At 63.5% G+C, this 112,501-nt stretch carries 108 protein-coding genes and 5 pseudogenes (1 of these 113 running past the window's edge); 51 read left to right on the top strand and 62 right to left on the bottom strand.

Translation table 11 applies throughout. The features are described 5' to 3' along the window. The first annotated feature begins 68 nt into the window (after positions 1-68). Positions 69-530, top strand: a complete 462-nt coding sequence (locus QTI33_RS10155) for a hemerythrin domain-containing protein (protein WP_286505694.1) — start codon at positions 69-71, stop codon at positions 528-530. A gap of 183 nt (positions 531-713) precedes the next feature. Continuing rightward, a pseudogene (locus QTI33_RS35275) lies at positions 714-1,001 on the top strand (IS66 family transposase); the annotation flags it as partial. Between the two features lie 10 nt (positions 1,002-1,011). Here the strand turns inward: QTI33_RS35275 and QTI33_RS35270 are convergent. Further along, positions 1,012-1,127, bottom strand: a pseudogene (locus tag QTI33_RS35270) (IS110 family RNA-guided transposase); the annotation flags it as partial. Between the two features lie 159 nt (positions 1,128-1,286). Here QTI33_RS35270 and QTI33_RS10145 point away from each other — a divergent pair. The 6 genes and pseudogenes from QTI33_RS10145 to QTI33_RS10120 all read left to right on the top strand — a co-directional run. Further along, positions 1,287-1,559, top strand: coding sequence for a hypothetical protein (locus tag QTI33_RS10145; protein ID WP_286505692.1), 273 nt, complete (start codon positions 1,287-1,289; stop codon positions 1,557-1,559). A 32-nt stretch (positions 1,560-1,591) separates the two neighbouring features. Continuing rightward, positions 1,592-1,924 (top strand): site-specific integrase, encoded by a 333-nt coding sequence (locus QTI33_RS10140; RefSeq protein ID WP_286505690.1) that lies wholly within the window; start codon positions 1,592-1,594, stop codon positions 1,922-1,924. A 733-nt stretch (positions 1,925-2,657) separates the two neighbouring features. Beyond that, positions 2,658-2,978 carry a FlxA-like family protein gene (locus QTI33_RS10135; protein WP_286505688.1) on the top strand — a complete coding sequence of 107 codons (321 nt, stop codon included), beginning with the start codon at positions 2,658-2,660 and terminating at the stop codon, positions 2,976-2,978. 377 nt (positions 2,979-3,355) lie between these two features. Further along, positions 3,356-3,454: pseudogene (locus QTI33_RS10130) on the top strand (hypothetical protein); the annotation flags it as partial. Between the two features lie 19 nt (positions 3,455-3,473). Next, entirely contained in the window at positions 3,474-3,860 is a 387-nt protein-coding gene (locus QTI33_RS10125; protein WP_286505686.1) for an AMP-binding protein, read from the top strand. Between the two features lie 249 nt (positions 3,861-4,109). After that, a pseudogene (locus tag QTI33_RS10120) lies at positions 4,110-4,342 on the top strand (efflux transporter periplasmic adaptor subunit); the annotation flags it as partial. A gap of 178 nt (positions 4,343-4,520) precedes the next feature. Here QTI33_RS10120 and QTI33_RS10115 read toward each other — a convergent pair. Then, positions 4,521-5,081, bottom strand: coding sequence for an efflux RND transporter periplasmic adaptor subunit (locus QTI33_RS10115; protein ID WP_286505685.1), 561 nt, complete (start codon positions 5,079-5,081; stop codon positions 4,521-4,523). On the opposite strand from QTI33_RS10115, the gene QTI33_RS10110 reads away from it, so the two are divergent. Further along, entirely contained in the window at positions 5,066-5,614 is a 549-nt protein-coding gene (locus QTI33_RS10110; protein ID WP_286505684.1) for a glycosyl hydrolase, read from the top strand. The two genes, QTI33_RS10115 and QTI33_RS10110, sit on opposite strands and share 16 nt — an antisense overlap. A gap of 362 nt (positions 5,615-5,976) precedes the next feature. Here the strand turns inward: QTI33_RS10110 and QTI33_RS10105 are convergent, their stop codons facing one another. Then, positions 5,977-6,915 carry a LysR family transcriptional regulator gene (locus tag QTI33_RS10105; protein ID WP_286505683.1) on the bottom strand — a complete coding sequence of 313 codons (939 nt, stop codon included), beginning with the start codon at positions 6,913-6,915 and terminating at the stop codon, positions 5,977-5,979. A 182-nt stretch (positions 6,916-7,097) separates the two neighbouring features. On the opposite strand from QTI33_RS10105, the gene QTI33_RS10100 reads away from it, so the two are divergent. Both QTI33_RS10100 and QTI33_RS10095 read left to right on the top strand, forming a co-directional pair. After that, positions 7,098-7,706 (top strand): FMN-dependent NADH-azoreductase, encoded by a 609-nt coding sequence (locus QTI33_RS10100; RefSeq protein ID WP_286505682.1) that lies wholly within the window; start codon positions 7,098-7,100, stop codon positions 7,704-7,706. 47 nt (positions 7,707-7,753) lie between these two features. Next, positions 7,754-8,341 (top strand): NADPH-dependent F420 reductase, encoded by a 588-nt coding sequence (locus QTI33_RS10095; RefSeq protein WP_286505681.1) that lies wholly within the window; start codon positions 7,754-7,756, stop codon positions 8,339-8,341. Between the two features lie 179 nt (positions 8,342-8,520). Here QTI33_RS10095 and QTI33_RS10090 read toward each other — a convergent pair whose 3' ends face one another. After that, the gene (locus QTI33_RS10090) at positions 8,521-9,441 is read right to left on the bottom strand and encodes a LysR family transcriptional regulator (protein ID WP_286505680.1); all 921 of its coding nucleotides are present in this window, start codon (positions 9,439-9,441) and stop codon (positions 8,521-8,523) included. 201 nt (positions 9,442-9,642) lie between these two features. Between QTI33_RS10090 and QTI33_RS10085 the strand changes: the two genes are divergently transcribed. The 4 genes from QTI33_RS10085 to QTI33_RS10070 all read left to right on the top strand — a co-directional run bounded on the left by QTI33_RS10085 (position 9,643) and on the right by QTI33_RS10070 (position 14,301). Further along, entirely contained in the window at positions 9,643-10,530 is an 888-nt protein-coding gene (locus tag QTI33_RS10085; RefSeq protein WP_444814830.1) for a Bug family tripartite tricarboxylate transporter substrate binding protein, read from the top strand. Between the two features lie 132 nt (positions 10,531-10,662). Next, positions 10,663-11,850: a M20 aminoacylase family protein gene (locus QTI33_RS10080; RefSeq protein ID WP_286505768.1), complete on the top strand. Its 1,188-nt coding sequence runs from the start codon at positions 10,663-10,665 to the stop codon at positions 11,848-11,850. Positions 11,851-11,964: 114 nt separating this feature from the next. Beyond that, complete coding sequence (locus tag QTI33_RS10075; protein WP_286505678.1) at positions 11,965-13,056, top strand: alanine racemase; 1,092 nt, start codon at positions 11,965-11,967, stop codon at positions 13,054-13,056. Positions 13,057-13,329: 273 nt separating this feature from the next. Beyond that, complete coding sequence (locus tag QTI33_RS10070; protein ID WP_286505677.1) at positions 13,330-14,301, top strand: ornithine cyclodeaminase family protein; 972 nt, start codon at positions 13,330-13,332, stop codon at positions 14,299-14,301. 500 nt (positions 14,302-14,801) lie between these two features. Here the strand turns inward: QTI33_RS10070 and QTI33_RS10065 are convergent, their stop codons facing one another. Beyond that, positions 14,802-15,719, bottom strand: coding sequence for a LysR substrate-binding domain-containing protein (locus QTI33_RS10065; protein ID WP_286505676.1), 918 nt, complete (start codon positions 15,717-15,719; stop codon positions 14,802-14,804). Between the two features lie 131 nt (positions 15,720-15,850). Between QTI33_RS10065 and QTI33_RS10060 the strand changes: the two genes are divergently transcribed. After that, the gene (locus tag QTI33_RS10060) at positions 15,851-16,741 is read left to right on the top strand and encodes a fumarylacetoacetate hydrolase family protein (RefSeq protein ID WP_286505675.1); all 891 of its coding nucleotides are present in this window, start codon (positions 15,851-15,853) and stop codon (positions 16,739-16,741) included. After that, complete coding sequence (locus QTI33_RS10055; RefSeq protein ID WP_286505673.1) at positions 16,738-17,334, top strand: VOC family protein; 597 nt, start codon at positions 16,738-16,740, stop codon at positions 17,332-17,334. Before QTI33_RS10060 ends, QTI33_RS10055 begins: the two co-directional genes overlap by 4 nt. Positions 17,335-17,514: 180 nt before the next feature. Here the strand turns inward: QTI33_RS10055 and QTI33_RS10050 are convergent, their stop codons facing one another. Then, complete coding sequence (locus QTI33_RS10050) at positions 17,515-18,288, bottom strand: IclR family transcriptional regulator (protein ID WP_286505671.1); 774 nt, start codon at positions 18,286-18,288, stop codon at positions 17,515-17,517. Positions 18,289-18,420: 132 nt separating this feature from the next. On the opposite strand from QTI33_RS10050, the gene QTI33_RS10045 reads away from it, so the two are divergent. From QTI33_RS10045 to QTI33_RS10000, 10 genes are read left to right on the top strand one after another with little or no spacing between them, the layout of a single operon-like run. Next, positions 18,421-19,563 (top strand): acyl-CoA dehydrogenase family protein, encoded by a 1,143-nt coding sequence (locus QTI33_RS10045; protein WP_286505668.1) that lies wholly within the window; start codon positions 18,421-18,423, stop codon positions 19,561-19,563. A 47-nt stretch (positions 19,564-19,610) separates the two neighbouring features. Beyond that, positions 19,611-20,594, top strand: a complete 984-nt coding sequence (locus QTI33_RS10040) for a Bug family tripartite tricarboxylate transporter substrate binding protein (RefSeq protein WP_286505666.1) — start codon at positions 19,611-19,613, stop codon at positions 20,592-20,594. After that, positions 20,591-21,538 (top strand): alpha/beta fold hydrolase, encoded by a 948-nt coding sequence (locus QTI33_RS10035; RefSeq protein WP_353506322.1) that lies wholly within the window; start codon positions 20,591-20,593, stop codon positions 21,536-21,538. Before QTI33_RS10040 ends, QTI33_RS10035 begins: the two co-directional genes overlap by 4 nt. Further along, a complete protein-coding gene (locus QTI33_RS10030) occupies positions 21,535-22,431 on the top strand; it encodes an amidohydrolase family protein (RefSeq protein ID WP_286505664.1) in 897 nt (298 codons plus the stop codon). Before QTI33_RS10035 ends, QTI33_RS10030 begins: the two co-directional genes overlap by 4 nt. Next, the gene (locus tag QTI33_RS10025) at positions 22,428-23,909 is read left to right on the top strand and encodes a class I adenylate-forming enzyme family protein (RefSeq protein ID WP_286505663.1); all 1,482 of its coding nucleotides are present in this window, start codon (positions 22,428-22,430) and stop codon (positions 23,907-23,909) included. The genes QTI33_RS10030 and QTI33_RS10025 overlap by 4 nt, the downstream gene beginning before the upstream one ends. Before the next feature lie 57 nt (positions 23,910-23,966). Further along, on the top strand, positions 23,967-24,992 hold the full coding sequence (locus QTI33_RS10020; RefSeq protein WP_286505661.1) for a CobW family GTP-binding protein: 1,026 nt from the start codon (positions 23,967-23,969) through the stop codon (positions 24,990-24,992). Beyond that, the gene (locus QTI33_RS10015) at positions 24,989-26,377 is read left to right on the top strand and encodes a dihydroorotase (RefSeq protein ID WP_286505660.1); all 1,389 of its coding nucleotides are present in this window, start codon (positions 24,989-24,991) and stop codon (positions 26,375-26,377) included. Before QTI33_RS10020 ends, QTI33_RS10015 begins: the two co-directional genes overlap by 4 nt. Before the next feature lie 40 nt (positions 26,378-26,417). Further along, positions 26,418-27,095, top strand: coding sequence for an isochorismatase family protein (locus QTI33_RS10010; RefSeq protein WP_286505659.1), 678 nt, complete (start codon positions 26,418-26,420; stop codon positions 27,093-27,095). 24 nt (positions 27,096-27,119) lie between these two features. Then, positions 27,120-28,010, top strand: a complete 891-nt coding sequence (gene prpB / locus QTI33_RS10005) for a methylisocitrate lyase (RefSeq protein ID WP_286505657.1) — start codon at positions 27,120-27,122, stop codon at positions 28,008-28,010. Next, positions 28,007-28,264: a hypothetical protein gene (locus QTI33_RS10000; protein ID WP_286505655.1), complete on the top strand. Its 258-nt coding sequence runs from the start codon at positions 28,007-28,009 to the stop codon at positions 28,262-28,264. Before prpB ends, QTI33_RS10000 begins: the two co-directional genes overlap by 4 nt. Positions 28,265-28,330: 66 nt before the next feature. Here the strand turns inward: QTI33_RS10000 and QTI33_RS09995 are convergent, their stop codons facing one another. After that, entirely contained in the window at positions 28,331-29,260 is a 930-nt protein-coding gene (locus QTI33_RS09995) for a LysR substrate-binding domain-containing protein (protein ID WP_286505653.1), read from the bottom strand. 223 nt (positions 29,261-29,483) lie between these two features. Here QTI33_RS09995 and QTI33_RS09990 point away from each other — a divergent pair, with 223 nt between their 5' ends. From QTI33_RS09990 to QTI33_RS09965, 6 genes are all read left to right on the top strand, one after another. After that, positions 29,484-30,467, top strand: coding sequence for a Bug family tripartite tricarboxylate transporter substrate binding protein (locus QTI33_RS09990; RefSeq protein WP_286505652.1), 984 nt, complete (start codon positions 29,484-29,486; stop codon positions 30,465-30,467). Next, positions 30,467-31,591, top strand: a complete 1,125-nt coding sequence (locus tag QTI33_RS09985; RefSeq protein ID WP_444814825.1) for an NAD(P)/FAD-dependent oxidoreductase — start codon at positions 30,467-30,469, stop codon at positions 31,589-31,591. The genes QTI33_RS09990 and QTI33_RS09985 overlap by 1 nt, the downstream gene beginning before the upstream one ends. Continuing rightward, positions 31,572-31,868 (top strand): (2Fe-2S)-binding protein, encoded by a 297-nt coding sequence (locus QTI33_RS09980; RefSeq protein WP_286505651.1) that lies wholly within the window; start codon positions 31,572-31,574, stop codon positions 31,866-31,868. Before QTI33_RS09985 ends, QTI33_RS09980 begins: the two co-directional genes overlap by 20 nt. After that, positions 31,865-33,265, top strand: coding sequence for an FAD/NAD(P)-dependent oxidoreductase (locus QTI33_RS09975; RefSeq protein ID WP_286505649.1), 1,401 nt, complete (start codon positions 31,865-31,867; stop codon positions 33,263-33,265). Before QTI33_RS09980 ends, QTI33_RS09975 begins: the two co-directional genes overlap by 4 nt. 234 nt (positions 33,266-33,499) lie before the next feature. Beyond that, on the top strand, positions 33,500-33,871 hold the full coding sequence (locus QTI33_RS09970) for a RidA family protein (RefSeq protein WP_286505648.1): 372 nt from the start codon (positions 33,500-33,502) through the stop codon (positions 33,869-33,871). Continuing rightward, positions 33,871-34,956 (top strand): porin, encoded by a 1,086-nt coding sequence (locus QTI33_RS09965; RefSeq protein ID WP_286505647.1) that lies wholly within the window; start codon positions 33,871-33,873, stop codon positions 34,954-34,956. Before QTI33_RS09970 ends, QTI33_RS09965 begins: the two co-directional genes overlap by 1 nt. Positions 34,957-35,125: 169 nt before the next feature. Here QTI33_RS09965 and QTI33_RS09960 read toward each other — a convergent pair whose 3' ends face one another. Next, positions 35,126-36,085 (bottom strand): tripartite tricarboxylate transporter substrate binding protein, encoded by a 960-nt coding sequence (locus tag QTI33_RS09960; protein ID WP_286505765.1) that lies wholly within the window; start codon positions 36,083-36,085, stop codon positions 35,126-35,128. 84 nt (positions 36,086-36,169) lie between these two features. Beyond that, a complete protein-coding gene (locus QTI33_RS09955; protein ID WP_286505646.1) occupies positions 36,170-37,705 on the bottom strand; it encodes a class I adenylate-forming enzyme family protein in 1,536 nt (511 codons plus the stop codon). A gap of 335 nt (positions 37,706-38,040) precedes the next feature. Here QTI33_RS09955 and QTI33_RS09950 point away from each other — a divergent pair, with 335 nt between their 5' ends. From QTI33_RS09950 to QTI33_RS09920, 7 genes are all read left to right on the top strand, one after another. Next, on the top strand, positions 38,041-38,769 hold the full coding sequence (locus tag QTI33_RS09950; protein ID WP_286505645.1) for an SDR family oxidoreductase: 729 nt from the start codon (positions 38,041-38,043) through the stop codon (positions 38,767-38,769). Beyond that, on the top strand, positions 38,769-39,557 hold the full coding sequence (locus QTI33_RS09945) for an enoyl-CoA hydratase (RefSeq protein WP_286505643.1): 789 nt from the start codon (positions 38,769-38,771) through the stop codon (positions 39,555-39,557). Before QTI33_RS09950 ends, QTI33_RS09945 begins: the two co-directional genes overlap by 1 nt. After that, complete coding sequence (locus QTI33_RS09940) at positions 39,538-40,155, top strand: 2-hydroxychromene-2-carboxylate isomerase (RefSeq protein ID WP_286505642.1); 618 nt, start codon at positions 39,538-39,540, stop codon at positions 40,153-40,155. Before QTI33_RS09945 ends, QTI33_RS09940 begins: the two co-directional genes overlap by 20 nt. Before the next feature lie 44 nt (positions 40,156-40,199). Beyond that, the gene (locus QTI33_RS09935; RefSeq protein WP_286505641.1) at positions 40,200-41,201 is read left to right on the top strand and encodes an NAD(P)H-dependent flavin oxidoreductase; all 1,002 of its coding nucleotides are present in this window, start codon (positions 40,200-40,202) and stop codon (positions 41,199-41,201) included. Positions 41,202-41,310: 109 nt separating this feature from the next. Continuing rightward, complete coding sequence (locus QTI33_RS09930; RefSeq protein WP_286505640.1) at positions 41,311-41,748, top strand: IclR family transcriptional regulator; 438 nt, start codon at positions 41,311-41,313, stop codon at positions 41,746-41,748. Then, positions 41,661-42,119, top strand: a complete 459-nt coding sequence (locus QTI33_RS09925; protein WP_444814824.1) for an IclR family transcriptional regulator domain-containing protein — start codon at positions 41,661-41,663, stop codon at positions 42,117-42,119. Before QTI33_RS09930 ends, QTI33_RS09925 begins: the two co-directional genes overlap by 88 nt. 201 nt (positions 42,120-42,320) lie before the next feature. Further along, positions 42,321-42,449, top strand: coding sequence for a hypothetical protein (locus QTI33_RS09920; protein ID WP_286505637.1), 129 nt, complete (start codon positions 42,321-42,323; stop codon positions 42,447-42,449). 75 nt (positions 42,450-42,524) lie between these two features. Here the strand turns inward: QTI33_RS09920 and QTI33_RS09915 are convergent, their stop codons facing one another. From QTI33_RS09915 to QTI33_RS09865, 11 genes are all read right to left on the bottom strand, one after another. Next, complete coding sequence (locus tag QTI33_RS09915; RefSeq protein WP_286505636.1) at positions 42,525-42,818, bottom strand: hypothetical protein; 294 nt, start codon at positions 42,816-42,818, stop codon at positions 42,525-42,527. A gap of 1,045 nt (positions 42,819-43,863) precedes the next feature. Beyond that, a complete protein-coding gene (locus tag QTI33_RS09910) occupies positions 43,864-44,283 on the bottom strand; it encodes an RraA family protein (protein WP_286505635.1) in 420 nt (139 codons plus the stop codon). A 10-nt stretch (positions 44,284-44,293) separates the two neighbouring features. Continuing rightward, positions 44,294-44,965 carry a DUF6537 domain-containing protein gene (locus tag QTI33_RS09905; protein ID WP_286505634.1) on the bottom strand — a complete coding sequence of 224 codons (672 nt, stop codon included), beginning with the start codon at positions 44,963-44,965 and terminating at the stop codon, positions 44,294-44,296. A 559-nt stretch (positions 44,966-45,524) separates the two neighbouring features. Continuing rightward, the gene (locus QTI33_RS09900; protein WP_286505633.1) at positions 45,525-46,487 is read right to left on the bottom strand and encodes a Bug family tripartite tricarboxylate transporter substrate binding protein; all 963 of its coding nucleotides are present in this window, start codon (positions 46,485-46,487) and stop codon (positions 45,525-45,527) included. A gap of 3 nt (positions 46,488-46,490) precedes the next feature. After that, the gene (locus QTI33_RS09895; protein ID WP_286505632.1) at positions 46,491-47,003 is read right to left on the bottom strand and encodes a collagen-like triple helix repeat-containing protein; all 513 of its coding nucleotides are present in this window, start codon (positions 47,001-47,003) and stop codon (positions 46,491-46,493) included. Further along, complete coding sequence (locus tag QTI33_RS09890; RefSeq protein WP_286505630.1) at positions 47,003-48,214, bottom strand: phosphotransferase family protein; 1,212 nt, start codon at positions 48,212-48,214, stop codon at positions 47,003-47,005. Before QTI33_RS09890 ends, QTI33_RS09895 begins: the two co-directional genes overlap by 1 nt. Further along, positions 48,211-49,194 carry a DUF7064 domain-containing protein gene (locus tag QTI33_RS09885; RefSeq protein ID WP_286505628.1) on the bottom strand — a complete coding sequence of 328 codons (984 nt, stop codon included), beginning with the start codon at positions 49,192-49,194 and terminating at the stop codon, positions 48,211-48,213. The genes QTI33_RS09890 and QTI33_RS09885 overlap by 4 nt, the downstream gene beginning before the upstream one ends. A gap of 58 nt (positions 49,195-49,252) precedes the next feature. Beyond that, on the bottom strand, positions 49,253-50,242 hold the full coding sequence (locus QTI33_RS09880; protein ID WP_286505627.1) for a Bug family tripartite tricarboxylate transporter substrate binding protein: 990 nt from the start codon (positions 50,240-50,242) through the stop codon (positions 49,253-49,255). Positions 50,243-50,282: 40 nt separating this feature from the next. Beyond that, positions 50,283-51,656 carry a class I adenylate-forming enzyme family protein gene (locus QTI33_RS09875; RefSeq protein WP_286505764.1) on the bottom strand — a complete coding sequence of 458 codons (1,374 nt, stop codon included), beginning with the start codon at positions 51,654-51,656 and terminating at the stop codon, positions 50,283-50,285. Between the two features lie 32 nt (positions 51,657-51,688). Next, positions 51,689-51,937 (bottom strand): hypothetical protein, encoded by a 249-nt coding sequence (locus QTI33_RS09870; RefSeq protein WP_286505626.1) that lies wholly within the window; start codon positions 51,935-51,937, stop codon positions 51,689-51,691. A 70-nt stretch (positions 51,938-52,007) separates the two neighbouring features. Continuing rightward, positions 52,008-52,832, bottom strand: a complete 825-nt coding sequence (locus tag QTI33_RS09865; protein ID WP_286505625.1) for a FadR/GntR family transcriptional regulator — start codon at positions 52,830-52,832, stop codon at positions 52,008-52,010. Between the two features lie 109 nt (positions 52,833-52,941). On the opposite strand from QTI33_RS09865, the gene QTI33_RS09860 reads away from it, so the two are divergent. Next, entirely contained in the window at positions 52,942-53,331 is a 390-nt protein-coding gene (locus QTI33_RS09860; RefSeq protein WP_286505623.1) for a PaaI family thioesterase, read from the top strand. Next, a complete protein-coding gene (locus QTI33_RS09855) occupies positions 53,331-54,161 on the top strand; it encodes a PaaX family transcriptional regulator (RefSeq protein ID WP_286505621.1) in 831 nt (276 codons plus the stop codon). The genes QTI33_RS09860 and QTI33_RS09855 overlap by 1 nt, the downstream gene beginning before the upstream one ends. Position 54,162: 1 nt before the next feature. Here the strand turns inward: QTI33_RS09855 and QTI33_RS09850 are convergent, their stop codons facing one another. After that, positions 54,163-55,758 carry a class I adenylate-forming enzyme family protein gene (locus QTI33_RS09850; RefSeq protein ID WP_286505620.1) on the bottom strand — a complete coding sequence of 532 codons (1,596 nt, stop codon included), beginning with the start codon at positions 55,756-55,758 and terminating at the stop codon, positions 54,163-54,165. Between the two features lie 5 nt (positions 55,759-55,763). Then, positions 55,764-56,993: a CaiB/BaiF CoA transferase family protein gene (locus QTI33_RS09845; RefSeq protein WP_286505617.1), complete on the bottom strand. Its 1,230-nt coding sequence runs from the start codon at positions 56,991-56,993 to the stop codon at positions 55,764-55,766. Positions 56,994-57,081: 88 nt separating this feature from the next. On the opposite strand from QTI33_RS09845, the gene QTI33_RS09840 reads away from it, so the two are divergent. From QTI33_RS09840 to QTI33_RS09830, 3 genes and pseudogenes are all read left to right on the top strand, one after another. Beyond that, positions 57,082-57,924 carry an enoyl-CoA hydratase/isomerase family protein gene (locus QTI33_RS09840; protein ID WP_286505616.1) on the top strand — a complete coding sequence of 281 codons (843 nt, stop codon included), beginning with the start codon at positions 57,082-57,084 and terminating at the stop codon, positions 57,922-57,924. A gap of 19 nt (positions 57,925-57,943) precedes the next feature. Further along, positions 57,944-58,774 (top strand): enoyl-CoA hydratase-related protein, encoded by an 831-nt coding sequence (locus QTI33_RS09835; protein ID WP_286505614.1) that lies wholly within the window; start codon positions 57,944-57,946, stop codon positions 58,772-58,774. 312 nt (positions 58,775-59,086) lie between these two features. After that, a pseudogene (locus QTI33_RS09830) lies at positions 59,087-59,302 on the top strand (IS30 family transposase); the annotation flags it as partial. A gap of 209 nt (positions 59,303-59,511) precedes the next feature. Here the strand turns inward: QTI33_RS09830 and QTI33_RS35340 are convergent. From QTI33_RS35340 to QTI33_RS09740, 19 genes are all read right to left on the bottom strand, one after another. After that, entirely contained in the window at positions 59,512-59,757 is a 246-nt protein-coding gene (locus QTI33_RS35340; protein ID WP_506555363.1) for a hypothetical protein, read from the bottom strand. A 264-nt stretch (positions 59,758-60,021) separates the two neighbouring features. Continuing rightward, positions 60,022-61,227 (bottom strand): formaldehyde dehydrogenase, glutathione-independent, encoded by a 1,206-nt coding sequence (fdhA, locus tag QTI33_RS09825; RefSeq protein ID WP_286505763.1) that lies wholly within the window; start codon positions 61,225-61,227, stop codon positions 60,022-60,024. Positions 61,228-61,471: 244 nt separating this feature from the next. After that, complete coding sequence (locus tag QTI33_RS09820) at positions 61,472-62,524, bottom strand: aromatic ring-hydroxylating dioxygenase subunit alpha (RefSeq protein ID WP_286505613.1); 1,053 nt, start codon at positions 62,522-62,524, stop codon at positions 61,472-61,474. 56 nt (positions 62,525-62,580) lie between these two features. Next, a complete protein-coding gene (locus tag QTI33_RS09815; protein WP_286505611.1) occupies positions 62,581-63,753 on the bottom strand; it encodes an MFS transporter in 1,173 nt (390 codons plus the stop codon). Next, a complete protein-coding gene (locus QTI33_RS09810) occupies positions 63,750-64,196 on the bottom strand; it encodes a nuclear transport factor 2 family protein (protein ID WP_286505610.1) in 447 nt (148 codons plus the stop codon). Before QTI33_RS09810 ends, QTI33_RS09815 begins: the two co-directional genes overlap by 4 nt. Then, on the bottom strand, positions 64,193-64,600 hold the full coding sequence (locus QTI33_RS09805; protein WP_286505609.1) for a cupin domain-containing protein: 408 nt from the start codon (positions 64,598-64,600) through the stop codon (positions 64,193-64,195). Before QTI33_RS09805 ends, QTI33_RS09810 begins: the two co-directional genes overlap by 4 nt. A gap of 20 nt (positions 64,601-64,620) precedes the next feature. Further along, complete coding sequence (locus tag QTI33_RS09800; protein ID WP_286505608.1) at positions 64,621-65,586, bottom strand: PDR/VanB family oxidoreductase; 966 nt, start codon at positions 65,584-65,586, stop codon at positions 64,621-64,623. Then, on the bottom strand, positions 65,583-67,991 hold the full coding sequence (locus QTI33_RS09795) for an efflux RND transporter permease subunit (RefSeq protein ID WP_286505607.1): 2,409 nt from the start codon (positions 67,989-67,991) through the stop codon (positions 65,583-65,585). The genes QTI33_RS09800 and QTI33_RS09795 overlap by 4 nt, the downstream gene beginning before the upstream one ends. Next, on the bottom strand, positions 67,988-69,031 hold the full coding sequence (locus QTI33_RS09790) for a WD40/YVTN/BNR-like repeat-containing protein (RefSeq protein WP_286505604.1): 1,044 nt from the start codon (positions 69,029-69,031) through the stop codon (positions 67,988-67,990). Before QTI33_RS09790 ends, QTI33_RS09795 begins: the two co-directional genes overlap by 4 nt. Continuing rightward, positions 69,031-70,386 carry a DUF1329 domain-containing protein gene (locus QTI33_RS09785; protein WP_286505603.1) on the bottom strand — a complete coding sequence of 452 codons (1,356 nt, stop codon included), beginning with the start codon at positions 70,384-70,386 and terminating at the stop codon, positions 69,031-69,033. The genes QTI33_RS09790 and QTI33_RS09785 overlap by 1 nt, the downstream gene beginning before the upstream one ends. Positions 70,387-70,397: 11 nt before the next feature. Beyond that, entirely contained in the window at positions 70,398-72,047 is a 1,650-nt protein-coding gene (locus tag QTI33_RS09780; protein WP_286505601.1) for a DUF1302 domain-containing protein, read from the bottom strand. Positions 72,048-72,129: 82 nt separating this feature from the next. After that, entirely contained in the window at positions 72,130-73,260 is a 1,131-nt protein-coding gene (gene hppD, locus QTI33_RS09775; RefSeq protein ID WP_444814823.1) for a 4-hydroxyphenylpyruvate dioxygenase, read from the bottom strand. Further along, positions 73,214-74,620 carry an FAD-binding oxidoreductase gene (locus QTI33_RS09770; protein ID WP_286505599.1) on the bottom strand — a complete coding sequence of 469 codons (1,407 nt, stop codon included), beginning with the start codon at positions 74,618-74,620 and terminating at the stop codon, positions 73,214-73,216. Before QTI33_RS09770 ends, hppD begins: the two co-directional genes overlap by 47 nt. Positions 74,621-74,650: 30 nt before the next feature. Then, the gene (locus QTI33_RS09765) at positions 74,651-75,742 is read right to left on the bottom strand and encodes a Rieske 2Fe-2S domain-containing protein (protein ID WP_286505598.1); all 1,092 of its coding nucleotides are present in this window, start codon (positions 75,740-75,742) and stop codon (positions 74,651-74,653) included. Positions 75,743-75,771: 29 nt separating this feature from the next. Continuing rightward, positions 75,772-76,653, bottom strand: coding sequence for a VOC family protein (locus QTI33_RS09760; RefSeq protein WP_286505597.1), 882 nt, complete (start codon positions 76,651-76,653; stop codon positions 75,772-75,774). Between the two features lie 23 nt (positions 76,654-76,676). Continuing rightward, positions 76,677-77,516, bottom strand: a complete 840-nt coding sequence (locus tag QTI33_RS09755) for an SMP-30/gluconolactonase/LRE family protein (protein ID WP_286505596.1) — start codon at positions 77,514-77,516, stop codon at positions 76,677-76,679. Positions 77,517-77,520: 4 nt separating this feature from the next. Then, on the bottom strand, positions 77,521-79,119 hold the full coding sequence (mhpA, locus tag QTI33_RS09750; RefSeq protein WP_286505595.1) for a bifunctional 3-(3-hydroxy-phenyl)propionate/3-hydroxycinnamic acid hydroxylase MhpA: 1,599 nt from the start codon (positions 79,117-79,119) through the stop codon (positions 77,521-77,523). Positions 79,120-79,145: 26 nt separating this feature from the next. Next, the gene (kce, locus tag QTI33_RS09745) at positions 79,146-80,075 is read right to left on the bottom strand and encodes a 3,5-dioxohexanoate:acetyl-CoA acetone transferase (protein WP_286505594.1); all 930 of its coding nucleotides are present in this window, start codon (positions 80,073-80,075) and stop codon (positions 79,146-79,148) included. A gap of 23 nt (positions 80,076-80,098) precedes the next feature. After that, entirely contained in the window at positions 80,099-80,968 is an 870-nt protein-coding gene (locus tag QTI33_RS09740; RefSeq protein ID WP_286505592.1) for a fumarylacetoacetate hydrolase family protein, read from the bottom strand. A 288-nt stretch (positions 80,969-81,256) separates the two neighbouring features. On the opposite strand from QTI33_RS09740, the gene QTI33_RS09735 reads away from it, so the two are divergent. Further along, the gene (locus tag QTI33_RS09735; RefSeq protein ID WP_286505591.1) at positions 81,257-81,916 is read left to right on the top strand and encodes a TetR/AcrR family transcriptional regulator; all 660 of its coding nucleotides are present in this window, start codon (positions 81,257-81,259) and stop codon (positions 81,914-81,916) included. A 582-nt stretch (positions 81,917-82,498) separates the two neighbouring features. Here the strand turns inward: QTI33_RS09735 and QTI33_RS09730 are convergent. The 15 genes from QTI33_RS09730 to QTI33_RS09660 all read right to left on the bottom strand — a co-directional run bounded on the left by QTI33_RS09730 (position 82,499) and on the right by QTI33_RS09660 (position 100,759). Continuing rightward, on the bottom strand, positions 82,499-83,446 hold the full coding sequence (locus QTI33_RS09730) for a LysR family transcriptional regulator (RefSeq protein WP_286505589.1): 948 nt from the start codon (positions 83,444-83,446) through the stop codon (positions 82,499-82,501). Positions 83,447-83,475: 29 nt separating this feature from the next. Next, on the bottom strand, positions 83,476-85,053 hold the full coding sequence (locus tag QTI33_RS09725) for a GMC oxidoreductase (RefSeq protein ID WP_286505588.1): 1,578 nt from the start codon (positions 85,051-85,053) through the stop codon (positions 83,476-83,478). Further along, complete coding sequence (locus tag QTI33_RS09720; RefSeq protein ID WP_286505587.1) at positions 85,047-85,637, bottom strand: gluconate 2-dehydrogenase subunit 3 family protein; 591 nt, start codon at positions 85,635-85,637, stop codon at positions 85,047-85,049. Before QTI33_RS09720 ends, QTI33_RS09725 begins: the two co-directional genes overlap by 7 nt. Before the next feature lie 3 nt (positions 85,638-85,640). Next, positions 85,641-86,591: an NADP-dependent oxidoreductase gene (locus tag QTI33_RS09715; protein WP_286505586.1), complete on the bottom strand. Its 951-nt coding sequence runs from the start codon at positions 86,589-86,591 to the stop codon at positions 85,641-85,643. 32 nt (positions 86,592-86,623) lie between these two features. Continuing rightward, positions 86,624-87,655: an NADP-dependent oxidoreductase gene (locus QTI33_RS09710; RefSeq protein WP_286505585.1), complete on the bottom strand. Its 1,032-nt coding sequence runs from the start codon at positions 87,653-87,655 to the stop codon at positions 86,624-86,626. Continuing rightward, positions 87,652-88,548, bottom strand: coding sequence for an alpha/beta fold hydrolase (locus QTI33_RS09705; protein ID WP_286505584.1), 897 nt, complete (start codon positions 88,546-88,548; stop codon positions 87,652-87,654). The genes QTI33_RS09710 and QTI33_RS09705 overlap by 4 nt, the downstream gene beginning before the upstream one ends. After that, positions 88,493-89,539, bottom strand: coding sequence for a 2,5-dihydroxypyridine 5,6-dioxygenase NicX family protein (locus QTI33_RS09700; RefSeq protein ID WP_286505583.1), 1,047 nt, complete (start codon positions 89,537-89,539; stop codon positions 88,493-88,495). Before QTI33_RS09700 ends, QTI33_RS09705 begins: the two co-directional genes overlap by 56 nt. Before the next feature lie 24 nt (positions 89,540-89,563). Continuing rightward, positions 89,564-90,355: a 2-keto-4-pentenoate hydratase gene (locus tag QTI33_RS09695; protein ID WP_286505582.1), complete on the bottom strand. Its 792-nt coding sequence runs from the start codon at positions 90,353-90,355 to the stop codon at positions 89,564-89,566. Next, on the bottom strand, positions 90,348-92,681 hold the full coding sequence (locus QTI33_RS09690; protein WP_286505762.1) for an efflux RND transporter permease subunit: 2,334 nt from the start codon (positions 92,679-92,681) through the stop codon (positions 90,348-90,350). The genes QTI33_RS09695 and QTI33_RS09690 overlap by 8 nt, the downstream gene beginning before the upstream one ends. A gap of 71 nt (positions 92,682-92,752) precedes the next feature. Next, a complete protein-coding gene (locus QTI33_RS09685) occupies positions 92,753-93,679 on the bottom strand; it encodes a WD40/YVTN/BNR-like repeat-containing protein (RefSeq protein ID WP_286505581.1) in 927 nt (308 codons plus the stop codon). 52 nt (positions 93,680-93,731) lie between these two features. Beyond that, positions 93,732-95,126, bottom strand: coding sequence for a DUF1329 domain-containing protein (locus QTI33_RS09680; protein ID WP_286505579.1), 1,395 nt, complete (start codon positions 95,124-95,126; stop codon positions 93,732-93,734). A gap of 26 nt (positions 95,127-95,152) precedes the next feature. Continuing rightward, complete coding sequence (locus tag QTI33_RS09675) at positions 95,153-96,883, bottom strand: DUF1302 domain-containing protein (RefSeq protein WP_286505578.1); 1,731 nt, start codon at positions 96,881-96,883, stop codon at positions 95,153-95,155. A gap of 101 nt (positions 96,884-96,984) precedes the next feature. After that, a complete protein-coding gene (locus tag QTI33_RS09670) occupies positions 96,985-98,025 on the bottom strand; it encodes a dihydrodipicolinate synthase family protein (RefSeq protein ID WP_286505577.1) in 1,041 nt (346 codons plus the stop codon). A gap of 122 nt (positions 98,026-98,147) precedes the next feature. Continuing rightward, a complete protein-coding gene (locus QTI33_RS09665; protein WP_286505576.1) occupies positions 98,148-99,734 on the bottom strand; it encodes an FAD-dependent oxidoreductase in 1,587 nt (528 codons plus the stop codon). Further along, positions 99,731-100,759: an aminotransferase class I/II-fold pyridoxal phosphate-dependent enzyme gene (locus tag QTI33_RS09660; RefSeq protein WP_286505575.1), complete on the bottom strand. Its 1,029-nt coding sequence runs from the start codon at positions 100,757-100,759 to the stop codon at positions 99,731-99,733. Before QTI33_RS09660 ends, QTI33_RS09665 begins: the two co-directional genes overlap by 4 nt. 231 nt (positions 100,760-100,990) lie before the next feature. Between QTI33_RS09660 and QTI33_RS09655 the strand changes: the two genes are divergently transcribed. The 5 genes from QTI33_RS09655 (at position 100,991) to QTI33_RS09635 (ending at position 107,727) form a co-directional block, all read left to right on the top strand. Next, entirely contained in the window at positions 100,991-101,524 is a 534-nt protein-coding gene (locus QTI33_RS09655) for a hypothetical protein (protein ID WP_286505574.1), read from the top strand. 19 nt (positions 101,525-101,543) lie between these two features. After that, a complete protein-coding gene (locus QTI33_RS09650) occupies positions 101,544-103,550 on the top strand; it encodes an aconitase family protein (protein ID WP_286505573.1) in 2,007 nt (668 codons plus the stop codon). A 5-nt stretch (positions 103,551-103,555) separates the two neighbouring features. Further along, positions 103,556-104,530, top strand: a complete 975-nt coding sequence (locus QTI33_RS09645; RefSeq protein WP_286505761.1) for a 2-hydroxyacid dehydrogenase — start codon at positions 103,556-103,558, stop codon at positions 104,528-104,530. Between the two features lie 11 nt (positions 104,531-104,541). Further along, positions 104,542-105,450 (top strand): LysR family transcriptional regulator, encoded by a 909-nt coding sequence (locus tag QTI33_RS09640; protein ID WP_286505572.1) that lies wholly within the window; start codon positions 104,542-104,544, stop codon positions 105,448-105,450. A 1,542-nt stretch (positions 105,451-106,992) separates the two neighbouring features. Continuing rightward, positions 106,993-107,727 carry an H-NS histone family protein gene (locus tag QTI33_RS09635; RefSeq protein ID WP_286505571.1) on the top strand — a complete coding sequence of 245 codons (735 nt, stop codon included), beginning with the start codon at positions 106,993-106,995 and terminating at the stop codon, positions 107,725-107,727. A 395-nt stretch (positions 107,728-108,122) separates the two neighbouring features. Here QTI33_RS09635 and QTI33_RS09630 read toward each other — a convergent pair whose 3' ends face one another. The 6 genes from QTI33_RS09630 to QTI33_RS09605 all read right to left on the bottom strand — a co-directional run. Then, complete coding sequence (locus QTI33_RS09630) at positions 108,123-108,656, bottom strand: H-NS family nucleoid-associated regulatory protein (RefSeq protein WP_286505570.1); 534 nt, start codon at positions 108,654-108,656, stop codon at positions 108,123-108,125. Positions 108,657-108,851: 195 nt separating this feature from the next. Next, positions 108,852-109,298: a hypothetical protein gene (locus QTI33_RS09625; RefSeq protein ID WP_286505569.1), complete on the bottom strand. Its 447-nt coding sequence runs from the start codon at positions 109,296-109,298 to the stop codon at positions 108,852-108,854. Positions 109,299-109,716: 418 nt separating this feature from the next. Next, positions 109,717-110,022 carry a hypothetical protein gene (locus QTI33_RS09620; protein ID WP_286505568.1) on the bottom strand — a complete coding sequence of 102 codons (306 nt, stop codon included), beginning with the start codon at positions 110,020-110,022 and terminating at the stop codon, positions 109,717-109,719. A gap of 310 nt (positions 110,023-110,332) precedes the next feature. After that, positions 110,333-111,571, bottom strand: a complete 1,239-nt coding sequence (locus QTI33_RS09615; protein ID WP_286505567.1) for a DUF6161 domain-containing protein — start codon at positions 111,569-111,571, stop codon at positions 110,333-110,335. A gap of 224 nt (positions 111,572-111,795) precedes the next feature. Then, positions 111,796-112,200 carry a hypothetical protein gene (locus QTI33_RS09610; protein ID WP_286505566.1) on the bottom strand — a complete coding sequence of 135 codons (405 nt, stop codon included), beginning with the start codon at positions 112,198-112,200 and terminating at the stop codon, positions 111,796-111,798. Then, positions 112,197-112,501: the 3' portion of a Fic family protein gene (locus QTI33_RS09605; protein WP_286505564.1), read on the bottom strand. Its footprint extends 784 nt past the window's final position; only the last 305 of its 1,089 coding nucleotides appear in the window; the start codon falls outside the window, past its right edge; the stop codon is at positions 112,197-112,199. Before QTI33_RS09605 ends, QTI33_RS09610 begins: the two co-directional genes overlap by 4 nt.

Here is a 112,501-nt window from a genome sequence, read left to right as displayed (position 1 = left end):
AGCTGCTGCCCCGCGGCCATTGCTTGAGGGAGAGTAGTGCTTGCCATCGCCTTGACTGGAACCAACACATGAGTGATCGCCGACATGCCTCTGATGCACCGCCCGCAGCCGACTTCGCTGCGCAATTGGGCTATGCCCCGATGGACAGCATCCATGCCGAATTCGAAGAGCTACTGCGACGTGGAAGAACCGCCACGGCGAGAGATTGGCTACCTCTCCTCGTGGAACTGGACGCGCATCTGCGCAGCCACTTCGAAACCGAGGACCGTTGGATGATCGACACTGACTTCCCGCCGCGCGACTGCCACATCGAAGAACACGTGGAAGTGCTGAAGTCCTCAGCGCAGGTATTGCAGCTAGCAAGTACCGGCGATTTCGGCGCGGCCCCTTCGTTTCTTGAGGGCCTCGCCGACTGGTTTCCCGGACATGCGGCCTATCTGGACTCTGCGCTTGCAGCCTGGATGTGCAAACGGCAGTTCGGCGGGCGCCCGGTCGTCCTGCACCGACCTACCAGGGCGCAAACGGCCTGACTCGCGCGGCGCGAGTGGCCCTTGCGTTCATCTCGCCTGCGCGCATGCGCGGCGTGCGCGACGTCGGCATGAGGAACAGGTTCAGGTGCAGGTTGCAACCATCAGCTGGACTAGGTTGCGCCTGTTCAGGCCAGGCGGCGGGTGCAAAGTAACGCGAGGGCCTGCGCGAGAAGACTCGGGCGCTTCAGTGCCTACAAGGTGTGCTTCGAACCCGGCGTCACGAGGCCGGTTGCTCGGCGCACGCGAGGCGCAAGTGCCACGAACTCTGGGCCAATCACGGCAGTCCGGTCGGCGAGCAGGCGCTGAAGTACTTCGGCAAGTTCTACGCCGTCGAACGCGCGTCGCGGAATTGATGTCTGGGGATCGGAGGGAAATACGAAAGAGAGGTCGGGCAAGGTAGCGGATGCCTTGCAGCAATGGCTTTCCGGGCAACGGCAAAGGGTGCCGGATGGGTCGGCCACAGCCAGGTCAAGTTTGGAGGTCCGGTCGGAATCTCGCCGTCTTGCCGAAACGCCACAAGGCGATGGCCAAGCGTCTGGCAAGGGCCACGATTTCAATGCGCCGCATACGAGCACTTCCTTGCGCGAGACGTCGACTCATTACTGGGACGTGCGCTGCGAGGAGCTGAATGAGTTCAGTTGACAGAGGAGAACAGATGGCCAACTTGACCGTACGGCTGCCGAGGGCTCACCGCAGGCCAATCTGACTCCGCTCAGGCGCGATCACCCGCTCCCCGACCCGGCCCAGCTGTCCGACATGGACGAGGAAGCCGCCCACGACCTGATGGCCGAGGGCGAGTCCAGCAACATGCGGGTGTCGTACCGCACGGCCGTGCGGTACCGGGCTGCCTGGTACACTGCGCGCTACGGCAGCCAACTGGAGCTTGCTGTGCCGGTACCGGTGGTCGTCCAGTTCATCGTCGACCACGCCCAGCGCTCGACCAAGGCTGGGCTGGTGCACCAACTGCCGCCGGAGATGCCGCCCTGGTCGAGGCCGGCTTCAAGGGCAAGGCAGGCGCGCCGGCGCTGAACACGCTGATATACCGGGTCTCGAACCTGTCGATGGCCCACCACCTGGTCAAGCAGCCCAACCCGTGCACCGACTCAGCGGTGAAGGCGCTCCTGATCAAGACCCGCAAGGCCTACGCCACGCGCAACGCCACGCCCCACAAGCAACGGGCGCTGACCAAAGAGCCGCTCGAGGCGGTACTGGAGACCTGCGACGGCTCGCTCAAAGGAAAGCGTGACCGCGCCCTCCTCCTCTTCGCCTGGTCGTCGGGGGGCCGCTGGCGATCTGAGGTCTCGGAGGCGGTGTTCGAGAACCTTCGCCAATCCGATGAAGTCGGCTACCTCTGCACATTGGCCAACTCGAAGACGACCATTCCGGCAAGGTGACTCCCGAGGATGTGAAACCCGTGGTCGGCACCGCCGCCCAGGCGATGGAAGCCTGGCTGAAGATCAGCGGATCACGTCAGGCCCCCACTTCCGCAGGATTAACAAGGCCGGGCGACTGGGTGAAGACGCCCTCACCGGAACGGCCAACCGGAGCATCGTGAAGGCGCGCTGCTCGCTCGCCGACGTCGGCGATGACTTCTCGGCGCATTCGCTGCGATCGGGCTTCGTCACCTAGGCCGGTCGCCAGAACATGCCGCTGCCGGAAACCATGGCCATGACTGGCCGCCGCAGCATGGACGTCGTGACGAGCTACTTCGGGCTGGCGCGGCGCAGGTGACCGTCGTGGCGACGGCCGAGATGCAGTGGGTGCAGCCAACGGCGACCCGTCAGCATCAAGTGAGCAGCCTCTTGTGCCCAAGCGTTCCTCTAGTGGCAATTCACTGCATCAGCAAACGCACGAACGCGGCGTCTACCTGCCGTTAGATGCATATGGTCTTGGGAATCTTCGACGACTAAAGGGCCCGTCAGCCATGCGTATTGCCAACGTTGACATCGAGAACGTTGCTCAGGAGCCATCGGCTGATGTGGGATTGAGGTTGTCATGACGACATCGGGTTAGAAGCCGGTCACCGGCGAGCCCGACAGGTAGCACCTGTGTGAAAGTACCGCCGCGCGGGCCTAAACTTTTCCGCCTCCGTGCCGATAAGCACGAAAACTTTCAGGACCTCCCTACATGCGCGTTGAAGTAAAGGCCGGGCCCTCCCGCGAATCAGGACCAGCGACAACCACTGCTGCTCTCCAAAAGCAACTGGTTTCCATTCAGAAGCAGTTAAGCGCGTTGACGAAGCAACTTTCCAATACCACTGATAGAGACGCGAAACGGCTGCTACAGCAGCAGATTCAAGCGTTGCAGCAGCAGGTCGAGATGATTCAGGAACAAATGAAGCGCACGGCAATGCCTCCAGAGCGAGACGGCGTGAAGCAGGCCCTATCCGCAAATCGGCCAGAAATGAATAATGGGATGGTCGGAAGCCGGGTCGATACGCACGCCTGATTGGCTAGGCCAAGCGCGAGATCCGGGTGGCTCTTCGCGCAAGATCGACTTGGTGGTGCGTTGACCAGGCGGTACTTGCGGAAGGGCGAGCACCCTTCCGGTTTCCACGAGCCGCCTTGGTCACGGCGGTTCGATGCATTGACGAAATGCTGCGACATCAGTGCTCGCTGGCGGCCAAGGCTTTTGTTCGCCCTAAGCTCCGCCCGCACTCATCGTCGCCCCTGAGCGATTGTTGCAGGCGATAGGTCATGACGCCAACATCGAAAAAGGGTAAGCGTCGGGCCAACTCATCTTGATTCTCGCCATCGGGCCTAGGATCATAGTATTCACTACCCCACTTATTTCTTGGCGGACACTTGAACACTATCGAGACGACGGTGAAGGGAGAGCGGCGCCGCAGGCGCCGTCGCAGTGGCGAGCTCAAGGCGAACCTGGTCGCCGCCTGCTCTCGACCTGGTGTGTCGATCGCCTCAGTGGCGTTGGCCAATGGCATCAATGCGAACCTGTTGCGCCGCTGGATCGAGCAAGGCGGTCAACGGTTGCCGGGCGTCAACCCTGTCGATACGACTGTCGACATGCCGCGCTGTGCGCCAGCGGGCGGCAAGCCTCGCCGATCTCGGCGTGGGGCCTGGAAGCATCGTCGGCATTGTCCTGGAAGACTCCATCGAGCATGTGGTCATGCTCTATGCGGTGGCACGCGCCGGCGCCGTGATCCTTCCGATGGACTGCCGCTGGCGCGACAACGAGAAGCAGCGATTGGCCTCGCATTTCGAGCCCGCGGCGGTCATGGTGGAGCCCGACGCGGCATTCGCCGGTGCGCCATGCATCGCAGCCGAACAAGGCCTGGCGCGACGCGGCCGCGGCCACGGATCCCGAGCGTGACTTTCCCGACGGATCGGGAGGCATCGCCATGTCGCTGTCGTCAGGCACGACTGCCCGCTACCAGAACCCGCTAACCCCCATTTTCCTTAACTTTCTGGTGGACATCATGAGCGAGCGAACCGATCTGGACGACAGCAAACGCAGTCGTGGCGGGGCAACTGCGGACAGTGCCCTTGGGTATGCCGCTGGTGGCCAGGCGATCCTGCCACTCGGATGCGGGCCTTGATCGCAGCGCGTCCATCAGAAGAGGGAGTCGTGCAAGCCGTGCACTTTCGTGGGGACGGCCTGGTGCGCGCTGGCGAACTGCTTTTCACGATTGACACCCTACACTATTCAAGGCCGAAGTCGAGCGTGCCGAAGCGCAAGTGCTGGCGGCCCAAGCCCTGCTTGCGTACACCAAGAGTGAACTGACACGCTCCAATCGCCTCTGGGCTGACCAGGCGATCGCGCAGCGGGAACTAGACGAGCGGAGCAACGCCGGAAGCCTTGTGAGCCGCTGTACTTAGTGGTTTGGGGGTGGCACAGGCCAGTTCACTTCTTTTCAACGTGGACTTGCTGAACTCCGGTGAGCTGTGCCAGATCCTGCCGGAGGAAGTCGTTCCAGGTGACGACGTGTCTGCCGTGTTCCCGGATGGCTGCGCGTCAATGGCAAGGGGCGCATCAGGACTTGGACGCGGTAGCAAGAGGCACGACAGGGTCAGCTCTTTTCTTGGTGGGGGCGATTGCGCTCATCGGAAAAACTTCCAGTTGCACTACCGCACCCGGTCGAACGCGTTGCAGCCCGTTGACGACTACGGTCTCGCCATCCTTGAGGCCCGCAGTGATGACGCGCATCCCGTTGCTGGGCGCCGAGCTCAACCTCCCGATAGATGAGTTTGTGCCGGGCCCGACCACCAGAACAAATCGCTTGTTCTGGTCGGTACCGATGCTGCGTTCGCTGACCAGCAAGGCTGACGTCGATTCGGGTCGTCCCATGCGAATGCGGGCAAGCTGCCCTGGGGTCAACACACCATCCTTGTTGTCCAGCACTGCGCGCAGCCGAATTGTTCCGCTTTTCGCATCGATTTGGTTGTCGACAAGTTGCAGGCGACCTGCTTGGCTGGCGGCCGGCCCGGCCAGGGTGTCGATGCTGACCGGGATCTTGTAGATCTGAGTCCGTGCGGCCGCCCCGCCGTGCTCGAGTTTCTGAACTCCCTGTGACGAACATGAATCTGCATGCATTCGAGGAGCGCCGGCGCTTGCTGGGCGCAGCGTTCGCGAGTCTCGCCGCAGCGAGCCTCGCGGCCTGTGGCGGCGGTGGTGGCGGTGGTGGCGGTGCCGCCGTGATCAAGGGAAGTGACACTGCTGGTAATGGTGCCGGTGGTGTTGCCCCCGCATCTTCGCCAGTGGCTGGTGAACCAGCGGCAACGCCGTTACCGGGCGTCAGCCCCGGCCGCCGCAAAAGCACAAAGCGCGGGGTTGCCTACGACCTGGCGACCGAGCGAAACATGGTTCCACTCACACCTGGGGTCATTTGGTGGTATGACTGGAGCCTGCGCCCGAACACTGGCGCCCCTTCAGACCATGCCACGCGCTTCGGGATGGACTTCGTCCCCATGCTGTGGGGCGACTTCGACGAGGCACAGGCCCTTGCATACCCAACCAACGAACGAAGCAATAGCGTCAGCGTGTCCAGCATCGATCCGGCATCCAGCTCGCTCGCACAAGGTGTTCATTTTTGCAACCGTAGCGAGTCCCTTGAACCTCGTCCTTAACCCCTACGGAAACTTCGCCTATGTGCTCGGCAATGCCAGCAACAGAATCGCGATTCATCGTATGGATCCGGCCACGAGTTCAATGGCACTCCTAGGGACGGCTTCCGTCTGTGCCGACAGTCGGCGACTGGGAGTGGACGCGATCGGGCGCTTCCTCTACGCGCGCGCGCTCAACGGACAAGTCTATGAGTTCGCGGTCGACGACACGACAGTCCCTTCGCGACCGGCAACGGGAATCTGGCGTTTGCGATCGTGGAGTTCAACCCATAGCCGGGTGACTGCGCGGCCTGGAGAAGTGACTCGATTTCGGGCGCCGCGGGCGCGGGCCGCCCCCGCGACGCCAATCCGCCGTGAACTCAATCTCATTGCCGGCGCATGCGATGCACGAGGTCGTTATGCGGACCACTGGCTGTGCTGGGCTTCAAGTGGTCGATGAACCATCTGCCTGCGGGCCCAGGGGACGTTGACGCTTGGTGGACTGCCGATATTGTCAACATGAAGCCGCTTGGAGGCATGCCCTCGACATCCAGAACAACCAACCTGCCGGTAGCGATGTCACTCTCGACCATGTGAAGGGGCATGCTTCCCCACCCGACACCGTCCTTGAGGAATGCGTGTTTGGTCGAGAGGTCTGCGAGACGCCAGGTCGAGGGGGACATGACTCCATAATCTTGGCCCTCCATCAAGCTCGACCGGTCCGTCAGCACGAGTTGCACGTGTCTGGCCAAAGTCCGCTTGGGAATTCGATGTCCCACATTCGCCAGAGGATGGCTCGCCGCGGCCACTGTGACCAGCACCAGTTCACCGATGCGCTCGCTCACGAGCGATGGAAATGCGACAGGCAGCGTCGCCAGAATTCCAAGACTGCAACGCTCATCGAGCACCGGTTCATACCCTGCGCCCAGTCCCTCCACGAAGAGCCGTAGCGGTGTCAACGGAAACTGGCTTGCGAATGCTTTTGCTGCTGCGGAGACGATATCGGTCGGGAAGAAAACATCGACCACCACCGAAAGTTCCGCTTCGAGCCCTGACGTCATGAGCTTGGCACGGGCCTTGAGGGTGTCCACCCCCGAGATGACATTGCGAGCGTCTGCCAGCAGCAGCACGCCCTCCGCGGTGAGCTTCGGAAATCGACCCGAACGGTCAAAGAGCACGACGCCGATTTGCTCTTCCAGCCCACCAACCCACCCGCTCACAGCGGATTGAACGCGGTTGAGCTTCTTCGCCGCCGCGGAAAAACTGCCTTCGTCCGCGGCCGCGATGAAGGTCCTGAGCTGGTCCAGGGAAACACCATCAAGCATCGAGCGCTCCTTCCATCCCAAAAACAGATGGTTTGCATCTCAATATACCGTCTATTCAGGATGGCAGCGGCCCGGCACAGTCTAGTCCATCGATTCATCGACGCCGTCCAGCCGGTTTCCGACGCGTGAGGGTGAGTTCGAAAGTAGCCAAGCAGTTCAACCCTTCCCCCTAGAGGCACCCCATGCAACTCCTTCATCTCGATTCCAGCGTCCTCGGCACGGCATCCGTCAGTCGCCAACTCTCCGCCGAACTCGTCGCGCGCCAAAGGGCCTTGCACCCAGGCATCCGCGTCGTATCTCGCGACCTGTCCGCCGACCCGGCCTTGCATCTGTCGGGCGCGCACATGGCCGCCTTCCAGGGCGCAGCGACGGATGACGCAACCATGACCGCCGACTTGCTCAAGGGCAACGCGTACATGGACGAGCTTTTCGCATCGGACATCCTGGTCATCGGTGCGCCGATGTACAACCTGTCGATTCCCACGCCGCTCAAGGCCTGGATTGACCGCATTGCCGTGGCAGGCAAGACCTTCCGCTACACAGCCACTGGCCCCGAAGGCCTGCTGATGAACAAGAAGGCCTTCATTGCATCGTCGCGTGGCGGTGTTTATTCGGCTGGGAGCCCGGGTGCCGCTTTTGAGCACCAGGAGAGCTACCTACTTGGCCTGTTGAAGTTCCTGGGGGTGACCGACGTGACGGTGGTGCGCGCGGAAGGCCTCGCGTGCAGTCCGGACGCCAGACAGGCCGCCGTGGCAAGAGCCCTCGAAGACATCGCCGGCATCACGACCTGAGTCATCGCCCCCACATCCGAAAAACCCATCTCATTCAAGGATTTCTCATGACCTATTCCATCATCGGTTCCGGCAATGTCGGCGCCTCCCTGGCCACGCAGTTCGCCCGCAGTGGTATCACCGTGAAGATCGCCAACACGCGCGGCCCCGAATCCATCGCGGCGATGGCCGAGGAGCTCGGCAGCGAGATCGTTCCCGCAACGCTGCATGACGCACTCAAGGCCGACGTGGTCATCCTGGCGGTCCCGTTCCGTGCGCACACCGCAGTCGCCCATGCCCTCACGAATTGGTCCGGCAAGGTCGTGGTGGACGCAATGAACACCTACGGCGTCTCGCCGGAGGAACTAGAGGGGCGAGCCTCCACCGACGTGGTGGCGTCAGCGTTCCCCGGTGCGAAGTTGGTCAAGACTCTCAACCAGTTGCCGGCGAAGCTGCTGGCGAAGGACCCCGCCGAAAGCGGCGGGCGGCGCGTCATGTTCGTGTCGAGCAACGACCAGGCCGCCGAGGCGTCGATTGCCAAGCTGGTCGGCGAGCTCGGGTTCTCCCCTGTGTCGCTCGGGAGAGTCAACGAAGGCGGCGCTCTGATTGGCATGGGAGGGCCGCTCATCCTTCAGAACTTCATCAAGCAAGGCTGAGGCGACAGCCTTTTTCCCGCCCCAACTGGCTTCACCCAGCTCATCGGGACACTTTGCATCGCGTTGAGTGGCAGTGTCCCCTGAATCGCCTGGAGATCGCGGACGCTCAACACTCTGAAGAGATTGAGTGGTGAAGATGTTGAAGAATGGGCTTGAGAAGCAAGCCTAACCCGCCGGCTTCACCTCCACGGAACGGGATGAAGCGCTCGCTTGCTGAATTCAAGGAACGCGCGCAAACGTCCCGATGCCGCCGTACGTACGGGCGCGAGCCCTAGCACTGGAGCCGGCACCAGTTCCCACAAGGGCAGGACGTGGACTAGTTCCGAGTTCGCGATGAGCGGCGCGGCAGCCCATTCAGAGCGGGCCATGATTCCCATACCGGATTGAGCCCATCGGGTTACCACTTCGCCATCGTTCGAAGCCAGGGATCCCCGCACCTGTACCCTGATCGAACGACGCGAGTCCGGCAGTTTGGCGTCACGAACAGCCGTGAAATGCCAACGGGTGGAGTCCTCGTCGTTCTCGCGTATGCAGAGGCACTCGTGTGCCGAGAGGTCGGACGGATGTGATACGGGTTTAGAACGCTGAAGGTAAGTCGGGCTGGCGCAAAGGATTCGCCTGTTTGGAGCAAGGACGTGCGCAATCCACGAGGACTCCTTCACGTCGCCAATGTGGATGACAAGGTCCATGCCGGTCGTATCGACAAGCGGGCGGTCCGAAAGGTGGAGGAGCACCTGTATGCGCGGATACATCCGATGAAAGTCGCTCACGATTGGTGCGACGTGCTGACGCCCAAACCCAAACGGTGCTTGGATCTTCAAAGTTCCCGCCATCGAATGCGCAGACCCTGAAACAAGGGCGGGTAGTGCCTCGATTCTTTCCAGCAGCTCACCGGCTTCACGAAGCAGTCGTTCCCCCTCGTCGGTAAAGCTGACGCCGCGCGCGCCGCGCAAGACAAGAATCGTTCCGATGCGCTCCTCGAGCTTCTTGAGGCGGATGGACATGGCTGCGGTCGTCAGGTCAAGCATGCGCCCTGCACCAGCGAGTGAACCGGTCAAGCGTAGCGCACGGAAGAGGCGAAGGTCATCGAGATCGATCATTAAATCCTGCTTAATCGTCAATCAACAACATGTTAAACGCAACTGGAGCCTTCATTCCTATAGTCATTGCCTCAACATTCTTAGTGACGGTCTATGTTCAACATGCTGGTTTCCGGAAAGTGCCTGGCAGGGCTATTTGCGATGGCCGCGCTTGGCACAGTGTTCATGGGTGAGGCGACTGCGCAGGAGGACTACCCCGGGATGAGGCCCGTGACCATCGTCGTCGGCTACCCGGCGGGCGGCAGCGTCGACTTCGCAGCGCGGAACCTCTCTGAAGCACTTGCGAAAAGCCTCTCAGCGACGATCGTGATCGACAACGTCGGCGGTGCCGCGGGCGCGATCGGTGCCCAGAAAGTCGTAGGTTCTCCAGCCAACGGGCACACATTGCTAGTCGGCTCAAGCAACGAGATCGTTGCGACGAAGCTGATCAATCCAACGCAGAGATATGACGGGATGAAGGACTTGGTGCCTGTCGGCCTGATTGGCTCACAAGCGCTGGTTCTCGTCGCTTCCAAGCAATCAGGCGTCACCACACTGGATGGATTCGTTTCGGCGGTCAAGAAAAACCCCGGCAAGTTCAGTTACGGGAGTTCCGGGATTGGATCCATATTGCATCTAGCCGGCGAAATGGCGAAGGAGCGCGCAGATCTTGCTATGACTCACGTACCCTATCGTGGCATCGCTGCGATAGGAAACGACTTAGCAGGTGGAAATCTCGAGTTCGGCTTCATGGCGCCCAGTTCAGCGAAGCCGTTCATCGAATCCGGTCGTGTTGTGCCCATCGCCGTGACGGGGGCTCAACGCTTTCCCGAGTTGCCTCAAGTGCCGGCCTTCGCCGAGCACCCTGCCTTCAAGGGCTATGAGTTGGTCGGCTGGTACGCAATGATGGCTCCGCGCGGGACACCAGCTTCCGTCATTGCCAAACTCCGCGCAGCGCTGCGAGCAGCACTGCGGGATGCGACCGTCGCGCGGGCGTTCGAGCAAGCGAGCGTTACCGTTGCAAAGGGAGACGAAGACCTGGCGCAGATGATCTCCGATGACACAAGGAAGCTACAGAAGGTCGTCGCTTTCGCCAAGCTCGACAAGTAGGCGCTCAGTTATGACAACCAGTTATCTGAATCTCATTACTCATGCAACGTGTGCGAGCTTAGTGCAGCCGTTTTTCGCGATAGCGTGGAGATCCTCAATCCAACAGATGGGACACTTGGTGAGGGCGGCGCGATGAAGGGCGGCTTCATACCGCAAGGTATAGTGGAACGAGAGGACGAGTTTTGCCGCATCCGCCGCGACATCCACTCTCACCCTGAGCTTGGCTTCGAAGAGTTCAGGACCAGCGACCTGATCGCATCCAAGCTCACGGAGTGGGGATACGACGTCCATCGGGGCATCGGAGGAACCGGGGTCATCGGATCCCTGAAGCTGGGGAGATCGGCTAGAACGATGGGGCTCCGCGCGGATATGGATGCGTTGCCGATCCATGAAACCTCGGACATCGCCTATTCGAGCGCGTCGCCGGGCAAGATGCATGCGTGCGGGCATGATGGTCACACGACCATGCTTCTTGCGGCGGCGCAAGAGCTGGCTCAAACGCGTAAGTTCGATGGCACCATCCATCTGATTTTCCAGCCGGCGGAGGAAGGCCTCGCCGGCGCGCGCAAAATGCTTGAAGACGGCCTCTTCGAAAAGTTTCCTTGCGATGCCATTTTTGCCATGCATAACATGCCTGGCTATCCCGCAGGCAAGCTTGGCTTCCGCGAAGGCCCCTTTATGGCGTCATCGGATACGGTAGTGATCGACGTGACAGGCATAGGCGGACACGGCGCCACACCGGCCAAGGCCGTAGATCCCATCCTCGCCGCATCAAACATCGTCATCGCGCTCCAGTCGATCGTCTCCCGCAACATCGAGGCTATGGACGCCGCGGTGGTGACCGTCGGTTCGTTCCATGCAGGCGAGGCCCCCAACGTCATCCCCGAATCAGCGCAACTCAAGCTCACCGTCCGAGCCTTACGGCCCGCGACTCGTGCATTTCTACGCGAACGCATTGCAGAAGTCGCAGAAGCCCAAGCGGCGTCCTACGGCGCGACCGCCAAGGTAACGTATCACTGGCGCTATCCCGTCTTGGTTAACCATCCGAGAGAGACCAAAATTGCCCGCGACCTTGCACTCGAATGGCTCGGAGAAGACGGAGTGATCGAGAACGCAGACATGCAAATGAATGGTGAGGACTTTGCATTCATGCTCGAGAAGTGCCCTGGCTCGTACCTGTTCATAGGCAACAACGACGAAGCCCATGAGTGCATGGTTCATAGCCCTTCCTTCGACTTCAACGACAAATGCCTTTCGATCGGCGCGGCCTATTGGGTCCGTCTCACGGAGCACTTTCTGGCGCAAGGCGATCAGGCGTAGAGAGACCAGGATCCGAACGGTCTGCATCCCCCTCACCATCAATCCTTACCTATGAGTTCGAAAACCACTTTTTCTCAGATTGAAACGCCCGTTCTTCTGTTGGACGAAGACCGCATGAATCGCAACATCGATCGTATGCAGACTCGCATGAATGATCTTGGTGTTCGTTTCAGGCCCCATGCGAAGACAAGCAAATGCCCCGATGTCATCAAGCGCCAGATCGCGGCCGGAGCACGCGGAATCACGGTTTCGACGCTGAAAGAAGCGGAACGACTCCATGCAGAAGGCGTCGATGACATTCTCTATGCTGTCGCTATCGTTCCTTCAAAGTTCGACCACGCGCTGCGACTTGTCAGGGCAGGACTGAAGCTCTCGCTGCTAATCGAGTCGGTGGTGGTGGCGAAACAGCTCTCGCAGTTTGGAATCGACCATGCGCAGCGGTTCGAGGTAATGATTGAGGTGGACACGGACGGCCATCGGTCGGGCATTGACGCGGACTCACCCGTGCTGTTGGAGATTGCCAACGCGCTTCGCTTGGAGAATGCGTGTGGCGGCCACCTACAAGGCGTCTTGACGCACGCAGGCAGTTCGTATTCTCTCCGCACCGATGACGCACTTGCAGCGATTGCCGAGAGGGAGCGTGCTGGTTGTGTTCACGCTGCAGAACGACTCCGCGCCGTCGGGCATTCATGCGAAGTGGTCAGCATCGGCTCAACACCCACGGCACTGAGTGCTCGCCGGCTGGATGGAGTTACCGAAGTGCGTGCGGGAGTTTATGTCTTCTTCGACCTTGTAATGGCTGAAGTGGGCGTATGCAGGCAGGAAGACATCGCACTTTCCGTTCTATGCACGGTCATCGGCCATCGTCCTGATGCGGGCTGGATCATCACCGACGGAGGATGGATGGCCATGAGCCGTGATCGCGGAACCCAGAAACAGTCACACGACTACGGATACGGCATGGTCTGCGACGTCGAGGGAAGGCCTGTCGACGGCTTGGTTTTCAACGAGGCCAATCAGGAACACGGGGTGCTCGGCTGGACAGGAGACGCGGCAGCAAACTTGGAAGGCCGATTTCCGGTTGGCAGCCAGTTGCGCATAGTCCCCAACCATGCCTGCGCGACCGGAGCACAGCACCCGGCCTATCACGTCGTGTCGAGCGATCGCGATTCCGTTGCGATCTGGGAGCGATTCAGCGGATGGTGACGGCACGTAGTCGGGACGAGTCATTTCCCACCAAAGGGTGCGAGGTTTTCCACTGTGCCTGGACTTTGCAGGGAGAACTGTGGCGCCGCCGCATACGAAGCCAGTCTGGGAGCTGGTTGTGCGCATCGGCGCTACCGTCGGCTTGGCGGCGCAGACCACTCAGCAAACGGGCATTCTCAAGCTGCAATGTTCGATCCACATTTTTTGGGCACACCTTCGTCGTGCCGCATTACCTTTTCAGGCACCCCCGATGGTGTTTTGTTCTAGTCTGCCATGCCACATGACGCAAAACTTCTCCTGCTCGACCGTAACAAGGTCTGCGATGCACTAAATCCGCAGGAAGTCCTCGCGGCGGTTCGTGAGGCATTCATTTTGCACGGCCAACGAGCAGGCCGAGTCTTTCCGCTCATTCGAGAGAAGCTGCACACCGGCGGTGTCTTCGGCATCAAGGCAGGCGATGTGAGCAGCCAGAATCTCCTTGGCTTCAAGGCCGCTGGATTCTGGCCCGACAACCGCTTGGTGGGCTCGGAGCCTCATCAAGCTACGGTGTTGCTTATCGACCCGGAGACCGGACGGCCACTATGCATGATGGATGGCAATGCGATCACTACAGAGCGGACCGGTGCTGCGGGTGGCCTTGGCTTGCAAGTGCTTGCCCGCGAGAATAGTGAGCGGCTGTGTGTCTTCGGCACTGGGGTGCAAGCTCGGGTCCAAGTGCGCTATGCCCTTCGCGTCCTTCCGCGACTTCGCAGTGTTCAGTACATCAGCGTTGATGGGAAGCAGGACGCCGCCTTTGAAGCGGTCTTCCAAAAAACCTTTGACGTTCGAGCTGCTCCCGACCGCAACGAGGCGGTCGCCGGCAGCGATGTGGTCATCACGGCCACGCCCGGTGGCGGCCCGCTTTTCGAGGCCGACGCGGTGAGACCGGGCACCCACATCAACTGCGTGGGTAGTGACACGGCTGGCAAGCGGGAGCTACCGGCAGGCGTTCTGGAACGAGCTCGCGTCTTTGTTGACGACCAGGAGCAAGCTCGATCGATAGGCGAATGCCAATGGGCATCGAAACTGCCGTGCACCGAGCTGGGCGATTTGCTAACTGCTAATGTCCCCTTTAGGCGCACCAGAGACGAGGTGACGGTTTTCGATATGACAGGCATCGCGCTTCAAGACCTCACCGTCGCGAGATCTCTGTACGAGTACGCCGTTTCCAAGGGTCTCGGCACGTTGCTGGCATGGCCCTGGTAAGCCTTGAAATCAGGCATGGCTCTGTCTCTTCTCGTCTAGGTCCGAAGCCAACCCTGGGGCACCAGGATTCCTAGCTCATAGTCCCGGATTTTGACGCCGCCCTCTTCAAACCAAGACAGCGCTCTGCATGCTGCTGTGGGCCGATGGAGAGCTGCGCGTGACTGTCGCCGCCAAGCTTGCTCGGTGAAGCTGCTGGACGCGGGCCATCCGCGCTTTACTTTGCCGGAACGCGCGGGAACAGCCGATAGGCCCAGGGCAATAGCGCCCCCGTTCGGATTGACTACGTTGCATTGAACTCTAGCCCCTGCGCTACCACTATGGCTGCGCGGCGGTTAGGGCCCCTCCACCGCATACGACGGCAGCCGGGTCATCGCCTCGTGACCAGGGTGCTGCCGCCACACTTGCAACGGCTAAATGAGAGGAATGCGGCGCCCTCCCCGTGCACGCTGTTACAAGGAGCGCCGCTTCGAGGCGTCCCTCGGAGTACAACACGGAGCACCCTACTTCTGCGATGTGTGTAGGAAAGGCTCGTCTGGAGGATGCGCAATGAGGAAGTCCACGAACGCTCGCACCGCCGGAAGCATTCCGCGTCGCGACGGGAATACCGCTTGGATCTCACCGGGCTCGGCAGACCAATCGGGCAGAATCGCGCGCAAGGTGCCCGCTTCGAGTTCTGCCGCGCAAATCATCGGCGGCAGAAGCGCAATGCCCGTTCCGTCCAGCGCGGCCGACTTGAGGGCGAACATGTCATCGGTGATCAGCCGCGGCCGATGCACGAGCTGTTCTAGTCCGCCCACGCTGCGAAGGCGCCAGCAATACTGGTCCCCGGGCACGGGCATCGACAGTGTCGGCCAGTGTTGCAGTTCCTTGATGCTCGATGGTGCGCCAAACTGCGCTGACAGGGTGGGACTGCCGACCAGAATATCGGCTGTCCGAGCCAGCGGACGAACGACCATACCCGAGTCCCCGAGCGGCGGACGACGCACGCGGAGCACCACGTCCATCGACTCGTTAAGTAGATCGATGGGCCGGTTGGTGACTGCAAGCGAGATCACAACCTTCGGATGCGCCCGCATGAAAACCGACAGGAGCGGCGTCAACCAAAACTGAGCCAGCGAGATCGGGCAGCTCACGCGAAGCGTTCCTTGCGGCTCGGCAAGCGCCTTGTCGATCACGTCGGTGGCCGACGTGGCAAGCATGACCACTTCCCTGCAGCGCTCGTAGTACGCCTGCCCAACCGAAGTCGGCGTCAGGTTCCGCGAGTTGCGCTGCAGCAGGCGCACACCGAGCCGCGCTTCGAGCTGGGCGACGCGCCGGCTCAAGCGCGACTTCGGAATGCCCAGTTCACGGCTGGCTGCGCTGAAGCCGCGATGCTCCACAACCATTGCAAACAGTGCCAGATCATTCAGGTCCTCCATGGGTGGGTGTCTCCTTGTCGGAATTTTCGCGTGTGCGCGTTCTACGTGCAGAACGCAGCGTTCGAGCAGACCCGATTGTTGCGTTTCCAACCAGGGGGAATGATCGCGATCGTTCAACATCTTCACATTCCATGAAACTGGCAACCTTCTCCCACGGAGGGCAACTAAAGATCGGCTCGGCCGAAGGCGACGTCATCGCGGATCTTTCCAGCCAGCCCGCGGCGCCTCTCAGTCTCCGGGAGCTTCTGGAGCGCGGGAGCGACGGCTTCAAGTGGGCACGGTGGGCGGCGACGCATGCGCCGCGCCTGCCCCTGGCCGAGGTGCAGGTCTGTGCGCCGATTCCCGACCCCCAGAAATTCTTCGCGCTCGGCGGCAACTACGGGTCGCATCTGGCGGAAGCTGCGAAGCATGGTCTCGTCAGGGGCCCCGGCCAGGTCTGGTTCAACAAGCAGGTGTCCTGCGTTTCGGGGCCGCGCGACGACGTGTTCCTGCCGCGCGCATCCGGGCAGCTCGACTATGAAGGCGAGCTCGGCGTCGTCATCGGAACCCGATGCCGCTATGTTCGCGCTGACGATGCGATGCGTGTCATCGCGGGCTATGTCGTGGTCAACGACATCAGCGTGCGCGACTGGCAGCTGCGCTCGCCGACGCACACGCTGGGCAAGTCCTTCGATACGCATGGTCCCTTCGGGCCATGGCTCGTGACGCGCGACGAGATTCCCGATCCGCACGACCTGCATCTGCGCACCTGGGTCAACGGCGAACTGCGGCAACAGGGGCATACGGGCGAGATGATCCATCGCATCGAGGCCATGATCGCTGAACTCTCGGCCGCCGTAACCCTGTGTCCGGGCGACATCCTGACGACCGGCAGCCCCGCCGGCGTGGGTGCCCTGATGAACCCACCCCTCTACCTGCGCACCGGCGACGTAGTGCGCGTGGAGATCGAAGGCATCGGCAGCATCGAGAATCGCGTCGTGCCCGAACCGGCGTCGCGCTTTCAGACAGGAGACCACGCATGAGGACCACTCGATCCCTCCCCGACGCCACCCGCGAGGCGATTCGCCCAGCCAAGCTGGCCCACGTGGTGCTGCGGACGAGCGATCTCCAGCGATCGAGAGCCTGGTACCTCACGGTGCTACAGGCTCGCCCGAGCTTCGAGAACGAGTCGGTTTGCTTTCTCAGCTACGACGAGGAGCATCACCGTATCGGGCTCATCGCCCAACCGGCGCTTGCCGTTCGTGGGGAGTCTCAGGCCGGTATGGATCACATGGCCTTCACCTATGCGTCCCTCGGCGAGTTGCTGGCCACCCACCGGCGGCTGAAGGCAGAAGGCATCACGCCCTACTGGACCATCAATCACGGCCCCACGATTTCCCTCTACTACAAGGACCCGGACGGCAATCGCCTGGAGCTGCAGCACGACGTTTTTGAAACCGCCGACGAGGTGCAGGCCTTTTTTTCCGGCGGGGCCTATCGTGAGAATTTTATCGGCGTGAAATTCGACCCGGAAGACCTGACCGCGCGATATGAAGCAGGCGAGGCGATGGAGCGCATTACCTCGCGTCCGCTGCTCCAGCCGGGCACCGATCCGTGGGAGATGGTCGTTTTCTGACCAGGAGAGTGGTTTCCGCCTTCGCGTCAGCCGAAAAGGACCCGGCGAACTTCGCTTTGTCAGCGACAGGAAGCCGTCCAGCGGGGTGCGGAACTCGCCGCGCAAACGCACCCGTTGCCGGATTATTGAAGCGACTGCACCAACTCGGCCTTGATTGGCGCAAACCCGGCGCGGTCCACTTCAGGGACCAAGGGCCAACGATAGCTGCTGCGCCAGAGAGACGAGTCGAGGTGCGACGTCATTCTCGAGCCGCTCCCGCGTCATGCTGGTTCGAACGCCGCCGCAGGTCAGCGCCATCACGCGAATTCTTGACGGCGAGATCACCGGCACGCCGATCGCATTGATGTCCGGATGCGATTTTCCTAAGTTGAGCACGAATCCTCCCCTTTCGTACTCGCTCAGGGCGATTTTCACGTGGTTCTGAGCCTTGCGCCATCGATCGCCTCCCACCCGTTTGATCGGCTCCAGCGCGTCCTTACGCGCCTCATCGTTGATGGCCGCAAGCCACGCCCAGCCCAGCGACGAGTTGGCGAGGTCAAGCGCCGACCCGATGTGCAGATTGACGTTGACGATGCCGGGCGCTTCGCTGCGCTGCACGATCACCATGCTGGTGCGATCGCGGGCGCCGAGCGACACCGACGCATCGAACTCGTTTGCCAACGTATTCATCATCGGATGCGCGAGATCTGCGATGCCGCCGTGCGTCACTGCGGCGTGACCGAGCGACAGGACCCCGGGCGCCACGCGCAGTTTGTCCGGTGAACGACCCGGCATCAGGCAACCGAGGTCGCTCAGGGTGTAGCAAAGCCTGTAGACGGTGGGCTGCGGCAAGCCGGTCAGGCGCGCGATCTCGCTCGTGCCGAGTTCGGGCCTCTCGGGCGTGAAGCATCGCAATACCTCGATCCCGCGTGCCAGCGCGGTCACATACATCGAGTCCCTCGGCGTCTCGGACATTTCAGCCTTTCTTGTTTGCACCAGTCTAGCGCGCAAGGCCAAGGGAAAACCCTGGACTCCTGGCATGCCGATTGCATGATACTTCGTCAATCGAAATGCGAATAGACTATTCGCATAGTGAATAGATTAGACATGCAACTCGACATCAATCCAGATCTTGCGGAGATGCGCCCCACCGTGCGTCGCTTCGTCACCGAGCAACTCGAACCGATGGCGTTGCAGATCGACGCACTCGGCGAGGTACCAGCCCAAGTCTTGGGCGCATTGCAGGCTCAGGGATATCTCGGCATGCGTCTGCCGGCGAACCTGGGCGGCGCCGAGGCCGACCTTTCGACCTATTGCCTCGTCATGGAGGAACTGGGCCGCTCGCACCGCGTCTTCACACTGATGCTGGACGCCTCCAGCGGGTTGACCCCCATTGCGATCGCCCGCTTCGGCACCGAGGAGCAGAAGGCGCGCTACGTGCCGGGGCTCGCGGACGGCAGCCAGCGCGCCTCGTTCGGCCTCACCGAGCCCGACGCCGGCTCCGATGCCGCGGCATTGCGCACCCGAGCGAAGAAGGTGGAAGGTGGCTGGTCGATCTCGGGCATGAAGCACTACATCAGCGGCGCCCATCGCGCCGACGTCGTGATGGTGCTCGCGGTCACCGATCCGGCCCTCAAGGCGCGCGGGGGCATCACCGCGTTCCTGGTGGACCGTGGCACGCCCGGCATGGAGATCACTCGCACCGACAAGACGATCGGCTCGGACCCGATCCAGATCTCCGAGATCCGCTTCGAAGATTGCGTCGTCGGCGATGCCGCCGTCCTGGGCGCAGTAGGGCAAGGTTTCGCCATCGCCATGGGTTCGCTCGTCAGCGGGCGCATGGGTGTTTCGGCCGCCTGCATCGGCACGGCAGACCGCTTGCTCGAGATTGCCATCGACTACGCCAAGACCCGCACCACGTTCGGACAGCCGTTGTCCGAACGCCAGGCCATTCAGTGGATGCTGGCGGACTCCGCCACCGAACTCGCGCTGGCCCGCTCGCTCGCCTACGAAACACTGCGCCGGATCGACGCCGGTGAAGACACCGGCAGCGCACCCAGCATGGTGAAGCTCTTCTGCTCGGAGATGGTCGGCCGGATTGCCGATCGGGCCGTCCAGATTCTCGGCGGCGCGGGCCTCATTCGCGGTGTGCACGTCGAGCGCTTCTATCGCGACGTGCGCCACTACCGCATCGGCGAAGGTTCTTCCGAAATTCAACGCATGCTGATCGCGCGCGACATCCTCCGATGAAAAAGCCCGGCACCGCGATCAGCCCATCCTTCCCTACCCAAGACCCCATGACCACCCTCACCCACCGACTCATGAGTTGCATCTCGGCCCTCGTGCTGAGTGCCCCGCTTCTCGCTTTTCCTGCCGTCGCCGCGGATGCCTGGCCGAGCCGGCCCGTGACGATCATCAATCCCTGGGCAGCCGGCGGGCCCGCCGAAGCGATCATCCGGCCCATCGCGGAGAAGCTCGGCCAGCGGCTCGGAGAACCCTTCGTCGTCGACAGCCGCGGCGGGGCCAACGGCACGATCGGCGCAGCCGCCGTGGCACGCGCCCAGCCCGACGGTTACACGCTGCTGTTCTCGCATGTCGGCCCGATCGCGATCAGCCCCGCCTTGCCCAACAAGCCGTCCTACGATTCGGTCAAGGACTTCGCGCCCATCACGCAGATCGTCTCGGGCCCCACGGTGCTGGTCGTGCGATCGGACTTTCCGGTTAGGAGCCTGGCGGAACTGATCGCCTATGCCAAGGCGCACCCGGGCCAGGTCGCGTATGGGTCGGTCGGGATCGGCAGTTCCACCCACATGGCAGGCGCAACGCTCGCCCAGATGAGCGGCACCCAGATGATTCACGTGCCGTATCGGGGTTCTTCGATGATCAACACCGACTTGCTTGGCGGCCAGATCCAGACTGCATTTGTCAATGTGGCTGGTGTGGTGGGTCTCATCAAGGACGGCAAGCTGCGACCGATCGCGGTCAGCACGACGAAGCGCACATCGGCATTGCCCGATGTCCCGACAGTCGCGGAGAGTTACCCCGGTTTCGAAGTGAACTCCTGGTACGGCCTGATGGCCCCGGCGAAGACTCCGCCGGCCATCATCGCGAGACTCCACGCGGAAATCGTCGAGATCCTCAAGATGCCCGACATCCAGCAACGGTTGAAGGACAACGGCCTGGATGCCGAAGGCACGACGCCTGATGCCTACGGCGCGAAGATCAAGTCCGACCTGGTGCGCTGGGCAGCCGCGGTGAAGGCCGCCGACATCAAGGAATGACGGTGTCGTCCAAGCTCGCATTGCCGCCGGCGATCCAGATCCAAGCTCGGTGCGCCCGGGCGCAGTCGGATGCACCGCAGATCCGACGGGGATTCGTGGATGTGCCCGAGGGCCAAGTTCACTACCGCACCGCCGGCATCGGCACGTCAGGTCGAGCACCGCTTGTGATGCTGCATGCGTCACCTGGGTCCGCGAAGATGCTCGAACCGCTCATTCGCGCACTCTCGAACGAGCGGCAGGTGATCGCCACGGACACCCTGGGCAATGGCGACTCCTCGGCGCCGGACTGCGCGCTCGAGGAGGTACCGCCGATCGCCTACTTTGCCGAAGCCCACTTGCGCGCCATCGACGCGCTCGGCATCGATCGCTTCGATCTCTACGGCAGCCACACCGGTGCCAACATCGCCTGCGAGATCGCCATCGCGCATCCGAATCGGGTGCGGCGACTGGTGCTCGACGGTGTCTCTCTCTACAGCGAGGAGGAGCGCGCCGACATGCTGCAGAACTATGCGCCCGGCGTACCCATCGACCTCATGGGCAGCCAGCTCGGATGGGTCTGGCATTTCGTGCGCGATGTCTACCTCTACTGGCCTTGGTACAAGCGCGACACGGCCCATCGGCGCGACCTCGGCTTGCCGAGTGCGGACGAACTGCACGACAAGGTGGTCGAGGTGCTCAAGGCGGCCCGCACCTATCCGATCGCCTACCGAGCCGCCATCGGCTACGACAAGGCGCCCAGGCTGCCGTTGGTCAAGGTGCCGACGCTGTTGGCCTGCGCCCGAAGCGACATGTTCATGGCGTACTTCGAGCGTGTTCGGGCTTTGATGCCCGATGCCCTCGGCCTGATCACTCCAGGCACCGGCAGTGCCGATGCACTGGCGCTGACTGCGGCGCAGTTCGCGGCCTTCCTCGACGAAACGAACCTTCCACGAGACACGCAATGAAGAACGCTTACGACATCCTCGCCATCGACACGGTGGTCAACATCTGGACGCCCGAGACGCTCGCGATCCGGCCGAACCGCGACGCCTTCTTCGGCGGCAAGATGAACGTCAAGGAGACGACGCTGCAGGGCGTGACGCTGGCGGAAATGCTGCGGCGCATGGACGCGGCGGGCATCGAGCGCTCCTTTCTCATCGCCTCCAAGGTGGGCCCTCTTCTGCACAAGGCCAGCTATCACATCCCCTACGAGATGGTGGCCGAAGCAGTCAACCGACATCCCGACCGCTTCTATGGCCTGGCCGGCCTTGACCCGACCGAGGGCATGGACGGTGTCCGACAACTCGAGAAGGGCGTAAAGGAGCACGGCTTCATCGGCGCGCACTTCTATCCCCACTGGTTCGAACTCGCACCCGACCATGCCAAGTGGTATCCGTTCTATGCCAAGTGCGTCGAGCTCGACGTACCTGTGCAGTTGCAGGTGGGCCAATCGATGCTCTACGACCCGAACCACCGCCTGCGCAGCGTGGGCCGGCCGATCGCGCTGGACGCGGTGGCCTGCGATTTCCCCGAACTCAAGCTGATCGGCATCCACGTCGGCATCCCGTGGACGGAAGAGATGATCGCCATGGCCTGGAAGCATCCCAACGTCTTCATCGGCACCGATGCGCACAGCCCGAAGTACTGGCCTGAAGCCTTCATCAAGTACATCAACACCTTCGGCCAGGACAAGGTGATCTTCGGTACCGACTTCCCGGTGCTGGATTTTGAGCGCACGCGCGACGAGATCGAGGCGCTCGACCTTCGACCGATCCCCAAGCGCAAGATGCTGCGCGACAACGCTTTGCGTATCTACGGATTGGATGCCGATGGCAAGCGGCTGGAGACGCGGACATGAGCCACATCGCCGCCCTGCCTGCTCACAACCTGGCCGACCAGATCGCGCTCCATGCGCGACAGCGCCCTACCCAACCAGCGTTGATCCACGGCGAGAAGACGCTTGACTACCGCCAGTTGAACCTCGCCGTGCGCCAGCGGGCGGCCAGGCTCGCCGACCTCGGCGTGACGCCCGGAGGCATCGTCGGCATTGCCCTGGAAGACTCCATCGAGCATGTGCTCATGCTCTATGCGGTGGCCCGCGCCGGCGCCGTGATTCTTCCGATGGACTGCCGCTGGCGCGACAACGAGAAGCAGCGGCTGGCCGCGCATTTCGAACCTGCCGCCGTGATGGTGGAGCCGGGCGCAGCATTCGACGGTGCGCCATGCATCTCCGTCGACGAAGCCTGGCGCGACGCGGTCGCGGCCACGGATGCCGAGCGTGACTTTCCCGACGGCGCGCGAGGCATCGCGATGTCGCTGTCGTCGGGCACGACGGGTCGGCCCAAGGGCCCGATGGTGTCGCACCAGAAGTTCCTCAACCGCTTCTGGACGCACTGGGTGGACCTGGGCTTCGGCAGCAGGGAAACCTACATCAACGCCACCCCGCTCTATTTCGGCGGCGGCCGCGCATTCAGCATGTCGACCCTCTACGCCGGAGGCACGGTGGTCCTGTGCCCGCCGCCCTACAAGCCAGAGGCATTGGCTGCGGAGGTGGCTCGGACAGGCTCGACCGTGCTGTTCCTCGTGCCGACGCTGTTGCGCCGCCTGCGCGCCTGCGACACCGCCACGCTGGCGCCCCTGATGCAACTCAAGACGCTGGTGTCCTCGGGTTCGGCGTTGACTGCGGCGGAGCGCGTGCAGATCCGCGAAACCATCTGCCCGAACTTCATCGAGTACTACAGCTCGACGGAAGGCGGCGGCATCTCGGTGCTGTCGCCGCGCGACCAGAAGCTGTTCGGAGAATCCGTGGGCCGGCCTGTCTTCGGGGTCGAGGTGCAGATCGTGGACGAGGCCGACGTTCCCGTACCCCCAGGCACGATCGGCCGCATCCGCTACCGGGGCCCGGCCGTGGCAGACGGCTTCCACCGGGATCCTGAGGCCAGCCGTGAGGCCTTCAGGGAGGGATTTTTCTACCCCGGCGATCTGGGCTGCTTCAACGACCAGGGCTATCTTTTCCTCAAGGGCCGCGCCAAGGACATGATCATCCGCGGGGGCGTGAACATCTATCCGCTCGAGGTGGAGTCGATGTTGATGTCGCACCCGGCAGTGACGGACGCCGCCGTGGTCGGGTGGCCGTCGCGCGAGTTCGACGAGGAAGTCGCCGCCTTCGTCACCGTGCGCTCACCGGTCGAGCCACAGGCCCTGATCGCGCTGTGCAGGTCGCAACTTGCGCCCTACAAGGCGCCGCGCCAGGTGTTTGTCGTCGAGGAATTGCCGCGCAACTCGTTGGGCAAGGTGGTCAAGGCCACCTTGGTTCAACGCCTTTCGCCGCTCTGAGAATCTGCGACCCTGATGGCTGCCGCCTTCGCCGCCTCTGCCCCTGGACGTCTGCCCGTGGACCTAGTCACCGGCTTCCTGGGCAGCGGCAAGACGACGCTGATCAACGCTGTGCTGCGCGATCCGGCGTTCGCCGGCGCGATGGTCATCGTCAACGAATTCGGCGAAGTCGGGCTCGACCATCTGCTGGTGTCGAGTGCCGACGACCAGGTCGTGCTGCTCGATTGGGGCTGCCTGTGCTGCGCCGCGTCGGGCACGCTGCGCGACACGCTGATCGACCTGTTCGCCCGGCGCAGCAGCGGCCGCATAGCCCCGTTCAATCGCGTGATCGTCGAGACCAGCGGACTGGCCCACCCCGGCCCGCTGGTGGCATCGCTGCTCGGCGACTCGGCGCTCGTGCCGCGCTGCACGCTGTCGCAGGTGCTGACGCTGGTGGACGCACGCAACGGCCCGCACACATTGGAGCGCTACGCCGAAGCCCGCCGCCAAGTGGCATTCGCCGATCGCCTGGTGATCAGCAAGACCGACACCGCCGACTCGACGCAACGCGACCGACTGGCTTCGCAGCTCGCTGGCATCAACGCCCATGCGCCAGTCTCGCTCTGGCGGCAGGGCGAAGCGCCGGCGCCCTTGTTCTACGCCCCTGAGTCGACGCCACACGGGGCCGGCGCGGGCCCGGCTGCCTGGCTGCGCGGCCCGCTTCGCCCCCAGTACGCCGACGGCGGCGACGAGCCCGACACCCACGGCAGCGCCTTCAGCCAGATCACCACGCACGTGCTGCCGATCGACGAACCCCTTGACTGGGAGCGCTATGCGCGCTGGACGCAGGCGCTGTCGGCACGCCTGGGCCAGCGGTTGCTCCGCTGCAAGGGCCTGCTGGCGCTGGGCGACGGCAGCGCGCCGTGGGTGGTGCAGGGCGTGCAGGGCTACTTCGCGCCACCGGAGCGCCTGGCCGCGTGGCCGCCCGGCGGGCGCGCCGGCTTCCTGGTGTGCATCGGCGAATCCATCGGTCGTGCCGAGCTCGACGCCATCGTCGAGCCCGCACCTTCTTCCCCGTCGACTTTCGAAAGCAAATCGCCATGAGCCACAACTTCATCCTCCGCGGCGGCATCGTCGTCAGTGCCGAGCAAGATCCATCCCCTCTCGATCTGCTGGTGGAGGACGGCCGCATCGCTGCCCTGCTGGCTCCCGGCACCCCGGTTGCCGCAGGCGTCGCAGAGCGGCGCATCGATGGCCTGCACGTCTTCCCCGGCCTGATCGAGGCCCACATGCATTTCGGCTTCGGCGAGAAGGTCACCGAGTACGAGACCGAGACTGCGCATGCGGCGATCGGCGGCTTCACCACCGTGCTGGCCTACTTCCTCAACAACGAGGCCTACGGCGATGTCTACCGGCGCGAGCAGGGCTATGCGCGCCCGCGCGCCCACACCGACTACGGCTTCCACTTCAGTACTGCCTCCGAACTGCATGTGCAGGAGCTGCCTTCCTATGTAAAGGACTACGGCGTCACCTCCTTCAAGTACTTCATGAACTTCAAGGGTGAAGAAGGCCGCTACCTGGGCCTGGACGGCACCGACGACGGCTATTTCCACGCTCTGCTGCAGCAGGCGGCCGGCATCGGCGGCGTCACCGTGGTGTGCCACACCGAGAACATCGAGATCGTGAACCGCCTGCGCAACGCGCAGCTCGACCGCGGGCTGGACAACCTGCTGCAGTGGGAGGCGATCAAGCCCCCGATCACCGAGGCCGAGGCTTGCATCCGCGCCATGTTCCTCGCCGAACAGGCTGGCGCGACCATCTACATCCCGCACATGAGTTCCAAGCTGGGCCTGGACGAGGTCCGGCGCTGGCGCGCGCGCTACGAGCGCGTCTACGTCGAGACCTGCCCGCACTACTTGACCCACACCAGCGACATGGACCTGGGCGGGATGGGCAAGGCCAACCCGCCGTTTCGGAACGCGACCGAACGCGAAGCGCTGTGGGAAGGCCTTTTCGACGGCAGCATCGACGTCGTCGCCTCGGACCATTGCCCACGCAAGCGCGCGACCAAGGACAAATCGCTATGGCTCGCATCGCAGGGCTTCCCGGGCACCGCCACGATCCTGCCGGTGCTGCTGCACGAGGGGCATCACAAGCGTGGCCTGCCGCTGCGTCGCATCTGCGAACTGGTGGCGGCCAACCCGGCGCGCATCTTCGGCATCGACGACCGCAAGGGTGCCCTGCGCCCGGGCATGGACGCAGACATCACGCTGGTCGACCTGAACCTGGAGCGCACCGTGCGCCACGAAGAGCTTCTGTCCTATTCGGACTACAGCATCTACGACGGCTGGACCTTCAAGGGCTGGGCGGTCGAGACCATCCTGCGCGGCAAGACCGTGATGCAGGACGGCAAGCTCACTGGAGCCCCAGGCGACGGCCAGTACCTCTTCAGGCACAACGACGGCAGCGTAGAACTGCAGGCGGCCTGAACACTCTCTCCCATTCGAATCAACCTCATCGGAGCACACCATGAACATCTGGGACGACGTGATCAGCGAGGACGAGCAGAAGGCCTATGCCGCCGCCGGCTTCGGTCGCCCGAGCGGCCTCGGCCAGCGGCCCGCGCTGCTCATCATCGACGTGCAATACCGCACCGTCGGCACCGAACGCAAGCCGTTCTACGAAGCGATCAAGGAGTTCCCCACCTCCTGCGGCGAGGTCGCCTGGGATGCGGTCTCGGCACTCGTTCCGCTGATCCAAGTCTTTCGCGACCGCGGATGGCCCGTCATGTACCCCCACGTGGCGCCCAAGCAGGCCTACGACGGCGGCCGCCTGGCGGAGAAGGTGCCCGCGATCATGGGCGTCTCGGCCAAGGGCTATGAATTCGTCGCCGAGATCGCACCGCAACCGGGCGACGTGCTGATCCCGAAGAAGCACCCCAGCGCCTTCTTTGGCACCGCCATGTGCAGCCATTTGATCGACAAGCAGATCGACACCGTGATCGTCGTCGGCTGCAGCACCAGCGGCTGTGTGCGCGGCACGGCGGTCGATGCCTTCTCGCTGAACTTCAAGGTTGCGATTCCGCAGGAATGCGTGTACGACCGCAGCATCACCTCGCACAAGGTCAACCTGTTCGACCTCGGCCAGAAGTACGCCGACGTGCTGCCCACCGTCGACCTGATCGCCAGGCTCCATGCCATCGCCTGACTCGTCCACCGACCCCCCCACACCATGACCGCTCCCCTCTCCCCCGGCCAGCGCTTCCGTCTGGCCCTGCAGCAGGAACAGCCGCTGCAGATCGTCGGCGCCACCACCGCCAACCATGCGCTGCTTGCGCAAAGCGCGGGCTTCAAGGCCATCTACCTGTCTGGCGGCGGTGTCGCGGCCGGCTCGCTCGGCTTCCCCGACCTGGGCATCAACACATTGGACGACGTGCTCACCGACGTTCGCCGCATCACCGACGTGTGCGATGCGCCCTTACTGGTCGACATCGACACCGGCTTCGGACCGAGCGCTTTCAACATCGCGCGCACCGTCAAGAGCCTGGTCAAGTTCGGCGCGGCCGCCTGCCACATCGAGGATCAGGCCGGCGCCAAGCGCTGTGGCCACAGGCCGGGCAAGGAGATCGTCGCGACCCAGGAGATGGTCGACCGCATCAAGGCCGCCGTCGACGCACGCACCGATGCCGGCTTCTACCTGATTGCGCGCACCGACGCGATCGCTTCCGAAGGCGTCGATGTCGCGCTGGAGCGTGCCGCCCGCTTCGTCGAGGCCGGCGCCGATGCGGTCTTCGCGGAGGCGGCCTATGACCTCGACACCTACCGCCGCTTCACGTCCACCCTTGGCGTCCCGGTGCTTGCCAACATCACGGAGTTCGGCCAGACGCCGCTCTTCACGGTCGATGAGCTTGCGAGCGCCGGCGTCGGCATGGTGCTGTATCCGCTGAGCGCTTTTCGCGCTGCGAACCGGGCGGCAGAAGCGGTCTATGCGACGATCCGTCGGGATGGCTCTCAACAGGCGGTCCTCGACAGCATGCAGACGCGCGCGGAACTTTACGAGTGCATCAACTACCACGCGTTTGAAGAAAGGCTCGACGCGCTTTTCAATCGGAGTGCGAAATGAATGAACCGTCGCCAAGCAGGCCTAATCTGGCCGCCACGCGTCCTGAACTCGAGACCCATGCGAAGGGGCTCGGCGCTTCAGATGGCGCGCCGAAAATTCGAAGGCGCGAAATTGTGGTCAGCCCCTTGCCTGGCCTCATCGCGACAGTTTCCGAGGATGACATCGATATGGACGACGCCATGCCAATCGGCTACTGGTTGACTCTCGCGATACTCGTTGCGCTCTTGGTCACGGTCAGCTTGAGATCCTCATGACAACGGCCCGAGCGCGCCCGAAGCCTCCCGCGCTTGAAGTCGACACGCACGAAGTTTCTGAGCGCACTATTGGCCATGGACAATCAGGTGCCCGGGCAGCATCCTGCGGATTTCCCTTCGCGCATGGTCGATGAAGGGCTTGAGGATGAGCGTCGATGACATTCGCTGCGAGATGACGATGGAGTAGTCCGCGACGATCGCCGGCTCGAATGCAACGAACTTGAGCAACCCTCCTGTGTAGGCGCTGGCCGTCAGGGGTTCGATGAGGCCGAGGCCGGCGCCCGCTTCGACCAGTTTGACGATGGCGGAAGAGTGCTGGGTCTCCACGTGGATCCGGCGATTGACGCCGTGCGACAGCATCACGGCATCAATCTGGGTTCGCGTTTCCATCAAGGGCGACGGGGCGATGAAGCTCTCGCCTTCGAAGTCCTCGGGGCGAAGGACTTTGCGACTTGCTAGCCGGTGGTGGATCGGCACCACGCCTACCATCTTGGCCGACACCAGCAACTCGCTGTTGCCGTGCAGTGTCTTTCGCATATTCAACATCGCGAAGCCGAGGTCGCAGCGGCCGCTTTGAACCATATCGATCACGGTGGCTGTGCTATGCGTGCGCATGGACACCAGCGTCTCCGGATGCTCGCTCGTGAAGCTCGCGATGGTGCGTGGCAGGAACGAGAGCGCCATGGCGGGCGCGGCGGCGATTCCGAGGCGCGCGAGCTTCAGTGACTTGATGTTGGATGCCGCGTTCGCAATGCGCTCGATGGCCATCAACGACTGGTGCACGTCCTCGAACAGCAGAGCCGCTTCGGGCGTCGGCGCCAGACGCCCGTTAGCGCGCTTGAACAGCGGCATCGCGATGCGTTCCTCGAGATCAGCGATCAAGCGCGTGACCACAGGCTGTGTGACTTCGAGCATTTGAGCAGCCCCGGTGACGGTGCGTCGCACCATGATTGCGCGAAAGGCTTCTAGATGTCGAAGGGTGATGCGCTTGTCCATAGCAAAATGACATTGATGGATATTGAATTGCTATTGTAAGCACATAGCTTGATGACAAATATTAATCAAAACAACGGCTTACGCATGGATGGCCCACCTATTGCAGAACAACATCGATAGTGGTTCCCACGGTTCCGAAAATCGCCTTGGCTCACTAACATAGGCATCGACAGGTTGTTCTTTCAGGAACTCATCGAAATCTCATCATCCATTTCTTCCCACCATGAAATTCGATCTTTCAACCATGCGTCGCACAGGTGCTGTCATGTTGCTGTGCTTTGCGGGCGTGATGCGGGCCGCTCATGCAGCCTATCCGGACAAGCCCGTGCGTTGGATCGTTCCCGGTGCTGCCGGCGGTGCCGCCGACGCCATTGCGCGCGTGGTGGCTACCGCGGTCAGTGAGCGCTGGGGGCAGCCCATCGTCATCGACAACCGGCCAGGTGCCACGGGCCTCATTGCCAACGATGCGACTGCGAAGGCCGCGCCCGACGGGTACACGTTGGGGCAGGCCACGCTTTCGACGTTCGTGGTGGCCAACGTCGTTGCCAAGCGCTTGCCCTACAAGGCAACCGAAGACTTCACACCCATCGCGATGCTGTGTACCAGCCCGAATCTGCTGAGCGTAACGCGGAGCCTGCCCGTCAAGTCGGTCAAGGAACTCATTGCCTACACGAAGGCGCATCCGCATGAGTTGTTCTACGGCTCGTCCGGGTCGGGTTCCGCTCTGCACGTGGTGACCGAGTTGTTCCGGGGAAGTGCCGGCATCGACATCACGCACGTGCCCTACAAGAGCAATCCGGCAGCGGAAATGGACCTGGCGGCAGGGCAGATTCAGCTCATGATCGGCAACATCACCTCGATGGAGCCCAACGTCAAAGCGGGGCGCCTTCGAGCGCTAGCCGTTACCGGGCCCAAGCGGTCGCCGTTGCTGCCCAACGTGCCCACGATGGCAGAAGCCGGGGTGCCCGCCGCGGAAATGCTGACCTGGGGCGGCGTGATGGGGCCGGCAAGGCTGCCCGCGCCGATCGTGCAAAAGATCAATGCCGATTTCAATGCGGTACTCAATGATCCCAAGGTGATCAAGCGACTCGCCGACCTGGGATGCGACCCAGCGCCCGCGTCCGTTTCGACATTCACCGAGCTGATCAAGACAGAGAATGAAAAATGGGGCGCCGTGGTCAAGAAGAACAACATCACGGCGGACTGATGACCGACTACGACGTGATCGTGGCGGGAGCCGGCATGGTCGGCGCCGCCGTCGGCTACGGGCTGGCCGGGCTGAACCGGCGCGTTCTCATGCTGGACGGCTCCGACACCGATCTTCGCGCCGCCAAGGCCAACTTTGGGCTCGTGTGGGCTCATGGCAAGGGGATCAACGACCCCGCATACCAACGCCTGACGATTCAAGCCTGCGAAGCCTGGCCGGAGTTTGCGGCCCGGCTGGAAGAAGAAACCGGCATGGCACTCGCCTACGAGCGCAAGGGTGGCTTGCACTTCTGTCTGAGCGACGCCGACCTGTCAGCCCGCGCCGCACAAATGGATGTGTGGCACGCCCAGACGCCGGACCTTGCACCTTCTGCCCATGTGCTAAACCGCGACGAACTGATTCGCCGTTTCCCGTCGATGCGTCTCGGCGCAGAGGTGGCCGGGGCGACCCTTGGAGACCTCGACGGCCAAGTCAACCCGATGCGCTTGCTGGCGGCCATGCTGGCGGCGTACCTGCGTCGAGGTGGAGCGCTGCGAAGCAACCACGCGGTGACCGCCATCCACCCCCTGCCTGGCGGCGGCTTCGAGGTGGTGGCCGGTGGGTTTCGCGCGCGTGCCGAGCGCGTCCTCATCGCCGCGGGTCTGGGTTCGTCGGCACTGGGCCCGATGGTCGGACTGGACGTGCCCTTGCGGCCGCTGCGGGGTCAGATCCTCGTGACGGAACGATTGGCGCCATTGTTGCCCGTACCGGCCAGTGGGCTGCGGCAGACGGGCGAAGGCACCGTGATGATCGGCGTGACCCAGGAAGACGTGGGCTTCGACCTGTCCACGACGACCGAGGGCGCGGTGCGCATGACGCGCAAGGCCTTGCGCATCCTCCCGGACCTTGCGAAAGCGAAGCTCGTTCGCCAATGGGCGTGCCTGCGGGTCATGACGCCGGACGGCAACCCCGTGTACGCCAGCTCTGTCAGTCACCCCGGCGCGGACATCGCCACCTGTCATTCCGGCGTCACCTTGGCCTCGTTCCACGCCGGCGCCTATGCCGAGGCGTTGGCCAGCGGTGGGCTGCCGGACTCCCTTCGGATCTTTCACCATGAGCGCTTCAATGTTCCGAAAAATCAATGACGCCGTTAGCCCACTGCTGACGCTCACGGTCGACGGGCAAGCCGTGACCGCCGAGATCGGCGAAACCGTGGCCGCCGTGCTGCTTCGGCAGCCGATGTCGGCCAGCCGCACCACCCCAGTGAGTGGGAGCCCGCGTGCACCGTTCTGCATGATGGGTGTGTGCTTCGACTGCCTGGCCATCGTAGACGGCGCATCGTCGACGCAGTCCTGCCTGATCACCGTGCGCGAAGGTATGCGCGTCGAGCGCCAGTACGGCCGCAGGAGCCTCGCGTCATGACGCGCGACTTCGATGCTGTGGTCGTCGGCGCAGGACCGGCCGGCATGAGCGCGGCCATCGGCATGCGCGGGCAGGGACTGTCTGTGTTGGTCGTGGACGAACAGCCCGCGCCGGGCGGTCAGATCTGGCGCGGGGTGGAAGCGATGGCGCCTACGCCGACGGGTGCGCTGCTCGGCGACGAGTACCGCTCGGGTGCCGTTCTTGCCGGACGCTTCCGCGCCTGTGGCGCTCACTATGAGCCTCAGACGCAGGTCTGGCAAGTCGAGCCTGGCTGGCAGGTCTACATGAAGAGGGGTGGACACGCAGAAATGGTGCGAGCCATGCACGTTGTCCTGGCGCTCGGCGCGCAGGAGCGGCCAGCGCCGTTTCCGGGGTGGACCCTGCCTGGCGTGCTGACGGTCGGCGCGGCCCAGATCCTGTTGAAGACGTCCCGCCAGGTTCCGTCGGAACCGGTTTGGGTTGCGGGCAGCGGGCCCCTGCCGCTGCTGTACATGGCGCAGCTGCTGCGCGCCGGCGGCAGTATTGCAGGTTGGCTCGACACGGCGCCCGTCGGTGGCTGGCTGCGCACCTTGCCCTCGATCGGCGCTGCACTGGCGAGCTGGGGAGACGTCGGCAAGGGTTTGGCCTGGCTGCAGGAACTCAGGGCAGCTGGCGTGACGCGTGTACGCGGTGTGACCGCCGTGCGGGCGCTGGGCGAGGGCCGCCTGCAGGAGATCGAATACACACGAGCCGATGGCAAGTCGATGCGTGCGCCGGCCACCGTGCTGCTGTCGCACGAGGGTGTGGTTCCATCCATTCACATGACGCGTGCGCTCGATTGCGCCCACCGCTGGAATACACAGCAAGCGTGCCTCACGCCCGACCTGGACGCCTGGGGGCAGACCAGCAAGCAGCGCGTGTACGTGGCAGGCGACGGCGCCGGCATCGGCGGCGCCCTGGCCGCGTGCGTGCGTGGCGAATTGGTCGCGCTGGGCGTTGCAATGCATTCCGGCCGACTGTCGCCGGATGAGGCCATCGCACGCGCTGCGCCCTTGCGCAAAAAGCTGAAAGGGTTGCTGCGCCTGCGTCCCATGCTCGATGCGCTCTACCCACCGCGGTCCGACATTTTTGCGCCGCCCGACGACACCATCGTCTGCCGCTGTGAAGAGCTGACGGCCGGCGACATCCGCAAGGCCGCCGCCATCGGTCAGCCCGGACCGAATCAACTCAAGTCGTACACCCGCGCCGGGATGGGGCCCTGCCAAGGCCGCCAGTGTGGCTACACGATCTCCCACATCCTCGCGGCGCAGCAGAAGCGGCAGGTGTCGGAAGTGGGCTTCTACCGCATTCGCCCGCCATTGAAGCCGCTGACGCTGGAAGAACTGGCGTCGCTGAACGTCGAGCAGGAAAACGTGTGAGGGACCTTCGTTCTTGGGCGACATGAGCCCTTGACGGCCAGTTGGTGCCAGCACGTGCTCGCGTTCGATATCAGAGCGTCTCGTCGTGCAGTGGCCTGTTTTTACCTGCGGTCGGAAGCCTCGACCGCGGGTGACTTAACCGCTTAGCAACCCGCGGTACTCCCCATTGGGAAAGCACGGCTACTAGCTAGTCGGGCATGGGTTCGTCTGTAACTTTTGAAAAGAGAGAAATGCATGAGGGAAATCCGTCGACACGCCACTACTTCGCGTCGCAGCAGCGCCGTGGTCTACAACGGGATGGCATTCATCGGTGGGCAGACGGCTGAGGATCGCACCCTTGATATACGCGGGCAGACCCGCCAGGTCCTCGCAAAGATTGACAGGCTGCTGGCCGAGGCTGGAACGAGCAAGAGTCGTCTGCTGAGTGTCCAAATCTGGCTGAAGGACATCACCCACGATTTTGCGGGGATGAACGAAATCTGGGACACGTGGACGGCTCCAGGCAATGCGCCGACCCGCGCAACCGTTCAATGCGCTTTGGGCCTTCCAGAGATCTTGATCGAAGTCATCGTCACTGCAGCCGTCGATGAGGCTGAAGTCGAGTAATGGGTGCCGTCACCCGCACCCATGAAGGCACGTTCAAAGTCTCAACCACAATTTCGATGCGCAAAACCGCTCTCGCATTCTTCTCTTCGCTCCTCTTGATGAGTGGCGCAAACGCTCAAACCTCAGTGACATTGTTCGGCATCACCGATGCGACGATTCGCTATGTCAGCAATGACTATGCCTCCATGACCTCTCTCACGACAAGCGGGATGAACAGTTCGCGCCTCGGCTTCCGTGGTACGGAAGACCTGGGTGGCGGCCTGCAAGCGTCGTTCTGGCTGGAGAACGGCTTCGGCCCGGACACCGGCACCCTGGTCGATCCCTCACGCTTCTTCAATCGCAGATCCACCGTCAGCCTTTCTAGCGGTGCATTGGGCGAGATCAAGCTGGGCCGCGACATCACGCCAAGCTACATCGCGTTCGCCACCGTGGATCCGTTTGGAGACAACGGTATTGGGGGAGTCTCTGTGCTGTTGAGTGCTCTCGGAAGTGGTGCGCTCACTTTGACCCGCGCAGACAATCTTGTGACCTATTCGCTTCCAGCGAATCTAGGTGGATTCTTTGGGCAAGTCGGGGTTGCACCAGCCGAGGGCGTGGTCGGTGCCAAATATGCGGGTGGCATGGTTGGCTGGCGCAACGAAAAACTCCTCGTGAACGCGTCATATGCCGAGACCACCATCGTTGCCGACAAATACGAACAGGCGGTGCTTGCCGCGAGCTACGACTTTGGGCCAGCCAAAGTATCTGCAGAGGCAGTTCAAGGCAAGTACAAGGTGTCCAAGCAGAACTACTATCTGCTTGGCGTCACAGTCCCTGTGGGAGCCGGCCTTTTGCGGGCGAGCTATACCTTCAGCGAGATGGAGGGCCCCGCCGTTCGCGGCCAAGCATTGGCCAATGGCGACGATGCGAGCCGCATCGCGGTGGGATACATCTACTATCTGTCAACGCGTACCGCGCTCTACACCACCGTTGCTCGAATTCAGAACAAGGGTGCTTCGAAGATCTCGTTCAGTGGCGGTCCGGCCTTGCTGGTGGCGGGCGGGACTTTGAGAGGCATTGACTTGGGTCTCCGTCACGCTTTCTGAAGCCAAGGGAGCGCTGACGTTTGCGAAGCGACCTAGCTGGCGCTCCATGTGGCCGTGGCGCGAAGACGGTGCTGGCATGCGCCGCCGTGCTTCAGGGCGGGCTCCATGCAGACGCTGGTCTCCTCGTCTAGCAGAAAGCCCGATAGCAACGAGAGTCGCGCGTGAATCGCTACTTCTGAGAAAGACCGAGGATATCGAGGATTTCCTTCTCGCGCTTCATCGACTCCACGGCGAAAGCTTGGTACTCCTTCGGCGATTTGTAGTCGGGCTCCATGTCAAAGCGGGCGAGAACATCCTTGAATTCCTTGGTCTCCATGGCCTGCTTGAATGCGGCATGAAGCCTTCCCGCGACGATCGGATCCATCCCCTTGGGACCCACCAGTCCCCACGGAGAGGTTTGAACAATGTTCAGGCCGCTCTCCTTGAGCGTCGGGACGCTCGGATATCGGCTCATCCGCTTGTTTCCCCACACCGCGATCAGCCTCAGCTTGCCAGCGTCCACATAGGGCACGAAGGCCGAGGTCTCGGCCGCGGAATCGACTTGTCCAGCCACGATGGCCTGGAGCGACTCTGCCGACCCCTTGTAGGGGATGTGGTTGAGGCTGATGTCGTAGTGCCTCGACACCTGTTCCATGGTCAGGTGGTTTGTCGTTGCCACCCCCGGCGTGCTGTACGTCAACTTTCCTGGGTTGGCCTTCGCGTACGCGACGTAGTCGTCGAGGTTCTTGATCGGTGAGTTCGCGGGCACGACGATGGCGAAGGCATAGCCTGTCAGTCCGATGATATATGTGAGGTCCTTCGCAGGGTCCCATTTGATCGCTTGTGTATAAGGCAACCGATAAACCCCCGCAGGGGCGATGGCGAGCGTGTAGCCATCCGGCGCCGCCGACTGCAGCGTCTGCGTCGGAATGACCCCGGCTGCGCCTGGCTTGTTCTCTATCACGACCGGTTGCTTCAGAATCGCACCTACCTTTTCAGCCAGAACACGCATCGGGGCATCCGTCGATCCTCCCGGCGCGAATCCAAGCATCACGCGAATCGGACGAGACGGATATGCCTCTGGTTTTTCCTGAGCGCGCGACGGGTTGGAGAGGCCGATGGCAGCCACGGCGATTACGGCAAGAGCCATGTTCCTTGATACGGATTTCAATTGTTGTCTCCTTGGAATGGGGTGACGAACTGTTGGTGGGTGAGAGGGTGCGTTTGCACCATGTCAGTTGCGGATCGATGATTTCGCAAGCTCTCGAAGTAGATGCTTGAGGACCTTCCCGTTCGGAGCCGATGGCAGCGCCTTCAAGATTCGAATATCGGTTGGCTGCTTGTACGGCGAGAGATGTTTGCGCAGATAGGCACGCAGGTCGCCCAGGTTCAGTTCGATACCTTCTTTGGTCTCGATGAATGCGACGACTTCCTCGTTGTGCTCGACTTCGCGGCCCACCACCGCCGACTGGACGACTGCCGCGTGCGCGTTGAGCACTTGCTCGACTTCGAGCGGATACACGTTGAAGCCCGAGCGGATGATGAGCTCCTTCGTGCGCCCAGAAATGAACAACGCACCATCAGGCCCGACGCGAGCCATGTCACCGGTGTTGAACCATCCCTCGTCGTTGACGACAGCCGCCGTGAGAGCCGCGTTCTTGTAGTAGCCCTTCATGACACCAGGCCCAGTCGCCCAAAGCTCACCGACCTCTCCGGGTGGGACGTCGCGCCCTTCAGAATCAACGATTCGAACCTTGACGCCTGGGATGGGCGGTCCAACGGAACAATCGGTGCGGTTTCCACCGGGTCCGGTTTGGGCGATCGTCGGGGCGGTCTCGGTCAGCCCGTACCCATTCTGAAGAGGCAGTGCAAACTCTCGTTCCACTTCGGCCTTGAGACTGGGCGTCAAAGGCGATCCCGCAACCGTGATGAGACGCAGATTCGGTGCCCGGATGGGCTTCTCTGCTTTCCGGGCCCACTCGAGCATGCGTGCGTAGAGGGCCGGAACGCCGGTAAAGATGGTCACACCACCCTTGGCCAGCGCTTCGAGCGCGCCCTCAGCGGTGAATCGAGGTTCCAAGAGCAAGGTGGCGCCCGCCGACATCGCCCCCAGGAACTGCGTTGACAACCCCACCACATGCGCCATCGGCAACACGCCGTACACCACGTCCCCGGGGCCGATGCCTCTCATGTCGCGTGCTGACGTGGCGACGAACATCATGCTGCCGTGGGTCAACATCACTCCCTTGGGAGAGCCGGTGGTGCCGGAGGTGTAGACCATGGCGGCGACTTGCTGACCCGGATCCGCGAAGCAGGGCTCGGCGTCGACATCCCCGGCCAATGGACCGATGGCGAGGGTGCCGAGATTCGAAGGAAATGGCACAGCCCCAGCTTGGGTCGCATGGGCCTGCGCATCCGGCGACACATGGCAAAGATAGAGAGCGCGACGCGCACCCGAGTGGCTCAGGGACTGATCGATCTCCCTCGATGTGAGGCGCGCATTCACGACGATCGTCCAGGCGTCGACCTTGCTCAGGGCGAGGAACAATACGCAGAGCGCGACACAGTTCTCCCCTACCAAAAGCACGCGGTCACCTGGCCGCACCTTTTCGTCCTCCAGGCGCCGAGCCATCGATTCCGCTTCATGCTCGAGTTGCCCATAGGTCAAGGAGACTTGGGCATCTCGAAGCGCAACGGCTTCTGGCTGAACGGCGACCCACGGGTGCAACAACTCATGCACCCTGCACGCAACTTCTGGCTCAGGCTTCATCTGGAATTCCTCGGCGGTTTGTCTCGGCGCTGAGTGTATGAAGCGAGAACGATCAACGGGAGATACTCAGTTCTGCATTGCAGAACAGCCCAGTCCAAAGGAGCCCCCTCGGGCGTCTCGAAGACTTCAGGCCAGCACGGGACGCAGGATGGGCGACGCCGCCGTCATTCGCAAGTTCTGCATTGCAGAACTCGTTTTGCGCCGATGTTCCGTTTTCAAAGGGGTTGAGCCGCAGAATTCACATCCTCGTGCTGCTTCCCAGGCCTCGAAGCAAAGCAGTTAGCCGCATCGGCTTTTCGGGCCGCTGCACCTATCCCCAACGATCAGGAGATGACATGAGTGAGAAGAAGGCGGTGCTTGTGATTGGCGCCGGCGATGCCACAGGAGGCGCCATTGCCAAGCGCTTCGCTCGCGAGGGCTACATCGCTTGCGTCACCCGGCGCAGCGCTGACAAGCTGGTTCCTCTGGTCGAGGAAATCAAGGCAGCTGGCGGCCAGGCCGTTGCCTTTGGCAGCGACGCGCGCAAGGAAGAAGAGATGGCGTCGCTGGTCGACACCATCGAGCGCGATATTGCGCCCATCGAAGTGGCTGTCTTCAACATCGGTGCCAACGTGCGGTTCGGCATCACCGAAACCACCGCCCGGGTCTACTTCAAGGTTTGGGAGATGGCTTGTTTCGGCGGCTTCTTGATGGGTAGAGAGGTCGCGGCGCGGATGTTGCCGCGACAGCGAGGAACCATCATCTTCACGGGTGCCACGGCGAGCCTGCGGGGTCGCGATGGTTTCGCGGCGTTCGCAGGAGCCAAGCACGCGTTGCGTGCGTTGGCGCAGTCGATGGCGCGCGAGCTTTGGCCGAAGGGCATCCACGTGGCGCACCCCATCATCGATGGCGCGATCGACACAGAGTTCATCCGGTCCAACTTCCCTGAACGTTACGCGTTGAAGGACGAAGGCGGCATTGTCTTGCCCGACAGCATCGCGGAAACCTACTGGCAGATCCACATGCAACCACGCAACGCATGGACCCATGAGACCGAGATTCGTCCTTGGATGGAGGCCTGGTGATGCACGAGATCACTCGAGAGGTTGACGATGGCCTCTGCCTCCTGGGCATCAACCGACCGTCGCGCAGAAACGCCCTGACGTCCGACATGTACATCGAGCTTGCGCAAGCCTTGGTCGAAGCTGAGCGCGACGAGAAGGTCCGCGCCGTCGTGATTCACGGGTCCGAATCCGCCTTTTGTGCTGGCAATGACAACGCCGACTTCGCCAGCCTACCGTCCATCGAGGGAGAGCGGCCTTCCGTCCGGTTCATGAAGGCGGTGATCGCGCTGGGGAAGCCGCTGCTCGCTGCAGTCAACGGCTCGGCGGTCGGCATCGGGGCAACGATGCTTTTGCATTGCGACCTGGTGTTTGCCGGCAGCTCTGCAAAACTGTCCTTTCCCTTCTCGAAGCTCGGTCTGTGTCCGGAATTCGCCTCGTCGCTGTTGCTGCCGGCGGCGCTGGGCCACCAGCGAGCGGCGGAACTGCTGATGCTCGGAGATGCAGTCGGTGCTGCGGACGCTCGAACGCTCGGTTTGGTCAACGCGGTGCTGCCGCCGCAGGAAGTCCTTCCGCACGCGGTGGCGGTCGCCCGCCGCTTGTGCGCTGCTTCTGCGCCCGCCCTTCGGTCCATCAAGTCGCTGATGCGAGGCGAGCCCGCCGCCGCGCATCTTCGCCGCCTCGAGCAGGAGAACCTGATGTTTGCGCAGTTGCTGCAGACGCCCCAGGCGAAAGCTGCCTTCGATGCCTTCCTGAATCCGCCCTCCCCTTCCACTTCGTCGAGACAGACCCATGAGCAACGCAGCCGCTGAGTTCCTTTTCGACTTCGGTAGCCCCAATGCGTACATGTGCCACCGTGTCTTGCGAGATATCCAGCGGCGCACCGGCACCCAGATCGAGTACGTTCCCATCTTGCTTGGCGGCTTGTTCAAGCTCACGAACAACCGGTCGCCCGCGGAGGCATTCGCGGCGATCCCGAGCAAGCGTGCTTACGATGCCTTGGAGATTCAGCGCTTCCTGGCCAAACACAAGATTTCGATTTTTCGAAAGAATGAGTTCTTTCCCGTCAACACGCTTCTCATCATGAGGGGCGCCGTGGCGTCGCAGAAGCTCGGTTGCTTCGACGCCTATGTGGCAACGGTCTTCTCCTGCATGTGGGAGCAGAGCCTGAACATGGCGGACCCGGCAGCGGTTCACGGTGCGCTCGAGGCAGCAGGCCTCGACGCGCAATCCATTCTGGAGGCCACGGAGGACGCCGACGTGAAGGAACGCCTGGGTTTCAACACGCAAAGGGCATTTGCGCGAGGCGCTTTCGGTTCGCCGACATTCTTCGTCGGTGACGAGATCTTCTTCGGCAAGGATCGGCTGAGAGAGGTCGAGGAAGAAATCCTGAAGCAGAAGGCCGGATGAGCGGCCAGCCGAGCGTCCGACACAGCCGCACGAACCTATCTACCATGAAGACAAGAATCACAGAACTGTTCGCGATCGAGCATCCCGTCATCCAAGGTGGAATGCATTTCGTTGGTCTTGCCGAGCTGGCGTCCGCTGTTTCCAACGCTGGCGGGCTGGGCATCATCACAGGCCTCACGCAGAGGACTCCCGAGCTGCTGGCCAAGGAAATTGCCAAGTGCCGGGAAATGACGGACAAGCCTTTTGGCGTCAACCTCACGTTCCTGCCCACGTTCGCGTCCCATCCGTACGCGGAGTACATCGCCGCGATTGCCGAGGGCGGCGTACAGATCGTCGAGACGGCCGGGCGCAGCCCCGAGCAGTACATGCCCGCGTTGAAGGCCGCCGGCATCAAGGTCATCCACAAATGCACCTCCGTCCGCCACGCCTTGAAAGCCGAGCAGATTGGCTGCGATGCCGTCAGCGTCGACGGATTCGAGTGCGGTGGGCATCCTGGCGAGGACGATGTGCCGAACATGATTCTGCTGCCGCGGGCAGCGGACGAACTGACTGTCCCCTTCGTGGCTTCCGGCGGGATGGCCGATGCGCGCAGTCTGGTCGCAGCGCTCGCGCTGGGAGCAGACGGCATCAACATGGGCACCCGATTCGTAGCCACCCAAGAGGCACCGGTTCACCCCAACGTCAAGCAGGCCATCGTCGACGCCTCGGAGCTCGATACGCGCCTGGTCATGCGACAGCTCCGCAATACCGAACGCGTTCTGAAGAATGCGGGGGTCGATGCCCTGCTGGCGGTCGAGCGCGAGAAGGGAGCTGCAGTCAGCATCTCGGACATTCGTGATTTCGTCGGAGGCGTCTATCCGAAAGTCATGGTGGACGGCCACATGGACGCCGGCGCCTGGAGCTGCGGCATGGTCGCCGGCTTGATTGACGACGTTCCATCGGTCGGCGAGTTGCTCTCCAGGATAATGCGCGAAGCTGAGGACATCATTTGCGGTCGGCTGTCTCGCTTCGTGGGTCGCGACGAAGTGGTTGCCAGCGTGGATTGAGCGGTTCCTCACAAGTTAGGTCGCGGAGCGTCACCGTCGCCCCGCGGAGTCCCCCGGCCACCGTGCGCTTCGCACCTCGATTCAGCTTACGCAGATGCCCAGAAGTGTCTTGAAGACAAGCGGAGATGCCCCCCGCCCTGCGCCCGCCGGGCGGCCTGTCAAGGAAGACCGCCACTTCGTCGCGGCATTGGCGAGGGGGCTGCAGGTGCTGCAGGCCTTCAAGTCGGGCGAGGAGCGTCTCGGAAACCAGGAACTGGCCGAAAGATGCTCCCTGCCGAAGTCGACCGTGTCCCGGTTGACGTACACACTCACCAAGCTCGGATTTCTCCACCACGACGACGATGCGGGCCGCTATCGACTGGGTATGGCGACGCTTTCGCTGGGCGGTACGACCCTGTCCAGGCTGGATGCGAAGGAAGTCAGTCGCCCGATCATGCAGAAGCTGGCAGACAGCACGCAATGCCTCGTTGCCCTCAGCATGCGGGAGGGGAGTCCATGCTTTATGTGGAGACCTGTCGGAGCGACTCTGTCGTCACCCTTCGGTTGAATCTAGGCTCCCGAATGCCGCTCGCAACCTCGTCGATGGGTCGGGCCTACCTGGCCGCGGTCAAGCCGGGTGCGCGCAAGGGGCTCGAGGACAGGATGCGCACGCTGGACCCAGCGAGTTGGCCGAGCATCGAAGATGGCATTCGCAAGGCAATCGACGAACTCGAAGAGTTTGGGTGCTGCAGTTCCTTCGGGGACTGGCGGCCCGAGGTGCATGGCATTGCGACTCCGCTGCGGGTGGGCAAGGGCATGCCGCTCATGGTCCTGAGCGCCGCCGGGCCTGCGCAGTCGATGCCTGCCGAGGTGTTCATGCGCGACATCAGGCCAGCGCTTTTGGCGGCGGCCCAAGAAATCGAAGGGCATTTTCAATGATCCATATACTCCACAACGTAGGTCTTCGGGTCTCCACCCGAAAAGCGCGCCGGATGATCCATGTCGGCCTGATCCACGTGAGGCGTATCTGCCCGAGATGTCGGGGCTCCACGTGCTGGCGCTCGAAGCAGCTTGCCAATACTGCAGACTCGCAAAACGGATACCTAAGAGCAGATCCAAGCACTGCAGCAGCAAATCGAGATGATTCAGGAGCAGATGAAGCGCATGGCGATGCCTGTTGAAGAAAAGGGAGCTGAAGCGGTGGCCTCGGCTAAAAATGCCCCGATAAGCAGCTTGCTGCTTGGAAGCCAAGTCGACACTCGCGTCTGATCGACCTTTTGTCGCCGGTGAGTGAGCGCGCAGGTCTCAATTCTTAGAACTCCTCGCGGACCCGGCTCGTGGGCCTTAAGCGCCCCCGCCATCGGTGCAGATCATGTAAATCACACGGTTGCGGCCATCGGTCAACTTCAAGGCCTCGATCTCCATTTTGCGCTGGCGAATGACCAGCACTCCATGATTATTGCCTTCATAGGGCGACGAAAGTTCAAGCGAATTGGCACTTGCGAAGCTGGCAGTCGTCACGCTCCCGCCCGTGAAATCGTCGATCGAATTTGAGTAGCTCCACGCTTCAAAAAACGCTGCGGCGAGCGCCCCGAACGCGAAGGCGGCTCCTGCCGCAAAGGTGATGAGCTTTTTCATTGGCCTTGTTCCACAAACGCTTCGGCAGCGCGGGCGAATCTTGCCTCGCGCCCAACGGACGATTGCAACAACTTATCACTGGCTGTGTCAGTTCTTTTCCTCGGCCATGAACTTCTCATGCCAGATGACTTTCACAAAATCATAGACGGAACGGAGGTGATATGCCTGAAGTATGCAGTCGCGTGGGGCGGTTGAACTTGTCAAGCGACATCAGGAACTGGCCCCCATGTTGCCTCACGGCGCAACGTTACCGAGCGCGTGAGGCTGTGTTGTTCGTTGCTGCAGCGATCATATGTTCCGCCCAGGCTCAGGCGGTGGTCAACGCGTGCGTTGTCCACGACGTCGATCAACTCCTGCGTGTTGACATGCTCACTTGACTCGCGACGTTCGTGCGCTCCGGCTGGCCCATCCAGCAGGTAGCACGTTACGTGAGGCTCGAGGCCGGGCTCACCCGGTAACAGTCCGGATGAGTCAATGCGGAGGGCAATTTGTCGTGTCGCCTGACAGAACTGATATTGAGGATATCCTTGGGCGCAAGTTCAGTGCGACGATGCGCGAATTAGGTATAGGTGCCTTCCGACTGGACTCGCTCCAGAGGCCACTTGCTCGGCCTCCCCGTCCGGTGCAAATTTGCAGCAAATCAGAGCTTGCGCAAAAGGAGACAGCCATGAAGCAGCAGCCCTCGACAAACTCAGCGCAGAAGACCACCACCAAGGCTGCACCCGTCAAGAGTCCGCCTGGCTCCGGGGAGAAGATTTGCCGAAGCTGTGGAGGCTCCGGACGGGATGCAGACAGGCGCCCGTGTGCGAATTGCTCCGGTACCGGGAAGGTGCATTAGCGTGCGCGGTTGCCCGCTGGTACCGGCAGACGCATTCATTGCCTGGCCTCCGCCCGAAAGGGAGCCTACGCCGTCTTCACCACCGTGAGGAATTCCGGCGCGTGCCTGCCCTGCTCGCACGGCCCATAGATCGAGCCCCCGCGGTCGCCGAAAGGCACGTGGTAGTAATAGACTCACTTCAGCGCCAGAGCCTGACGGGCGTGATGGTCAATCCGCCGACGGCCGGGGGTGGACTCGTTGGCCGTGCCCGGCGCCTCCTATTAGCTTCACCTCGGATCGCGCTACAGTCGCAAGGGCCTTGACGCCGATGTCCATCCGGTTGATCTCGACCCGGTCGCGGACAGCGCCATTCACGATCACGCCTTCCCACCTATTGCGTGCCGCGAGGCCAGCCATGATGTCCCCGAAGAGAGCCCGCCAGGCAAGGCCTGCCCCGTCGATCACCAGGTCCTGCCCTTCGCCGCGCTGGCGAAGCAACTCACGAACGACGCTGATCCCCTGGACGTAGCGCACCGTGCGAATCGCGCCCGAGAATGCTCGTCGCCGCCCGAAACCTAGGAATGGGAGTTCGCATGCTTGCGCTTTGGCGCAGGCATCACAGATGTCAGTGGTCTTGTAGGAACTCATCGCTTGCACCTCATGCAGCCGTTGGAACCTGTCCAACCGTTCGCTTTTCAACGTAGCCGGCCGCCAACCGTTCCAGCGCCTGATCGCGTACCCCAAGCGCCTGCGTGGAATGCGCCTCGCGTACATGACCGTAGCCGCGGAGCTTCTTCGGAACGCGCGGCAATTCGCAAAGCGCCGTGCGGGATCTGGCATCGACTGCGCCGGCCAAGGCTTGCTCGATGTGCTGGACGTCGGCATCGTAGCGACGTACCCATTCGGCAGCGAGCTTGCGCTCCGGGCTATATTGCCACGGGTCGGCCCACGTGTTGCGCAAGCGGCGCATAGCAGCCAGCGTCTTCATGGCGGAGACGATCCATTCGCGCAACTCCCGCTTCACGGGCTTGCCCGTCACCGGGTGGTTCGTAGCCACGGCGCCGCCACCGAGATGGAAGTGGAAGTCCACGGCGCCTTCGAACTGCGACTCGATCTGCGAGCGGAAACCAGGGTCCATCAACAGGCGCGCGACCTCGAATTCGTCCTTGCGGGCCAGCAGCATGTAGTAGCCGCACGCGGCGAAAGTGGCCGGCCGTTCTCCGTGCCCGGCCCGCTTTTCAGCCGCAGCGATCGCGTCGATGCGCGCTTTATAACGCTTCGCAAGCGCTGCCCCTTCGTACGCTGTGAGTTCCCTGCGGTGCAGCTCCATCCACTGGGCAAGCGTGCGCGGCTGGGTAGCGACGAAATGAACCGTTTGCGCCTTGGGCTCGCTGAACGAGGCAGCCCATGCGGCATCGTGCGCCGCGCGGCGGCCCAGGTCAAAGGCGCGCGAATCAGTCGGGCGCCGGATTCGGCGGCGATGGCTTCAAGGATCGCTTCGAGCCGCACCGGGATCCAGCCCTTTTGCCAAGCCATTCCGGGGAGCATGGCATTGGCGCCAATGCTGTCACCGAGCTCCTTCTCTGCGATCAGCGAAGCGTCGGTGACCTCTGTCTGGGTGGACACTTCCCCAATGCGGGCCAGCACCCGCTCAGGGTCAGCTTGCCAGTCCAGGTTCCGCGTCAAGTCTTCGGACGGCATCACGCCTGCATTGATGACCCCATTGCGGCGGAGGGTTGCAGCCGAGTCAGGACATCCGGCTCGCCGGTGACCCGCAGGTCGCAGCCGATCACGACGTCGCCCCGCCCGGGAGGGGGATCCGTCCGGCCGCCAGTGTGCAATCGGGGTTTCCACGTGCCGTATCCCGGCCCTCTCGAAAGGTGGATGGATCAGGGGTTGCCCCTCATGACTCGGCGGGCTGCCTTGTCATCCAGAGCAAGCGAGCGTTCGAACTCCTTGGGCGACTGCAGCTCCGGAACGATGCCCTGGCTTCGAAGCGCTCGTTGCGCCGCTTCCGTTGCAAAGGCCTTCGAGATGCCGGCATACAGTTGCTCGGCCATTGCGTCGGAGATCCCGGCCGGCGCCAGGAATCCGTACCAAACATTCGCGAGGAAGTCCACTTCTCCCGTGAGCTCTGCCAGCGTTGGCGTGGCAGGCAACTGAGAGATCCGCGCCGTCGACCCGACGGCCAGCGCGCGCAATTTTCCGCCTTCGATGAGCGAGCTGGCGGCCGGAAGCGAGGAGAACGCAGCGAGGACGTGCCCCGCCGTCACATCGATCAGCGATTGCGGCGTCGACTTGTAGAGAACCTCTTCAAAGCGAAGGCCGTATTTCGCCTTCAATCGCTCCATTGCCAGATAGCCTGCGGAGCCCACGCCGGGTGACGCATAGTTGGCCTTTGCAGGGTGGCTCTTGGCGAAGGCCAACAGTTGCTCCAGCGTCTTAGTCTCGCTTTGCGCCGAGACCACCAACACCATCGGAACCGTTCCCACCCTGGCAAGCGGCTTGAAATCGGCCATGGGGTTGTAGAGGGGCCGGTCTTGCGTGAGCGGAAACGTCACGAATGGCGGATTGGCATTCAACATGATGGTCGTGCCGTCTGGCTTTGCACGCGCCACGCTGGCCGATCCGATGGCCCCCGACGCGCCCACGCGGTTATCCACCACGACGGTCCTTTCAAGCGTCGTCTGCAGCGGGGCCAAAAGGCTCCGCGCTACTGCATCGACGCCCGTGCCGGCGGCGTGCGGAACAATCAGCATGATCTCCTTGGCAGGTTCCTGAGCATCGGCTTGCGCTGAGGACGCCACGCAGATTGCTGTCACGGCCGTGACGATGAGCTTGGGCAACCGCATGAACTACTCCAAAAAATAAGACAGAGGCCGCACATCGTGCGGATCGGGGTCAAGCCGCAACGGCAAGTACCAGGAGCGTTCGAAGGCGATGCGCTCGAGACTTGCGCGAAGCGCACTTCGTTCGACTTTCTGGCGTATTGGCTCGTCCAGGGAGGCCGCATCACGCACGGCTTGCGCCGTTGCGGCGCCGAGCTTGGCGGTCGCTTGCTGAACCCGCGATGATGAGACGTCGGGGTCGCTGAGGACGGCGTTGCCCGCGTCGATCGCCTCGCCAAGCGGCGATGTCACCGGTGCCTGCATGGCGGACTGCACGGTACTTGCCGCCAGAACGCCGTGACGCAGTTCGAGTCGAGCGCGCTGGTGGAGATGCGGCAGGCGTTCGACGACGAAGCGAAGATAGTCGATCGTCAGCTTGAGCTGATCGGTGGCTTGGGCGTGATCGGGGCCTACCTCCGGGACGACGACGTCAGCGAGTGCGCGAATCGCTGCGCTCAGACCCACATCGGTGTTGTCCATCAGAGTACCTCCGTCAGAAGTTCCGCAAGTTCATGAGCGCCCACTGGCGCGATGGCCTTCAGCCGTGCCAGAAGGATGTCCTGGTGCGACTTGCCCAGCTTTGCAACCCGATACATGGTGGCCATGGTGGTGGTGACGACCTGGAAGCAGTTGAGCACCCGGTACCAGCGCAGGCGCTCCAAGTCGACTGACAGGCCTGACGCGTCCTCGTAGCGACGGTAGAACTCCTCCATGGGGATGAGGCCGCACACCAGGTAGGTCTTGCCGTCCTCCGCCAGGTGGCCTTTTTCGCGCTGCGTCATCCAGGCCAGGTCGCGGTGCCGGTCGCCCAAGTGGCCGCGTTCCCAATCGAGCCAGGCGGTGATCTGCCCCTCGGACTCGTCGAACAGGAAGTTGCCGCTGCGATAGTCGCCGTGGACGACGCTCAAGCGGTCGAGCAGTGGAAGATTGCGTTCGAGCCAATTGGCCGCGACGTCCATCAACGGGAAGTCCTCCCCGCGATCCTCCTCCCAGACGCGGCGGGCCCGATGGAGCTGCCAGCGCGCGCAGTCCGCCGTGCCGACGGGCGGCAGGTCCATGCTGGTGAACTTCATCGCGCCGACATCGGCCGTGTGGATGGTCGCGAGATGCTGCAGGAACTGCGGAGCGAGTCGCTGACGCAGGCCGGGCCCGAAGTTGGTTCCCAAGCCCACCACCTGCCCGGCACTCGCGTCGCGCGGTTTGGCAACCCCCTCCACGAACGTGTAGATGATGGCCGGCTCTGGGAACCAGCGTGGCTCGTGATCGAGCCAGAACACCTCCGGCACCGGCAGGACACCCCGAAATGCCGCCAGCAATTCGGTTTCGCGGACGCGGCTGGTGGTGTTCGAGGCCTCGGACGGATCCATGCGCACGACCAGCCGATCGCGGCTGGGCCCGCGGCCCGGTGCGTTCCAGGCCAGATCGAAGGCCACCTGCACCTTGGAGGCCCCACCTGTCAGCCAGCGCGGGTCATGGACCTCGAATTGGCCCTCAACGCATTGGGACAGCATGGCATTCAGCCAGCCGACCATTTCGTCGAGCGAGGCCTGTCGGTAGGGTGGGCCTGCGCGCCGACGCATCTTTCGAGTGAGCAGCTCGTCGGTTTCGCGCTCCGTCGGAAAGCGGCGACGCAGGTCCTCGATGAATGCCTCGGTGGGCTGGTCGCGCAGATCGAGCGTGTTCGTGTTCATGCGTCGGAGCGCGCAAGGCGTTGCGCGAGATAGTTGAGGCCGAAGAGCTTGCCGTGGCCGCCATGGCCGACGCGACCGGCGTACTGGTAGCGCATCAGCGAGACGAAGGCGGCGATGGACGGATTGATGGAGCCCATCGGTCGGGTGCCGATGGCAGCGCCTAGGAACTCATGACTGCGCCCGCGTGCATCCACGGCCAGGATTCGGTCGCTGATGGCGAGCATGTCCACCGTGGTGGCCTCCACCGTTGCTGCCACCACTGGCGTGACCACGCCATGTTCCACGATGAAGCCCGAGTTGAGCTTCTCGTAGCGCGCGTGGCCATCCGGCGACACGTCAAGCGTCATGGTCAACCACATCGACATATCCTCACCGCAATTGACCGATATGTAGGCCGTTGCGCGGTCGGGCGTTTCGTTGCGCGGGCCCCAGCTGCGGTCCATGCCTTCGTAGCAGTGCACCTCGTAGCGCTGGCCGCGCAGGGTGAGCGCGCCGCGGATCCGACCCTTGAGGTCGAAGTGCCCGTGCGACCAGGCGTCGCCAACACGGGGATCGGACACCTGGGACGCTTTGGCGGCCGCCGGGTTCTCCCGAGGGTCCGTCGGATCAAAGGGATGGTGCATTCCGCGCAAGCTCAGTTCGAAACTGCAAGCCTTCAGTTTGTGCTCGTAGGCAAAGCGCCAGTCCGTCAGGCTCTCGGCCTCCACTGACAGGCCATTGGCGAGCGTGAAGCGCGCATAGGACTCAGGACATGGCAAGTGGATCTGCGGATCACAGAAGTCCACCTCATGGGGGCGGCGTCGAACGCCGCGTGCGATGACGACCGACGACATCGCCACGCCCATATTGGGCCGGGCCAGCACGTACAGCGTGCCGTGCAGTGCGGCCTCGGGCACATTGAAGGCGAGATACGTGGTTTCGGTCCAAAGACGGTCGCTCGGGTCGAAGCGGTGGAATTCGGTATCAGACGACTTGATCATCGATGTTTCTCCAAAAGGCGGGAGGCCCTGCCCCAAACGCAGGGAGCCTGCTCGATCCCTACTTGCTCTTGTTCAGCGAGAGGCGGCTGAGACTGCGGGCTGTGTCCGCGTCGCGCCTCAATGCCTGCGCAAACTCGTCGGGTTTCAGCAGCTCCGGTACCATGTACTGCCGGGTCATGAACGCCGTCATGCGTTTGGAGCCGGCCGCCTTGGCAATTTCCGCGTACATGCCTTGCACCTTGTCGGGGGGCGTTCCTGCCGGTGCGAAGAACCCATACCAGACGCCCGCTTCGAAGTCCTTCTGTCCCAAGGCCTCGGCCAAGGTAGGCACGTCCTTGAAGTCCGGCAACCGTTGCCGTGAACCCACCGCCAGTGCCGTCAGCGTCCCGCTTCGGATGTGCTGGGCCGCGGCCGTGACGGACACGAGGCTCACTAGCACATTGCCGGAGATCACGTCCGTCAGGGCCTGGCCGGTGGCCTTGTATCGAATCTCCTCCAGTTGAAGCCCGGCCGCCTGATTGAGAAGTTCGCCAAAGATCTGGCCCGGCGAACCCGCACCGGCCGATGCGTAGCTCGCCGCCTTCGGGTCCTTGCGAACGAAGGCCTTCAACTGCTCGAGATCGCGTATCGACGATTTGCTCGATGTCACGAGCACCAGGGGTACCGAGCCGACCCGCGCCACGGGCGTGAACGAAGTCAATGCGTCGTAGGGCGGCTTCTCGAACGTGAAAGGCGAAGTGACGAAAGGCGGGTTGGCCGTGAACAGCAGAGTCTGGCCGTTTGGCTGCGCGCGCATGGCGAACTGTGTGCCGATCACGCCCGCCGCGCCTTCGCGGTTCTCGACGATGACAGCCTTGTTCATCTGCCCCTGAAGGATCTCGGAGAATTCCCGACCGAGCAGATCCAGGCCGTTGCCCGGGGAATAGGGAACCACGATGCTGATCTTGTCGCCGGTCGGAAACTGGGCAGCGACCGGCGCCGCGGCGAAGAGGGTCGCGGCACATGCGATTGCGGCGCCGATGGTTCGAAGGTTGGTGGTCGTGATCATGCGTGTCTCCGTATTTTTCGAGGATGCCGTCGCCCGCAGGTCAGTTCGCCTTGAGGCGTTCGGGCTTCTTGAAGGGCTGGGGCGTGAGGGCGCCGCTCTTCATCTGTTCCTTCAGCGCGAACTTCTGCACCTTTCCAGAGGCGGTGGTCGGAAAATCCTCCACGTAGAACCAGGCCGCAGGTGTCTTGTAGGCTGCGAGGCGCGATCTGCAATGGTGGTGCAATTCGAGCGTCGTGGGCGGCGTCATGCCCGTGCGCAGGCGCAGCGCGGCAGCGACGATCTCGCCCCATTGGGGATCGGACAGGCCCACGACGCTGACCTCGTGGACCGCGGGATGCATCAGCAGGGCATCCTCGATCTCGCGCGGATAAATGTTCTCGCCGCCGCGGATGATGCAATCCTTCAGCCGGCCGGTGACGCGCAGGTAGCCGGCGCTGTCCATGGACGCGAGGTCGCCGGTGCGCAACCAGCCGTCCGCCGTGATGGCCGGTTCCATGTCTGACGCCAAGTTGTAGTAGCTGTGCATCACCTGGTAGCCGCGGGCCCAGATCTCGCCGGTCTCGCCCAGTGGCCGCGGCATGCCGGAATCCGGGTCGGCGACCTTCACTTCCATCCAGGGTGCCGGCTGGCCGATGGTGGAGGTTTGGCGCTCCAGGCTGTCGCCGGGATAGGTCTGGCTGACCACGCCGCAGAGTTCGGTCTGGCCGAAGGTGATGGTGAAGCGACAGCCGAGCTCGCGCCGGGCCCGTTCGACCAGACTGGCGGGTACCTGCGAGCCGCCGCTCATCAGCGTGCGCAGCGAGGACCCGTCACGCGCCGGCAGAGCCGGATGTTCCAGGATTCTCAGCACCATGGCGGGCACGGCGTGCAGGTGATTCACCCGTTCGCTCTCGATGATCGACAGCATGCCGCCCGGTTCGAAGGCCGTCTGCAGAACGAATGTTCCGCGCGAGGTCATCGCCCCGAGCTGGCTGCCGGCGCAGCCGCCGACGTGGAACAGCGGCATCGCGGTGGCCCAGACTCCGCCGTCGGGAAACTCGGCGCGCTGCGCCGCGAAGCGGGAAGCGTTGACAAGGCCGCGGTGGTGCAGCCGCGCGCCTTTGGGCTTGCCCGTCGTCCCGGAGGTGAACTGGATCTGCGCGGTGTCCGAGGGCTGCACGTCAGGCAGCAAGATGGTGGAGTCACTGGTGGCCAGGAAGGCGTCCCATGCAGAGAACGCCGTCGATTCGCGCAGCTGCGGCAATTCACCACGCAGTTGGCGCACGACCTCGCCCATATCGGTCCCACGGTAGCCGTCGCTGTGGAAGATGCCGGCGGCGCCGGAGGCGGCCAATACGTGCCGCAGTTCCTCCTTCAGGTAGGCGGGGTTCACTGTGACCAGCACCAGGCCCGCCAGGCTTGCGCCATGTTGCAGGAGGATCCACTCGGCGCAATTGGGGGCCCAGACTAGACTGCGATCCGTTCGCCGACAGTGAATCGGCGCAGCAGCGCGCGGGCGACCAGCTCGGCCGATGCCAGAAGGTCGGCGTAGGACCAGCGGCGCGGCACGACGCCTTCGCTCGCCTCGACGAGGCCGCAACGGTCGGGAACCTCGTGCGCGAGGCGGCGCAACAGATCGCCAAAGCTCATGTCCAGCAAGGGATCGCCGGGCACAGCGGCCCAGTGGGAGGTGGTCAGGCGAATGTCGAGCGTCATTATTGGGTCACCCATTTATTTGGGTGACCCAATGTACTCAGCGGCGATCCGCTTGTCAAGCGGATTGCCGCTACGAGGTGCTCGAGCGCCGTCGGGCGGGCGCCGGCGTCTTGCGTGCCGGCCTGTCCTCGCCAGCGCGCTTGCCGGCTTCTTCGAGGTAGATTTCTTGAAGGCCCAGCAGGTGTTCGAGCATGCGTTTGGCGGCCGCATCGGCGTCGCGCGCTCTCAACTCCGCCAGCAGTTTGTGGCGGAAGGGCATCACGGTCGGCGTGGACGTGCGCAGGAAATCCTCCACGAACTTCTGCGTGATCGCCATGACCGAATCGGTGACGATTTCCAGCAGCGGGTTGTGCGTCATCGCCGCCAGCAAGCGGTAGAACTCGAGGTTGATCCGTGTGCGCTGGGGCTCGTCGCCCGCTCTCACGGCCTCCTCCGCCGCCTCCACGTTGCGTTCGAGCGCATCGAATTCCTCGTCGGTGCCGCGCTCGCAGGCCAGCCGGACCACCTCCACGCCGATGAGGATGCGCGTCTCCGTCAGATGCGAGGGCTGGATCGTGCCCAGCGAGTAGAGGTCGACGAGCCCCGCCCGGACGGCATCGCCGCCGCCTTTGCGTATGAACGCGCCCCCGGCAGCGCCCTTCTTCATCTCGAGCAATCCGCTGTCGACCAGCGAGCGCAGGGCCTGGCGCACCGAGTTGCGGCTGACACCGAACTGCTCCGCCAATTCGCGTTCCGACGGCAGGCGGTCGCCCGCCCCCAGACGCTGCGAGGAGACTGCGGCGCGGATCTGCGACTGGATGCCGTCGGCCGGGCGCGCCCCCTCCACGCGATCGAAAGAAACGGCGCGCCCCCCACGAGGTGTTGCCGTGCGGGTCGGTGTGGTCGCTGCTTGCATGGGCTCATCGTATGCCAACTCTGGACCACCGCACCGCTAGCGCTACACAAGCCGATCCCAACGCCTTCGATGTGTATCATCTGATGCCGCACACCGGAGCGCATGCCGCATGACCACGACCTCGGAAATTCCCTTCGCCCGACTGACCGGCGTGACGCTCGACCCGGCACGAGATGGCCGCAGCCGCGGGTCGGTGGCGCTGCGGCCGGAGCACCTCAATTCGCACGGCGCCGCCCATGGCGGCTTGACGTTCACCCTGGCCGACACCTGCATGGGCGCTGCCTTGCGTTCGCTGCTGGAGCCGACGCAGACCTGCGTCACCGTCGAGACGAAGATGAGCTACTTTCGGGCGGGCGTGGGCAAGACGATGGTTTCCGAGAGCGAGATCGTGCACAAGGGCCGCACCATCGCCAGCCTGCAATGCAGGGTTTTCGTCGACGACGCATTGATCGCGGCGGCGACGGGCACCTTCGCGATCCGGGGCAAGGCGGCGCCCTGATGCCCTCCCCGACACCCGCTCCCGCCCCCGCCGCCAGCGCCCGATCCCTGCTGCTCACGCTGCTGGGTGAATTCGTCCATCCCTCGACCGAACCGATCTGGACTTCCGCGCTGCTGCAGGCGTTCGCCGCCGTTGGCGTCGCCGAGAAGGCGGTACGCCAGACGCTCGCGCGAGCGGCCGCCGCCGGCTGGATCGAAGGCGGCCGGGACGGCCGCAAGGCGTGGTGGCAACTCGCGCCGGCTTCGACCTCGTTGATCACCGAGGGATCCCGCCGGGTCCGATCACTGCGCCAGGCCGCACAGGACTGGCCCGGCACCTGGGTGCTGCTGCACATCACCCTGCCGGAAACCCGCCGTTCCGACCGGCTGCGGCTGTACCGGGCGCTCAGCTGGCTTGGATTCGGCAGCCCGACGCCGGGTTTGTGGATCTGCCCCCACGAGGATCGCGCCAAGGCGGCCGAAGCAAAGGTGGCGGAACTCGAGCTGGCCGCCCACACGATCGCCTTCCAGGCGCGAGGCATGGCCTTCGGCATCGGGCATGCCGAGCTTGTCGCCCAGGCCTGGGACCTGGATGCGCTGGCGGCGCATTACCGCGAGCTGGAAGACCGATTCTCGGCCTTGCGGCCGCGCAGTGAGGAGAACGTGTTCGTGGCCCACGTGCAGCTGGTGAACGAACTGCAACGGCTGCCCGGCGTGGACCCCGGCCTGCCGGCCAAGCTGCTGCCGCGCGGCTGGGACGGCGAGCGCGTCACCCGCCGGCTGGAAGAACTGCGCATGCGCTGGCGCGACCAGGCGCATGCGCACTGGCGCAAGCTATGCGAAAGCGCCTGAGCTAGCTCGTCCGCTCGCGCGCCGTCCACAGCGCAAGCAGTTCGCGCTTGGCGATCTTGCCCGACGCGTTGGTGGGCAGCGGCTCCGCGCGCAGCCACCAGCTCGAAGGCACCTGGAACCTGCCCAGCGATGCGCTGGCGTGCGCCTCCAGCTCCTGTTCGGTCACCGCTGCGCCAGCCCGAAGCACCACCACGGCGGCGACTTCCTCGCCGAGGTCGGCATGCGGAAGCGGCAGGACGGCAACCTCGACCACGGCGGGGTGCCGTTGCAGACATTGCTCGACGTGCGCGCACGCCACGTTCTCCCCTGCCCGGATCACGATGTCCTTGGAGCGGCCGCTCAGGATCAGGTACCCGTCCTCGATGCGGCCGAGGTCGCCGGTCGCCACCCAGCCGTCCACGTCGGTGGTGGGCGACGGGTCGCCCCAGCAACCCAGCGTCGCGGTCGGCGTGCGCGCCAGGATCTCGCCTACGCCGTTCGCGTCGGGATGGCGGATTCGCAGCTCCACGACCGGCAGTGGCTTGCCCACGCAGCCGGAGCGGCCCTGCAGATCGTCCGCCGATCCGGCCGCGAGCACACCACCTGCTTCGGTGGATCCGAAGAGGCTGCCCACGCTCTTCTTGACCCCCGGAAAGGCACGCTGCACCTTCTGCCGCAGCTCGGGCGAAATGGCCGCGCCGCCCATCGGAATCGAGCGCAGGCTGGAGGTGTCGTACTGGTCCAGCTCCGGATACTCGAGCACGCGCGACACCATGGTCGGAATGCTGCCCCAGACGCGCACGCGCTCGCTTTCAATGAGGCGCAGGACGGCTCCGGGGTCGAATCGACCCTGCAGGAGCACCAGGGTGCCGCCCGACAGCAGCGTCGAAAAACTGGTCTGGATGCCCGCCAAATGGAACAACGGCACCGTCAGCAGGCTCACCGTGCCTTGGCTGTCAGGCGGCAGTTCGTGCGGCATACGGCCGGTCAACGCCAGCAGATTCTGGATGTTCGCCACCACGCCCCGATGCGACATCAGCACGCCCTTGGCACGGCCCGAGGTACCTGAGCTGAACATGATGATTGCCACCTCATCCTCATCGACCAAGGGCAGCGTCCGGGGCTCCGGCACATCGGTTGCGTCCACCACTGCTCGCAGCTCTTGCAGGTCGATGGCATCGGCACGACCCTGCAACCCGCGCTTCGCCAACTGGTCCGCGACCACGGCCGCCGGTGAGACATCCGCCAAGCCCTCGGCGATCTCGGCGGGGCTCCACCAGGCGTTGGCGAGTACCGTCACTGCGCCCAGTGACTGCAGTGCCCAGAAGGCAGCCAGCCATTCGAGGCTGTTGTAGGCAAGGAGGATGACCCGGTCGCCGCGACGCACGCCGCGTGCCTCGAGGTGCGAAGCCACCCGGCCGACGGCATGGGCGAAATCGTCGAAGCTGAGACGACGCCCTCCCTCCACGGCAAAGGTGCGTCCGCACCAGCGGCTGGCGTCCTGCAGCAACGCCGCCACCGAGCGCGGCCGATCCTGGTAGACCCGGCAAGGGTAACCGTTCACCACCGTCGTGGTGATCTCGCGGCCCCAAGTGCGGGACATAAGCGTCGCGTGCATGCTGATTACTCCTGCGATGCGGCTGCCTGAAGCTGCCGGATTTGCTCGTCTGAGAAGCCGAGCTCGCCCAGCACTTCGGCCGTATGCTGGCCCGTCGCGGGCGGCGGCCGCACGCCACCGCGCGCGGTGAAGTCGAAGCGCACTGGCGCATCCACCGACTTGCTGCCTTCCACCTCGACCCAGGCCCCGATGGCCTGCGCCTGCGCATCCTCCATCAGGTCGGCCGGCGTCTGCACCGGCGCCCACCAGACCTCGTGGGCATCGAGTTGCCGCGCCCAGTGGACCAGCGGTTGCGCGCCGAAGGCCTCATCGAAGAGGCGGATCAAGTCGAGGCTGTGGGTGGCAATCGTGCGAGCGTCTCGAAAGCGATCGTCCTCGACGAGATCGGCGCGGCCGATCGCGCGCAAGACGGACGGCAGGTGCCGCTTGGCCTCCACACCGACCAGGAAGAACCAGCGACCATCGGCACAACGATAGGAGTTGTACATCGGCGTGCGAGAGGTCTCGCGCGGCCGCGGCGGCCTGGGATGACCACCCAACGCCTGCTGGCCCAATTCGCCACCGAGCGCCCACATGCCGGTGCGCATGAGCGAGGCTTCGACGAACCGCCCTCTGCCGGTCTGCTGGCGCTCCATCAGCGCTGCCAGGATGCCACTCGCGGCAGCCATTGCCGTGAAGGCATCGCCAATGCCCTGCAGCAGGGCAGGAGGTGCGGTGCCGGCGGTGGTGATCTCGTGGGCGATCCCAGTACGGCCGAAGAAGGCCGCGATGTCGTAGCCGGGCCGATCCTGGTCCGGGCCACCCCACCCGTACGCGCTCACCGTGCAATACACCAGGTGCGGATGACGCTCGCGCACCTCGGCAGCACCGAGGTCAAGGCGTTGCAGCGCCTCCGGCCGCAGATTGCTCACCAGCACGTCGGCCCGCGCGAGCAGCCGATCGAATGCCTCTCGGCCTTCGGGCGTCTTGATGTCGATCTCGACCGAGCGCTTGCCCCGATTGGCCAGCGTGAATGCGCCGTTGGGGGTGCCGGCACGAGCACCCATCTTGGAGAAGATCGTCCGCATGGGCTCTCCGCCAGGCGGCTCCACCTTGACGACGTCCGCGCCCCAGTCGGCAAGCAGGCCGCTCGTGAGCGGGCCGGCCATCCAGTGGGCGAATTCCACGACGCGCACGCCGCGAAGGGGTTGGACGCCGGCATCAGACGGCGAAGCATCGATTGGAATGGAGTTCATGGCTTCATGCTACAAATCATAGACGCCCGTGTCAAACGTTGTATCATATCGGGGTACCAATTCAGGAGCAGATGCGATGAGCGATGCAGTGATCGTCGAGAAGAACGGACCGGTGGCGCGGCTGGTCCTTAACCGACCCGAGAAGCACAACGCGCTGCGATTCGACGATCTCGACATACTCGTCGCCGCCCTGCACGAAGCCGAAGACGACGACGCCATCAAGGTCATCGTGCTGAAGGGCAATGGGCCCTCCTTCTGTGCCGGCCATGACTACAACGATGCACTGATGTCCTACGGCCTCGAGCCGGCCGCCGATGGCAGCAAGCTGCGCCGGCCTAGCCAGCGCACCCGATTGCTGCGGGATCGCAAGCTCGGCATGAACTACATGGCGTTCCAGAATTCGATGAAACCCGTAATCGCCCAAGTGCACGGACACTGCACCGGTGTCGGCATGTATTTCGTGGAGCTGGTCGACCTGGCGATCGCCGCCGACGACACCTACTTCAGTCACGCCGAGCAGCGGCTCGGCCTGGCCGGCAACACCTGGCACATGAACAGCCAGATCCTGATGTACGGAGCCAAGAAGGCGCGCGAACTGATGCTGCTGGGCGACAGCTTCGACGGCCCCGAGGCGCACCGGTTCGGACTGGTCAACCTCTCGGTTCCGCAAGCGCAATTGGAGGCAACGGTAGAGAACTGGGCGCAGCGGATTTCGAAGCATGCGCGTGACGCGCTGGTCACGGGCAAGGCGATGCACCAGATGGCGCTCGAAAGCCTGGGCGGCGCACAGCAGTTCACCCGTGGCTACGTCGGCCACACGCTGGGCACGAACCTGCGCTTCGAGCCGGACGAATTCAACTTCCTGCGCGAACGCGCGCAGGAAGGAACCACCGCGACCTTCAAGAAGCGCGATGAGCGTTTCGGCGATTGAACCCTGCGAGGAGCATCCCATGGAACTGCACGTCACCGAATCCAGCATTGCCGACGGCGTCGGCCTCGTTCGTCTGAAGCGGCCGGACCGCGGCAACTCCTGGACCCACCGCATGAACGCCGAGTACCGCTGGTTGATGAAATCGCTCGACGAGAACCCCGAGGTTCGCGTCATCGTCGTCACCGGCGCCGGGCGCCAGTTTTGCGTCGGTGCCGACTTCAAGGCGCTGGAGCACCACAAGGACTCGAAGAGCAACTATGTCGCGGAATCGAGGCAAGAGGCGTTGGCGCGGCCCGGCCATGGCGTGCATCCGGAGTTCGACCACGAGATGGTGTGGCACTGGGGCCTGGCCAAGCCCGTCATTGCCGCGGTGAACGGCGCATGCGCCGGCATCGCGGTCGGCCTCGCGGCGTTCTGCGACTTTCGCTATGCGGCGGCGGGCGCCAAGTTCACGACCTCCACCCCAAAGCTGGGGCTGCCTGCGGAATACGGCCTCTCCTGGGTGCTTCCGCGCCTCATCGGGCTGAGCAATGCGGTGGACATCCTCTTCACGGGCAGGGTGTTGCTGGCCGAGGAGATGCGCAGCATGGGTTTTCTTCACGGCGTGCTGCCGTCAGAAGACTTTGAGGCGCAGGTGCTTACCCGCGCACGTCAAATGGCAGCAAGCGTTTCCCCTATCGCCGTCAAGACCGCCAAGCGTCAGGTCTACGCCGAGCAGATGCACCTTGAGCCTGGACGAGCTGTGGAGGACTCGAAGAAGCTCACTGGAACTCTCTTGAAGCTTCCCGACTTGAAGGAAGGCATCGCCGCCGCTCAGGAAAGGCGAAACCCTCGGTTCCCGCCGTTGTAGGGTCACCGCGCGGACACCCCCTCAGCGGTCGGTCGAACCATTGCTACGACGATTGACGAGTACCTTGAGACCGGATCATCGCCTCCTCCTCCTATCAGTCGTTGACTACTCGGCTCTATCCGGCCGCGATGTTTTGCAGAGTCCGCCGCGGTAGATTGGTTGGACACCCCGTTTAGGAAAACTTCTCCCGCCTCGCACCGGATAGGTAGATACCGGACTTCGCTGATACTTCACACGAGTGTCCTGTCCGACGTAATTAGCCCGCACAGGCGGGCCGGGTGCTTCAAGGTCGATCCGGCGCCAAGGCTACAAGGGCGCGAGGTCGCCGGGCCTCGCCAAGCTTCGTTCATCGGCCGCAACAAGCCTCATCGTGGTGACCGCAAATGGGTCAACGGCTGGTCGCCGGAGCAGATTGCCAACCGTCTGCAGGTCGATTTCCCGGATGATCAGTCCATGCGCATTTCCCACGAAGTTATTTACCAGGCCCTCTACATTCAGGGGCGAGGGGCGCTCAGGCGCGAACTGGTTGTCAAGCGACATGAGGAACTGCCCCTCATGTTGCCTCACGGCGCAATGTTACCGAGCGCGTGAGGCTGTATTGTTCGTTGCCGCAGCGATCATGTGTTCCGCCCAGGCTCAGGCGGTGGTCAACGGTCAACGCGAAGCGTTGTCCACGGCCGTTTGGCCCGACTGGTTTTTTATCTATCTGATACCAGGCGCGCCGCGCCTGGCCCCCTTTAGACCCCCGCAGCCTTTGCCGAGGGAGATGTACTTGTTTCCGTCTCCATGCGGCATTGATCGATCCACTGCCGGATCGCATCTGCACGCCATGTTGTGAGTGCACGTTGAACCGTTCTCAAGTGCGTGTCCGTGAACGTCCCTGCCGGCGCAAGTTCTCGCAGCCGCTCGAGGATCTCCACGGCCGTCATTCCGGGTTGCCGCTGCAGCCAGCGGCGCGTTTGGTCTTCATAGGCCTCCAACATGCGCGGCCTGCCGGCCACGACTGAAGAAAGCGGCAACGTGGCACCGGCGCAGAGCAAGGCGTGTCGACGATTAAAGGGGTTGCAGCACCGCGCAGGAAAATAACGCATGCGCGTCGACATTAGCGAAGCCGAGGCCCCGGTCATAAGGCGTCCGGCCGACCCAACTCAAAGCTGGAATGGCAGGGGCGAAGCCGAGCAAGACATCTCCGAGCGGCAGAAGCGGGTCATGGGGGTCCCATGCCCCCGTTGCCGCTGTCGAAAAAATCAAGCCGTCTTTTCCAGAAGGCCGTGCGGATCCATGACAAACTTCTTGGGCGCGCCCGCGTCGAAGGCCGCGTAGCCAAGCGGAGCCTCCTCCAGCGAAATCACCTGCACGCCGACCACCTCGGCAATGCGAATCTTGTCCCACAGGATAGCCTGCATGAGCGCACGGTTGTATTTCATTACCGGAGTTTGACCTGTGAAGAAACTGTGCGACTTGGCCCAGCCCAAGCCAAGGCGAATGCTTAGTGCTCCCTTCTTTGCCGCGGCGTCGAGGGCCCCCGGATCATCTGTCACGTACAGACCAGGAATGCCAATCTTGCCCGCCTCACGCGTCACCTCCATCAGAGAATTCAAGACCGTCGCGGGCGCTTCGTGCTGCGCACCTTCGTGTCCATGACCCCGCGCCTCGAAGCCGACAGCGTCAATTGCGCAATCAACTTCTGGCACGCCCAGGATCTGCGCGATCTGCTCGGCCAGGGTCGCGTCCTTCGATAGATCGACGGTCTTGAACCCCGAAGTGGCCGCATGGACCAAACGCGCCGGATTCACATCTCCGACGATGACCACCGCCGCGCCCAAGAGGTCGGCCGACGCCGCTGCAGCCAAGCCGACAGGCCCAGCCCCGGCTACGTAAACGGTGCTGCCCGGACCCACTCCCGCCATCACGGCGCCGTGGTATCCAGTCGGGAGGATGTCGGACAGGCATGTCAGATCGCGAATCTTCTCCATCGCCTGCGCCGAATCGGGGAACTTCAACAAGTTGAAGTCCGCATACGGCACCATCACATACTCGGCTTGGCCACCGACCCAGCCGCCCATATCCACATAGCCGTATGCGCCCCCAGCCCGGGCCGGGTTTACGGTCAAACACACACCCGTGTGCTGCTCCTTGCACGTGCGGCAGCGCCCGCATGCCACGTTGAAGGGCACCGAAACCAGATCGCCCCTTTTCAAAGTTTCGACATCACGGCCCACCTCGAGCACTTCGCCAGTGATCTCGTGGCCGAGGATCAAACCCGCCGGAGCAGTCGTACGTCCGCGCACCATATGTTGATCAGATCCGCAGATATTGGTGGAGACGACCTTGAGAATCACACCATGATCGATGCGCTTCCCACGAGGGTCTTCCAGTTTTGGAAACGGAATGCTTTGGACCTCAACCACCCCTTGTTTGACGTAGGCCACGCCACGGTTGCTGCTGCTCATCTTCTTTCCTTGCTTGTTGACGCCGTTCATCGGCGGAATGCGGCGGACGCCGCGACTTTCTCTGCAATGCAAGCTGTCGGTTCAGGCGCTCACTCAATTGACAGAATGGCGACCAGGTGGACTGCGCGCGCCTCGCGGCGCAAACAGCGATTGCTTCGACCCTCACGCCGAGACGGCCTTGAGCACAGCCGCGATCCTGAGCGAGGCGGATCCGCAGATCCTTGAAGGCCACGACACAATCACCTCACGCAGCAGCGTGTGGCTCTTCGGATTGCTCGCGCTTGATCATCTGATCTACGACCCACCGGAACTGGCCCAGGCCGGCATCGACCGAAAGCGGCTGCATCTTGAAGGTGGGGTCCAAGCGCAGGTTTCGATCCTGGAGCGTGATCATTTGACGATCCTCCTCGAACGCGGTGAGGATGCCGTTGTGGATCGATTGAGTGACCTCGGGTTGGTCGATCAAAAAATTGTGGCAGTGGGCGAAGAAGTAGTGCGTTGAGTTGTCAGTCTCCGGCGTTAGCGCCTGGCATCCGCGGAACGCGATGGCGTTCACGCGCTCGCCCTCGGCGGCATTGTTGCCGGCGGGCACCATGCCAGAGTCCATCAGCAACACGCCCGGCACCTGGAATTCGTAGAACATCCAGCGGTCCACCTTCTGGCCTGGAGGGTAGTTACCGTACTTGGCCGAGTAGGCTGGCGGGTCGGTGTCTTTGACCCACTTGGTGAGGTACACGCCGCGCTCACGCCGCTCGACCTTAGGCAACACGGATGCATAGTCGTGCGAACCCCCGACCGAAGTCGGGTGAAGGTAGGGAAGATGAGAGAAGTCAAGCAGGTTGTCGGCGATGAGCAGGTAGTTCGTGTCGTAGTGCAGATAGCCGTCGAGCGAGCGCCACTCCGGATGGTCAAGCCATGGCGTCTGCGGGATGAGCTTCTCGTCCGCCAATGCTGGATCGCCCATCCAGACCCACACCCACCGATGCGTCTCGACCACAGGAAAGGCTCTGACCTTCATCTGGGGAGGGATCCGATTCTGTGCAGGTGCTGCCACGCATTGCCCGGTCTTGTCGAATACGAGGCCGTGGTACATGCAACGCACGCAGTCGCCGCCCTCCTTGCGCCCCATAGACAAAGGAGCACCGCGGTGACAGCAGCGATCTTCAAAGGCAATGACCTTGCCCTGAGTATCGCGCCATAACACCAACGGAACGTTGATGACCGTACGGGCTAAGAGCCCCTCAGCTGGCACTTCCTTGTCCCAGGCGATGACATACCAGCAATTCTTGATAAACATGGTTTTCTCCTACCGGGCGCTTCGGCGCCCGCTGCTTTGATGATTGCGCTATCTCTTCAGGCGACCGCCTTTTGAAGTCGACGTCGCACGAGAAGACGCGAAAAAAAGATGATCGCCACCCCATCGATCGCGGCGGCCGCGATGCCCAATCCTCCGTAGCCAAAAGCCACGACGAGCGTTCCCCCGAGCACGGGTCCGATGGCCGAGCCGATCATGGTCATGGCAGGCGTCGCCGATGTGGCCCGACCGGTCGAATCGATCTCCGCTAACAAGCCGAAGGCAAAGGTATGGGTGAATACCAAGACGGCAACGAACACCGCTGCACCTACGGCATAAGGCTCGAACCTCGACGTCTGTGTGATCACCAAGGACAGGATGCACTGCAATACAGGCCCGACCACCAACACCAGCCGAGGATTCAGGCGACCTTGCAGCCACCCCGCCAGGGCTGCGGGAAACATGTTCACCACGCCGACCGCGACCAGCACCGAGGCCACATTCGCAGCGTCGAAGCCGCGCTCGATGCCCATGCGTTCGACGAAGCTGAACATCATTGCCTGAACCAGGGTGATGCAGCTAATACCCAGGATCGCCGCCCATGCGATGCGGGGCATCGGCGCATTGATCCGCGTTGCCGTCGCCTCTCTCGCCGGCGCGGCATTACACTGCGGGAAGGCAAAGCAGCACACGATCGCGGCCAGCGCCATGATGCCGCCCAACACGTAGAACAGGGCCTGCCCGCCGAAGGCGCCTACGATCCTCAACGTTCCCACCATGAAGATCGGCGCGAAAATGCCCAGGGCCATCCCTACGAGTGCGAACAGCCGATGCGGGTTCACAGTGCGCCCAATGGTTCCATGGGTGAGGCTCAAGCTAATGCCTGCCGCGAAGCCACCCGTGGCGTGCAGGCCTGCAAGGGCACCGAAGTCGCGGGTCGACGACGCGCAAACCAACGCGATGGCCGCGACCGCGTAGCCGATCGGTGCCACGCGACGTCCTGAGAGAAGGGGGAAAAGACGCGCAACGAGAAGACTGGCTGCGACCGCACCGCCGAGGAAAAGCGTCACCACGACGCCCGCTTGCTGCGGATTGAAGCCGTGATGCGCGATCAAGGTGCCCACCCAGATCGGCAGCGCCACCAAGTCGATCATGCCGGCGCAGTGCGCAACCATCAGGGCAATGCGCCCTCGAATGCTCTCTGTCTTGATCACGGCCGCTGCGCGCATCATGAGTTCGGGCTCATGAAGGCCCAGACGATCCGGCGCTCGGCCATCAGCAGGCGGCCATCGGCGTTTTGCTCGTACTTGTCCTCATAGTCACCCACCATGAAGGGGGCGGCCGAACCCGTCCCCGAACCTTCATGGCGATACATCGTCAAGGTTGAGGTGCTGCGCAAGTCGCCCGACGCATCGCGATAGACCCGGACATTGGTCACCACATGACGCGTAGTGCGCTGGGCCGAGGCCCGGGTTCTTCCCCAAGCCTTGATCGCTTCACGCCCGACGATGTCTTCGTTAGGCCGCATTCCGAAAAGCACCGCGTCCTCGGTGCACTGTTCCCATACGGTGTCGGCCTGCCCGTGATCGACGCGCCAGGCGCCGTCGATGATCAACGCCTCGACATGGGCACGTTCTTGCGGCGTGACGCCGCCCGGAAGCAGATCGGCACTCATTGCGCCTCCCCCGCGTCTGCGCTGGTCGGACCGTACTCGTCAGGCGGATTGCGCAGAAGTTGCGCGTAGTCTTCTCGGACCGGCGAGAAGATGTCGATGTTCAGCACGGTCTCCTCGCCCACCACGCGAGCCTTGTGCGGCACGCCGGCGGGTATGCGCAGGACGCTCCCCGGCGTCAGCAGGTAGGGGACGTCGCCGACGGTCAGCTCCATCGTTCCTTCGAAGATGAAGACTAGTTGATCGAAGGGATGGTCGTGCGGCGGAAAGTCCGGCAGGCCCGGCTTCAGCCAGTTGAAGACAGACATGGCGCCGTCACTGCGCACGGCGCAACGCTCGAACTTGCCGTCAAACAGGCTTTCGCGGGGCAAGTCCCTGAATTGGGCAAACAACTTCACGGGCGACATCGGGTTTTCCTTTGGATTGGTTAGAGATCGAGCACGAGCCGCGCGCTGCTCGCACGCGAGCAGCACACCAGCATCTGGTCGTTCCGGGCTTGCTCTTCGGGGGTGAGGTACATGTCCCGATGGTCGGGCTCGCCTTCGAGCACGCGGGTCAGGCAAGTACCACATACCCCCTGCTCGCAGGAAGTCGGAACCTCGACCCCGGCGGCGCTCAGCGCCTGGACGATGCTCTGTTCTTTCTTCACCGGGATCACTCGTCCGGAACTTGCGAGTTGCACCTCGAAGTTCTGATCAGCGTCCGACGACACCGCTGCGGCAGCGAAGAACTCGTAGTGCAACTGTTCCTCCGCCCAGCCGCTACTCCGTGCGGCATCGAGCACAGCATTCATGAAGCCCAGAGGTCCACAGACATAGAGGTGGGTGCCCAGCACGGGAGTGGCCAGCAGACTCGCGAGATCCAGCCTTTGGGAGGGGTCTGCGTCGTCATGGTGGAAGCAGACCTGACTGGCGAAGCTTGACGCGCTGATTCGATCAACGAAGGCGGTCCGCTCCCTTGACCGCGTGCAATAGTGCATCGTGAACGCCGCCCCAGTCGCCGCCAAGCGCTCGGCCATACAAAGGATCGGTGTCACGCCGATCCCACCAGCAAGCAGCAAGCTCCGCTGCGCAGCCTTGGCGAGCGAGAAATGATTCTTCGGAGAGCTGACCGTCAGCACGTCGCCTTCGCTAACGGAATCGTGCATCGTGCTCGATCCGCCCCTCGAAGCGGCATCGCGCAGTACACCGATCAAATAGCGGTGTGATTCAGCCGGGTCGTTGCACAAAGAATATTGGCGGACCGGTCCCCCCGGAACATGGACGTCGATATGCGAGCCCGCCGCAAACGCGGGCAACCGTTCTCCCTCCATCGCCACCAGCTCGAACGAAGCGATGTCCACGGCTTCGACGGACTTTCGAGCCACTTTCACGAGATGCGTGTCCCCGGTCATTGCGCAACTCCCATGGCTCCGCTTCCCAATACCATCGCCGACTCGGTGTGTGCGGGCGCAGGTGTGCGCGAAGGTTTCAACAAGAAATGCGCCAATGCCGGCAGGAGAATGAGCGCGCCTGCCATGTTGCCGATGAACATGAAGGCCAACAGCAATCCCATGTCGGCTTGGAACTTGATGGGAGAAAGCACCCAGGTAAGCACTCCGATCGCCAGCGTGACTCCAGTCAGCAGCACCACCTTGCCCGTGAACAGCAACGCGCGGTAGTAGGCTTCAGAAAGGCTCGCACCTGCGCGCATCTGCGCCAGGACGATGCTCATCACATACAGAGCGTAGTCCACACCAATGCCCACGCCGAGCGCGATCACGGGGAGCGTGGCGACCTTGACCCCGATGCCCAGAACAACCATCAACGCCTCGCAGAGAATCGATGTCAACACCAGGGGAAGCATGGCGCACAGCACCGCGCGCCATGAGCGGAAGGTGATGAGACACAGCAGAGTCACCGCGGCATAAACCCACAGCAGCATTTCACGATTGGCTTGGTGGACCACGATGTTCGTCGCGGCCTCGATGCCGGCGCTGCCGGCGGCGAGCAGGAACTGCGCCTCGGGCGTGCTGTGCTCCTTCGCGAACGAATCGGCCAGCGCCACCACGCTGGCGAGCGTGTCGGCCCGGTGGTCCTTGAGATAGACAAGGACCGGCAGCAACGAACAACTTTCGTTGTACAACCCGCGAGGCGCACCAGCAGTGACGCTATTGAGCATCTGCTGATTGGCGATGAGGTCGTACCACTTGGCGCTCCCCTCGTTGAGCCCCGTGAGCATGCGGCGGTTCAGGAGTGCCAGTGAACTGGTCGAATCTACACCAGGCAGTCCAGACAGGGCCCACTCCAGAGCGTCCACCCGCATCAAAGTGTCGTACTGCGCGCATTGGCCTGGCGGCGTCTTGACCATGACGGCGAAGAGGTCGCTGTTGGCGCCATAGTGCGCGGCGATGAAGGCATTGTCCCGGTTGTAACGGCTGTCCGCTCGCAGCTCGGGCGCACCGGGGTCGAGGTCGCCGACCCGGAGATCCAGGCTGACGACGAAGCCCGCCACGCCCAGCGCCAGCGCGCCCGCGATCGCACCGAGCGCCCAGCGGCGGCGCGTGAACAGGTCTAGAAAGCGCCACAGCGGATGCCGCTCGGCCCCTGCTTCGTCGCGCTGTTCGTCCCGCAGGCTGCGCGCTGCGGCAGTAGGACTGACGCCGATGTAGCTGAGAAGGATCGGCAGCAGGATCAGGTTGGTGAAGATAAGGACAGCGACACCGATGCTTGCGATCATCGCCAGGTCCTGGATCACCTCGATGCGGATGACTGCCAGGACGCCGAAGCCAACCGCGTCGCATAGTAGCGCCGTCAGCCCGGCGAGGAACAGGCGGCGAAAGGTCAGCCGGGCGGCGACCAGCTTATCCATTCCGCGCCCGATGTCCTGCATGATGCCGTTCATCTTCTGCGCGCCGTGGCTCATGCCGATGGCAAACACCAGAAAGGGCACCAGCACCGAGTAGGCGTCGAGCTGCTTGCCCAATACTGTCAGCAGGCCGAGTTGCCACACCACCGCCACCAGCGAGCACGACACCACCAACAGTGTGCTGCGCGCGCAGCGCGTGAACAGGTACAGCGCGACCGTCGTGAGCACAATGGCCACCGCGAAGAACAGCAAAATGCTCTTCAGCCCGGCCATGAGGTCGCCCACAACCTTGGCGAAACCGGTGATGTGGATCGTGACGCCGCGCGCCTCGTATTTGGCGCGCAGTGCTTCCAGCTGTTGCGAAAGTGCGCTGTAGTCGATCCCCTCCCCGCGGCGCGCGCCGTCCGGCAGCAACGGCACATGGATGATGCTCGACCTGCCATCCAACGCCACGAGTTGCCCGATCTCGCCCGAGCGCGCGACATTGGTTCGAAGTTCCGCGAGCTTCGCGTCCTTGCCGTCATAGCCGTCGGGGATGACCGGGCCTCCATCGAGCCCGTCTTCCGTGACGGCGACCCAGCGCACGTTGGGCGTCCAGAGCGACTTCATGAACGGCCGGTCGACGCCGGGCAGCAGGAAGACCTCGTCGCTCAACTGGCGCAGCGTGTCGAGGTAGGGCGCGTCGTAGATCTCCCCGGCAGGATTGGCGACGGCGATGCGTAGCGCATTGCCCAAGCCGGTCAGCTCGTCCTTGTTAGTCAGGTAGTTCGCGATGAACGGATGCCGGGTCGGAATCATCTTCTCGAAGCTGGCATTCAGCTTCAGCGAGAGAGCCTGCCAAGCGAGGACCAGCGTGATGACGGTGAATAGCCCCAGGGCCCAGGCGCGGTAGTTGAAAATCGCGCGCTCGGCCAGTGATCCGCCACGGGGATCGAAATCAACGTTGCTCATGGGGCCCTGCTCTTTTCCAGTCGAACCGGGCCATAGGCGCCGGCAGCCACGAACGTGCCGTCGGCAGCGGCGACCAGCGAAGACATGAGCGGCACCGGTGGCAGCCCCAGTGGCGTCGCTGCCGATGCGCCTGGCGCGGCGGCAAAGACCATGCCGGCTTGGTTGGCCAACAGCACCCCACCGTCCGCCCGCGTCGCGAGCGCGTTGACCGTCAGGGGCGCCGGCAACGCCAGTGGCTGGAAGCTTGCGCCGCCGTCAGCGGAGCGAAATGCCTGCCCCCGCAAGCCTGCAACGATGACGCTGTTGTCGGACGAGGCGTGGACGGCGAAGAAGCTACCGTTGTAGGGCATCGCCACCGATGTGAAGCGCGCGCCCCCGTCCGAGGAACGTTGCACCAATCCCTGCTCTCCGACAACCACCACGACGTCGCCGAAGCCGCTGATCGCGTTCAGGTGCAACCCCTTCGGGTTATCAAAGCGGTCGAGGATAGGGGTCCAACTTGTGCCGCCGTCGTCCGTCCTGAGCGCCAGACCGTAGGCCCCGACGACGAAGACTTCCTTCTCAGACTTCACATACAGGTCGAGCAAAGGCTTGTCCGGTCCGTCGAGCACGAGCTGCTGCAGTTGCTTCTCGGCAGCCGCACTGCGATGCGGACCAGGGCGCTTTAACAGATCGATAATTTCGCGGCCATCGAGCTGGCGAGTCCAATGTCCGCCCCCGTCACGGCTGTGCAGCACGACACCCCCATGGCCCAAGGCCCAGCCGCTTTGCGCATCGGCGAAACGCACTGCCGTCAGCGTGACGCTCACGGGCACCGGCACCTGCCGCCATGCGCGGCCGTCATCGTCCGACAACAGCACGACGCCGCGTTCACCCACCGCCACCAGCCTGGACCCCGCGCGAGCGACGCCCAGTGTCAGCGCATGCTGTGCGCGAGCCGTCTGCAGCGCAGGCCGGTCTATTGGCGACGCCATCGGCGGACTGGCGTGCGCGGCGCCGCACAGCAACGCCAGTAGAGCCGGATACAAACCTGGCTTCATCACCGCACGCCTTCCCCAGCGAGCGCATCAGGGGTGAAGGTGCTGTCTTTGTAGCGGGGTACGAGTTGGTATTGGATCGGCGCCTCGGTCATGAGGCCTTGCACGAACCATGAACCCGAAAGGAGGTCGTAGTAGCCGAAGGTGTTCGATGCCACGCCGGGCATGTCGGGTGCTGCGAACGGCAACTGGAAGATCGTCTTCCACAACTGCCCCTTGGCGTCCCAGCGGTCGGCCAGTACGGCGTACCACGAGTCTTCGTCGACGTAATAGAGGCTTTTGGGCGTCACGTGGCGCTGACCGGCTCGCACGGCGGCCTCCACCAGCCAAACACGGTGCAGCTCCCAGCGCAGCTTCTCGGGGTTCATGTGGTTCTTGCCCAAAACCTCGTCGTCGCTCGCCGCCGTCTGGACCGCGTTGGTGTTGTAGGGAATCAGAATCTCCTTCTTGCCGAGGATCTTGAAGTCCGTACGATCGAGGCGTCCGATGAAGACGAAGGTCTCGTCGAAATTCATCAAGCCGGCGGTGGGTGGCGAAGGCGTGTCGCAACAGGCGTTTGGCAGTTTGCGCACTCGCCGTTGGCCCGGCAGGTAGACCCATACCTGCGTCTTGTCGCCATCCACGTTCTCGCGCCCGGCAATGGCCTCTCCGGCGCGCAGAGGCGGCCCGCTCGTCAGAATGCGCAACGTCCAGTAGTCGTTCTGCTTCTCGAACTCTGCCGGCGAGCCTTGAAAGTAGTACGGCATCTGTTCGTCAGTGACGGACTCTCCGATCAGCACACGCTGGCCCGCAGCCGTGGTCTGGTACGCACGGACCCCGGTCTTGATGGCACCCCCGCGCCAGCGCAGAAGGTGATTGCTCATCACTTCTGCACCGCTCTGGGGAATCGGGAAAGGGATCCCGCCAAAAGCTCCTACCGGCTTGTCCGCTTCGATCTTCGCGGTGGTCGCGTTCTTGAAGGTGTTGTCGTATACCCATTGCGGCGCGGCTGCGGTACGCCGTGTCGGATAGACCTCAAGCTTGTAGGTATCCGGAAACTTTTTGAGCAGCGCCTTCGTGCCATCGGTCAGCTTGTCGGCGTACTGCTCCATGTTCTTCGCCGTGACCGTATAAAGCGGCTTGTCGGCGGCGAACGGGTCGGGCCGCTTGGCGCCCGACTTGTAGTTTGCGTAGGGAATGGGCGCCCCGGTCCACGCGGGGATCGAGCCGTCCTTGTTGCCTGCCCGTTCTGCCCCGAGAGGGGTCAGCTCGCTTTTGAGCTTGGCCGCTTCTTCGTTCGATACTGCGGCCTGAGCAGGGCCCCAAGCCAGGGCGCACACGAGGCTGGCCAGGAGGATTGACGGTCGGTAGATCTTCATGCTTGTCTCCATCAGAAAGTGCGACGCAACGAGAAAGCGACAAAGTCGCGGTCTTTAAGGGACTGTTGGTATGTGTATGCCGTGGCGGTCGGGTTCAGGACCGGGGCCGCGGTGCCAAAGTAGTGGGTGTAGGAAAGCGTGAAGCGCCAGACGTCGAGGTAGCTGCCGTTCAGACCGATACTTAAGTCACCGCCGCCTGCAGCCGGAAAGTTCCCAGGCCCTAGCGCGCGGGAGCGGGAGCTTGAAGGCGCATAGCCAACGCCGACCGGAACTCCGAGGTCTAACCCCGGCAGCACTTGCCGATAGGTTGGCTCAAGGGTCATCCGAAACGCCACCGCGTCGCGGGTCGAATTGGTGTCGACAGCCGCCGCGTTCTTTGTGACGGAAAGGACGCGATTCCAGGCAATCTCCGCCAGGAGACTGGCCTCATTCCACAAGGGAGTGCGCTCGAGCGTCGCCAGCGTATTCAGGTTGAAATGTGCCGTCCTGCCGACTGCGTATCCCGGGTTGTTGCTGTTGTTGGTGGGTGGAAATCCCAGTGCGCTGAGGTCTGCTGCCTGTGCACTTGCCAAGTCCTGATTGTTGCGGATGGAGCCTTCAGCCGCGAAGTTGAAATTGCCAAACGACCGGGATGCACTGACGCCAAATGCGGTGATGCCTTCGTGATAGACCAGTCGGTAGCTCGCGGGCAGAGGAGCATTGATGATCGGGTTAAAGGCGATGTTGCTCACGAGCTGGGGCGTCTTCTCGTGGAACCGCACCGCGTAGAAGCCCAGATCGGTCTCGTCGAGACGCCATTTCAGCTGGATACCGCCCTGGCCGCTATTCTTGGCGTCCCTGTCCTCAAGGCGCGGCGCGCTGCCAAGCGGACCCAGCAGCAGTCTCTCGCCCCCGTCTTGCAGAGCGTCCGACTGCGAGAAGTAGCTTCCCACGGCGGGAAGGCGGTTGGGTTTGAACTGGAACTGGTAATACGCGCCCACCGATACGTTCGAGTTGATCTGTACCTGGCCCGATGCCTGCGGCACCGGCATGATGGCCTCCTTGAACTGGGTACCCGGAACGGAAAGCAGCTTGATCACGTCCACCGGCGCCTGCGCCGCAGCGATGCCATTTACGCCATAGAACAGCGTTTCTCCATACAGTTGAGAGTGCTGCCCCACGCGAACACTGGCGGTGCTCTGCCCAAGATCGAACTTGCCAAACACAAATGCATCGAGCACCTCCGCCTTGCGGCCGTGCAGGTTGCGCGTTGCTTCCGTGAACTCGTTGTAGGGCACCGAAACCTGGTTGGGAAACGCGCCTCCTTGGAAACCGGGGTTGTCATTGGAGCGGTTGTAGACACTGTCATACCAGGCAGCGCCGCTCAGGCGGGCCCCATAGCCATCGCGATGGACCAAGTCGAATTCGGAGAACAAGTCGAATCGGTTCGAGATGAGTCCCTTGTTGAAATTGCGATCGCCGTCGTCGTTGTTGGCTGCGGTCGGGGCGATGAGCGCCGGGTTCGCGTCCTTGAGTCGGAACGCGTTCGAATACTTCAGAGTGTTGTCCCATCGGGCGGTGAGATCGGGGTTCCCGAGGTCTATCGACATCGCACTGGCCTGTGCGCAAGCGAGGCTGGCGGCGTAAGCCAACGCGTGGCGCATGCGAGCGTTGCTCTTCATCTGTCTCCTCATCGAAGTCTCCTTTGTTGGATTCGTGTTTTCTCTCTGCTGCTGCCGACGTAACGTGTCGGCGCAATTCACATCACTTCGCTGCGGCGTTCGCGTTCAGCACGCCGCGACGAATCTGGTCCTGCTCCAACGACTGGAAGAGCGCCAGGAAATTCCCCCCTCCGAAGCCTTCGTCGCCCTTGCGCTGGATGACTTCGAAGAACACGGGGCCGAGCACTGTCTCTGAGAAAATCTGCAGCAGGAGCCGCTTGTTTCCGTCGCTCGAGTTGCTTCCATCGAGCAGGATGCCGCGCGCCTGCAGCGCAGCGAGGTCCTCGCCGTGGCCGGGAACCCGCTTCTCGATGCCGTCGTAATAGATGTCGTTGGGTGCGGGCATCGTCTGGAATCCGGCCAACTGCATGGCGTCCAGCGTGGTGAGGATGTCGTCTGTCAGCAGCGCAATGTGCTGGATGCCCTCGCCGTTGAACTTCATCAGGAACTCTTCGATCTGACCAGACCCCTTGGCCGATTCCTCGTTCAGCGGGATGCGAATCAGATTGTCCGGTGCCGTCATCGCTTTGGATGCAAGTCCGGTGTACTCTCCCGCGATGTCGAAATAGCGGATCTCTCGGAAGTTGAACAAGTGTTCGTAGAAGCGTGCCCAGTACGCCATGCGCCCGCGATAGACGTTGTGCGTCAGGTGATCGATCAGCTTCAGGCCGTGTCCCCTCGGATGGCGGTCAACACCTTCGATGAACTCGAAATCGATGTCGTAAATCGACTTGCCGGGTTCGAATCGATCGATCAGATACAGTGGGGCGCCCCCGATCCCCTTGATGGCGGGCAGGCGCAACTCCATCGGGCCAGTGGGCAGTTCGACGGGCTGTGCTCCAAGTTCGAGCGCCCTCGCATACGCCTTGTGCGCGTCCTTGACGCGGAACGCCATGCCGCAGGCCGAGGGCCCGTGCTCTGCCGCGAAGTAGGCATGGATGCTGTTCGGCTCGTTGTTCACGATGAAGTTGATCTCGCCCTGCCGGTACAGCACCACGTTCTTCGAGCGATGCACCGCGACTTTGGTGAAACCCATCGTCTCGAACAAGGGCTCGAGCATGTTGGGGATGGGCGATGCGAATTCGACAAACTCGAACCCCATCAGACCCATCGGATTGGTAGACGATTCAGACACTGTGAGCTCCTGGAAAAGATTCGAAGACCCGCCCTGCATTGAGGATGCCGGCTGGGTCGAGTGCGTGTTTGAGGCGGCCCATCAAGGCGATCTGCGCCTCATCGCGGCTGTGGTGGAGGAAAGGCCGCTTGACGACGCCGATGCCGTGCTCCGCGGAGATGCTTCCGCCGGCTCGGCCCACGGCGGCGTAGATGAGCTCCTCGATCTCGAGCATTTGGGCGTCATCGCGGCACGGGCCCGATAGCAAGTGCAGGTTGCAATCGCCCAGATGGCCGAAGCACAAGTGCTGCAGGTCGGGGTAGCGGGTTTCTAGGTCCGCGATCGCCGCCTCGACAAAGCCGCCCATGTGCGACAGCGGTACGCTCACGTCGAAGGCAACATGCGGCTTGAACTTGCTCAGCAGCTCCCCTATCGCTTCGCGAATCTCCCACAGGGACTGGGCCTGGTCGAGAGATTGCGCGATCACCGCATCGTCGACGGTTCCGTCTTCGATACAGGCTTCGAGTAGCGACTCGACTCCTACAGCCGAGGTGGGTTCATCAGCGCCCAAGGTCTCAATGAGCGCATAGACCGGATAGCGGCCGGTCAGTGGCGGTGTCGCACCTACGGCGTCAAGCGCGGCTTGGAAGTAGTTGTCCCACATCAGTTCGAAGGACGACAGACCAGGCAGTCGTTGTCGCGCACGTTGCAACAACCGGGTCGCCGCATCGAACGACGGCAGCGCGCACAGGACGGTTTGGCTCGATAGCGCCAGTGGCACCAGAGCGAGCGACAGGCGCGTGATGACGCCCAGGGTTCCCTCCGAGCCGATGAATAGGTGCTTGAGATCGAATCCCGCGTTGTTCTTGACCACACGGTCGAGCATCGTTAACAGCGTGCCATCCGGCAGAGCCACCTCGAGGCCGAGCACCTGTTCACGCATCATCCCGAAGCGCACCACACGATTGCCGCCCGCGTTCGTTGCTGCATTCCCTCCGAGCTGGCAGCTGCCGCGTGCACCGAGGTCGAGCGGAAACGACCAGCCGAAGGCCATCACATGCTCATGGAGTTGCTGCAGCGTCACGCCCGCCTGCACAACAATCGTGCCGCCGACCTCGTCTATCGGCTCGATCCGGGTCAGCTTGCTCAGCGACAGCACGACCTCCCCGGCCTGAGGATTGGCGCCTCCTGCGAGGCCCGTGAGACCGCCCGAGACCACAACGCGCTGACCGTGCCGCTCGCACAACCGCAGCGCCAGTGAAACGCCTTCGGGCGAGGAAGGCTGCAGCAAGGCCGACGGGGCCGCGGCGGCGATGCCGCTCCAGTCCGCCAGCGCCCGGCCATGCAGCTCGTCGCCGCAGAGCACAGCGGCGTCGCCGAGGCCCAGGCGCAATTCGCCCAGCAAGGAGTCGAGGTTCATCGTGGTGAGAGGTGTCTTGTTTTATTGCAATCAGGGAACGGCCCTGATCGGAATCGTCGATGCAACCGTCGCCTCAGTTTTTGCAGCAGCGGCCGCCACGGCGTTCTCCTTCTCGATCAGCCGTTGCAGCACCCGCCGGCAGCGCATCGCACCGGCATCGATCGGCAGCAGCACTGGCTTGGCGGCCATCAGGTCCGTCGTTCCCATGTACCGCTGCTGGGCCTCCACCATCGGCTTGTCCTCGTTGGTGAAGACCCCCGCCAGCATCTGCGCGGCCATGTCATTGAGCGGACCGTTGGCGACGTCGAAGTCGCGGCTGTTGAGGAAGAAGTAGTGCGTGGAGGTTTCGCTCTCCGGGGTCATCAGGTGGAGGTTGGTGGTGTTCACTCCCTCGTCGCGGGGACGGCCCGCGGTGGTGGCGCCATTCTCCAAACGCATGTATCCCGGTGCGTGCCACATCACCTCGGTCCACTGATCGGCGAGCGCGTCGGCGTCGGGAAGGTAGGCAGCGAAGCCGGGGAAGGCCTTCGAGTTTGGCGACCACCAACAAATCTGGACATCGTCGCCTTTGTCCGCGAAGGTGGCCTTCACCTTTGACAGTTCATTGGCCCCGAGCGTCGTCGGATGCAGGAAGTCGACGTGGCTCAAGTCCATGATGTTGTCGGAGAGCAGCTGATAGTTGCTCCTGGCCAGCGTGTAGCCCTTGCTCATTTGCGTGGGCACCAGGTCGTCGGCGAATGAGAAGTCAGGGATGCGACTCGGATCGGCCAATGCAGGATCACCCATCCAGACCCAGGCGATGCGATGCCGTTCGACCAGCGGATACGCCTTGACCTTCGCGGCAGCCGGAATTGCGCCGTCTTGATGGGGGTTGTGCACGCACTTGCCGCTCGCGTCGTAGCGCAAGCCGTGATAGGCGCAGGCCACGCTATCGCCGCAGTGGGTGCCCATGTGCAGCGGCGCGAAGCGATGCGAGCAGCGGTCGCTGATGGCTTTCAGCTCGCCTTGGGTGTTGCGGAAGAAGAGCACCGGCTCCTCGAGCAGGGTCCGGTGAAAAAGGGCCTCAGGGGCGATTTCGTCCGCCCAGGCGCCGACATACCAGGAGTTGCGCAGATAAGCCATGATGTCTCCAGAACTGTTTTAGAAGTGCGTCAGCTGCCTGGCGCGACCAGCCACCGATGCCCCCAGACGCTGAACCGATCGAGCTGACGCGGCTTCCATTGCTCGTCAAGTTCGATGGTTCCCGTGCCAATCTCCCATGCGAAGCCGGAAGGGGTGGCGGCATAAAACGAGAAAGCGTGTTCCGGGTGCGAGCCGAGTTCCTGCAGGATCGGAACGCCGGCATTGCGGGCGCGGTCGAACGCCTGACCAACCTCCTCGACGCTGTTGACCTCCACCTGAAAGTGCGCAGTGCGCTTGGGCAGCGTCACGCCGTGCAGGAAGCCGAAGGAGTGATGCCGCCGGTTGAGCGACATGAACGCGACGGTGGGCTCGACGCCCATTACGGCCTGCTTTGCGACGTCGGAGAGGCGTGCGCCGAGCACACGTTCGTAGAACCCTTGCGTGCGGCCCAGGTCCGCGCTGGGAAGGATGATGTGTCCGACGCCGAGTTCGTCCGCCTCGAACCCGCCCGGCACGAGCGGAGATGCGAACTCAGCATCTGCTACTTTCTGACCGTAAGCCAGTTCCAGTGGCGATCCGTCCGGGTCGACGAAGCGCACGAATCGCTGCACCTGACGTTCTCGCGCTTCGGCATCGCTCCCCTCTTCCGTGATCACGCCCTCAGCGGCCAGCCGCTGCAATGCGGCGTCGAAGCCGGCCTGCGTCTGCGAAACGAAACCGACGCCGCAGATGTCGTCAAGCGCGCCTTCCACGAGCTGGACCCGACTCGCATAGCGGTCCATGCGGAAGCCGGTAGTTGCACCACCGGTGGCGCCTGGCACCAAGCCCATCACGTCGGTCAACAGCGTTCGCCAAGCCTCGAGATTCGAAACTTCAAAGCGAAGATAGCCGAGGGCGTATTCGGTGGTCATGACTCTGTTTCCATTCGTTGTGTTCAAGGCAATCCAGCACCGCCAGCAGATGGTCGCGCCTGCACAATTCGGCCGACCGGGACGCTCGCGGAGCTGGCAAAGTCGTTTTCGGCCACGGCGAGGAAGAGCGTCTTGCGGTCGTCTCCACCGAAGACGCAGGCCACAGCCAGTTCTTTGTCGAACACGAGGCGGTTCCGCTCAACACCGTCTTTGCCGATGCACATGAAGGTGCGATCGAACAGGATGGCGACCCATAGAGCGCCTTCCGCGTCGAGGCACAGGCCATCAGGCCCATTGGGCAACTTGGCGTGAACGCGACGGTTCTTCAGTTCACCGTCTTCGCTTAGGTCGAAGGCGCTGATACGGTTCGCGAACGATTCGTTGATATAGAGCGTGCGACCGTCCGGAGTGATTGCCAGACCGTTGGCGAACATGATCTCGTTCGCCGCGATGCGCGGTTCACTGCCAGGCGTCCAGGAAAACAACCGACCGGACTTCGGCGTTTCTCCAGCTTCCATCACGAACCCCGTGTCCCCGACCCAGACACGCCCGCAAGCGTCGACGACCATGTCATTGAGTTGGCCGGTCGCGAGTGACGAAAGGTCCACGGCAAGTTCAAGGTCGCCGGAAGGCAGGACCCACCAGAGCTTGCGATCGACCGCGCCGGCGACGATCAGTCGGCCATCGGGAAAGAAAGCCAGGCCTGATGGCCGACCGGGTACCTGGGCCACCGTAAACGGCGCACTCCCCGGCACGACTTTGACGACCCGAAAGTTGTAGCAATCCGACAGATACAGTGCGCCGGCATGCCAGCGCGGGGATTCCGGCCAGGTGAAGCCGTCTGCAAAGAGGCTTGCTTGCATGGTGTCAGGCCTCGACGCGGACAGCACTCGGCGCGGCGAGCTGCGCGAACAACTGGTCGACGATGCGCGGGAGGTCGGCAACACGGCCCGCTCCAAACACATAGAAGTCCGGCCGTACGACCATCACCTCGCATTGGTGAAGTTCGAAGAAGGCGCGGTACTTTCCGTCAATATCAACGGCATCAACGCCCGAACCATCCTTCTCGCCGAGGTGGACAAACCGCGTCCCGAGGACCTCCAGCCGAGCGGTCTGTTCCTGCGACAGGTACTTCTCCGGCCGACCGCTGACCGACACCACCATCCAGCCGTCCTGATAGAACAGGTCTTCCAATAGCGCCCCTTCGCTCCCCTTGGCGACCTTGGCATTGAGCGCTAGGCGGCCGATCAGGGCAGGAGCGCGATCAGCGCTCTGGAGATCGAGCACGCCCTGCTTCAGATATGGAAACTCCGGCATCGGTGGCTTGAAGCCTGAGCGGAACAGCGCATCGCGTTCGGCGGCCTTCTGCTCGTCGAGCACGCAACTCACTTGGCCGCTCGCGATCGAAATCATCGTCCAGTCCTGCGTGTGGGGGTAGCGTTCGACCTGGTAGGTGTCCAGCAGCAAGTCAGCGGCAAGGCCCCCGACGACTGCATCGAGCCTCCAAGCGAGGTTGAGCGCATCGCGCACGCCGGAGCACATGCCCTGGCCCATGAAGGGCGGCTGCGTATGCGCAGCGTCACCTGCCAGCATCACCCGGCCTACGCGCCATTGCTTGGCCATGAGCGCGCTGAACTGGTAAAGGATGTGCCGCAGGATCTCGACATCGTCAGGTCCGACCCCTTCGTCTGCCAGCAGCGTCCAGGCGGTTTCGGGCTTGAGCATCTGCTCGGCAGTCTCGCCGGGGCGCAGCGACCACTCCCAACGGTGATGGTGCTTGCCCAGTGGAAGCGAAACGCGCGGCCGCTTGGGGTCGCAGATGTGGCCACAGTAGGTCTGCAGGTTCAGGGGACGCTTGACGCGGCAGTCCACGTCGAGCCACGTCTCCTTAAAGCCAAGGTCGTCGCATTCGATGCCAAGCGTTCGGCGCACAAAGCTGTTCGCCCCATCGGCACCCACGAGGTAGCTTGCCCGCAGCGACTGCGTCTCGCCTTTCTTGGCAGGCAGCGCAATGCCGGGAGACGCCTTCAACGACAGCTCCACGCCTTCGGCATCCTGAGCGAACGCCACTGCCTCCCAACCTTGGAGAAAGCGCACCTTGGGATGCGTCTTGATGGCGTCGGCGACTGCGCTCTCCAGCACCGGCTGGAACTGCATGTAGTCGGAGTGATAGCCGGAAACGGTTTCAGCGTCGGGTTTAAACTCGATCAGCAACTCGCCGTGTTGGTTCCGGTACGCGTACTCGGTGACCTTCACCGCGATCTCTGCGACAGGCGCCCAGGTCCCTAGCGATTGGAGGATGCGCACGATTTCGTGATCGACGTGTCCCGCGCGCGGATCGCCATAGAAGTTGGGATGCTTCTCGACGATGACGACCGAGCGTCCGCGGCGGGCCAAAGCCGCTGCGAGCGTCAGGCCCGTCGGGCCCATCCCGATCACGGCTACATCGTAAGTTTGCGTTGTCATTGGGTTGTCTCTGAGAAAAATGAGGGTTACAGCCGGACAGTCGCCTTGCCTTTGAGGTTCAGGATCTGTCGCGCTTCCGTGGGAGTGGCGATCTCCATGCCCAGCCGTTCGAGGACCTCACGGATCAAGGTCACTTGCTCGGCATTCGATTTGGCGAGTTGGCCGCGGCCGATGTTCAAGGAGTCCTCCAGGCCGACCCGCACATTGCCGCCCATCAACGCCGCCTGCGTCACCAACGGCATCTGGTGGCGGCCGGCACCAAGCACGCTCCATTGGTAGTTGTCGGCGCCGAGCAGCTTGTCCGCGATGTGCTTCATGTGCGTGAGGTTCTCGGGGTCCGGGCCGATGCCGCCCAGGATGCCGAGTACGAACTGAACGAAGGGATTCTTGACGTAGCCGCGGTCGACGAAGTGCTTGAGCGTGTAGATGTGACCCACGTCGTAGCACTCGAACTCGAAACGCGTACCGTGCGGCTTGGCCAAGCGTTCAAAGAGCTGTTCGATGTCGCCGAACGTATTGCGGAAGATCGCGTTGCGGCTCGCCTCGAGGTATCCAGGCTCCCAGTCAAACTTCCACTCCTTGATCTTTTCGACGACGGGGAAGAAGCCGAAGTTGAGCGAGCCGACGTTGCACGACGCCATCTCCGGAGAGACGTCGAGTGCGGCGGCCAGCCGTTCGTCCAGGCTCATCGTGTGAGCGCCCCCCGTGGTGATGTTTACGACCGCATCGGTCTCGGCGTGGATATGCGTCAGGAACTGGCGGTAGATCGCCGGGTCCGGCGTGGGTCGGCCGTCTTGGGGATTGCGCGCATGCAGGTGCAGTACCGCGGCCCCCGCCTGCGCCGCGGCGATGGCTTCGGTCGCAATCTGTTCGGGCGTGATCGGCAGGTAGGGCGACATCGTCGGGGTGTGAATGGACCCCGTGACGGCGCAGGTGATGATGACTTTTCGTGCCATGGCGAGTTCTCCTTGGCCGGTGTTCAGGTCGGCTCGGCGACGATGCGGTTTTCGATGAACCCGAGCTGATCGATCTCCGCGCGCACGACGTCGCCCACCTTCAGCCAGACAGGAGGCTTCATGGCGATGGCGACGCCGGACGGCGTGCCGGTGGCGATCAGGTCGCCGGGTTCCAGCGTGAACGCAGCGGACAAGTGCTCGATCTGCTGGAACGCGTTGGCGACCATGCTGCCGGTGGTGTCCTGCTGGCGCACTTCGCCGTTGACGATGAGGCGCATGGGCAGTGCGTGCGGGTCGGCGATTTCGTCGTCGGTGACCAGCCAGGGGCCGATGGGGCCCGTGGTGTTGAATGACTTGCCTATCGTCATGGTTGGCGAGCGAAGCTGCCAATCGCGCACTGTGAAGTCGTTTGTCACCATGTACCCGGCGATGACAGACCGCGCGTCTTCGGCTTTGACGTGGCGGCATCGCTTGCCGATCACGACGCACAACTCGACCTCGTAGTCGAGCTGTTCCGAAACGAACGGTATATGCACCGGATCGAAGGGTCCGTTGATGCAACTCACCTGCTTGTTGAACCACACCTGGGCCTCCGGCATCTTGAAGCCGAGATCGATCGATTCCTTGACGTGCTTCGCGTAGTTCATGCCGATCGCCAAGAACTTTGACGGGTTCGGCACTGGCGCCAGCAGGCGCACATCGGCAAGCGGAACCGTCACAGCGGTTTCAGAGGCCACCGCGCGAGCCCGATCCATCAACGCCGCCCCCCCTTGCAACAGCTCGAGCATGGTTGCAGGCAGTTGCCGATCCGACGAAGGGAGATCGATTACTTGCGCGCCGACAAGTTTGCCGATCGACACGCGGCCGCGATATGCGTAGCTGACAAGTTTCATGCGGCCTCCGCGCTCGAAGCGGCCACTTGGCCTTGGGACGACTCGCGACGCGCGCATAGCGCAGTCAGGGGAAGGGTCTTTGGGGAATGTGTGTTCACGGACTGGTTCCTGGGAGGCATGCCGTGACTCTATCGTGCATGTTTGCACAAACGCATTCTGGTTTATACCTACTCGTCAACTTTAGACGATTTCGTCATTATTGCGGTTGCGCGACAGGACGTGTGTTCCTGTTCGATATGCGACATCCAAGTGCAAAATGCACGAGGCGATCAACACTACGGGAATGACATGGAAAGATTGGAGGAGGTTCTTGAACCTAAGCGCCGCTCGCGCGCTCGCGGCGCGCTGACTCAGGCGACGAAACGGCTGCTGTCCAAGGGGTCGGCGATGGGCTTCACCATCGACGACGTCGTCCGCGAGGCGGATGTTGCTCGGGGAACGTTCTATAACCACTTCAACAGCCTTGAGGAACTCATCGACACGACGAAGGCTGCGGTTCAGGCAGATCTGCAGGAGAAGATCCTGGAAGCCGCTCTTGGCAGTCCCGATGCGCCGACGACCATCGCTCGCGGCGTGGCCACCACCATCCTGTATGGCTACCGCGATGTCTCCAACGCGCGCGTGCTCATCGACGTGCGGCCCGGGTTCGCAGATCCTGGTTCACCGCGCAACGCTATGCTGGTGCGAAGCCTCAACGAGGGTATCTCCGCAGGCCAGTTCAAAGTTCCGAGCCTTGACGCCGCTGTCGCTGCGGTGCTTGGCATTTGCGATGTCGGTACCACACGAATGATGGAAATTCATCATGAATACAGCGCCGTTCGGGAGTTGGCAAACGGCTTGTGCGTGCTGGTGCTTCGCTCGCTAGGAGCAGACGCGCGGCGGGTAGAGCGGATTGCCAAGGAAGCAGTGGACGAGTGCTTCGACAAGCCACTTGGCCGCCAGAAATAGTCAAACAAAAGCAAGAAGCGGGGCCTGGACCCAGGCGCCTGCAACGGACATCGACCGCGGGCCCTTTCGGCCGCTTCGGATACGAGCCCGAAAGCCCGCCGCATTCGACAGATCCTTGCGCTCGTAACGGCCGCCCTACCCTTCTACGCTGCGAGACCGATTCCTCATGGAATCAACAACTTACGCGCGCCATTGTCAAAGTTAGGCCCCAAATTTGATGGAATTCGGGCCTAACTTTGAACGAACTCTGAGTTCCTCCAAAGTTGTCGCACTTTCAAACCTAAGAAAATCAACAACTTGCGGGCGCCGTTTTCAGATTTACACCGGTCGAGTTTTCAAAGTTGTGCAGGCGCCGGTGAAGCGAGCACCCAAGGGCCGCCTCAAGGCTCCATTGACGTCCCCCTGCGGCTGAAGCGTTGCCGACCGATGGCACTCAACTGTTCTGGACAAAAGGCGTTCTTCCGTGTCAGAACTCGCAAAGTGACGCAGGCGGGCGTGTCTGTCGATTGGCTGCCGCGGCAAATAGCGCCCGCCACGCACTCCGCCGCGTGAGCAGCAGTAGGTCGCCCATCGGGTGACCTTCTAAGGCTTTGACTCCTTGTGGCTGCGCTCGAATCGGATTTGGCGCACCTGCTGTTCGCCCGTTTCCAGATGCGCTAGTAGCAACATGGCTGCCGGCGACAGATTCCTATCGTCTTGGAAACATAGCGCGAAACCCCGGCGCGCCCAAGGATCTGATAAAGGCAGTATTTTGATACCGAGACTGCCCGCCACCGGCTCCGCCACTTCGCGTGGAACCACGGCAATGCCCAGGTTGGCGCGAACGCATCGCATCGACGCATCGAAGGTGCTGACCACGGCACGGTAGTTGATCGGCTTGCCGATGATGGCGGCGGCGCGCGCCAGCACGGTATGCACCGCTCTGGATGCGGGTAACCCGACGTGATCGAATTCCATCGTCTGCTCGAAGGCGCAGCACTCGAGAGCTGCGATCGGATGCGACGGATGGGCAATGATCGCCAGATGGTCCCGTCGGTAAGCGCGCGTCTGAAGACCCTCGAAATCGGCCGCGTCCCAGCACACACCGATCGGCGAAACGCCCTCGCGGACGCCCCGCACCACATCCCGGCCGATCGCTTCCTGGATGTCGATGCGGATGCCGCGGTGCTCCGGCATCTGCAGGAAGCGCGCGATGTCGTCCGGAAGGAACTCGGCGATGGATGACACCGATGCGAGCACCCTCACCTGCCCCTTGATGCCCGTGCGGTACGTTGCCATGTCCCTTGCCACACGATCGGCGCCGACCAGCATGGCCCTCGCATGCTCGAGCAGGATCTCTCCGGCGCCCGTGGGTAGGATGCCGCGCCGGTGGCGCTCAAGGAGCTTGTTGCCCACCGTCTCTTCCAAGAGCAGCAAGCGCTTGCTGATCGCGGACGCGACGATGTTGTGGATCTCGGCCGCACGGGCGATGTTGCGCGAATCGCATACCGTGACGAACAGCCGGAGTGTTGTGAGGTCAAGGTCTCGCATCGCCAGAACCTGCTTCGGCCGGCCTCACATCATTTCCAATCCCCAGCATGGCTCACAAGGTGGGCTGCCGAACGATCCGCTACCGCATACAGGGTAAAAGTCGGGCTGGTACCGCTGCCGCCAGGGAAAAGCCCGCTGCCTCCAAGCACCACGTTGGGCACGTCATGACAGCGGCCATAGCTGTCGCAGACGGAACGAGCGGGATCCTTGCCCATCACGGTGCCGCCGATCAGGTGCCCTCCTGCGAGCGGCCCGTGCCACACCTCGCGCGATCCCGCAGCGCGCACGACGCCCTCGCCTTGCCTGATCAAATGCTCCCACAACTGCCGCGTCCCGTCGGAAACCCGGTAACTGAGTGCGGCCGAAGGCATGCCGTCGCTCGCCACCCTGGAAGAGACCGTCACCCGGTTTTCCACGCTCGGCACCTCGCCTGCGAATCCCGCCATGCTCGCCAGTCCGCCGCTCGCCCGACGCATGAATGCTTCCAGCTTCGCGCCGAACAGATCAGCACGCGTGTTCGCGATGCCGAGCAGATCGTTCGGCTTGATGGAAGGTGCGATTTGCCATTGGTAGGCGCCATACGGCGTATCTTGCTTTGCACCGCCCAATCCACCGCGATGGAGCAGTTGTCCCGCATTCATTCCCATGTACGGGTGGGTGGGCTCATCGAAGATGCCGTAGACGGGCGCGACGGCGTCGGCCGTCAGGTAGGCGCCGACCAGGCCGCTGCTGTTCGCCAGGCCTTTGCGCGAACGGTCGTCGGCCGAATTCAGGAGCAACCTCGGGGTTTGGATCACCGAGGCGGTCAGGATCACCAAGCGCGCGTCGATGCGCCCCGTGGCGCCGTCGGCGCGGTATTCCACCCCGTTCGCGCGCCCCCGCCGATCGCAAGTGATGCGGGTGACGGTCACGCCGGCATGGAATCGCGCCCCGGCCTGTTGCGCCGACTTGAAGTGCGTCACCAAGGGATTGGCCAGCGCGCCCGTCGGGCAGCCCGCTTCGCACCAGCCGTCGTAGACACAGCCGGGCCGGCCTCGGTACTCGCGCGAGTTGATGGCCAGGGGGAGCGGGGAAGTGGCCAGGCCGACGGCCGCGAATCCCTTGCGGAGCAGCTCAGCTTGCCGAAAAAGAGGATGCGGCGGCATGGGATAAGGGTCCCCCGGCGGTCTCCACGGCTCTGCCGCCGCGTCGCCCGCAATGCCCATTTCGGCTTGTATGGCGTCGTAGTGCGGTCGCAGGTCGTCGTAGCCGATAGGCCAGTCCAGGCCCTTGCCGTACAGCGAGGCCGTCCGGAAGTCCTCGCGCCTCAGTCTCAGCCATGTTCCGAAATGATGGATCGCCGCGCCACCGAACCCGCGACCCGTGGCATGGCTCTGGCTGAATGCGGCTTGCCCGGGCGTCTGCTCGACCAGGGGAGAGGACCACTTGAGCCGTCGCGCCCAGATCTGAGAGCTGACCAAATCGCCGAGGGTCCAAGCGGGCCCGCTCTCGAGCACGACGACCCGATGACCCGCCTTCGACATGCGATCGGCGTAGAGGCAACCCGCTGCGCCAGCGCCAATGACGACCACGTCGGCTTCACGTTCGATTGCGGTGCGACCTACCATGGCTTCACCGGCGGAATGTGCGGCATGTAAGGCATGTTCAGGCGCTCGAACCCCTTCATCGTCCCATAGACCACATCGACTGCGTCGCTGCGTACAACGAAGTAGAAGAGCGATGCCGGGATGCCGCTCCAGCCTGATGGAGGCTTTGGTGCGCCCAGCCCCCGCACCAGCGCTTCCGCTTCCGCTGCACCGAGCGACGCAAATGGCCGTCGATGTTGGGCGAGGCTGAGGGCATTCAGCGCGGCAAGCCCTGCCTTGTAGAAGCCCGCGTAGGGCGCCGGCCAGTCCATGTAGCGCAGCATCAGCAGGCTGTCGGCCGCGGCCACACCCAGGTGATGATCCACGAACTGCGAAATGCCGGCCTCGCGCGCGCCCGGCAGCAGCACTTCGCCAAGGGCTTCGAGCGTGGTCACCTCGCTGGCGCTGAGCACCTTGGGCGGCGCCCCCGCGGCGTGCGCCTCGGCTGGGCTGAGCCACGCCAGGGCCCCGCCAGCGTGCACGGCGACCAGACCAAGGCCCGCGTCGCGTAGGAAGTCGCGACGACCTTGGTCGGCGGCGACCATCGGTGGGATGCGAGTCACCATCGCCTAGTCCATTCGCAGAACGGTCTTGCCCGTCGCACCGCCGGCCAAGAGCCGGCGATGCGCCTCGGCCGCATCGTCGAGCTGCAAGACGGTCTGCACATTGGGCCGCAGTGCGCCCGTATCGGCCAGTTCGCGCAGGGTGTCGAGAAGATCCGGACGCAGATCGAAAGCGACCTCCTTGACTGTGACACCGTGTTGCTGCGAAAGCGCCGCGCGGTTCGCCATCTCCTGGGCGTCGTTTCGCAGGACAACCGCCATCACGCCTCCGTTGCGCAACACCTCGAAGCTTCTGCGATTGGTCTCACCTCCAATCGGATCGATGACGACATCCACGCGCTCCTGAAGATCCACGCGAAAATCCGTCTGTGTGTAGTCGATCACTTGGTCGGCCCCCAGCGATCGAACCAGCTCGACTTTCCCCGAACTGCATGTCGCCGCGACGTGGGCACCGCGCTGCTTGGCGATCTGGATGGCCGCTGCGCCGACTCCGCCTGCCCCGCCGTGCACAAGAACACGCTGGCCGCTCTGCACGTTGGCCAGTTCCGCAACCGCGATGTACGCAGTAGTCGCGGCCATCGGCAAGCCGGCCGCCTCTTCGAACGATAGCGTGCGCGGTGCATGGCGCATCAGGTTGGCATCCAGCACCAAGTACTCAGCATAGGTGCCTCCGTGCATGGGCGACAGCATTCCGTACACCCGGTCTCCTTCGTCGAAGCCCTTGGCGCCCTCTCCCAGCGCGGCGACGGTGCCGGCGAAATCGCCACCCATGGTCTGAGGCAAGGACAACGGGAAGAAGGCCTGCAGCCAACCGGAACGAATCTTGGCGTCGAAAGGGTTGACGCCCGCAGCCCGGACGCGCACCAACACCTGACCGGGCCCGGGGACAGGTGGCGCGATCTCGACGACGCGCAAGACCTCGGGGTCGCCATATTCGTGAATCTGCATTGCTTTCATCATGTTCTCCTTGTGTGTTCGGGATGTTCGGTTCATCGGGCGGCTGCCGCGAGGCGTACCAGCTGCTTGCCGAAGCGTCCCGGGGTAAAAAGGGCTGCAAAGGCGGCGGGCGCATTCTCGAGGCCCTCAGTGATCGACTCTGCACAGCGCACGCGTCCCTGGGCAAGCCAAAGCGACAGCTCGGCACTCGCAGACGCGAACTCGTCGGCGTGGTCGGCAATGAGAAAGCCGCTGAGCCGCACGCGCTTCTGGATCAACTGATAAAGGCGGCTCGGCACCATCTCGCTCGCCGCATCCGCACGGCCATAGCTGGCAATCACGCCGTAGACGACGGCACGGGCATGCACGTTGAGCAGATCCATGACCGCCTCGTGCAACGAACCGCCGACACCGTCCAGGAAGACATCCACTCCCTGCGGGCAGGCGCGCGCCAGTTGCACGGCCAATGGGGTCGCGATCGTGTGGTCGACCACCACATCGGCACGGATTTCGTCCAGCAGGTAGTGCGCCTGGTCCTGCCCCCCCACAATGGCCACGACCCGCGCGCCCGCCTGCTTCGCCAGCTGGCACGACACGCTGCCCACGGACCCCGCCGCGCCCGAGATCACGACCGTTTCCCCTTCGCGCGGCTTTCCGTGGTGCATGACGGTGAAATAGGCCGTCAGGCCCGAAGGCCCCAGCAAGCCCAGGCTCGTGGAGACGGGCGCCAAGGTGGGATCGACGGCGCGCAGCGTGCGACCATCGACGCGAGCCAGCGCCTGCCAGCCGAGTTCACCGGCCACGTACGTGCCGACCGGCAAAGCCGGCGCGCGGGAGGCCACCACCTGCCCCACGCCGCGTCCGATCACCACCGAACCCAGCGGCAGCTGCGGCGCCATGGAATCGTCACCCCGCATGCGAAGCCGCGGGAAAGGGTCCATCGACAGGTAGTGGGTCTCCACCAGGACCTGGCCGTCCTCGATCTCGCCGACCGGCGCTTCATCGAGCGCGAAGCACGACGAAGGCAGCGGCCCGTCGGCGCAGTACGCCGTCAATCGGACGCTGCGGTTGAGTGTGGTCTTCATGCGTACCTCCCGCCCGTTTCTACACCCCGAAGGAACTTCAGCACGACCGCGTTGAAGGCCTCGGGCTTCTCGAGATTGCTCACATGCCCCGCATCGCCGATGATTTCCAGCTGGGCCCCTGGGATCGCGGCTGCGGTGAGCCGCGCGACGTCCACCGGCGCGATCCGGTCCTCGCTCCCGACCACCACAAGGCAAGGCGCACGCACGCTGCCGAGCGGCGGGAAGCCCTCGTACCGCGTCACGGCTTCGAGCGTCTTCAGATAGGAGTCCTTGTGCAACTCGGCGACACTCTGCTGCAGCAGCGCCAGGCGCTCGGGCGAGATGCGGCTGCTCGCGAGTCCGCGCGCGAGCGCGGGAGCGATCTCGGCGAGCGTCTTGCCACCCAGCAGCGGTCGCTGGCGATCGGCCAGGATCGCGCTGACGTGCGCTTCGCGATCCGGACCGGAAGGCATCGCCACGCTGGTGTCCGCCAGTACCAATGACGCCACCTGTTCCGGATGACGGCCGTAGAAGTCGAGCGCGATGCGTCCGCCCATTGAGAGGCCGACCAGATGGGCGCGGCGGGCGCCGACATACGCCAAGACGCGCAGCAGATCGGCGCTGAAATCTTCGAAGCGCAACGCGCCTTCATAGTCGTCGCTGTCGCCATAGCCACGCGCGTCCCAGGCCACGGCGGTGAACTCGCCAGCGAAGGCCCGCAGTTGGTCGTGCCAATTTGCCCTGTTGCCGCCGATGCCATGCAGGAAGACCACCAACGGACCGTGTCCCTGCCGCTCGATGGCAATGCGCGGCGCAGGTCCGACGTGCTCGATCACCGCCGACTTCCCTGCCGCGAATTCAGAACAATTCACTTTGGAGCTCCCCGCGACGAACGACACACTGGTCGTCGACATGAATGTCGCAGTTGCGTACCGGCAGATCGAAGTGGCCGAGCGTGTGGCGTCCGGCACGCGGATTGGCACCGGTCGAATACAGGAAATTGCCGGCGTAGGCGCGCTGCTCGGTGCCGTTGGTGTCGCCCTTGTCATACATGACCAGGGACTCCCAGCGTGCCGCAGGGTTCATGCCCCAGCCCACGTGCGAAACGCCATACGCATTGCGATCGCCCCACGCCGCGAAATAGCTGCGCATCAGATCGGCATCGAGGCCGGTGCCCCGGATTTCCTGGACGAAGTCGTTCTCGATCACCAGGGTGACCGGTCGCTCCAGATAGCGCTTGAAGGTCAGGTTGATGTCGCCCTCGTCGAGCACGAGAACGCCGTTGACGGCGCCCGCCGCCGGGAAGCAACTGCAGATTCCGCCCGGCCAGGTCGCGAGCTGGCCGGGCTCGTCGCAGAACCCGACGTTGCCACCGACCATGGCGTCGCGCATGTCGATGCGCAGGTCGGAACCCGCGTCGGACCGCACATGCATCGACTTGGCGGCAAGCAACAGTTCTCGGCCCGCCCGGATTCGCCCCTTCATCGACGCATCGGCGACCAGCCGTTCCAGCGCCTCGGGATGCTCATTGCTGATGTAGAGCACTCGGGTCCCCGCCTGCCGGATCACCGGAAACTCCTTGGAGTGCATCAGGCCTTCCACCGTCAGATCGGCGACGAAGCTGCATGCGCTCAGCGCGTGGATGACGGGGGTCAGCTCGCCGATCGCAAACGACGAGCCCGTCGACCGCACCGGGACTGGCGCGTTCTGCGGGGGCGTCGGCAGCACCACGTGAAACGGCCGCGCGCCGATGCGCAGCAGCGCGAGCTCGGCCAAGTGGACATTGACCTGCCGGGACTGCGTCTCGGACAAGATGGCCACAGCGTCGCCGGCCTTGACCTGACACAGCGCGAAGCTGTGGACGAAGGCGTCGATCCACTTGCCTTCAATGCGTTCTGACAACATGTCGTGTACCTCTTCTTGTTTCGTTCAACTTGAAAGATCGATGACCAGTTCCACGCCCTCATCGAGCGATACCTCGATCCGCTGGCGCGCCTGGAACGACGCGCCCATGGCGATGGCACCCGTGGCGACCACTTCGCCCGCGCACAACGGCGATCCACGACGGGCCCGGTCGTTCGCGAGCCAGCGCAGGGCAGCGAGCGGCGCGACACCCGCGTCGACGGCCGAGCGGCTTGCGATCCGCACCCCGTCAGCATGGAGCGATGCCGATATCCCCACCAATGAATCCAGCTGCGCGACCGGTCGCGGGCGGCCCAGCAGCAGGCCGGCGTGCGCGCCGTTGTCCGCGACGATCGCCGCGCCGCCGAGCGCGATCGCGTCGCGATAGCTCGGTTGATTGATCTCGGCGCCCAGCATCACGCAGTCGATGGCGTCACGCAGTTCGGCGTCGGTCATCGCCTGGGGATCCGGAAGAGCGCGCGCCAGGCGCAGCACCAGTTCAGCTTCGATGTCCGGGCGCTGGCCGAAGGTCCGGTAAGTGGCGCGGCCGGACCAGAGGCTGTGTGCGAGCACCCGGCCAGACAAGGGTTCGTCAAGGCCCAGCATTCGCTGTGCGCGCTGCGTATTCGCGCCGACCTTGTAGCCAGCGGCGCGCCAGCTCATGGCGGCGACCAACCGATCCGCGATAGCGTAGGCGGCATCGAGCGAGGCCGGAAGCTCGTCGGCGGAAAGATCATCGATCTGTCGATGCTCCCGCCTGGCCGCCACGAGCCGGTCGAGCAGGGTTTGGGGCGTGCTCATGCCGTCCTCCTCATGCATGGCGGGCCTCCGTGCGCGAAAGCGGCTCCATCGCCCGGGCGGCCGACGCACTGTCAACGGACGATCCTTCGTCGTCGCGGAACGAGGGGTTCGCGCCAGCCTCACGCCAATAGAGAAAGCGCGCAAGCGCTGGGCTCACGACGATCGCACCGAGCATGCTGAAGACGAACATCACGGTGAGCATGATGCCCAAATCCGCCTGGTAGCGTAGAGGGGAGAAAGCCCAGGTCGCCACGCTGATCGAGAGTGTCGCGCCCGTGAAGATCACCGCGCGCCCCGTTTCGCTCAAGGCCTTCTGATAGGCCGGAAGGAAGGCCAGCCCCTCTTCGCTGCGCGCCTGCTGGAAGCGAGAGAAGATGTAGACGCCGTAGTCCACGCCGATGCCGACGCCCAGCGCCGCCACGGGCAGGGTGGCCACCTTCAGGCCGATGTCGAGCACCACCATCAAGGCATCGGCAAGCACGGTGACGAGGACCAGGGGAAGCAACACCACGACCGTGGCGCGCCACGACCGCTGCAATCCAAGCCAGCTCACCACCGCGACGGACAGGAAGACCCACAGCAGCATGGACCATTGTGCAGAAACCACGGTCTCGTTGACCGCCGCAGACACGCCCAATGGCCCGGCGGCGAGTTCGAATTGCAGCGGCCCGGGATGCTCATGCGCGAAAGTCTTCACCGTATCGATCAGCCGCGTGATGGTTTCGGCCTTGTGGTCGCTGGCGAAGACGTAGATCGGCATCACCTTGCAGTCGAGGCTGCGCAGGCCGGTGCCGGCGGGCACGTAGTCGACCGACAGCGCCAGAAGGCCCTCGCCACGCTGCAGCGCATAGTGCTTCGGATTGCCCTCGGCCCATGCCGCATTGAGCCCCTTCACCGCCGACGCAAGACTCACGACCGATCGGACCCCGGGTGTCGCGCTCAGGGTCGCGGCCATGCGGTCGAGATGACGCATCGTGTCGTAGTCCAGGCAGGCGTCGGTCTTTCCCGTGGCGACGACCACCAGCACGTCGGACGAAAGGTCGAATCTTGAGACGATCGCCCGCACGTCCGCGTTGTAGGTGGAATCCGAGCGGAGTTCGGAGGCACCTTCCTGCGTGTCGCCGACGATCCGATGCTGCGCAACGAAAAAGGCGCCGGCGCCGAGCAGCACGGCAAAGGCCACCACGCCCGCCGCAACGCGCGGGTTGGCGGTCCTGGCCAGCGCGCGCCACAGCCGTCCGCCCCCACCGGCGCTGCCTTCGCGCAACGCATCGGGGCGCGTGGGTGCGCTGCGCACCCAGGTCAACAACAGCGGCAGCGTCGTGAGCTTGCAGATGCTGACGGCTGCCAGTCCCAGAATGGCCATGAGCGCGATATCGCGAATGACGCCGACCGGGATCAGCAACAGCGTGCCGAATCCGACCACGTTGGCCGCGAGCGCCGACATGCCCGGTGCCCAGAGCTGGCGGAAGGCACGGCGCGATGCCTGCACGGCCTCGAGCCCTTCGCGCAAGCCCTCGAGCTGCATGCTGACGACCTGGATGCCGTGGCTCACAGAGATCGCGAAGATCAGGAAAGGGACGATCGCCGACAGCGGATTCAGCCCGCCCCCCACCAAGCCCGTGAGGCCGAGCTGCCAGATGACCGTCGATGCCGAGGTCAGCAGCAGCATCAGCGTGGGTTTCCACGCGCCCGCGTACCAGCGCACCAGCGCGAGGGTCACGAGAACGCTGACGCCGAAGAAGAGCAGCACCATCTGCCCGCCGGAGACGATCGCCCCGACCAACGGCGCGTAGCCGATGATGTGGACATCGACGTCGGCCTTCGCGTAGCGCGCGCGAATCTCTTCCAGCCTGCGGGCGGTATCGACGTAGTCCACCGGCAGGCCTGTCTGCGGATCCTTGTCTCGCAATTCGGCCACGATCAATGTGGCGCTGGCATCGCGCGAAACCAGGCTGCCGATCAGGTCGGCACGCAGCACGTTGCGGCGCACCAACTCCACCCCCACCGACGTCGGCGTGTAGGCCGGTGGAATCACCGGATTGGCCTCGAGACCGCCCTCGACGCTGATGGTGTAGCGCACATTGGGCGTCCACAGGGAGCGCAACGTCGTGCGGTTGACGCCTGGCAGGAAGAAGACGTCGTCCGTCGCCTTGCGCAGCGTGGCGAGGAATTCGGGCGAGTAGATCGTTCCGTTCTTGGCGCGCAACCCGATCGTGACCTGGTTGGGCCCGGCGATGAAGGCCTCGTGCTTGAACAGCGTCCGGATGTAGGGATGCTCCAAGGGCACCTGCTTCGCGAAGCTGCCGTCGATGTAGAGCCGCGAAGTCGCGGCCAGGGCCATCAAGGTGATGAGGGCCCACAGCGCCAGCCAGGTGCGCCGGTGGCCGAACACCAGGGCTTCGAGCCAGCGCGTCATCGCGCCACCTCGTGCATCGTCGGCGGCGCGCGGCCGATCAGCAGGGCGCCACCGCGCAGGCAGGCCAAGGCCGTGATCGCTGCGTGGTCGGAGCGCTCGGCGGGGGCAAAACTCCTGCCCGCGTCGCGGCTTTCGAGGACCGTTCCCTCTGCCCCTGCAATGACCACCCTGCGTGCGTCGAAGACGCAGGCGGCACTCAGTCCAGACTGACTGCCGGTCGGAACCGATGCCCAACTGTGCCCGCCGTCCTCGGAACGGTACACCGTGCCGCGCATGCCGTAGGCCAGCACCGCGCCAGGGAGCAGCGCGAGCCCCCAGAAGGAACCCCGGTACCCGGTCTGCGCGCGCTCGAAGCTCCTGCCACGATCGGCGGACCGGAAGATCACGCCCTCCTCGCTCGCAATGTAGAGCTCGCCCGCCGCGTTGCCGGCGACCGCCTTGAGATGGCCGTCGCCCTGGCCGATGTCGCGACGCTGGAAGGTCCTGCCGCCATCGACGGACTCGAGCAGCGTGCCGAAGGCCCCCACTGCAAACCCATGCGTGCCGTCGAAGAAGTACACCCCCAGAAGCGGGTCGACGGATCGATCGACCAGGCGCCGGTCGGCCCACTGCTGCCCGCCGTCTTCGGTCGCCAGGATGGCGCCGTGGTGGCCCACCGCCCAGCCGTGAACGGCGTCCGCAAAGTACACGTCCGTCAGCGTCTCGTCGGTCGGGACGGTCGCTGCGCGCCAATGACGGCCCGCATCCACCGAGCGCAGGACGGTGCCCCACTCGCCGACGGCAACGACGCTGTCACCGGCGCGTGCGGCGCCGATCAGCAGCTGATCCACCGGGGAAGCCTCCGGGGAGGCTGCCGCGAAGCTCAACGGCGGCACCAGGGCGGCGCACAGGGCCGCCGCAAGATATGTCCACTTCAAACTCATGTCTCCAGTCGCATCGGTCTATACCGTGTCTTGATTCAGCTGCGTAGCGAGTTCAGCGCTGGCCCCGGCGCAGTGAGTCCGGGGAGAAGGTCAGCGCGTTGAGCTCCGGCACGTCGTACTCGTACTTCTCCGACCACAGTTCCACGTAGTACTTGTCGTCGAGCAGGTCATAGTTCACCCGCATGCCCGGCAGGCAACTCGGGCGGTCGTAGAAGTTCACGAGCTGGGTTTCGGAAGTCCGCCAGAGCTTGCCCTGCGCGTCATACATGTCGGCAGCGACGATGTACCAGCTGTCCTCGTCCATGTAGAACACCCGCTTCGGATAGATGTGGCGTTGACCGGGCTTGAGGGTCGCCTCGATCACCCAGACGCGGTGCAGTTCATAGCGCATGTAGTCCGGCGAGATGCGCGTCTTGCCAACCACCTTCGCTCGCTCCGCGGGCGGCACGTTCACGATCTTGTAGCCGTTGTAGCCCACGAATTTTTCGGCCTTGCCGGCAATCTTCCAGTCGTAGCGCTCCAGCGAATCGCTGAACATGTTGCGCTGGTCGATCGTGAGCAGCCCCTGCGAGTCCGGATCCGGTGCATCGTGGCGCACGTCGGGTCCCCGCAGCATCCGGCGCAAGGCCGTGAGGTAGATCCACCCCTCCCGCTGGCTGGTCGATGCATCGAGCGGGTCATGAATCAGCAGCGCATTGCCCTTGCGCCGCGCCGGTGCCTCGGTCGTCACCTTGGTCATGAAGTTGTATTTGTCGAGGCCGCCTTTGTCGTCCATGTGGTACGGGAAGATGATCTCCTCGATCTGCCGGGACGGCTCGAAGCTGCCGTCCGGGTTCACCAGGAAGCCGCTGTTCGTCGAGCGGAAGCGCGTGGCGCCGTAGAAGTTGGTCTTGTGGTTCCACATGGTCTGCCAGCCGTTCTCCGGGAACGGAAACGGAAATCCGCCCACGGCCCCCGACAAGGCGTTGCCATCGGCAGACAGCTTGGCCTTGCCGACGTTCTCCGCCGTCTTCTTGTAGCTCGAGTCCGGGTACGCGCAGGACCGATGCGTCGGATACACCAGCATCTTCTCCGCATCGCCGCGCTTGAGGAGCGCGATCTGGCCGGCCGTGAGACGGTCCTTGTATTGCTCAATGTTGGCGGCGGTGATGGTCGCGATCGGCTTGTCGGCCGCGAAGGGATCCGGATAGTGGACGCCGGCGATCACGCCCGTGAGGCCCGCGGGCACGCCGGTGAGTGGCTCCCACGCCGGGATGGTTCCGGCGCTGTTGCCCTTGCGCTCAGCGCCCACCGGCGTCACCGTGGCGGTATCGAGACGAGCGTCCTGCGGCGCCGCCATCGAGGGACTGGACACGACCGCCGCAGCCACCATGGCCAGCAGGGTCACGGGCGCAGCCAGCGCCCTGGCAAAGTTGGCCGCACATGGCTTGCCTGCACTGATGTTCATCTTGTTGCTCCTTCTGTTGTCTCTGCTCAGAACGCCCACTTGGCAAGCATCGAAAAATAGTCCCGGTCGCTCAGCACGAGATTGCCCCGGCTGGTGTGATCGGAGATGTTGGTGTAGGCGAACTCGAGGGTCCAGTCCGGCTTCTGCTCGTGGCGCAACTGCACCGCGGCCGTCGCGTTCAGGCGGCCCTTGAAGAACGGCGCCTGCGTCGGGTCGTCACCGAACACCCAGGTCTGCAGCACGAGCCGCGGAGTGACCGTGATGCTCGAACCGCCCACCCGGAAGTAGTCGACGGCGGCTTGCGCGATGACCGACCCGGTCCAGGCCCCCTTCACCGCCGTGGGCAGCACGAACTGGTTCGGCATCCCTGAATGGATCGCGTTAGCTTCGATCGCGACCAGGCCCCCGTTGGCGCCCAGCAGGCGTGGCAGGAAGTCACTGCCGGTCATCGCCTGGGTGAGCCCCAGGTTGAGCGCCCACTGGTCGACCCGCGTCCAGCCCTGCACATAGCCATTGGCCTGCGCCCGCAGCGGCGTCGACGCGAGCGGCGGCACCGGAATGTTGAAGGGCGCGGCGCCGAAGTCCACGCCGCAGTTCGAGGGCGCCCCCAGGATCGCACCACACAGCGCGGCATTGGTCCGCGCGGCGCCGACCGCGTTGGGGTCGAGGCCGATCGGCACGTCGTGGCGGTAAGCGAGCTCGCCGGTGAAGGCGGCCGAGCCGAGCCCGGTGCTGAAGCTCGTGCCGAGCGTCTTGACGTCATCGGGGAATTCCCAGAAATAGCTGGTCTGCCCGTTGAGACCCAGGCCGCTGACTTTGGCCGCGCGCTGCTGCAGGTTCTGAAAATAGAAGCCCAGGTTGACACCTTCCAGATTCAGAAAGCTCGCCAGGCCGTATTGCCCACCGGTCTTGGACTTCGGATCCGGGCCGCGAAACAGTGGCGGCGCGCCCGGCACGACTCCGACCGTGCCGGCACCCGCGCCCAGAATGTCGTTGTCGCTGAAGAAGGTGCCGACGGGGTCGTATTCGAACCTCAGCTTTTCGAGCTGGTAGAAGCCCTGGAAGCTCACGGTCGGATTGAGCTGCCAGGTCGCACCAGCCGAGGCGACCGGCAGCACCAGTTCCTTGAGCGAGACGCCTGCCGCGTGGCTCTTCCAGGACTGGATCGGGTTGAACATGTTGATGCCGCCTGGCAGGAACTTCGCCTCGCCCCACATGATGGTCTGCCGGCCGAGCTTGAATTCCAGGGCGCCGGCGTCCTGCAGGTCGAAGTCGCCCGCGTAGTACGCGTCGAGCAACTGCGCGCGACTGCCAACCGAATCACGAACTTCGGACCTCAGGATCCCGGGATACCAATCGAGCCCCCAGGTATTCCAATGGTCCATCACGGCGCCGTCGTAAACATAGCTCGCGCGAAGCAACACACGATGGTTCTTGTACTGCGCCTCTAGGGTGCCGAGCGCGATGGTCGGCGATGACACCAGGGTGCCACGATCCGAATTTAAATTGCCATCGTCTTGAAGATCGGTCGCCTGGAGGCCGCCGTGGCTGGGTCCGACCAGCTCGAGGTTTCGCCTCGAAGTTCGCCAGGTCAGCCCTTGCGACAGCTCGCCGTCGAAGGTCCACTTCACTCCGCTACCCAAAGATTCGGGCGACGCGGCACCGAGGGTCTGTCCCACAGCGGGCATACACAGCGCTGCAGCGCCCATCGCGGACAGGATCCTGCGACGGCGCGCGCGCCTCGTCACTTCTTTCATCTTTCGATCTCCTCCTAGTTGTATGGGGGCGGCTTGCGCCTCGACGCTCGCACGTCGGCCTGGCGAGCTTGGTTGGATCAAGTCAATACTGCGGCTGTGCTTCACCAGGGGCGTTTGCCCTGCGCGTATTGCACCCGGCCGACGAAGAACTCGTAGTCGTTGTCGGGCGGCACGATCCCGAGCGCACGAACCGCGCTGCGCGCCTCGTCCATCTCGTGCTGCTGCATGCGCATGACCGGCTGACGCGTGTAGCCGCCATTGCCCCCGGTCAGCCACTGGTAGTACTTCTGCTGAGGCCAGTGATAGGTGCCGAGCATCTGGGTGGGCATAAACTGCTTCTCGAACAGGAGCCGCGCCGGCGTCAGGCGCCAGAAGCTCTCCATCGCCTCGTCGCGCTGCCCGTCGAGCAGCTGCCTGAAGTAGTTCACGAGCCTGGGCTCGTCCGGCGACTGAAAGATCTCGTAGGCGCCGGGACCCGCCCATTGCTGCCCATAGCGGGTGACGGCCAGGGGAAACCAGCGCTCCCAAGGACATTGCACCAGGGCATGCTCCGCGCATCGCTCAAAGCATTCCGAGACGTAGGCCGGCTCGGTGATCGCGCACAGCACCGCGACCACGCGCTGGTGGCGCGCCAAGCGCTCCAGCACATCGAGTGGAAAGCCTCCCGCGCTGAAGCGCGCGAAGTTGTATTTGAAGCTTGGATAGAGAATGAAGCCGACCTGGGCCGCCTCAAGCATTTGAAGAGTCGCGCGCTCTACGTCGTCCGGCGACGGCGGGTAGTACGAAGGCGGATAGCCGACCAGCGCGAGGTCGCACCCCACCTTTTCGGCATGCTTCAGGAACTCGACATTGCGATCGAGCGTGTCAAACATGGCCGTCGTCGAAACCAGGATGCGACCCTTGGCCGCATCGGCCACGATCTCGACAAAGCGCTTGGCCTCATCGAACGTGAGGCCCGCCTCGGTCGCGCAATGCGTCGACACGAAGCCGTGCCGAATGCTCTGTTCCACGTCCCGGCGAATGCCCTCTTCGCACAGTCCCGAGAAGTCCGCGAGGTACGAGGGAAAGAGCAAGTTCTGGATGCCTCGCAGGCGCTCGCGTGCCCATGGCTTGAGTTCGGCTCTGTGTTTGGGTGCTGCCACTTCGCATCTCCTGGGTCTCTCGACCCGGTTCATCTATTTGGTTTAGGTCTCAAGGATGTTATGAATGCAGCGTGTTGCGCGCCAATGAAATGCGTGCCTCGTGCCATAACTTCGCGTGCGCTTCATGCCGCAAGGCTGGACCATTGCTTGATCACATGCTCGGCGCTGCGAGCCGCGAGCGCATGGAGCGTGAAGGTCGGGTTGACGGCGCCGACGCTCGGGAACAGGCCCGCACCGGCGATCAGCAGATTGGTGTGTTCATGGCAGACGCCGAAGGAGTCCGTCACGGAAGCGGTAGCTTTCTCGCCCATGAGGGTCCCGCCCGCCAGGTGTGCCAGTCCGCGTTGACCCAGCCAGTTCTCACGGCTTCCCGCCGACGCGAAGAGCGCGAGCGCCTCGCGGCCCGCGAATGTCGCCAAGGCCCTGGCCTGCTCGTCGAGCGTGTGCGTGATGCGCACCTGCGCGATACCGTCGCGGTCCACGCGCGGGCCCAGTTCGATCCGATTGCGGGCCGAGGGAACGGTCTCGCAGATCGCGCTCATCGTCGCCAGATGATGGGCGGCGCGCGCCATGAAGCGATGGAGTTCACCGCCCATGAGATCCGCACGCGTATTCGCGATGCCAAGCAGGTCGTTGGGCTTGAGTGCGTTCGCAATCGCCCACGTCACGCTGCCGAAAGCACCATCGGCACGCCGCTTGCCATAGTGGTCTTGGCAGATGAGTTGCGCGCCGCTGGTGCCCAGGTGGCACTGCGTCTTGTCGTCGAAGAAACCATGTGCAGGCACCATCACATGGGCCGCGATGTTTCGCCCCACCATGCCGCTGCCATTCGCGAGACCTTTGGGCGACGCGGGCGAGGCCGACTGCAGCAGGATGCGCACGTTCTGCACCGGCCCGGCCGCAAGTACCACCGAGCGCGCGCGGATTGCATGCGCGCGGCCGTCGGCGTCGACGAACTCCACCGTGCGCACCCGGCGTCCACGCCCGTCTGCCAACACGCGACGTGCGCGGCAGTGCTCGTGCACCACCGCACCAGCCTCGAGTGCCTGAGGAATGTAGAGCGCGAGCGGATTGGCCAATGCCATGAGCGGACAGCCGGCGTCGCACCAGCCGTCGTTGATGCACGCCGGCCGCCCCTTGTAGTTCGCCGACAGGATCGCCGCGGGATAGGGCGCTGTGCGCAGCCCACGCTTCTCGAAGCCACGACGCAGCAGCGCGCCCTGGTTGAAGACCGCCATCGGCCCGAGCGGATAGGGCGCGCCTGGCGGCCGCCACGTCTCCGCGACCGCATCGCCCGAGATACCAACCTCTTCCTGGATCTTGTCGTACCAGGGTCGCAGGTCCGCATAGGTCAACGGCCAGTCGAGGCCTTGGCCGTAGGTCGAACGCATGCGGAAATCCTCCGCATGCATGCGAGGCCAACCGCCGTAGTGGTGCAGCGAGGCGCCGCCCACGCCCCAGCCATTCGCCATGTTGAATCCGTAGGGATCTTCTCCGCCGGGCAGCACCGCGGGGCCGCCCCATTTGATGCGGCGTGCCCAGATCTGCGAACTCACGAGGTCACCTGCGTTCCAGCGCGGACCCGCTTCGAGGATCACCACACGGCGCCCGGCCCGGGCGAGCCTGGCCGCCATGACGGCACCTGCTGCGCCGGCGCCGACGATCACCACGTCGGCTTCCAGCGGATATGTCGGCGTACGGCCCTTCATCGCTCAGTCCTCCCGCCGAGAAGCCGCTTCATCTCATCGACCAGCCGCCTTGCGGCTTCGCCACCCCGGACCGCGATCTGGATATGCCCCGGCACGCCCAGGCGAGCGCCGTCAGTGACCTTGATGCCGAGGGCCGCCAATGCTGCGCAAAGCCAGGCGGCCTCTTGCGTTTCGACCAGGAGGTATGCGGCTTGCGAAGGCAGCACGCAGAACCCGATCCGAGCAAGCGCCCTGGCCAACGCGCTGCGATGGCGCCTGAGCCTCGCGCTCGATCGATCCGTCCATCCGGGGTCGTCGAGCGAAGCAATCGCCGCCACCTGCGCCGCTGCATTGATGGCGCGTGCGGGCTGCTGCGTCTGCATGGCCGCCACGACGTGAGCCGGCCCTATCGCATAGCCGAGCCGCAAGCCTGCCAGCCCATGTTCGAAGCTCATCGACCGGATCGACAGGAGGTTGCCTCGTGCCCTCCGCAGCGCCGGTGGCCGATCGGCGAAACACATCTGGGTTTCGTCGAGCACCAGCACGCCGGCAGGAATGGCGCCAGCCAGGGCCTCGATGGATTGTTCGTCCAGGAGGCTTCCGGTCAACCCGCTCGGGTTGGCAAGCAGCACGGCGGCGGGCCGCAGTTGCGCCAGCCGCTGGCAAACCAGCGAGATGTCCCAGACGAAATCGGTCTCCGCGCTTGCGAGAAGACTGACCGTCAAGACGCCCGCCAGCTTAGCGGCACGCTCGTACTCCGCGAGGGCCGGCGCCAGGACCACCACCATGTTGCCCGCGCCCAGCGAACGCAGCAGCAAGTGCAGCAGCTCCGTCGAACCATTGCCGAGCGCCACGCCGTCGAGTTCGACACCGTGCAACTCAGCGAAGCGTCCGCGCAGCGCGAGTTCCCCGCCCCTGGGCAGGCAACCGGGTTCCAGGGCGCGAAGCGCTCGCCGGGCCGCCGGCGAACTCTGGGTCGCAGGCAGCGTGAAGTCGTGGACGTTGTCGATGGCAATCTGTGTCAATGGTTCGTCTCGGGTCTGCATGACCGATTCCTGTAGCGAAATGGGAGCGGCGAGGTGGCTCCGAAGAACCCTGGAATCCAGGCGAGGCGATTCTTCGCAGCGGCATCGGCCCCGTCCAATGAATTCGCGTACCTGCCCCATAACCTCCAGGCCCATGAATTCCGCTCATGGCAGGCGCACTTCTTTTGATTGGCTCGCGGGCGAAGGCCGTGCCTAGAATGCCGCGCGCTTCCTGGCGCCAAGGAGAACGAATTGCACACAGACGTCCTTTCAACCGCCCATCGGCGGTACCTGCGAACCGAACTGCTGCTGGGCTGCGTGTTCAACGCAGTGCTGTCAGTGATGTTTGCCTTCGTCGCGCTGCAGGGTCGAGCGGCGATGCCACTCTGGGGAGTGGACGGCATGGCGATCGACCTCATTCCCACCGTGTTCATGATCACCTTGGTGGGCAACCTCATCGTCACCCTGCTCACGCGCAAGCGCGTTCGCGACGGCCGCGTGCCGCCTCTGGAGCCGACCGATGGGCCGGGGGCTCGCCTGCCCCGCAATGCGCTCCTGCGCGTCCTCGTCCTGGCGTTGCTGATGACGATCGTTCTCGTGCCTCTGTCCACGGCCGTGCTGGCGGCGCTGGGCCTGCATTCGATGCCATCGTCGCCCTTCATCGCCTACAAGTTGATCTACGGCATGGCCGTCGGAGCGCTGTCGGCCCCACTCGTCATCCGCGCAGCGCTGGCGGACCATGCCGCCCAGCCTCCGCAACACCCCCCGGGCGCCTCGGCTGCCTGATCGCGTCAAAGAAAGACCCATGCCTTCTTCCACGATTCGCCTGTCGCCAGGCGCCAGAGTCCTGTTCCTGACGAAGGATCCCACGCTGATCGAGCGTCAGCTGCGCGGCGAACTCACGCTGCGCATGGACGACATCGCCATTGACGACCTGCTCGACGATGTCAACACAGACGTCATGACGCCTGCGTGGACCTGCTTCGACTACCTGCCGGACGAGATCGCCCGCAACGCGTATGCCGGCCTGATCATCGACGGACGACAACTAATTCCTCGCGATGCGCTTTTCGCCGGCGGCTTCGAGGTGATCGTCTCGGGCTACCGCAAGGGCACTGGCTCATCGCGCGAAACCGCGGTGCAGGCCGAGAAATGGAGCGGCATCCGCATCGCGATCGCGGCCTCTTTCGCGCCCATTCACAAACGCAACAACCTGAACCAGGGCGTCCTGATGGCGCATCACGACGTCCTTCGGCGGCTTCAGTCGGGTGAAGCGGTTCCCATCGCGGACTTTCAGCAAGACTGCGATCCGATCGAACGCCTGATCGTCGAGTCCGGGGGCCTGCTGCCGCTCAGCGAACGGGTCGCGAGCGGAGCCGTCAAGCTGCCGGCGCTTTCGCAGCGGCCTGCCCGCCCGCAGACCATGGTCGAGAAGATTCTTTCTCGCCACCTGGTCGATGCGAACGCCAGCGCAGCCCTGGTGCCAGGCGATGCGGTGATGGTCCGCGTGGACGCCGGCTACTCGCACGACTACACGACGGCCCAGGTTCATCATTTCCTCCAGCAGGTCCACGGCGCAAGCTACCGGATCAAGGATCCGGCCAAGTTCGCGGTCTTCGAGGACCATCTGATCTACGCCGACAGTGTGCCGCGCATCGCGCCCTACCGCGACAAGATCGAGCGCCTGCGCGAGCTCCAGCGCGAGTTCCAGCGTCATACGGGCGTTCGCAACCATGCGGCCACCGACGGTCGATCGCCAGGCATCTGCCATCAGATCGCGCGCGAAACCTTCATCGACCCCGGCGACTTCGTCCAGGCCACCGATTCGCACACCTGCATGGGCGGCGCCGGCAACGCGCTCGCATGGGGGGTGGGCGCCACCGAATACGCGGCGCTGATCCATTCCGGCATGACCGCGGTGACGGTGCCGGAGTCGATCCGCTTCGAGCTGCACGGAACGCTGGCCCCTGGGGTCACCGCCAAAGACCTGATGCTTCACATCCTGGCGGGCCCGGCGCGCCGGCAGGAGACCCTGGACCGTGTGATCGAGTTCGGCGGCCCGGGCTTGCGCGGATTGTCGATGGACGAACGCGCGACGCTGGCCAACATGGCCACCGAATGCGCGGCGAAGACAGGCATCTGCGAAGCGGACGACAGCCTGTTCGACTGGCTGCGTGCCATCCGGCCGGACGTCGACATCGACGCGCTGCGCACTCGCACGGTCGCGCCCGACGCGGGCGCGACCTACACGGGCGGCGTTCATCGGATCGACCTCGACAAGCTCGAGCCGATGGTCGCGACCCCGGGCGACCCGGCGCGCGGCATCCCCGCCGACCCCACCAATGGCGCACTGGTGCGCGAGATCGGCCGCGTGCGCATCGACATCGCTTACGGCGGCTCGTGCACGGCGGGCAAGCACGAAGACCTCGACATGTACGCCCGCGTCATCGCCGAGGCCCGCGCCTGCGGCCGCAGTGTCGCGCCGGGCGTCGAGTTCTTCATACAGTGCGGCTCGCTGGCGGTCGAGGCCCATGCGCGCGCACGCGGCTACATCGAGCTCTTTCGCGAGGCAGGCGTGCGACTGGTGGCCCCGGGATGCGGTGCCTGCATCGGATGCGGCCCGGGCGCGTCCTCGCACGAAAGCCAGGTGACGGTCTCCGCGATCAATCGCAACTTCAAGGGTCGCTCGGGCCCGGGCGAGCTTTGGCTCGCATCGCCACTGACCGTGGCCGCCAGCGCGATCGAAGGCCACATCACTGCCTACCGGCCGGGGCTCTGGGGCGACGCCGCCACCAAGGAGGCCACGCATTGAAAGCCATGGCTCCCGTCCACGTCGTCTTTCTCTATTCGGCTCGGTTTGCGCCGGTCGAGATTCATCCGGTGGTAGCCGGCGCCATGCCGGCGAATTGCACGATCGAAATGGTCGAGCAGAACGCGTCGCCCGCACGCCGGCTCGAGGCCATGAGGCGCGCCGACGTGGTGTTGGCGTATCCCGGCAACCCGTCGCCCACGGAGCTTCGCCAAGCCGGGCGGCTCAAGCTCTTCCAGCTCATGAGCGCCGGTTACGACTGGCTGGACCTCACGATGTTTCGCGACGCGGGCATTCCACTGGCCAACAACGGCGGCGCCAACGCGACCACGACCGCCGAACACGCCCTGTTGTTGATCCTCGCAGCGCTCAAGCGCCTGCCCCTCCACCACGAAGCTATGCGCCGCGGCGAATGGCTGGGTATGCGGGAAACCGCCAGCCTGCGTGAACTGCACGGGAAGGTGCTTGGCATCATCGGGCTCGGGCGAATCGGCCGGCATGTGGCGCGGCTGGCCGTCGCCTTTGGCGCCCAGGTGATCTACTTCAGCCCGGCACGGGCGCCCATCGACGTCGAACAGGAACTCAATGCCCGCCTGGTTACGCTCGAGCAACTGTTGCGCGACGCCGACGTCGTCAGCCTTCACGCCTCGCTGAGCGCGCACAACCGCCGCATGATCGATCGGCAAGCGCTTACTCTGATGAAGCCCTCCTCCATCCTGATCAACGTCGCACGCGGCGCGCTCGTCGACGAGGCCGCACTGATCGAAGCCCTTCGCAGCGGCCGAATTGCAGCTGCTGGCCTGGACGTCTTCGAGCATGAACCTCTCACCGGCGACTCGCCATTGCTGGCGCTCGACAACGTCGTGTTCACACCTCACGTGGCCGGTGTGACAGTAGATACCTGGGGTCGCAGGCTGGCCCATGCGTGCCAGAATATAGAGCGCGTCATGCAAGGGGAGCCCCCCCTGTCACGCGTGGTCTGACTGCCACGTCGATGGATACCAAGCGGCTTCGTCACTTTCTCGCAATCTACGAAACAGGCAGTCTGAGTCGCGCGGCTGAACTGGTCTTCGTGACGCAGCCAGCGCTGACGAAAAGCATCAGGCAGCTCGAAGACGAACTTCAGGTCAAACTCTTCGATCGCACGCCGGTGGGGGTCGTTCCGACGGCCTTCGGCGAAGCACTCGCGATCCACGCCAAGGCGGTGCGCGCCGAGATGCGCTTGGCTGAAACCCAGATTGCGATGCTGCGCGGTGCCAGCGAAGGCCAGGTCGTCGTTGGCATCACGACGAGCGTCGCCGAAAACCTTATGCCCGTCGCGACCGCCCGCCTGTACTCCTGGCGCAAGGGCATCAGCCTGACCGTGGTTGTCGGCACGGTCGAAGAGCTGATCCCGTCGCTGCGCCGTGGTGAACTGGACCTGGCTTTGAGCGGCTGGGCGGATCCGAGCGACCCCGATCTTTCCAGCGAGATCGTTTTCCGCGACGAAGTTTCAGTACTTGCGTCTTCCCGCCATCCCCTGGCTTCGAAATCCGAGATCCAGCTTAAGGACCTGCTGTCCTATCCATGGGCTTTGCCGATGCAACGCATGTCCTGGCGGAGCCGCCTCGATCGGATGTTTGTCGACCAGGGCCTCGCGCCGCCAATCGCCTCGGTGTTGAGCAATTCGGCGAGCTATCTGCGCGCGCTGGTGCTGCAGGGCCCGTTCATCGGCGTTCTTCCGCATCGACTGGTGCGTCCCGATGAACGTGCCGGCCATTTGATTCCGCTCCCAGTGCCAGGTGCCTCCATCGAGGTGGACATCACCCTGACCTACCGCAATCGCATCGCGATGTCTCCCGCGGCTCGTGCGCTTACGGCGATCCTGCGTGAACTGATTGGCGCAGCGGAATTCACGGAATGATCCCGGCGGAACGCCACTGTCGACCGACCGACTTGTTTAGTGCCCCACGAGTCGAGCCCGCCCGCCCACAGCTCGTCGGGCGAATGGTGTTCTCCAGCGTCCGATTCTGACGGGGAAGTTCCCTCCCTGCGCCTAACCTTGCCCCAAATGCCGCTGGCGGCTTTCCCGCGTACTAGTCGGTCGACAAGACTTGACCAACTGCAAGTCGCCTGTTGGCCGGCGCTGCTCAGGGCTATGGCGACCGTGGGGCGATGCCGACGGCGCCAATAGAGGCGGCACTCATGCCAAAATTTGTGAAGCTAGTGGATCGCACGCGTCCCACGAATGTCGCTCGATCGATTCGAGTCGCAGCGGCGCCGCGCATTTCTCAAGTGAACCGGAGATCTAGGCTCTGACGATCTCCACAGGACCGATTCCTGAGTAGACCGTCTTTGAAACAGTGACGGTACAGCGATCGCCCGGCATAACCTTGTAGTCACCAGGTTCAAGTTCGAGTTCGCTCTCTTCGTAGACGCTGCGGCCAAGCCATGAGGGCATGCGCACGATCGAGGGCGCGCGGTCAAAGAGATCTTGAGAGTGGGGTACAGCCAAATCCAATCCTGGCCTGGAAAGAGCCCGGTGACGTCAACGCAAGTCACCTGCCTGGCCCAGATTTCCGACTCCTTGCGGTCAGACGTATACCGAAGCCGCGACCGCGATGCCAATCTGGCTTCGACCGCTGCATACAAATTTTCCCCACTTGAGGCGCTCGACGAAAACCCGCAGCGGCATAGCGGGCGGGGCGATCGAATCGACCGTGGCTGCAGCGATTTGCGCCACCAACCTAAGGCCGAAAGTACGCTAGCTGGCCGCGGTTGGCCAGTTGGCGGTCGTACCGTTCTAACTGTCACCCACCAAGGACCGCAGTCGACGGATGCCGATTGGGCTCTCGCCGCCACTTTAAGCAGCGAATAAGTCGACCCTTCCGTGTTCCTGAGCTTAACGTCCGATCCCGACCTGCTTGTCCCATCCCACTTTCTTTTGTGCGTAGAAGAGCGTCGCGTGGTCAGCAGCCGCCAGCCAATTGCGCATCAGGTTGAGTTTGTCATGCACGTGGGCCGCGCCGGGTCATGGGTTGCCGCGACGGTTGCACATTTCGACGTGGGACATGCGTGTCAGCTACGTGCGGCGCGAGACCTTGGGAGAGGTGCGGTTTGCCTGCAGCCAAACGGTTTCCTTGGGATCTTTTACTAGCACGACGGTCGCCCTCGGTATAGGCGCTTAGCGCGCGCATCATCCCCTGGCTTCCTGGGAAGCTCCCCGCTGTGCGAGTCATCAAGCGAGGAAGCTCGAGTGAAGACACACCAGTCACGCGGCCGTCCCGTGGCTGTTTGATCGTCATGCAAGCGCGAAGGCGGCTTGTTTTGCACTCATGCGTAAAATCCGCTCCGGCGCGAATGTGAATCGGCGATATCCATTCATCGATTCATCAAACACGCCTTTGTCGCAGACGCTCATGAGGCGACGCGACGAACTCCCTCAACTTCAAAGGTTTCAGACTCAATGACGAAGTCCTACGCGCAACTCAAATCCGCCATCGCCAAACTTGAAACGGAAGCCGCTGCGCTCCGAGAAGCCGAGACGACAAAGGTGGTTGCGCAGATCAGAGAGTCGATCGCCACGTTTGGCCTGACCGTCGAGCACCTCTTTGGCCGTGGTGCCAAAGTACTGAAGACAGCCGCTGGCAAGGCTCTCGGCGGTGGCAAAGCAACGCGCAAGGGCGCAGGCATTCCCAAGTACCGCCACCCCAAGACGGGCAAGACCTGGACTGGGTCCGGCAAAGCGCCCGGGTGGATCGCCTCCGCGCGCAATCGTGACCAGTTCCTCATCGACCAATCTGGCGTCGTTGTGGCACATTCGGTCGAAAAGGCTGACGCACCTGCCGCTGCAGTGGCGAAGAAGGTTGCCCGCAAGGCTCGCAGTGTTGCGGCACCGGTGAAGAAGGCGATTCGCTCCAAGAAGGTTGCTTCCGCTTCCGTCGCAGCTCCCGATGCGAAATCTGAAACGACGGTTGCAAAGAAAGCTGACCCGAAGAAGAGCGCGCCTTCAAAGAAGGCTACGCCAGCGAAGAAGGCGGCTGCAGCCCCCAAGGCTGCAGCGAAGCCCTCAAAACAGGTCGTCGCAAAGACCGCGAAGTCGCAATCCGCCGCCAAGACCCGCCGCCCGCGTGCAACCACGGCCGCTGCAGCGCCAGAGTCGCCCTCCGCTCCCGCAGAGACGACCGTATCCGCGAACTGATAGCGCGTCGGCCGTCTGCGGCCAGTCCACACAAACGGGCCGCATTGCGGCCCGTTTGTGCTTCGCCGCAGTTATCCCCAACGGTAGCGGGCGCTACCATGGATCTGTTTCGCTCCCCTACTGTTCTGCGCACCCCATCGTGGCTCGGTCTGGCATCGGCACACGCGTTGGCGCGACTGGTGGATGGAAAAGACTGCTTTAGGCGGTACCGCTCAGCGCATTCGCCCACCTCTCGGACCAGCTAAGCCGGCGAGATTGCGGTCGCAGCTATCGTTGCTCGCGTTGACCAGGCAAATGAAAGTGTCGGTTGAGCGGCCGGAGTTCCGCGTGGGGGCACAGTATGGCCTGCGAGACATGCCTGACGGCATGTCCCCTGGCGCGCCAGATCCGGGCCCTCAGCCCCTCATCTCTTCCAGCGTCTTCCCACCGGCGAGCGTGTCCTTGAGCCAGCGCGGCTGCGGGCCGCGACCAGTCCACGAATTACCAGCGCCGTCCTGATACAGCACCGTCGATGGCCGACGCCTTGACTTGGCCGCCTTCGCTGCCTTGATGCCCATGCCCTTGGCCGTCAATGGTGCCGCTACCGCCGCACCCCTCACCGCCAGAAACGACTCCAGCGAAGCCCCACCCGCGATCGCGTCACGCAACCAACGCGGGCGCGGGCCTCGACCTGACCAGCTCTGGCCGTTGCCATCGCGGTACTTCGCACCGGACGCTGCCTTGCCGAGCACCTTTGCCTTGCCGAGTACCATTGCCTTGCCGGAGGCCTTCGCGCCAACGAAGCCGAGTTGCTCAGCCGTCAGCCCATAGTGCTCGATTGCAACCTTGATCCGAGCGACTACGCCGCTCGTCTCCTTTTGGCGAAGCGCATCGGCCTCTTTTTGAGGCTTCGCAATCTTCTGCTGGATTAGGGAATAGGTATTGGTCATGAGTCAACGTAGAGGAAACTCCGGGAGACATAGCTTACGCCCAATGCCGTGGAGGCCAGCCAAGGCCTCTGGCCCACTCAGGAGAGATTCAATCCCACGGCGGAAGCTCTCGGGTCACGTCTTGGCCATCCGCCTGCGCGAGGAAACGGCCTGCTGCATTGGCGGCCATGACTAACCGCTTTACGTCTCTCTCACTCAGGTCCTCGCGCGCCTCAAAACTGAATCCACAGAGAACCCCATAGAGCGAGCCATCGGTAAAGCGAACGGGCACGCCAATGTGGCGCCCAGCTTTTCGTAAGCACTTGATAGGCCGTAGGACGCCCGAACTCTGGCGACACTCTCCAGAACGCTAGGCATGCGGCCGTCGACGATCCTCTGGCAAAGGGTATCTTCCAGCGAATGCGACTCGCCAAGCTTCAGACCATCCGGCAATTGCTTGGCCGAGACATGCCTGAAGATCCTCTGCCCGTCGACAAACTCTCCGAGAAACACAACTTCGAGTCGCAGTTCTTCGCGCACTACCCGCAATAGATCGCCGATCATGCGCTCCGCATCCGAGACGTGATCAAGTCGATCGGCTTCCGCAGTGACCGCGACCAGTTTCCCTGGGAACTCCGCCCCGCTTACCAAATGTGCTTCCACAACGCACTCCCTTCGAACCTCCATGTTAGGGGGGGAAAGGGCCCCTGCAGCGGAAAACACTCCAGAAATCACGAAAACGCCGGCGAAATTTGAGGACGGGCTGCTGCGAGGGCGGGCATCCGGGCGACGGGCTGAGTCGGTTGGAAACGTCGCGCCGAACCCACGCTTGAAACCGGCTCCCAAGGATTGGTTGGGCCATTCGACGCGCGGATCGGGTGCGCTGAACCGCTCTGGGACCTCCATGAGTGGATGTGCTGGTCTCGCACGAAGCCCCTATGGCAGCACCAGGCGAATACGCGAGCCGCCGCAACGCGCGCCAAATCGGCGCATCGAGTGACCGCACTTGAAGCTGGGAAACTCACCTGCGGCCAGGTCCAAGTACGCTGGACGCAAGGCGCCACGATTTCCAAAAGTCGTTTCACTTCGCCGTCGCAGCGGGTGCAGGATCCCCCCGTATGTAGGCCTTGATCGCCGCCATGGCGCCTTCGCGCGAAGGGGGTCCGCAGCCGAACATGTTCCGGCAAGAAACTGCCACCCAGATGCGGTCGGTGTCAGCTTCTTTGGGCTCACGCACGATGCGGAAGGCATAGTAAGGTGACGCTTCAGGTGGGGTGAAGGTTTCCAGCACGGTGTCACTCACAGTCTGAAGCTTGAACCGACTGTTGATGCCGATCCACGCTTGCGCCCTTCGCCAGTACAGGTCGCACTGTTCTTTCCCTTGCATATGAGCGGCTCATTGGCTGTGGCGGCTTCAGCCGGATTCGCAGGAGGCTGCGGAGCACACGCGGACAGAAGGAGCGGGAGCACGGCTGCGCGAACATGTTTCATCGGGCGTCTCCAGGGGGGCGAACCATGGACTGATTCGCGAGATTCCAAACGGCGTTGAGCAGAATAGCGATGGCCGCTCCGCGCGTCGATGCGCGTTACACGGCTTTGCCAAACGTCGGCGCACAACGCGAAGTCACTGCTACTTTGGTTCTCGTGCCGTCTCCGAGTTGTGGCTTGGAGACCTCATGGTCAAATGGCGCAAGGCCCTACTTCGTCGAACGCGTAAGCAGTTCAAGCATCGGATGTGGCAACCCTTCATCCTTTACCAACCCGTCAGTGGCTGGGCGGAATAGCGGCGTCAGAACAAGCTTCCGATCGTCGTCGGTTGGCATTTTTCCTGCCTCGATCAGTGACAGGTACGTCTTGACCATCGTCACCCGTTCTTCTGCATCGGTCGCGAGGTGCGTATTGCTCAGGAACATTCGCACAACGAGTCGGACGGCCCAGATGCCGATCACATCGAGCAGGACCACGACCGCGAACCGCCACGCGTCGGGCTTGTCATCCTTCATGTTGGACATCGCCCACCATGTTCCCAAGGCGATGAATGCGCCCACGGCGGCCATCGACCCGAACGTCCACTTCATGAAGGTTTTCGACCCATCGTTGTGCAGTTCCGCCTTTTTCTGCCAGTAGTCAACCGGCGCTCGAAGCGTCATCCCTTCCTGATAGGCGGCACGCACCGCCTCCATCCCTTCGTCGTGTTTCTTGCGCGACTCGCTGTGCTCGGCTTCGACCTTGGTCATGAACTCGTCGAAGCTGTGCGTCTGTTCGTTCCCGGTCTGCCGGACCTGACTCAACGCAGTCGCGAAGTCCCGGTGCAGACCGTCGTAGGCAAGCCGCTTCTCACCGAACAGCGTCTCGGCGCGTTCGTGAAGATTTTCAAGTGCGTCGCGGTGTGCGCGGATCGCAGGCTCACCGCCGGTCGAATCGAGGCCGAAACGCTCATTGAGGCCCATCACAAAGCCCCGCCACGATCCCAGTTCCCGCCCGTCGAAGCGATACGTCTGTCTCTGTCCCGGAAGGAAGGGGAACAGATAGCCAATCGCCGCGAAAGGATCGTCTTCCTTGAGCTCCAGCACTCGATGTCCTAGCGTTGAAGTGCTATGCGGAAACGCGCGTGTCATGAACGCTGCATGCACTTGCTCCTTCACGCTCGAGAGGCGATCCCGGACGGCGCTTTCGTTTGATTGGGCTTCGAACTGTCTGGCCTCGCGCACCGCGTTGACGGCAACGTTGAACGCTTGGAAGGAATGGTCCAACAGGTTCCTGTGTTCACCTGCGTTGATCGACTGTATCCAACTCCATGCGTTGTACTCGCGCTCGACCCACACGTTTGCTTCTTCAACCGTCGTCGGAGCAAACATCCCGCCGTTGGCTCCCAAATCGAGACTGAACAGCGGTGCCTTCGGCGCATCGTCATTGACGAGTTCTTCTTCTCCCATTGGGTCCTTCGGTGTTGCGAGATGTAATCGGCGGGCCAGATGCTATCCGACTGCATGTCGAACTGGCCGCGCCGTCCTCCCCTCCTCGGATGACGGTACGCGGCCACGTAGTGGGTGAACATCCTGATCGAGCCCACCGTGAAGGACATGCTGGGCCAGCTGCGGTCGATCGGGGCCTGCGACTGCCGCGACTGTGTCCCTGACCTGATCCGCGGCCCACCCAGTCAGCGAGGCGGAGGCTCTATTGCCGAACCATCGCCATCCTCCGTAGGCTCAGCAGCATCGGCAAGCACGGCGCGCGTTTCCGCTTCGATCGCATCGAACACCTCTGCGGGCAGGTCCGCGGCGAAGCGCTTGCGCTTGCTGATCGAGATTGTCCCTTCGCCATCCATTGCGATCGAGATCAATGTGGCGAGCAGCGAGCCACGAACGTCGTAGCGTTCGTCGATCGCGCGCCGAATCGCATCGAAATGCGCGAGGTATTGCGTCTCCTGGCGAAGTTCGACATCGAGCGCCTGCTCGGCCATTGCAAACCCAAACTCCACGGCTGGTGTGGCGTCCCAATACCGATAGATCGTGTCGTCCGCCTTGAAGTCGAAATAGAACTGACCTTCGCCTGCCGACGTCACCTGGACCAATTCGCGAGCGGGAGCTGAGAACGCCTGCAGCGTCTCCCCCGCTCATGGCGTTTCATCGCCACCGAAACTGGCAGCAATGCGCCCTTCTCGAGTTGGCCGGACGTGCACAGAGCCTTGTGGAAGAGGAATCGCGACAAACGGCCATTGCCGTCCATGAACGGATGGATGTACACGAATCCGAACGACGCAATGCTCGCGGCCACGATCGGGTCAATCTGTTTTGGGGCAGTGTTCGCGAAAGCCATCCACTCATCCATGAGCCGTGGCACGGCGTCAGGTGGCGGAGGAACGT

The sequence above is a fragment of the Variovorax davisae genome (assembly GCF_030316845.1).
Lineage (GTDB): Bacteria > Pseudomonadota > Gammaproteobacteria > Burkholderiales > Burkholderiaceae_C > Variovorax > Variovorax davisae.
The sequence above is the reverse complement of the archived record's forward strand: the minus strand, read 5'-3'. Positions and strand labels throughout refer to the sequence as shown.

Coding starts and splice junctions, on each gene's coding strand:
- QTI33_RS10100 (WP_286505682.1), top strand. CDS start 7,098: ATGCAACTCCTTCATCTCGATTCCAGCGTCCTCGGCACGGCATCCGTC.
- QTI33_RS09735 (WP_286505591.1), top strand. CDS start 81,257: ATGGAAAGATTGGAGGAGGTTCTTGAACCTAAGCGCCGCTCGCGCGCT.
- QTI33_RS09705 (WP_286505584.1), bottom strand. CDS start 88,548: ATGTCGACGACCAGTGTGTCGTTCGTCGCGGGGAGCTCCAAAGTGAAT.
- QTI33_RS09645 (WP_286505761.1), top strand. CDS start 103,556: ATGGCTCCCGTCCACGTCGTCTTTCTCTATTCGGCTCGGTTTGCGCCG.
- QTI33_RS10140 (WP_286505690.1), top strand. CDS start 1,592: ATGGCCCACCACCTGGTCAAGCAGCCCAACCCGTGCACCGACTCAGCG.
- QTI33_RS09905 (WP_286505634.1), bottom strand. CDS start 44,965: ATGGAGCTGCACCGCAGGGAACTCACAGCGTACGAAGGGGCAGCGCTT.
- QTI33_RS09985 (WP_444814825.1), top strand. CDS start 30,467: ATGACCGACTACGACGTGATCGTGGCGGGAGCCGGCATGGTCGGCGCC.
- QTI33_RS09650 (WP_286505573.1), top strand. CDS start 101,544: ATGCCTTCTTCCACGATTCGCCTGTCGCCAGGCGCCAGAGTCCTGTTC.
- QTI33_RS09885 (WP_286505628.1), bottom strand. CDS start 49,194: ATGATCAAGTCGTCTGATACCGAATTCCACCGCTTCGACCCGAGCGAC.
- QTI33_RS10010 (WP_286505659.1), top strand. CDS start 26,418: ATGAACATCTGGGACGACGTGATCAGCGAGGACGAGCAGAAGGCCTAT.
- QTI33_RS09870 (WP_286505626.1), bottom strand. CDS start 51,937: ATGACGCTCGACATTCGCCTGACCACCTCCCACTGGGCCGCTGTGCCC.
- QTI33_RS10040 (WP_286505666.1), top strand. CDS start 19,611: ATGACCACCCTCACCCACCGACTCATGAGTTGCATCTCGGCCCTCGTG.
- QTI33_RS10070 (WP_286505677.1), top strand. CDS start 13,330: ATGCCACATGACGCAAAACTTCTCCTGCTCGACCGTAACAAGGTCTGC.
- QTI33_RS10055 (WP_286505673.1), top strand. CDS start 16,738: ATGAGGACCACTCGATCCCTCCCCGACGCCACCCGCGAGGCGATTCGC.
- QTI33_RS09880 (WP_286505627.1), bottom strand. CDS start 50,242: ATGATCACGACCACCAACCTTCGAACCATCGGCGCCGCAATCGCATGT.
- QTI33_RS10080 (WP_286505768.1), top strand. CDS start 10,663: ATGAAGGGCGGCTTCATACCGCAAGGTATAGTGGAACGAGAGGACGAG.
- QTI33_RS09790 (WP_286505604.1), bottom strand. CDS start 69,031: ATGAAGCCAGGTTTGTATCCGGCTCTACTGGCGTTGCTGTGCGGCGCC.
- QTI33_RS10105 (WP_286505683.1), bottom strand. CDS start 6,915: ATGCTTGATGGTGTTTCCCTGGACCAGCTCAGGACCTTCATCGCGGCC.
- QTI33_RS09975 (WP_286505649.1), top strand. CDS start 31,865: ATGACGCGCGACTTCGATGCTGTGGTCGTCGGCGCAGGACCGGCCGGC.
- QTI33_RS10050 (WP_286505671.1), bottom strand. CDS start 18,288: ATGTCCGAGACGCCGAGGGACTCGATGTATGTGACCGCGCTGGCACGC.
- QTI33_RS09895 (WP_286505632.1), bottom strand. CDS start 47,003: ATGGACAACACCGATGTGGGTCTGAGCGCAGCGATTCGCGCACTCGCT.
- QTI33_RS09665 (WP_286505576.1), bottom strand. CDS start 99,734: ATGAAGGGCCGTACGCCGACATATCCGCTGGAAGCCGACGTGGTGATC.
- QTI33_RS09915 (WP_286505636.1), bottom strand. CDS start 42,818: ATGAAAAAGCTCATCACCTTTGCGGCAGGAGCCGCCTTCGCGTTCGGG.
- QTI33_RS09855 (WP_286505621.1), top strand. CDS start 53,331: ATGCCCTCCCCGACACCCGCTCCCGCCCCCGCCGCCAGCGCCCGATCC.
- QTI33_RS09845 (WP_286505617.1), bottom strand. CDS start 56,993: ATGAACTCCATTCCAATCGATGCTTCGCCGTCTGATGCCGGCGTCCAA.
- QTI33_RS09740 (WP_286505592.1), bottom strand. CDS start 80,968: ATGAAACTTGTCAGCTACGCATATCGCGGCCGCGTGTCGATCGGCAAA.
- QTI33_RS10065 (WP_286505676.1), bottom strand. CDS start 15,719: ATGGAGGACCTGAATGATCTGGCACTGTTTGCAATGGTTGTGGAGCAT.
- QTI33_RS09860 (WP_286505623.1), top strand. CDS start 52,942: ATGACCACGACCTCGGAAATTCCCTTCGCCCGACTGACCGGCGTGACG.
- mhpA (WP_286505595.1), bottom strand. CDS start 79,119: ATGACAACGCAAACTTACGATGTAGCCGTGATCGGGATGGGCCCGACG.
- QTI33_RS09730 (WP_286505589.1), bottom strand. CDS start 83,446: ATGCGAGACCTTGACCTCACAACACTCCGGCTGTTCGTCACGGTATGC.
- QTI33_RS09935 (WP_286505641.1), top strand. CDS start 40,200: ATGAAGACAAGAATCACAGAACTGTTCGCGATCGAGCATCCCGTCATC.
- QTI33_RS09995 (WP_286505653.1), bottom strand. CDS start 29,260: ATGGACAAGCGCATCACCCTTCGACATCTAGAAGCCTTTCGCGCAATC.
- QTI33_RS09980 (WP_286505651.1), top strand. CDS start 31,572: ATGTTCCGAAAAATCAATGACGCCGTTAGCCCACTGCTGACGCTCACG.
- QTI33_RS10085 (WP_444814830.1), top strand. CDS start 9,643: ATGAGGCCCGTGACCATCGTCGTCGGCTACCCGGCGGGCGGCAGCGTC.
- QTI33_RS09835 (WP_286505614.1), top strand. CDS start 57,944: ATGGAACTGCACGTCACCGAATCCAGCATTGCCGACGGCGTCGGCCTC.
- prpB (WP_286505657.1), top strand. CDS start 27,120: ATGACCGCTCCCCTCTCCCCCGGCCAGCGCTTCCGTCTGGCCCTGCAG.
- QTI33_RS10125 (WP_286505686.1), top strand. CDS start 3,474: ATGCGAACCTGTTGCGCCGCTGGATCGAGCAAGGCGGTCAACGGTTGC.
- QTI33_RS09760 (WP_286505597.1), bottom strand. CDS start 76,653: ATGACCACCGAATACGCCCTCGGCTATCTTCGCTTTGAAGTTTCGAAT.
- QTI33_RS09910 (WP_286505635.1), bottom strand. CDS start 44,283: ATGAGTTCCTACAAGACCACTGACATCTGTGATGCCTGCGCCAAAGCG.
- kce (WP_286505594.1), bottom strand. CDS start 80,075: ATGGCACGAAAAGTCATCATCACCTGCGCCGTCACGGGGTCCATTCAC.
- QTI33_RS09990 (WP_286505652.1), top strand. CDS start 29,484: ATGAAATTCGATCTTTCAACCATGCGTCGCACAGGTGCTGTCATGTTG.
- QTI33_RS10115 (WP_286505685.1), bottom strand. CDS start 5,081: ATGCATGCAGATTCATGTTCGTCACAGGGAGTTCAGAAACTCGAGCAC.
- QTI33_RS09940 (WP_286505642.1), top strand. CDS start 39,538: ATGAGCAACGCAGCCGCTGAGTTCCTTTTCGACTTCGGTAGCCCCAAT.
- QTI33_RS10095 (WP_286505681.1), top strand. CDS start 7,754: ATGACCTATTCCATCATCGGTTCCGGCAATGTCGGCGCCTCCCTGGCC.
- QTI33_RS09660 (WP_286505575.1), bottom strand. CDS start 100,759: ATGCAGACCCGAGACGAACCATTGACACAGATTGCCATCGACAACGTC.
- QTI33_RS09715 (WP_286505586.1), bottom strand. CDS start 86,591: ATGAAAGCAATGCAGATTCACGAATATGGCGACCCCGAGGTCTTGCGC.
- QTI33_RS09765 (WP_286505598.1), bottom strand. CDS start 75,742: ATGGCTTATCTGCGCAACTCCTGGTATGTCGGCGCCTGGGCGGACGAA.
- QTI33_RS09815 (WP_286505611.1), bottom strand. CDS start 63,753: ATGATGCGCGCAGCGGCCGTGATCAAGACAGAGAGCATTCGAGGGCGC.
- QTI33_RS10035 (WP_353506322.1), top strand. CDS start 20,591: ATGACGGTGTCGTCCAAGCTCGCATTGCCGCCGGCGATCCAGATCCAA.
- QTI33_RS10015 (WP_286505660.1), top strand. CDS start 24,989: ATGAGCCACAACTTCATCCTCCGCGGCGGCATCGTCGTCAGTGCCGAG.
- QTI33_RS09630 (WP_286505570.1), bottom strand. CDS start 108,656: ATGACCAATACCTATTCCCTAATCCAGCAGAAGATTGCGAAGCCTCAA.
- QTI33_RS09700 (WP_286505583.1), bottom strand. CDS start 89,539: ATGTTGTCAGAACGCATTGAAGGCAAGTGGATCGACGCCTTCGTCCAC.
- QTI33_RS10135 (WP_286505688.1), top strand. CDS start 2,658: ATGCGCGTTGAAGTAAAGGCCGGGCCCTCCCGCGAATCAGGACCAGCG.
- QTI33_RS09785 (WP_286505603.1), bottom strand. CDS start 70,386: ATGAAGATCTACCGACCGTCAATCCTCCTGGCCAGCCTCGTGTGCGCC.
- QTI33_RS09710 (WP_286505585.1), bottom strand. CDS start 87,655: ATGAAGACCACACTCAACCGCAGCGTCCGATTGACGGCGTACTGCGCC.
- QTI33_RS09780 (WP_286505601.1), bottom strand. CDS start 72,047: ATGAAGAGCAACGCTCGCATGCGCCACGCGTTGGCTTACGCCGCCAGC.
- QTI33_RS09950 (WP_286505645.1), top strand. CDS start 38,041: ATGAGTGAGAAGAAGGCGGTGCTTGTGATTGGCGCCGGCGATGCCACA.
- QTI33_RS09960 (WP_286505765.1), bottom strand. CDS start 36,085: ATGGCTCTTGCCGTAATCGCCGTGGCTGCCATCGGCCTCTCCAACCCG.
- QTI33_RS10060 (WP_286505675.1), top strand. CDS start 15,851: ATGAAACTGGCAACCTTCTCCCACGGAGGGCAACTAAAGATCGGCTCG.
- QTI33_RS09920 (WP_286505637.1), top strand. CDS start 42,321: ATGATTCAGGAGCAGATGAAGCGCATGGCGATGCCTGTTGAAGAAAAG.
- QTI33_RS10110 (WP_286505684.1), top strand. CDS start 5,066: ATGAATCTGCATGCATTCGAGGAGCGCCGGCGCTTGCTGGGCGCAGCG.
- QTI33_RS09900 (WP_286505633.1), bottom strand. CDS start 46,487: ATGCGGTTGCCCAAGCTCATCGTCACGGCCGTGACAGCAATCTGCGTG.
- hppD (WP_444814823.1), bottom strand. CDS start 73,260: ATGCAGGGCGGGTCTTCGAATCTTTTCCAGGAGCTCACAGTGTCTGAA.
- QTI33_RS10090 (WP_286505680.1), bottom strand. CDS start 9,441: ATGATCGATCTCGATGACCTTCGCCTCTTCCGTGCGCTACGCTTGACC.
- QTI33_RS09680 (WP_286505579.1), bottom strand. CDS start 95,126: ATGAACATCAGTGCAGGCAAGCCATGTGCGGCCAACTTTGCCAGGGCG.
- QTI33_RS09640 (WP_286505572.1), top strand. CDS start 104,542: ATGGATACCAAGCGGCTTCGTCACTTTCTCGCAATCTACGAAACAGGC.
- QTI33_RS10030 (WP_286505664.1), top strand. CDS start 21,535: ATGAAGAACGCTTACGACATCCTCGCCATCGACACGGTGGTCAACATC.
- QTI33_RS10045 (WP_286505668.1), top strand. CDS start 18,421: ATGCAACTCGACATCAATCCAGATCTTGCGGAGATGCGCCCCACCGTG.
- QTI33_RS09795 (WP_286505607.1), bottom strand. CDS start 67,991: ATGAGCAACGTTGATTTCGATCCCCGTGGCGGATCACTGGCCGAGCGC.
- QTI33_RS09725 (WP_286505588.1), bottom strand. CDS start 85,053: ATGGTAGGTCGCACCGCAATCGAACGTGAAGCCGACGTGGTCGTCATT.
- QTI33_RS35340 (WP_506555363.1), bottom strand. CDS start 59,757: ATGTTGGAGGCCTATGAAGACCAAACGCGCCGCTGGCTGCAGCGGCAA.
- QTI33_RS10075 (WP_286505678.1), top strand. CDS start 11,965: ATGAATCGCAACATCGATCGTATGCAGACTCGCATGAATGATCTTGGT.
- QTI33_RS09620 (WP_286505568.1), bottom strand. CDS start 110,022: ATGCAAGGGAAAGAACAGTGCGACCTGTACTGGCGAAGGGCGCAAGCG.
- QTI33_RS10155 (WP_286505694.1), top strand. CDS start 69: ATGAGTGATCGCCGACATGCCTCTGATGCACCGCCCGCAGCCGACTTC.
- QTI33_RS10145 (WP_286505692.1), top strand. CDS start 1,287: ATGGACGAGGAAGCCGCCCACGACCTGATGGCCGAGGGCGAGTCCAGC.
- QTI33_RS09805 (WP_286505609.1), bottom strand. CDS start 64,600: ATGTCGCCCGTGAAGTTGTTTGCCCAATTCAGGGACTTGCCCCGCGAA.
- QTI33_RS09635 (WP_286505571.1), top strand. CDS start 106,993: ATGACGAAGTCCTACGCGCAACTCAAATCCGCCATCGCCAAACTTGAA.
- QTI33_RS09690 (WP_286505762.1), bottom strand. CDS start 92,681: ATGGCCCTGGCCGCGACTTCGCGGCTCTACATCGACGGCAGCTTCGCG.
- fdhA (WP_286505763.1), bottom strand. CDS start 61,227: ATGAGCAGCAGCAACCGTGGCGTGGCCTACGTCAAACAAGGGGTGGTT.
- QTI33_RS09890 (WP_286505630.1), bottom strand. CDS start 48,214: ATGAACACGAACACGCTCGATCTGCGCGACCAGCCCACCGAGGCATTC.
- QTI33_RS09945 (WP_286505643.1), top strand. CDS start 38,769: ATGCACGAGATCACTCGAGAGGTTGACGATGGCCTCTGCCTCCTGGGC.
- QTI33_RS09810 (WP_286505610.1), bottom strand. CDS start 64,196: ATGAGTGCCGATCTGCTTCCGGGCGGCGTCACGCCGCAAGAACGTGCC.
- QTI33_RS09615 (WP_286505567.1), bottom strand. CDS start 111,571: ATGGGAGAAGAAGAACTCGTCAATGACGATGCGCCGAAGGCACCGCTG.
- QTI33_RS09770 (WP_286505599.1), bottom strand. CDS start 74,620: ATGAACCTCGACTCCTTGCTGGGCGAATTGCGCCTGGGCCTCGGCGAC.
- QTI33_RS09955 (WP_286505646.1), bottom strand. CDS start 37,705: ATGAAGCCTGAGCCAGAAGTTGCGTGCAGGGTGCATGAGTTGTTGCAC.
- QTI33_RS09965 (WP_286505647.1), top strand. CDS start 33,871: ATGGGTGCCGTCACCCGCACCCATGAAGGCACGTTCAAAGTCTCAACC.
- QTI33_RS10025 (WP_286505663.1), top strand. CDS start 22,428: ATGAGCCACATCGCCGCCCTGCCTGCTCACAACCTGGCCGACCAGATC.
- QTI33_RS10000 (WP_286505655.1), top strand. CDS start 28,007: ATGAATGAACCGTCGCCAAGCAGGCCTAATCTGGCCGCCACGCGTCCT.
- QTI33_RS09685 (WP_286505581.1), bottom strand. CDS start 93,679: ATGAGTTTGAAGTGGACATATCTTGCGGCGGCCCTGTGCGCCGCCCTG.
- QTI33_RS09925 (WP_444814824.1), top strand. CDS start 41,661: ATGCCTCGTTGCCCTCAGCATGCGGGAGGGGAGTCCATGCTTTATGTG.
- QTI33_RS09720 (WP_286505587.1), bottom strand. CDS start 85,637: ATGGTGACTCGCATCCCACCGATGGTCGCCGCCGACCAAGGTCGTCGC.
- QTI33_RS09850 (WP_286505620.1), bottom strand. CDS start 55,758: ATGCACGCGACGCTTATGTCCCGCACTTGGGGCCGCGAGATCACCACG.
- QTI33_RS09865 (WP_286505625.1), bottom strand. CDS start 52,832: ATGCAAGCAGCGACCACACCGACCCGCACGGCAACACCTCGTGGGGGG.
- QTI33_RS09820 (WP_286505613.1), bottom strand. CDS start 62,524: ATGTTTATCAAGAATTGCTGGTATGTCATCGCCTGGGACAAGGAAGTG.
- QTI33_RS09755 (WP_286505596.1), bottom strand. CDS start 77,516: ATGCAAGCAAGCCTCTTTGCAGACGGCTTCACCTGGCCGGAATCCCCG.
- QTI33_RS09970 (WP_286505648.1), top strand. CDS start 33,500: ATGAGGGAAATCCGTCGACACGCCACTACTTCGCGTCGCAGCAGCGCC.
- QTI33_RS09800 (WP_286505608.1), bottom strand. CDS start 65,586: ATGACCGGGGACACGCATCTCGTGAAAGTGGCTCGAAAGTCCGTCGAA.
- QTI33_RS09695 (WP_286505582.1), bottom strand. CDS start 90,355: ATGCATGAGGAGGACGGCATGAGCACGCCCCAAACCCTGCTCGACCGG.
- QTI33_RS09675 (WP_286505578.1), bottom strand. CDS start 96,883: ATGAAAGAAGTGACGAGGCGCGCGCGCCGTCGCAGGATCCTGTCCGCG.